The sequence below is a fragment of the Mesorhizobium sp. 01N446 genome (assembly GCF_056399285.1).
This window is the reverse complement of record NZ_JBFTRA010000001.1, coordinates 455,214-569,352: the sequence shown is the minus strand read 5'-3', so window position 1 is coordinate 569,352 and position 114,139 is coordinate 455,214. Positions and strand designations below refer to the sequence as shown.

Here is a 114,139-nt window from a genome sequence, read left to right as displayed (position 1 = left end):
GGCCATGTCGGACAGGATCTTGCGATCGATCTCGATGCCGGCCTTGTTGAGGCCGTCGATGAAGCGGCCATAGGTCAGGCCATGCTCGTGGGTCGCCGCGTTGATGCGCTGGATCCACAGCGCGCGGAAGGAGCGCTTGCGATTCTTGCGGTCGCGGTAAGCGTACTGCAGCGACTTTTCCACCGCCTGCTTGGCGATGCGGATGGTGTTCTTGCGACGGCCGTAGAAGCCTTTCGCGGCTTTCAGGACCTTCTTGTGCTTGGCGTGCGAGGTGACGCCTCTCTTTACGCGTGCCATGTCATGATCTCCTTAAAAGCAATTCCAGGAAAAGTGTGTTGCGGTTTTCCGTTCGGAATTGCGTAAAAACAAATTCGTGTTCCTGAAACCGAATGCCTTAGAGGCCGTTCGGCAGAAAATTCTTGATGACCTTCTTGCCATCCGGTTCAGCCAGAACCATCGTGCCGCGGGCATTTCGAATGAACTTGTTGGAACGCTTGATCATGCCGTGACGCTTGCCGGCCGCAGCCGACAGGACTTTACCCGTACCTGTGATCTTGAACCGCTTCTTGGCGGCCGATTTGGTCTTCATCTTGGGCATTTTGCTACTCCGTATTGTTGGCGCACTATCGCGCTTCTTGTTCGCTTCGGGCCGACCAAAGCCCGAAAAGCAAATGAAACCGCCACGGCATGCCCTGCCGGGCGGTTTTCTTGAACGGCGGTCCTATACGTCAAAGCAGGCCTGTACGCAACACCCGAAGCCGTGCGACGCTCTGTCCCCGCTCAGGGCAGCGTGAACCACACCGGCAGCATGCCGGTCTGCTGCGCGCCGTCGATCAGTTCGAAGGCCGGCAGCGCGACCAGGAACACCAGGCCGTCGAGCAGCGTGGTCAACAGCAGGCGCGGCTTGAAGCTGCCTGTGTCGCCCTCCTGGTAGAGGGAAAGCTTCGGGAAGAAGCGCGGCACCTTGTCCAGGTAGGCCTGATAGGGCGCGCCAAGCGCTTCCTTGAGGAATTTCTCTTCGCGCAGGATGACGATGTGGAAGGCTCCCGCGCACAGCAATGCGAACAGGATGATGCCTGAGAACGAGCCGATCTGCGCGCCGACGCCGGCTGCGGCCACGGTAGAGAACACGTAGAGCGGATTGCGGGTGATCGAATAGGGCCCGCCCGTCACCACTTCGGAGGATTTGCGCCCGCCTATATAGAGCGTCGCCCAAAGCCGCCCGACGATGCCGAGGAAAATCAGGAGCACGCCGAACATCTCGATTGTTTCATGCACCGGCGTATCGGGCGGGAAGGTCGATTGTCCGAACAGAAGCGCCAGAAACAGCACCACCACGAGCACGGCAAGCACCAGCCGACGCATCTGCTGGTAATTGCCCAGCCCGTATTTGATTTCGTTGTCCAAGGGGGTGTCCGATCGTCGAAGAGCCAATTGCATGTCGCCCAAAAGTGGGTCCGGTTTTGGGAGGACGACAGGCATAAAAACAAAGCCGGCGATCGCGGCTTAGCCGAGAAACAGGCGTCCCGCCGATCGCGGGGACGCTCTGCAAGACAATTCAGGCGGATTTGGAGCGCTGGGCACGCCTGACTTTATCGTGATCTCAGGCGGTGTTGATATTCAGCACACCTTAGCGCGGCGCCAGCACCATCATCATCTGGCGGCCTTCGAGCTTCGGCTCCGCCTCGACCTTGGCAATGGTCGCCACTTCCTCGCGCACCTTGTTCAGAAGCTGCATGCCGAGTTCCATATGCGCCATCTCGCGGCCACGGAAGCGCAATGTCAGCTTGACCTTGTCGCCCTCCTCGAAGAAGCGGCGCACCGCCTTCATCTTGGTCTCGTAGTCATGGCTGTCGATGTTCGGGCGCATCTTGATCTCCTTGATCTCGATGACCTTCTGATTCTTGCGCGCCTCGGCCGCCTTCTTCTGGTTGGCGTATTTCAACTTGCCGAGATCGAGGATCTTTACGACGGGCGGTACCGCATTGGGCGATATCTCAACGAGATCGAGCCCGGCCTCTTCGGCGAGCAGCAATGCGTCGTTGATGGAAACATCGCCGCGGTTCTGGCCTTCGGCGTCGATAAGCTGGACCCGGGGAACCCGGATGTCACGGTTGGAGCGCGGCCCATCCTTGGTCGGCGCCGCTGCTTTGAAAGGTCTGCGAATGGTCGTGGTCTCCTTGGCCGTTTCGTTCAGGATTTGTCAGTGTTGATGCGTGGACGCGCCAATGTGGTGAGCGCGCGGGCGGAGTCAATAGCACAGCATTGATAGAAAATCACCCTGATCACCGCCTGCACCAAACAAAGAAACAGCGCGAGCACTTTTCGCCACGCCTGTGGCTGTGCCACAAGAACCCCGAGCCAGAACAGGGGCCTGAGGAAAAAGCCATGACCGTCACGCCCCCGACCTTTCTCGATGTCGATGGGTCGCGCATCGCGGTGCGCCATGGCGCGGGCTCGACACCAGGCGTCGTCTGGCTGGGTGGCTACAAGTCGGACATGCTTGGCACCAAGGCCGAGACCCTGTCGGACTGGGCGGCGAAAGAGGGCCGCGCCTTCCTGCGCCATGACTATTCCGGCCATGGCGAATCCGGCGGCGCCTTTGCCGACGGCACGATTTCGACGTGGCTGTCGCAAAGCCTTGCGGTGTTCCGGAAGTTTGCCAAGGGCAATCAGATCCTGGTCGGCTCGTCGATGGGCGCCTGGATCGCGCTGCGCATGGTGCAGGAATTGCGCAAGGCGGGCGACGCAAACGTCGTCGGCCTGGTGCTGCTGGCGCCGGCGCCGGATTTTACCTCTGAGCTGGTCGAACCGGTTCTGACCGAGGGGCAAAAGCGCGACCTCGCCGAAAAGGGTTTCTTCGCCGAACCCTCCGATTATTCAGCCGAGCCCTACATCTATACCCGCGCTCTGATCGAGGACGGGCGCGCCAACCGGGTGATGACCGGTCCGATCGACACGCATTGCCCGGTCCACATCCTGCAAGGCCTGGCCGATCCGGACGTGCCGTCGAGCCATGCGCTGAAATTGGTCGGCCTGCTGCCGGCCGACGATGTCACGCTGTCGCTTATTCCCGACGGCGACCACCGCCTGTCGCGACCACAGGATCTCGACATGCTGGTGCGCGCGGTCGGCGACATGGCCGGGCGGGCCAAGTGACGATGCGCCTTTCCATCCCGATCTCGGCTTTCGTCGCGGCCATCGTCGGCTTCGGCGGCACGCTGGCCATAGTCATTGCCGCCGCCCACGCGGTCGGCGCGACGCAAATTCAGACGGCGAGCTGGGTGACGACCATTTGCCTTGCCATGGCGATCGAGAGCCTGTGGCTGTCCTGGCGCACGAAGATGCCCGTCATCACCGCATGGTCGACGCCAGGCCTGGCGCTGATGGCGGCATCGAGCGGCTTTTCGATCGGCGAGGCGGTCGCCGCCTTCATCGTCACCGCCGTCCTGTTGGTCGCCACCGGTCTGTTCCGGCCTTTGACGCAGCTGATCTCCAGAATCCCGCCCTCGGTCGCCTCAGGCATGCTCGCCGGCATCGTCGTCACCTTCGCTCTCAATGCGGTCAAGACCATTCCTGTCGACCCCTGGCTGATCCTGCCGCTGATCGCGGCCTTCTTCTTGATCCGCCTGTTCCACCCGGCGCTGTCGGTGCTGGCGGTACTGGTCGGTGGCGGTCTCGCCGCGTTTCTCACCGGCCGTGTCGGCGGCTTGCCGACACCCGAACTGTCGACGCTGACGCTGATCGCGCCTGATTTCACCGCCAAGGCGATGATCGGCCTGGCGCTGCCGCTCTATCTCGTCACCATGGCTTCGCAGAACCTGTCGGGTCTCGCAGTGCTGCGCGCCGCCGGCTATCATCCGGAGCCCGGCCCGCTGATCGGCGTCACCGGCTTCTTCTCGCTGCTATCGGCGCCGTTCGGCGGCTCGACCACCAACCTGGCGGCGATCTCGGCGGCGATCTGCACCGGGCCGGACGTCCACCCCGACCCCGCAGAGCGTTGGAAGACCGGCCCCTTCTATGCGCTCGCCTATCTCGTCTTCGCGATTTTCGGCGCTTCGCTGGTAGCGATCTTCGCCGTCCTGCCGCAGAGCCTGATCGTGCTGGTGGCGGGCCTGGCGCTGATGGCCTCGCTCGCCAACGCGCTGGCGATCGCGCTGAAGGCGGAGGGCGACCGTATGGCCGCCACCGTCACCTTTGTCGTCACCGCTTCGGGGTTGACCTTGTTCGGCGTCGGCGCCGCATTCTGGGGGCTGATCGCCGGGCTGGTCGTGCTTTTCCTCGACAGGCTCAAAAAGCGATAATCATTTCAGGCCTTTGTCCGGTTTTGGCGGATGTTGTCTTGAATCGCCGTTTTTGCCTTCCCATTTCGATTCCACGCAGCCGGTTCTGGCTGTCTCCAACCGAAGGAATGGGAGAAAATGAACACATCTGCATTGATCCGCCCGGCCTGGACGCCGGCAACCATCGCGTTGATGGTGATCGGCTTCATGGTGTTCTGGCCGCTCGGCTTCGCCATGCTCGCCTACATCATCTGGGGCGACCGGCTCGACGGCTTCAAGCGTGACGTCAACCGCGCGACCGACGGCATCTTCGCCGGCTGCCGCCGTGGTTCCGACAAGGCCGCGCGCTGGGGCAATGGCTCCGCCCGCACCGGCAACGTCGCTTTCGACGACTGGCGCGAAAAGGAGCTTGAGCGCCTCGCCGAGGAACGCCGCAAGCTCGACGACATGCTGACCGAGTTCGACGACTATGCCCGCGAATTGCGTCGCGCCAAGGATCAGGACGAGTTCGATCGCTTCATGGCGAACCGCAACAAGTCAACCGCGCCGGCCAAGACCGATCCGAGCACCGGCACGACGCCCACCAAGCGCGGCAAGGGCTCGAACCTGCTTGACGACTGAGGCCAAGCGACAGGCCAAGGTATGAGAACGGCGTCGCGCGAGCGGCGCCGTTTCTTTTTTGTTCTAGTCGTTTTTCTCGAATCGCGTATCGTCCCGCCATGACCATCGGATTCTTCCGCAATCTGACGAAGCCCAAGGCCACGCCAGTCGTGGAACGCGAATATTGTGTCGCCGGTCGCACGCTGCCGCTCAAGATCGTCGAGAGCGCCCGGGCTCGGCGCTTGACGCTGCGCATCGATTCCGGCGGCCAGGGCCTGCGCATCACCGTGCCGCCCGGCCTGCGCCGCGGCGAGGTTGACAGGTTCCTCGACCGCCATCAGGACTGGCTGGAGCAGCGCCTGGCCAAGGTGCCGACGCGCCCGCAGGTGCGGCCGGGCATCAAGATCCCGATCCGGGGCGTGCCGCACCGCATCGTCCACGAACCGTCGAAGCGCGGCACCGTCACGGTATCGCGTGACGACCGCGGCCCGCTGCTGATCGTCCATGGCGACCGTGTGCACCTGCCGCGTCGCATCGCCGACTTCTTGAAGCGCGAGGCCAAAAAAGAGATCGAGAAGCTGGTGATCAAACACACCGAGGCGCTCGGCAAGCGCGCCAAGGCGATCCGCTACAAGGACACCTCCAGCCGCTGGGGCTCGTGCACCTCGGAAGGCAATCTCTCCTTCTCCTGGCGCATCATGATGGCGCCGCAGCCTGTGATAAACTACCTCGTGGCGCATGAGGTCGCGCATCTCAAGGAGATGAACCACGGCCCGAAATTCTGGAAACTGTGCGAAAAACTCTGCCCTGACACCGACCGCTGCAAGGACTGGCTGAAGCGCAATGGCGGCGCCCTGCAGGCGATCGTGTTCGAGTAGTCAATCGTCATTCGCGGCGTTGAGTTCCTCCGGCCGCAGCCCTTCATCGCCATGATGCGGCCAGGGCAGGAAATTCCGGTCAAATTCATCGCCACCGAAATAGTCCAGTGCCCGATGCGCCTCGGCGTTGTTGAAGGCCGCCTTGTCTATCAGATGGGCGATGACCTCGCGCGCTTGCGCGATCTTCTGCTTCAGTTCGGCAACCGTTCTGTCGGTCATGATCGTTCTCCCGCCCGGCATGCTATCAGTCCAGTCGACATGCTATCATCAATAGGTAGCGCCTTTGGCCTTGCCGGCAAACAGCATGCTTTTTCTCGACTCTGTCGCGATTTCATGCCAATTCCCGCGCCATGGCGCTCGACATCAAAATCTGCGGCTTGAAGACCGACCAGGCGATGGCCGCGGCGCTCGCCGGCGGTGCCAGCCACGTCGGCTTTATTTTCTTCGCCAAGAGCCCGCGCTATGTCGAGCCGGCGGAAGCCGGGCGCCTGCGCGAAGCCGCGCGCGACAAGGCCTTGGCGGTCGCCGTCACGGTCGACGCCAGTGACGCCTTTCTGGACGAGATCGTCACGGCCATGCAGCCCGACATGCTGCAGTTGCACGGTTCGGAAACACCCGAACGGGTGGCCGAACTCAAGGTCCGCCATAGGTTGCCGGTGATGAAGGCGTTGCCGCTCAGCGAGGCCGCCGACCTCGGCCGGGTCAAGCCTTTCATCGGCATTGCCGACCGGTTCCTGTTCGATGCCAAGCCACCGAAAGGCTCGCAGTTGCCGGGTGGCAATGGCGTCGCTTTCGACTGGCGCATCCTTGCCGGCCTTGACGCCGGCGTCGATTACATGCTTTCCGGTGGGCTGAACGCCGCCAATATCGGCGATGCCCTTCAGCTTGCGAACCCGCCCGGAATAGACATTTCCTCAGGCGTGGAAAGCGCGCCGGGCGTCAAGGATCCGGCGCTGATCGAACAGTTTTTCCGGGCCGTCCGGGCAGCACGCGACGACCGCGCCGCCTAAAAGCCTTAAATGAGAGCATGTCCCGGAAAAGTGGGAACCGGTTTTCCGACAAGGACACGCTTAACAAGTCAAGAAGCCAGGAGATCGGCGATGAACAAGCCGGCGACACCCAATTCCTTCCGCACCGGACCCGACGAGCAGGGCATGTTCGGCATTTTTGGCGGCCGTTTCGTCGCCGAAACGCTGATGCCGCTGATCCTCGACCTGGAGCGGCACTGGAACGAGGTCAAGAACGATCCGGATTTCAGGGCTGAACTCACCGATCTGTCGACCCATTATGCCGGGCGTCCGTCAAAGCTGTATTTCGCCGAAGGGCTGACGAGACATCTCGGTGGCGCGAAAGTCTATTTCAAGCGCGAGGACCTGAACCACACCGGCTCGCACAAGATCAACAACTGCCTCGGCCAGATTCTGCTGGCCAAGCGCATGGGCAAGAAGCGCATCATCGCCGAAACCGGCGCCGGCCAGCATGGCGTGGCGTCCGCCACTGTCGCCGCCCGCTTCGGCTATCCCTGCGTCGTCTATATGGGCGCCACCGACGTTGCACGGCAAAGCCCCAACGTGTTCCGCATGAAGCTGCTCGGCGCCGAAGTGCGGCCGGTCACCGCTGGCCACGGCACGCTGAAGGACGCCATGAACGAAGCCCTTCGTGACTGGGTCACCAATGTCGAGGACACCTACTACCTGATCGGCACCGCCGCCGGCCCGCATCCCTATCCGGAACTGGTGCGCGACTTCCAATCGGTGATCGGCACCGAGGCGCGCGCGCAGATCCTCGAACAGGAAGGCCGGCTGCCCGACACCATCATCGCCGCTGTCGGCGGCGGCTCGAATGCCATCGGCCTGTTCCACCCCTTCCTCGACGACAAGGATGTGCGCATCATCGGCATCGAGGCCGGCGGGCGCGGCCTCGACGGCATCGAGCATTGCGCCTCGATGAATGCCGGCTCGCCCGGCGTGCTGCACGGCAACCGCACCTATCTCCTGCAGAACGCCGACGGCCAGATCATGGACGGCCATTCGATCTCGGCCGGCCTCGATTATCCCGGCGTCGGTCCGGAACATTCCTGGCTGCGCGACTCCGGCCGCGTCGAATATGTGCCGATCCTCGACGACGAGGCGCTGGAAGCCTTCAAGCTGACGACACGCGTCGAGGGCATCATCCCGGCGCTGGAATCCGCGCACGCTATCGCCCATGCGGTCAAGATCGTGCCTGGCATGGACAAGGACCAGATCGTCATCGTCAACCTGTCCGGCCGCGGCGACAAGGATGTGCACACGGTGGCCTCGATGCTGGGCATGGAAATCTAGGCCCTTTGGACGGTTTCGACTTGGGAGTGATTATGAGCAAAATTTGTCCAAAGGGCCAGAAATGACCACCCGTATCGACCGCCGCATGGCGAAGCTCAAGACCGAAGGCCGCCCGGCGCTCGTCACCTATTTCATGGGCGGCGATCCCGACTACGACACCTCGCTGTCGATCATGAAGGCGCTCCCCGGCGCCGGCTCCGATATCATTGAACTCGGCATGCCGTTTTCCGATCCGATGGCCGATGGCCCGGCGATCCAGGCGGCTGGCCTGCGCGCGCTGAAAGGCGGCCAGACGCTGGTCAAGACACTGAAGATGGCGTCCGAATTCCGCGCCGGTGACAATGAAACGCCGATCGTGCTGATGGGCTATTACAACCCGATCTACATCTACGGCGTCGACCGCTTCCTGAAAGACGCGCTGGCCAGCGGCATCGACGGGCTGATCGTCGTCGATCTGCCGCCGGAAATGGACGAGGAGCTTTGCATTCCGGCGCTCAAAGCCGGCATCAACTTCATCCGCCTGGCGACGCCGACCACCGATGACAAGCGCCTGCCTAAGGTGCTGCAGAACACCTCCGGTTTCGTCTATTACGTGTCGATGACCGGCATCACCGGCTCGGCCCTGGCCGACACCGGCAAGGTGGCCGCCGCCGTGAACCGCATCAAGGGCCACACCGACCTGCCGGTCTGCGTCGGCTTCGGCGTCAAGACTGCCGAGCAGGCGCGTGTCATCGGAGCCAATGCCGATGGCGTCGTCGTTGGTACGGCGATCGTCAATGCGGTCGCCAATGTGCTGGGGCCGAAGGGCGAAAAGACCGCCGACCCGGCCGAGGCCGTCGCCACGCTGGTCAGCGGCCTGGCGCAAGGCGTGCGCTCGGCCCGCCTTGCTGCTGCCGAATAGTTTTCCTACGTCTTTTGCCAACTCTTCGTCAGGACAGGAGCCGAAGCGATGAACTGGATCACCAATTACGTTCGCCCGAAGATCAATTCGATGCTCGGCCGGCGCACCGACATGCCCGAGAATCTCTGGATCAAGGATCCCGAGACCGGCGAAATGGTGTTCCACAAGGATCTGGAATCCAACCAGTTCGTCATCCCGTCTTCCGGCCATCACATGAAGATCTCGGCCAAGGAGCGGCTGAAATTCTTCTTCGATGACGGCAAGTACGAGCAGCTCGAAAACCCCAAGGTCGTCCAGGATCCGCTGAAGTTCCGCGACGAGAAGCGCTATGTCGACCGGTTGAAGGACGCCAAGGCCAAGACCGGCCTGGAAGACGCCATCATCAACGCGCTGGGCACCGTCGAGGGCCTGCCGGTGGTGGTCACGGTGCAGGATTTCGCCTTCATGGGTGGCTCGCTCGGCATGGCCGCCGGCGACGCCATCGTGCATGGTTTCGAGGTTGCGCTGCAGCGCAAGCGCCCGCTGATCCTGTTCGCCGCATCCGGCGGCGCTCGCATGCAGGAAGGTATTTTGTCCCTTATGCAGCTGCCGCGCACCACGGTCGGCGTCGACCGGCTGAAGGAAGCCGGCCTTCCCTACATCGTCGTGCTGACCAACCCGACCACCGGTGGCGTCACCGCTTCCTACGCCATGCTGGGCGACGTGCATATTGCCGAGCCTGGCGCGCTGATCGGCTTTGCCGGCCCGCGCGTCATCGAACAGACCATCCGCGAAAAACTGCCGGACGGCTTCCAGCGCTCCGAATATCTGATGGAGCACGGCATGGTCGACATGGTGGTGTCGCGGCTGGAGATGCGCGAAACGATCGCGCGGCTGTTGAAGATGCTGCTCAAACTGCCGGGCGAGCAGAAGCCGCTGGAGCCGGAAATCCTGCCGCCCGCGGTCGTTGCCACCGAAGCCCGGCCGCAGGCCTGAGGACGCGACACCAGCCGCCGCGAACAGCGATTGCGCCATGTCCATGGCGCGCTGTAGCCTTTTGATTGCCTTGGCCATTCCAGGATTGATTCTGGTCCTCGGGCCATGCGCCGGGATTCTGCCATGACAACGCTTGCCGCCGACCGCGAAATCGAAGCCCTGATGGCGCTTCACCCGAAAGGCTTCGACCTTTCGCTCGACCGCATCACGCGGCTCCTGGAGCGGCTGGGCAATCCGCAGGATTTGCTGCCGCCGGTCATCCACATCGCCGGCACCAACGGCAAGGGCTCCTGCGCCGCCTTTTCGCGTGCCCTGCTCGAGGCCGCCGGCCACCTTGTCCATGTCCACACCTCACCACATCTGGTGAACTGGGCCGAGCGCTACAGGCTCGCCGCCGACGGTGGCGGCAAACTCGTCGACGATGAGACCTTCGCCGAGGCCATTGCCCGCGTCGCCAAGGCCAATGACGGCCAGAAGATCACCGTCTTCGAGATCCTCACCGCCGTCACCTTCATCCTGTTTTCCGAACATCCGGCCGAAGCCGCCATCATCGAGGTCGGCCTTGGCGGCCGCTTCGACGCCACCAATGTTGTCGCCGGGCCCGCCGTGTCGGTGATCATGCCGGTGTCGATGGATCATGAGGCCTATCTTGGCGACCGGGTCGAACTGATCGCGGCCGAAAAGGCCGGCATCATGAAGCGCGGCTGCCCGGTGGTCATCGGCGCGCAGGAAAGCGAGACGGCGCTGCAGGTGCTGATCGAGACCGCCGAGCGGCTGGAGTGCCCGACCTTCGTCTACGGCCAGGATTTCCTCGCCTTCGAGGAAAACGGCCGCATGGTCTACCAGGATGAGGATGGCTTGATGGACCTGCCGCCGCCGCGCCTGCCCGGGCGCCACCAGTTCGCCAATGCGGCGGCCGCGATTGCCGCGGTCAAGGCGGCCGGCTTCGAGATCAGCCATCGCGCAGCCGAGAAGGCGATGACCCATGTCGCCTGGCCGGGCCGCATGCAGAAGCTGGCGCAGGGCCGGCTGGCGGAGCTGGCGCCGAAGGGCGCCGACATCTGGCTCGACGGCGGCCACAATCCGGGCGCCGGCGTGGTCGTCGCCGAAGCGCTGGCCGAGCAGGAGGAAAAGAACCCGCGCCCGCTCTTCCTCATTTCGGGCATGATCAACACCAAGGACCAGAGCGGCTATTTCCGTGCCTTCAAGGGCCTCGTCCGGCACGTCTACACCGTGCCGGTGAGCCTGAGCGATGCCGGCGTGCCCAATGACGAACTGGCGATCCGGGCCGCGGAAGCCGGGCTGTCCGCCGAGCCGGTGAGTTCCGTCGCCAACGCGCTGATGCTGCTGCGCGACACCTGGGACGGGCCGGCGCCCCGCATACTCATCGGCGGGTCGCTTTATCTTGCCGGCGCGGTGCTGGCCGAGAATGGCACGCCACCGACCTGAGCAATTCCAGGAAAAGTGTGAGCGGTTTTCCGTCCGGAATTGCGTTAAAACAAAGAGCTAGAGTGGTTCGCCGTTTCCATGAAACGGTGAACGCTCTGAGCGCTTGACGACCAGTGTAGGGAGCCCGTGATGATCAAGGTGAAGCAGCTCGCCCATGTCTGCATTTTCGCCCATGACCTGGAAGCGACGCGCAGTTTCTACCGCGATGTGCTCGGTCTGGACACGCGGTTCAATTTCCTGCGCGACGGCGGGATTTTCGGCTTCTACCTCGATTGCGGCGGCCGCAGCCATGTCGAGGTGTTCCAGAAGGATGCCTCCACCTACAGCGAGCTCAACCAGATCAACCATTTCTGCCTGGAAGTCGAAAACATCGACGCCGCGATCGCTCATATCAAGGCGAAGGGCATCGACGTGACCGCGAAGAAGCACGCCTGCGACGACACCTTTCAGGCCTGCATCCGCGATCCCAACGGCGTGAAGATCGAGCTGTTCGAATACACCGACAAAAGCGCGCAGTTCACCGGCGGGGACCGGATCGCCGACTGGTGACCAGACAGGTCGCACCAGTCCGGGCACAGCTTTGGCGGCTCACTTCAGCTCGATCTCGATAAAAGCATATTCGCCGTCATTGGCGCTGATGACGTCGTGTTCAACGCCTTCCCTACGGAAATAGGGCGCGCCTTTCTTCATCTCGGCGAAGCTTTCGCCGTCCTTGGTCACCAGCTTCACCTTGCCGTCCATCAGCGGCACCACGACATAGTCGTGGCCGTGACGATGCCAGCCGGTGTTGTCGCCGGGCTGGAAGCGGTACTCGGTGACGATGACGCGCTCATTGTCGATGAAGACGGTGGCCTTGGCGGATCCGGTCATGTCGCTCTCCCTGTTTCTGCTGCCAACAGAAGACATGGCGTGCCCTGATGTGAGGGCCAGAGCGGGTTGGCCGATGGCGCCAACAAAAAGCCCGGCACGACGGCCGGGCTTTTGCAATTAGAAATTTCGATTGGATCAGAGGCTGCCGTTGATCCAGTGCGACAGCGCGGTCTTGGGCGCGGCGCCAACCTTCATGTCGGCGACTTCGCCGCCCTTGAAGATCATCAGCGTCGGGATCGAGCGCACGCCGAACTGCGCGGCAAGCTCGGGGTTCTCGTCGATGTTGAGCTTGGCGATCTTGACCTTGCTGCCGAGTTCGAGAGCGATGTCTTCGAGCGCCGGCGCGATCATCTTGCACGGGCCGCACCATTCAGCCCAGAAATCCACCACGACCGGCTCCTTGGCGTTGAGCACGTCGGCCTGGAAATTGTTCTTGTCGACCTTGACGGTGGCACCCATGCGGAAAATTCCTTTCGAGAGTTCTTTGTCGCACCAAATGTGGTGGTTATCTAGCCCTTCTTCAAGCAGGTCTTGTGTCACGCTCCTGTGAGTCGGGCAAGGGCGTCATCCATGGCCCCGGCCGGCAGTTCGATCAGCCGTGGCGCTTCGGTGAACAGCAGGGCTGCCTTGATCTCGCGCCCGGGATATAGCGGCTTGAGCAAGGCGCGATAGAGCGCGAGCTGCAGCAGATAGGCCGGGGGAACCTCGGCCAGCGAGGCGGGCGCCGGCCGGTTGGTCTTGTAGTCGACGATCGAAACCGTATCCGCGCTCACCGCCAGCCGGTCGATCTTGCCGGAAATCGAGCGCGTTTTGCCCCGCACTTCCAGGCTACCCATGATCGCCACCTCGGCGCGCGAGGACGGCGCGAACAGTTGGCCGAGGCGCGGGTCGGCAAGAATGGCGATCACCGACGCCAGGGCCTTTTCCCGCTCCGAGGCGGGCCACCCGGCACCCGTCCGCGCGAGATAACGCTCGGCTGCGCCTTCGCGTTCGCCCTCGGCAAGGCCGGGCAACATCTGCAGCAGCTTGTGCAAGGCGAGCCCGCGCAGCACGGCAAAGCCCGGTTCGGCATCTGCATCCAGCACCGGTGAAGCCTTGTCGACCACCGCTTCCTTGCCTTCGTCGATCAGCGCCGAGGCGCCGGACGGCGACAGCGGCCGGGGCAGGTCCTCGAAGGGCGGCAAGGGCCGGAACAGGGTTCCCGGCAACGGCCCGAAAGCATCGGCCTGCCGCGCCTGTTCATTGGCGCTCGCCGCGACCGGCGGCAGCTTGGTGACGTGGAAACGGTGCACCGGCTCGCCGCCGGCGGGGTGGGCACGCGGTTCGCTCTCGGGCGCACCGATCAGCGCGCGGCTGACGATCGAATGCCAGGTGCCTGTGTTCGGCGCCCGCTTGCCATGATAGCCGCAAACGATCAGCCGGTCCTCGGCGCGGGTCATGCCGACATAGAGCAGCCGGCGGTATTCGTCGTCTGCAAGCTCCCGTGCCCGTGCCGCCGCCGCCTTCGAAAAACCGTTGGCGACATCGCTGGCCGAACGCCAGAGATAGCCCTTGCCGCTCCAAAAGGTGCCAGAGCCGTCGAACGGCATCAGCCGCGGCAGATGCTGGTCGCTGAACGGGGCGGAGCCGCCATCGACCAGGAACACCACCGGCGCTTCCAGGCCCTTGGCGGCATGCACGGTCATGACGCGGACCTCGTCACGCGTCTGGTCCATCTCGCGCTTGATCTCGGGCCCGGCGTTTTCCAGCGTCGACAGGAAGGCTTCCAGTCCGGGCAGGCCGGTCCGCTCCTCGGCCAGGCAGAAGCTCAGGAATTCATCGAGAATATCGCCGGCTTCCGGCCCGAGCCGCGCGATCATCTTTCTGCGCACGCCATCGCGCGCCAGGAGGCTGGCATAGAATTCGAACACCGGCTTGAAAGCGGCCTCGTCAGCCCAGACATCGAGTTGCGCGACAATCTTCGCCAGGCGCTCGTTTTCTTCGGCATGCTGGCGCAGCGACGCGGCCAGCGACAGGCCGGGTGGCCGCTGCGCGGCGAGCGTGAACAACGCCTCCTCCGGCAGGTCGAAGATCGGGCTGCGCAGCACGGCGGCCAGCGACAGATCATCCTGCGGCTGGATCAGCAGATGGCCGAGCGCGATCAGGTCCTTGACGGCGATATGGCCTGGCAGGCTCAGCCGGTCGGCGCCGGCGACCGGAATGTCGCGGCGTTTCAAGGCGCGCGTCAGCGCATGGACAAAACTGTCGCGCTTGCGCACCAGCACCAGCACGTCGCCAGGCCGCAGCCGCTTGCCGCGGCCCTCGATGATTTCGCCTTTGCCGATCCAGCCGGCAATGGTCGCCGCCACATTCTCGGCAACACGCACTGCCGGCGCATGGGCGTGGTCGATGGCTTGCGTCCAGTCGTCGGGTTCGTCGACGACATCGGCGCCGATCGATGGCCATACCTCGACATAGCCCGGCGCATCGGTGCGGATCGCCTTGTGGCTCAGCGGATCGGGATCATGGCTGATGCCGCGCCGCACGATCGGATCGGCAAAGACGCGGTCGACGGCGGCCAGAACGTCGTCGGTCGAGCGGAACGACCAGGTCAGCTTGAGGTCGGCAAAGGACGCTTCGGCGTCGCGCACCCGGCCGGAAAACAGCAGCCGGCTGTCGGCGAAAGAGTCCGGCGCTGCACCCTGGAAGGAATAGATCGACTGCTTTTCGTCGCCGACGGCAAACACCGTGCGGTGGACCCGGTCGCGCGCGCCGAAGCCGGCGAAAAATTCCTCCGCCAACCGCTTCACCACCTCCCATTGATCCGGGCTGGTGTCCTGCGCCTCGTCGAGCAGGATGTGGTCGATGCCCTGGTCGAGCTTGTATTGCACCCAGGGTCCAGCATCGGGCCGCGCCAGAAGGTTGACCGTGCGGGTGATCAGATCGTTGAAGTCGAGAAAGCCGCGGCCGCGCTTCAGCACTTCGTAGCGGGCGATCAGCCAGTCGGCGATGGTCAGCGCCGCACGTGTGCCTTCCAGCATGCGGAACAGCGCCAGCCGGTCGACGGTTTCGATGATGGTGCCTGCCGCCGAGAGGTAGCGCTCGGCTAGATCGGGCAATCGGTCGGCCAGCGCTTTCTTGAAGGCCTTCGCCAGGTCGTAGGGATCGCCGTCGGTCTTGAGGAAGGCTCTGGCGAGCAGTTGCAGCCGGCGAACGGGATCGCTCTCGGCGAAAGCCTGACGCGCATAAGGCAGGATGTTGTTCAGCACCGACCTGGCGTCGGTGGATTCGGCGGCCTGGGCAAAGCCGGCAAAATAGTCGGGCAGGAAGCCGGGCAGTGGCCAGACCGAGGCCGCCAAGCCTTCGGCGGTCTGGCCGGGACGGAAATGGAATTCATCGAACAATGGCTGGAAGCCGTCACGCCCGACCGCATCGAGGAAATTGCGCAAGCCGTCGCGCTTGCGCACGATTTCGCCGAGCAAGGCATCGAGACCGGCCTCGCCGCCGCGTTCCAGCACGGTGGCGAAGGCGTCGGCCAGATCCGGGTTGCCGGCGGCCGTGCCGGAGATCATCTCGCGGCGCGCGGCGGCGAACAGCGATGCTTCCATCTGGCCGTCGAGCATCTCGAAATGGGCCGGGATGTTGGCTTCTAGCGGGAACTGGTGGAGCACCGATTCGCAGAAAGCGTGGATGGTCTGGATCTTCAGCCCACCCGGCGTTTCCAGCGCTTCGGCGAACAGGCGTCGCGCCCGGCGCATGGTGTCGCCGTCGGGCCGCCGTCCTTCCAGCGCTTCGATCTTTCCGGCCAGATCGGCGTCGCCGAGCACCGTCCAGTCCGACAGTGTGGAAAAGACCCGGTTCGACATGTTGGCGGCGGCGGCGCGCGTATAGGTCAGGCACAGGATCTTCGACGGATCGGTGCCGTTGAGCAGAAGCCGGATGACGCGCTGCGCCAGCACATGGGTCTTGCCGGAGCCGGCATTCGCCGACACCCAGGCCGAGTTCTGGGGATCGGCGGCGCGGGCCTGGCTGTTGGCGGTGTCGCTCGGGATGGGATAGGCCTTCTTCATGCCTCCCCTCCCTCGTCACCGGCATCGCCGCCGGCCGACCATTCGAGCACGCGGGCGAGATGATCGTAGTCGCCATCGGTCTCGCCTTCGCGAAACGGCAGCGCGCGCGACAGATAGCCGGTCTCCAGGTCGGCATAGTGGACCAGCAGCTTTTCCAGCCGCGCCCAGGCCTCTTCGGCAAGATCGGCGGCGGTCCTGGGCTGGCGGTTGTGCTCGAGGATGGACTCCTCGAACACCTCGCCATTCGGCTTCAACCTGATGAAGGCCAATTGAGAGGGTTCGCGCGCGCCCAGATCCTTGAAGGCGCCGCGCCTGAGCAGCGCGCCTTCCAGCGCCAGCTGCGGTGCCAGCAGCGTGTGCGCCTGCGCCTTCGAGGGCGAGGAGCCGGTCTTATAGTCCAGTATGTCGGCCATGCCGCCGGCCAGCAGGTCGACGCGGTCGGCGTAGCCGGACAGCGTCACGCCGGACTGGCCGACCACGGTCTTCCCCGCGCGCTCCTCGGCATGGCGCCGGATCACGGCATCGGCACGCGTGCGCTCCCATTCGACGATGTTGGCGGCGAGCTTTTCGAAGCGTGGCCACCACACCGCCTCGACATCGGTCGGAAGGGCGGCGTCTGCAAAGCAGGCGCGGCCGGCGGCGATGAGGCCGCCCAGCGCGTCGGGCGCGCGCGGATCGGCGACCTCAGACGAGAACAGGTGCAGGATGGCGTGGAACAGCGTGCCGCGCTCGGCCGCACCGGGGTCACGGATGAGCGGATCGAGCGGCATCAGGCCGAGGATGCGTCTGGCATAGACGGCGTAGGGGTCGCGCCGCAACGTCTCGATCTCGGTGACCGAGAAATGCGTTGGGCGCACCGACAGAGGCGGTTTCGGCTGCGGCCGCGGCGCGAAATCCTGCTTTGGTCCGGTATCGAGCGCGCGAGCCCAGGCAAGCAGCTCGTCGCCGCGCCGGCGAAGGCTTACCGCCTGTTCCGTGCCGATGAAGGTGAGCAGCCGCTGCAGCCAGCGCGACGGCACGGCGGGTGCGTCGCCGGAACGCGCCGAGCGGGCCAAAACGACGTGTCTCGCGCCCATCGCCATCTGGAAATCATGCGCGGCGAGGCCGATGCGCCGTTCCGGCGGTTCGAGATCGATGCCGGTCTTCATCAGCCGCGACATGAAGCGGTCGCTCTCCGGCTTGCGCGGCCACACACCTTCGTTGAGGCCGCCAATGATCAGCGTGTCGACGTCCTGCAACCGCGCTTCCAGCGCACCCCAGATGGCGATGTTCCTGTCGGTGCCTTGCGCCGGCTTGACCGTCTCGGGCGCGATCAGCGCATCCATCACATCGGGCCATTCGCTCGCCGCGAATGACAACGAGGCCGAAGCGGCGACCAGCCCGCGCAGCAATTCGGCGAGCTTTTCACCGGCATCGCCGGCATAGAGCTCGCCCAGGCCGCCATCGGCGGTGCGGCCAAGGCTTTCCAGCGCCACGACGCTGGCTTTGACCAGTGTGGCAAGATCGGCGTCCGCCTGGCCGCGAAAGGCTGAAAGCGGCGCCAATGCTTCTGTCAGGCGTGCCAGCAAACTCCGCGCATCTTCGATGGAGCGCACGGTGAGACGGGAAAACCAGAAGGGCGGCCGGCTGTCGCCGCCCAGTTCCGTCAGTCGGGCCTCGAACAAGTCCGGCAGCGAAACGATGTCGGGACGGCCGGTGCCTCCGCGCAGCGCCACCAGTTCGACTAGTTCCGCCGCGTGGCGCACAGCGGCGCGTTCGAGGCCGAGGCCGAGCAGCGGATGCTTGAGCAGCGACAAGAGCCCGACCGGATCGCCCGGCCGGAACACCGCTTCGAGCGCCAGCCGGAGCAGGCTGGCCGCCGGGCTGTTGGCGAGCGGCGTGCCACCGGAATCGTCGGCAACGACGCCAAAGCGCTTGAGTTCGACCGAGACGCGCCGTGCCAGCGCGCGGTCGCCAGTGACGAGAGCCGCCCTTCGGCCGGGATCTTCCACGGCCTGTTTGAGCGCGACGGCGATGGCGACGGCTTCATCGCGTTCGCTTGCTGCTTCCAATAGCGTCACATCGGCAAAAGCGCCGGCGATATCGGCCACCGAAAACCCGCTGCGTGTTTCGGCCCATAGCTCAGTGGTCTCGGCCGGCCGCAGCGCCTCGCCGACAAGGGCCGCGCGAAGCGCAAGGTGCGGCTCGGCAGCGCCGATCTCCTCGACATCCGAGCGCAGCACGCCGATCTTGCCGATCAGCCTGGCCAGGCCATATTGCGGGTGGCCAAGCACGGCGGGCCGCGCGCCCGGAGCGACAAGCGCCTGGAACGACGCTTCGTCCAGCGTCCGGTCGAGCCCGGGCAGCACGATGGCGCCGCCGGGCAGGCGGGCGATCGCGGCAAGCAGCTCCGCCGTGGCCGGGATGGAACCGGTCGATCCCGCGGCGAGGACCGGTCCGGCGGGCGGATTGCGCCGCAGCCGCGCCGCCTCGGAGCGGATCAGTGCGCTGCGATGCGCGGCCGGATTGGAGCGGTCGCTCTCGCTCAGGAATTTCGGCCAGGCATCGGTGACGATGCCGAGGAATTCGAGCGTCACCTGCCACCAGCCGGCGAGGTTGCCGGTCACCAGATCGGCGAGCTTGGTCCAGTCGGTGCCTTCCGTCTCGATCTCATCCATCAACCCTGCAAGATCGCGTGCCAGCCAGATTGCGTCGGCCGTGGAAGCGGGGATGACGATTTCCTCCGCGAAAAGCTTCGCCACATGCTCCGGCAGCCGGCGTTTCCACGCACGCACCAGCGGCGTCAGCAGCAACAGGCGTTCGGTCGCCGAGATCGGCGGCGCGAGATCGATCGCGGCAGCCGGCTCGGCGTCGAACAAGGCTTCGTCCTCATCGAACTCGCCGAGCGGGCGGATGACCGGCAGGATCGCCGAACCGCCGCCGCCGCGTGCCTTCAAACTGTCGACGAAGACACCACGCAGGGCGCGCGCGGCGCGGCGCGTCGGCACATAGATAGTGACATCGGCCAGAGCGAGCGGATCGCCGTCGAAACGAAATCCCGGAACCAGCCGGCCGGCAAGCAGCGCCTCGGCCAGYGTCGGCAGGAACGGCGCTCCGGGGGGGATAGAGAAAACGCGGCTTGAGCCGCTCATTGCGACTCGGTTAGCGCGCCGGCGACCGCTGCTTCCGCTTGCGGGATGGCATCGGGCGTGCCGACGGTGATCCAGTGGCCGTGCATCGGCATGCCGAACAGCCGGCCTGCGGCTATTGCCGTGTCGAAATAGGCATTGAGCGAATGCGGTTCGGCCGGGGCATCCTTGAACAGGCGCGGATGGATGATCGCCGCGCCGGCATAGATCAACCCCGCTGGATCGCCTTTTGAACGCCGCAAGGCGCCGTCCGGCGCCACCAGGAAATCGGTGCTGCCACAGTGTCCTGTCGCTTGGTGGAGATCCGCCAGCATCAGCAGAATATCCATTTTCGCGGCGTCCCACGCAAGGGCAAGCCGCCCGAGATTGAGCGGGCCGTGATCAATCCAGAACGTGTCGGCGTTGAGGATGTAGAAGGGCTGTTGACCCAGTTCCGGCAGCGCCTTGACGATGCCGCCGGCCGAATCGAGCAGCCGGTCGCTCTCATCGGAAATGACGATCTTCGGTGCCCGGCGCGCCGCGACATGGGCGATGATCTGTTCGGGAAGATAGTGGACGTTGACCACGGCCTTGGCGACGCCGGCGGCGGCGAGGCTGTCCAGCCCCCAGTCGAGCAACGTCTTGCCGGCGATCCTGACCAGCGGCTTGGGGATCGTGTCGGTGATCGGCCGCATGCGCTTGCCTAGCCCGGCGGCAAGGACGATGGCAGTGTCCGGTCTTGTCACAGCGTTCGTTCCTCGAGCAAGCCATGCGTATTGTAGAAATCCCGCAGGCTGGCAAGCGCCGGGTGGGACAGCGCCCGGCGCAGATAGTCGCGGATGCGCGGCAGGTGCTTCAGATAATAAGGTTTGCCGTCGCGCTTTTCGAGGCGCACGAAAATGCCGAGGATCTTGGAATTGCGCTGCGCGGCCATGATTGCATAGGCTTCCCGGAAACTTGGCTCGTCAAAAGCCCCCGCTGCATGGCGCGCCGCGACATAGGCATCGAGCGTCCGCTTCTCGATCTCCGGCGATAGGGTGACGCGGGCATCCATGGCGAGCGAAGCGACGTCATAGGCTGAGGGCCCGATCAGAGCATCCTGGAAATCGACGATGCCCAGACGGTCATGGCCGGCGCGGTCGCCACGCCAGATGATGTTGGGCGAATGGAAGTCGCGCAGCATCAGCGTGTATTCGCTGCCTTTCAGCCGATCGAAAAGCGCATTCCATTCCCTGGCGTAGCCGGTACGCAGATCGTCGCTGGCCGCAGCGCCCGATATTGCCGGCACATACCAGTCGACCAGCAAATCGGCTTCGATCATCATCGCGTCGCGGTCGAAGGGCGGCACCTCGTGGAAACTGCCCGGTCCCGCCTGCAGGCGCCGCGGCCAGGTCCTGCCATGCATCATGGCCAGCAGTTCGGCCGCCGCCGCGTAGCGTTCCGCTATGGGTTCGCCGTCCGTGCCGAGAAATCCCTGCGAGCCGAGATGTTCGATGAGCAAGAAACCCTGGTCCTGGTCCTCGGCATGGATTTCGGGAACGCTGACGCCGCCAGCCTTCAACGCCCGGTCTATGGCAACGAAGGCGGAGACCGACTGGGCGGTGTGGGCGATGACCGCATAGGGTTTGCCATCGCGCACCGGTGGGCCGAGCACCAGCCGCGGCGAGTTCATCAGCACGCAGGGCTCCTGGCCGGCGAGCGTCACGATCTCATAGGAACGGGCCGAGGCGTCGCCGATGAAATGGCGCCGCCGCGCTTCGCCCCAGCCGGCATGTTCCAGAAAACCGCGCATGGCCAGCGACCGCGCCGCGCGGTCGAAGGCTGCCCCTTGCCCGGACAGCCGTGCCAGGCGGCCCTCGCCATGCTGGACGAGTTCGATCGAGAGCGTGGTCTTCGGCAGATAGCCCTCCGCCCGTTCGGGCCATTCGACCAGCGCGGCCCCTTGCGTCAGCGCTTCGTCGAAGCCGAGTTCGTCGAGCTCGGCTGCCGATGACAGGCGGTAGAGGTCGAAATGGTGCACCGGAATGCGCGTGTCGTAGCTCTGCACCAGGGTGAAGGTCGGGCTCGGCACATCGAGGCCGGCATCATCGGCCAGCGCCCGGATCAGCGCCCGCGCCAGCGTCGATTTGCCGGCGCCGAGATCGCCCTTGAGAGCCAGCACATCGCCGGCGCGCAGGGACAGCGCCAGGTCCTCGCCCAGCCGCGCGGTCTGTGTCTCATCCGTGAGCAAACGCTCCAGCACCAGGCCCGTCATCGAGCGCGCTACTCGGCCGCGGCGCGGATGCCCGGCATGTCGGGGAAGGTGCAGATGACGGTCGTGCCCTTGTCCTTGCCGGTTTCGATGCGAACATTGCCGCCATGCAGTTCGACGAAGCTCTTGACGATCGACAGGCCGAGTCCGGCGCCGCGCCGGCGGCCGCCATTGGTGCGCGGTTCGAAGCGGCGGAACACCGAATCCAGCACGTCCGGCGGCATGCCGGGTCCATCGTCATGAACGGAAAACTCTACCCCGTCCGCCAGATGCCGGCAGGCGAGCCGGATGGTGCTGGCTTCCGGCGCGTAGTTGGCGGCGTTGCTGAGCAGATTGTAGAGGATCTGGCGGATGCGGGTCTCGTCGCCGTGGAAGGTCTTCGGCGCGGCGGCGGCATCGACCGCGAGCCGGATCGAATGCTCCTGCAGCCGGTCGGCAACGAGTTCCGCGGCCGCCGCGATGGTGCGGTCGACATGCACCTCGGAAATGTCGAGCTGCATGATGCCGGCATCGACGGTCGCAAGGTCGAGTATGTCGTTGACGATGGTCAGCAGCACCGAAGAGGACGAACTGACATGCTCGACATACTCCCGCTGCTTTTGGTTCAGCGGTCCGGTGGTGGGCAGTGAAAGCAGTTCGGTGAAGCCGATGATGTTGGTCAACGGCGAACGCAGTTCGTAGGACACGTGCTGGACGAAGTCGTTCTTGAGCTGGTCGGATTTCTCCAGCGCCTCGTTCTTGTCCTTCAGCGCACGTTCGACATGGACGCTGTCGGTGACGTCGACGAAGGTCATCATCACTTGCCCGTTGGGCAGCGGGATCACGGCGTAGCGCAGCACGGTGCCGTTGTTGAGTTCGCTCTGGCCGTGGCGGTCGCGGCGTTCGTCGTCGAAACCGGTGATGGCGGCGACGAAACCCGGCCAGGGGCTGTCGACCGCCTGGCGGTCGCAAAGGTCGCGTATGGTGGAGACGTGCACATTGGGCTTGGCGGCTTCGCCGCTCAATCTCCAGAGTGTCGCAAAGGCTGGGTTCGACAGGCGCAGCCGCCCATCGGGCCCGAACACCGCCACGCCCTCGGCGAGATTGTCGAGCGTCTCGCCCTGGACGCGCACCGCGGTGCGGTAGCGGCTTTCCAGGTCCATCTTCTCGGTCAGGTTCTCGAACACCCAGGTGACGCCGCCCTTGGGCTGCGGGTTGGCGACGACGCGGATGGTCTTGCCGTCGGGCAGATGCCACCAATGTTCCTGCGATTCCACCGCGCGGTAGGCGCCGAGCAGGCCTTCCTTCCAGCGGCGCCATTCGGGCTGCTCGGCAATCTTGCCCTCGCTGCGCAGCCGGTCGAGCAAAAGCGCATTGTCGGGCGCGCTGTGCAGGAAGCCGATGTCGAGGCCCCACAGTTTCTGGAAGGCCTGGTTGAAGAAGCGCAGCTTCTCGTCGGTGTCGAAGATGGCGACCGCGGTGTTGAGCTGGTCGAGCGTGTCGGCGTGGCTGCGCACCGTGCGCTCATATTCGCCGCGAATGGTCTCGATGGCGCTGGTGTCGGCGGCAAGGCCGGCCGAACCGTCGGCGCCGGCGAAGTCGGTCACCGCGAAGACGCGGCGGTCGCCCTCGATCACCGTGGACAGCGACTGCTCGAAGACCGGATGCGTCTTGTGCTGGGCGGCGATTGCCTCGCGTGCCTGGCCGCCGAGGAATTCCTTGGCGTCGCGGACGGCGGCTTCCGGGCTTTCGGCTTCGACCGCGTCGGCATAGGCCCGGTTGACCCATTTCAGGCGTCCGTGCTCGTCGCGCAGCCATGCCGGCATCTTCAGCGCTTCGAGCAGGCCGATCATCGTGTCATGGTCGGCGGCCAGCCGCTGGTTGTCGATCTTCAGCCGGGCCTGGCTGCGCTGTGTCTCGGAAAGCGAGACAAACCGCACCAGTATGTGCGCGGCGCTCTTGCGGCCATGCACTTCGAGCGGTGCGCCGGCCTGCGATTCGATGACGAGGTCGAAGGGCCTGGCCTTTTCGCGCAAGCCCGCGATAGCGTGCTCGAGCGCCGCCGCCGAGCGGGGCATCAGCCAGCGGCCGAAGGCCAGAAATGCCGCCCGCTCCTCCGGCGCGCCGCTTTCGACCGGCAATGTGCCGATGAGTTCGGGTTTCTTGTTTTCCGAGGCCCAGACCACCACGCGCTGGTCGCGCAGATTGAGCAGCGCTTCCGAACGGCGCAGGGCCGCGTTGATGTCGGCGACGCGGCTTCTCAGTTCGACATTCTCCGCCGAGGTGCGGGCCCGCTCGCGGATGAGAACGATGGCCGACAGGAATGCCGCGCCCGTCACGCCGACGAACACGGCAAGCTGCATGACTTCGACCGTGTTGATCGACAGGCCGGCGGTGGCCACGGCGGCGTTCTCGGCATGCGCCACGGCGCTGGCCAGTGGGCCGGCCAGCGCGGAACTGGCCAGGAACAGCCCGACGCGGGCGCGCCATGAAAGGCGCCCGCCCTGAATGGTCGAGCCTATGGTCCCCGAATCGTCATGGCCGCCGGAAACGGCCGATCCCGCTCCGTGCGGGTTTTGCCCCGGCATGTCTTGGTCCTCTCCGCCGCCTGAATGCAAGACCGCCCTGAAACGCGCCTCTCTGATCCCCTCTCGGGCCGGAAGCGTCGCGAATCACCTGACAATAAACCCTCGCCGAATCGCCGTGAAGGCTGATCGCGCGCAAAAATAAAGCCGGGCGAAAAGTCAATCGCCCGGCCTCAATATCTGGTAGTAAATTTAGCTTTGGTTAATAGCGGTAGTGTTCCGGCTTGAACGGACCCTGCGGCGTGACGCCGATATAGGCGGCCTGCTCACCCGACAGTTCGGTCAGGCGTGCGCCGAGCTTGTCGAGGTGCAGGCGGGCGACCTTCTCGTCGAGATGCTTGGGCAGGACATAGACCTGGTTCTGGTACTGCTCGCCCTTGGTGAACAGCTCGATCTGGGCCAGCACCTGGTTGGTGAAGGACGCCGACATGACGAAGCTCGGATGGCCGGTGGCGTTGCCGAGATTGAGCAGGCGGCCTTCGGACAGGAGGATCATCCGCTTGCCGTCCGGGAAGGTAATCATGTCGACCTGCGGCTTGACGTTGGTCCATTTCAGATTGCGCAGCGAAGCGACCTGGATCTCGTTATCGAAGTGGCCGATATTGCCGACGATCACCATGTCCTTCATCGACCGCATATGGTCGAGGGTGACGACATCCTTGTTGCCGGTGGTGGTGATGACGATGTCGGCGGTCGGGGCCGCGTCTTCCAGGGTTACCACTTCAAAGCCGTCCATCGCCGCCTGCAGCGCGCAGATCGGGTCGACCTCGGTGACCTTGACGCGGGCGCCGGCGCCCTTGAGCGAGGCCGACGAGCCCTTGCCGACGTCGCCATAGCCGCAGACGACCGCGACCTTGCCGGCCATCATCGTGTCGGTGCCGCGACGGATGCCGTCGACCAGCGATTCCTTGCAGCCATACTTGTTGTCGAACTTCGACTTGGTGACGGAATCGTTGACGTTGATGGCGGGGAAGGGCAGCAGGCCCTTCTTCTGCAACTGGTAGAGCCGGTTGACGCCCGTGGTCGTCTCTTCGGTGACGCCGCGAATCGCCGCCTTCTGCTTGGTGAAGAAGCCGGGCGAAGCCTTCAGGCGCTTCTTCACCTGGGCGTAGAAATATTCCTCTTCCTCGCTTTGCGGGTTGGACAGCACGTCCTCGCCGGCCTCGGCGCGGGCGCCGATCAGGATATACATGGTGGCGTCGCCGCCATCGTCGAGGATCATGTTGGAGAGGCCGCCGTCGGCCCACTGGAAGATCCGGTCGGTATAATCCCAGTACTGTTCAAGGCTCTCGCCCTTGACGGCGAAGACCGGAATGCCGGCCTCGGCGATGGCCGCGGCGGCGTGGTCCTGGGTCGAGAAGATGTTGCAGGACGCCCAGCGGATGTCGGCGCCGAGCGCCTTCAGCGTCTCGATCAGCACCGCGGTCTGGATGGTCATGTGTAGCGAGCCGGTGATGCGCGCGCCCTTCAGCGGCTTCTTGGCGCCAAATTCCTCGCGGCAGGCCATCAGGCCCGGCATTTCGGTTTCGGCGATATCCAGTTCCTTGCGGCCCCAGCCGGCGAGCGAGATGTCGGCGACCACATAGTCCTTGCTACCCGTCATGGCAGTGCTCCGTGCGATTTGATGTGCTTGCGAATTGGTTGCGGATACGCCCGCGCCGGTCGGCGCGTCGAAGGCGCGAATTGCCGGCCTGACTAGCAGATCATGCTCAAGACGACAATGGGATATAAAGAAATCTTTATCCCTGCATGTCCCGCAGGCATGCTTGGGCGGTGCGTGGGATCAGCATTCCTCGCCGAAGCGCGACGCCACAAGCTGCTCCAGCGCGTCCATGACCTCAAGCGCCTCCGGCCCGCTGGCGGTGACGCGGATCGAGTAGCCCGGGCTGGCGGCGAGCATCATCAGGCCCATGATCGACGTGCCGCCGACCTTGACGCCATCCTTCTCGACATGGACGGCGGCGTCGAAGCCGCTGGCGAGCTGGACGAATTTCGCCGAGGCGCGTGCATGCAGGCCGCGCTGGTTGACGATCGGAAACTCCCGGACGATGTGGTCTTTTTCCGGGGATAGCGCGTTCATTTGCTGCTCAGAAGCTGGCTGGCGACATTGATGTATTTGCGTCCGGCCGCCTGCGCCTCGTCGAGCGCGGCCGCCATGTTGTCGCCCTTGCGGATCGAGGACAGCTTGATCAGCATCGGCAGGTTCATGCCGGCGATGACTTCGGTGCGGCCGGATTCCATCACCGAAATGGCGAGGTTCGACGGCGTGCCGCCGAACATGTCGGTCAGCACGATGACGCCCGCTCCGGTATCGACACGGGCGACGGCGTCGACGATGTCGCGGCGACGCTGTTCCATATCGTCGTCGGCACCGATCGCCACGGTTTCGAAATTGTCTTGTGGCCCGACGACATGTTCGACGGCATGTCGGAATTCGGTGGCCAGTTGACCGTGCGTTACAAGCACGAGTCCGATCATTCTTTGGTGGCTCCCGTCATCGCCGCTTCACAGGCGCATTTTATGCTCGCCAGCCATTCCAGGCGGCGGGAGCGCTATCTTGTCGACGCGCGGCCCGTTGACAAGCCCAAAATTGCGCCGGCCCATGCCATTTTGACGCATTGCAACAAAAAACCCCGGGCGGATCATAGAAAAGGCACGATGGACAGCCGGGCCATCACGGCGGGCAGGGCAGCCGTGACATTGCGTTCGGCCAGATCGATCCGCGGCACGGCGCAGCCGGCGACCTCCTCGCTGGCGTCCTCCTGGAAGCGGGCGATTTCGCCAGCCGGCAGCAGGCGCACATGCAGGTCGACGACGCAGGCAGGTTCGAACGGCAGCTTCCGTGGGCCAAGTCCCGGCACTTCGGCGAGGCCGGCGATAGTGGCGGGCGCTCGGCACACCAGCCGCCCCGCATGCGCCTCGGCGAAGAGCTGATCGTCGCCGACCAGCCTCGAGAACAATCCGAGCTGGCGGCAATGGTCGATCAGCGTCAGCGCCAGCGTTGTCTTGCCCGAACCGGATGCGCCGCTGACCAGGATGCCGCGCTCGCCGATCAGGATCGCCGTCGCATGGATGTTTTCAGGCGGCACGGTCGGCAATCATGCTTCGGCCGGCAGCRTCACGACGAAGCGCGCGCCCTTGATCTCGCCGGGCTTGGTGCCGGGGATGTTCTCGGCGGTCAGCGTGCCGCCATGGGCCTCGACGATCTGCCTGGAGATCGACAGGCCAAGGCCCGAATTCTGGCCGAACGCCTCGCCGGCCGGCCGGTCGGTGTAGAAGCGTTCGAAGATGCGGTCGATGTTGTCGGCGCGGATGCCCGGACCATTGTCGTCCACGGTCAGGATGTTGAACTTGCCGGCGCGCGCCAGCGACAGGCTGATGTGGCCATGGTCCTCGGGAACGAAGGAGCGCGCATTCTCGATCAAATTGGTGACGACCTGGCCGATGCGCAGATCATGACCGGCGACGAAATAGCCTTTGACGCCCTGCGGCAGCTTGGCGACCTTGAGTTCGATCTCGACGGCCTTCTTGTTGCGCGTGGTCTCGCGCGACACGGCGACGAGGTCGGTGATGAATTTCTTCAGGTCCACCGTCCCCGCATCTTCGCGCGCGAGTTCGGCGTCGAGACGGGAGGCATCGGAAATGTCGGTAATGAGGCGGTCCAGACGCCGGACGTCATGCTGGATGATGTCCATCAGCCGGCTGCGCGAATTGTCGTTCTTGGCCAGCGGCAGCGTTTCCACCGCGCTGCGCAGCGACGTCAGCGGGTTCTTCAACTCATGCGACACGTCGGCGGCGAAGCTTTCGATCGCCTCGATGCGCGCGTAGAGCGCGTTGGTCATGTCGCGCACGGCGACTGACAAATTGCCGATCTCGTCCTGCCGGTCGGAAAAGTCGGGGATCTCCTCGCGGCTCTTGACGCCGCGCCGGACCCGCACCGCCGCCGCCGACAGCCGGCGCAGCGGATTGGCGATGGTCGAGGCCAGAAGCATGGACAGGATGGCGGTGACCAGTGCCGCGATGCCGAAGACGCGCAAGATCGCCTTGCGTTCGGCGGCGACGATCTTGTCGATGTCGCCGCCTTCGGTCGACAGCATCAGGACGCCGAGAACGGCGCGGAAGCGCTGGATCGGCACCGCCACCGAAACGATCTGCTCGCCCTGTTCGGAGACGCGCACGATGGTCGACGGACTGCCGGTCAGCGCCTTCACCACTTCCGGGAAGGCAGCGCCGTTGCCGCCCGGTTGCTCATGATAGACCGGCAGGTCGGTGTTGCGGAAGAAGTCGAAGATGAACTTCTGCACGCGCTCGACAAGGTCGGGCTCTTCCTCTTCGACCGGCGGCAGGTCATAGCGCAGGATCTGGCCGCGCGAATAGAGATGGCGCGAATCGAGCAGCAGATTGGCGTCGCGGTCATAGATGCGGGCTCGCGTACGGGTCGGCGAGATCAGCCGCCGCAGCACCGGCGCGACACGTTCGGGATTGATCGGAAAGTCCAGATTGTCGAGCTGATCGGAGCCCGGTCCCAGGCTTTCGCCGGCCTGCAGCTCGAGCAGCTTTTCCGGGTCGATGCTGATCGAATCGGTCTCGACCGTCGCCGACGCAGCGATCGCGCCGGCGATGATCTCGCCCTGCGTCATCAGGCTTTCGACGCGGGCATCGATCAGCCCGTCGCGGAAGGTGTTGAGGTAGAGGATGCCGGTGACGAGCACTGCCAGGCCGGCAAGGTTGAGGAACAGGATGCGCCGCGTCAGGCTGGAAAAGATGTGATGGCCGAGGAAGCGGCGCATTGGCACCGTGATCTTCGAGACGAATGACGGCATGATGCGCGACGGCCGCCTGGCGCCCGTCGGTCTTGTTCGCTGTGCTTCCACTGCCATCGAATAGCAGGCCCTGTTTAGTGAGTAGGCGTTAGGCAGTAGGGAATAGAGAAATGGCTGAGATTCTCTACTGCCTAATCCCTACTGCCTATTCCCTATTCACGCTTCTCGGAACCGATATCCCACGCCATAGAGGGTTTCGATCATCTCGAAGTCGTCGTCGACAGCCTTGAACTTCTTGCGCAGCCGCTTGATGTGGCTGTCGATCGTGCGGTCATCGACATAGACCTGCTCATCATAGGCCGAATCCATCAGCGCATCACGGCTTTTTACGACACCGGGACGCTGCGCCAGCGAATGCAGGATCAGGAATTCGGTGACGGTGAGCGTCACCGGTTCGCCCTTCCAGGTGCAGGTGTGGCGCTCCTGGTCCATGACGAGCTGGCCGCGCTCGAGTGAGCGGGCCTGCTGGCTGGGCGCCTTTGCCGCAGCCTCGCGGGCACTGGCACGGCGCAGCACGGCGCGCACCCGCTCGACCAGCAGGCGCTGCGAGAACGGTTTGCGGATGAAATCGTCGGCGCCCATCTTGAGGCCGAACAATTCATCGATCTCGTCGTCCTTGGAGGTCAGGAAGATCACCGGCAGGTCCGACTTCTGGCGCATCCGGCGCAAGAGCTCCATGCCGTCCATGCGCGGCATCTTGATGTCGAGAATGGCAAGATTTGGCGGACGTGCCGCCAGGCCTTCCAGCGCGGACGCACCATCCGTGTAGGTCTCGACGCGATACCCCTCGGATTCGAGGGCGATCGACACCGACGTCAGAATGTTGCGGTCGTCATCGACAAGCGCGATTGTTGCCATTTCAAGCGGCTCCCTCATGAGCTGTCCCTTCTTTCGTAGAGAAGGGGCTTTTGCAGGACAAATTAGGTACAAAATGTGGCATAGGCCTTGTCCGCTGTCACGCGCGGGGTGCCGCAGGCCACAATCCTACCTCGACATGGATTGGACGAACGAACAGCGCCAATCCTTTGGGCAACCGTGAAACTTTTCGCATATATAAACGATTTAAACAACTTTCAAAATATTTAAATCGATTAATGATTTGATATCATTTGGCTTTTCTGGTTTTGACCATCTCAGCCCACACTGCGGGCGTGCCGGAAATGCGCCGGCAAAGATGCGGCAAATCGTAGAAGGGACACCAATGTCGGAAGTCGGCAAACGCAATCCTGCTTGCCCGATCGATCGTATCGGCCTGAAAACCACCGGTATGGTGCGCTACAATTTCGGCGCGGCCGCCCTTTACGAGGAGGCGATCCGGCGCGGCGAGGCCCGGCTGACCGCGCATGGCGCGCTGGTCGCCGAGACCGGACAGCACACAGGCCGTTCGCCCAAGGACAAGTTCGTCGTCCGCGACGCCGCTACCGAGGCGCATGTCTGGTGGGACAACAACAAGGCGATCTCGCCGGCCCAGTTCGAGACGCTGCTCGCCGATTTCCTCGCCCACGCCGCGGACAAGGATCTCTATGTTCAGGACCTCGTCGGCGGGGCCGATGCCGAGCTGAAACTGCCGACGCGCGTCATCACCGAATTTGCCTGGCACTCGCTGTTCATCCGCAATCTTCTCATCCGCCCGGACAAGGCCGAACTCGAACAGTTCGTCCCTGACATGACGATCATCGACCTGCCGTCCTTCCGCGCCGACCCCGCCCGCCACGGCAGTCGCACCGAAACGGTGATCGCCGTCGACCTCAGCCGCAAGATCGTGCTGATCGGCGGCACCTCCTATGCTGGCGAGATGAAGAAGTCGGTGTTCACCATGCTCAATTATCTGTTGCCGCAGAAGGGCGTTATGCCGATGCACTGCTCGGCCAATGAGGGACCGGCCGGCGACGCCGCCGTCTTCTTCGGGCTTTCGGGAACCGGCAAGACGACGCTGTCGGCGGATCCGTCGCGCACGCTGATCGGCGACGACGAGCACGGCTGGGGCCCGCACGGCATCTTCAATTTCGAAGGCGGCTGCTACGGCAAGACGATCAAGCTGTCGGCCGAAGCCGAGCCGGAGATCTTCGCCACCACGCGGCGCTTCGGCACGGTGCTGGAAAATGTCGTGCTCGACGCCGATGGCGTGCCGGACTTCAACGATGGCCGGCTCACCGAAAACACACGCTGCGCCTACCCGCTCGACTTCATCCCCAATGCCTCGAAGACCGGGCGAGCCAGTCATCCCAAGAACATCATCATGCTGACCGCCGACGCCTTCGGCGTGATGCCGCCGATCGCGCGGCTGACCCCGGCGCAGGCAATGTATCATTTCCTCTCCGGCTACACGGCCAAGGTGGCCGGAACCGAAAGGGGCGTCACCGAACCCGAAGCGACGTTTTCGACCTGCTTCGGCGCCCCGTTCATGCCGCGCCACCCGTCGGAATACGGCAATCTGCTGCGCGAGCTCATCGCCAGCCATGGGGCCGATTGCTGGCTGGTCAACACCGGCTGGACCGGCGGCGCCTACGGCACCGGCAAGCGCATGCCGATCAAGGCGACACGCGCTTTGCTTGCCGCCGCCCTCGACGGGTCGCTGAAAACAGGCGAATTCCGCACCGATGCCAATTTCGGCTTCGAGGTGCCGGTGGCGGTGCCTGGCGTCGACAGCGCCATTCTCGATCCGCGCTCGACCTGGGCCGACAAGCCTGCGTATGACCGGCAAGCGGCAAGACTGGTCGGCATGTTCGCCGTCAATTTCGAGAAATTCGAGCCGCATGTCGATGCTACCGTCATGGGTGCGGCGCCCCGCATGCAGGAAGCGGCGGAGTAGCAGCCCAGATCGCTTGGCATCGTTGCCGCTCAGCACCATTGAAGGCCCGGTTTCGATCGGGCCTTTTCTTTTGTCCGCCGCCGCGCCATGACTGCGGCATGCCGATCGACGACAACATCATCATCGCGGACGAAGCCGTGATCCACCCGGGCGACCTGCACGAGGATTTCATCCGCTCGTCCGGTCCCGGCGGTCAGAACGTCAACAAGGTGGCGACCGCCGTGCAACTGCGCTTCGACGCGGCCAATGCGGCCGGCCTGTCCGAACGCGTGCGCGCCCGCACGATCAAGCTTGCCGGCCAGCGCGCCACCAAGGACGGCGTCATCGTCATCGAGGCCGGGCGCTTCCGCACCCAGGAGCAGAACCGGGCGGACGCCCGGGCGAGGCTGACGGCGTTGGTCGCCAAGGCCGCCGAGCCGCCGCCGCCGCCCCGCAAGAAGACGCGGCCGTCGAAAGGCGCGGTCGAGCGGCGGCTGAAGAGCAAGGCCGGACGCGGCACCATCAAGAAGCTGCGCGGCCGGGTGGAGAACGATTAAGCATTGCACCCGGCGCGTGCATAAAACGGCTTTCCATTTGACACCGCAGATGCAAGGTTTCGCCGTTGCCACAGCAAGGGAGACCAGACATGGGCATGTTCGATTTCGTCAAGAGCGTCGGCAAGAAGCTCGGCATCGGCGGCGACGAGGAAGCCGCACCCACGGCCGACACGCTCAAGAAGGAGCTCGATTCACACAAGCTCGGCACCGATGGCGTGCAAGTCGTCGTCCAGGGTGACACGGCGGTGCTGAAGGGCGTGGTCAAGGACCAGTCGATCTTCGAAAAGGCGGTCATCGCCGTTGGCAACACGCTCGGCGTCTCCAAGGTGCAGGCCGACGAATTGCAGGTCGCGCCGGACGCCGGCAAGGCGGCTGCCCCGGCCAAGGAACCGACCTTCTACACCGTGCAGAAGGGCGACAACCTCTGGAAGATCGCCGAGAAAAGCTACGGCAAGGGCCAGGGAGTCAAGAATACGGCCATCTTCGAGGCCAACAAGCCGATGCTGACTCACCCCGACAAGATCTATCCGGGCCAGGTGCTGCGCATCCCCTGATTCGGCTGTCAGGCCGTCTCGAAACGGCGAAATCAGGCGCCGCGCACCCGAAAGGACGCGCGGCGTTTTCATTTTACCAGCGGCGCTTCAGCGAAGCCGTGATGTTGCGACCCTGACCCAGATAGCAATAGCCGCTGTTGCACACGACGGCACGTTCATCGGCGATGTTGCGGACGGCGAAGGCGGCGGAAACGCCTTCATATTTCTTGTCGACGGCGCCGAAATCATAGGATGCCGAGGCGTCGAGATAGACCGCGGCATCATTCTTGGCGGTGTTTGACGTGTCGGTATAGGTGGCGCTCTGCAGCCGCACGCCGGCTCCGACCGAAAGGCCGGGGGCGGCACTGCCCTCGTCGAATCTGTAGTTGGCCCAGAGGCTCGCGACATGCGCCGGCGTCACGGCCGGAACCTTGCCGATCTCCACGGCTGCGCCGTCAGTGATCTCGGCATGGTTGTAATTGTAGGCCGTGATCACATCCAGCCCGTCCATGATGGCCGCACGCGCCTCAAGCTCAAAACCATCGCTGGTGACTTCGCCCAGAGCGCGGTAGGTGCCCGAGTTGGCGTTGACGACGACCGGCTTGTTCTTCTCGACGAGATGATAGGCAACCGCCGACAGCAGGATATCGGTCCCCGGCGGTTGGTATTTGGCCCCCAGCTCGAACTGCTCCCCCTTCGTCGGCTGAAGGATGCCGCCCGATGCGGATTGGTTCGTGACCGGCTCGAACGAGGTCGCATAGCTCGCGAAGGGCGCAACGCCATTGTCGAACAGATAGAGGGCGCCAGCCTGCATGCTGAAAGCGTTCTTGTTCAAGCCTTCGGAACTGCCGTTACCATATTGACGCGACTGCTCGACCCAGGTCTGCCGGCCGCCGAGCGTGAAGCGCCATCTGTCGAGCTCGATCTGATCCAGCGCGTAAATACCGGTCTGGCGCAGATCCGCGTCGGATGTCGTGAAATTGTAGTCCGGCGTCGGGCCGGAAACACCATAGGTCGGATTGGCGATGTCGAAATCATAGGCAGGATCGACGGGGCCTATCCCATAGCCGAAGGACGAAGTCAGGTTCGTATACTCGAGGCCGAGAAGCACCGTATGGGCGAGCGCCCCGATGTCGAACTTCGCCTCGATCTGGTTGTCGGCCTGGAATACGTTCATTTCGTCGCGGATCGAATTCGCATACCGATGTGCGACGGTCTCCGTCCAACTCGCGACTGCAAGATAGCGCGACCTCAGGTCGAGATGGGAATACCGGACGTTCTGGCGGAACGTGATGCCGTCGCCGAAATCGTGTTCGAATTTGTAGCCGACCTGCTGCTGCCGGATCTTCTGATAGTCGTAGTCCGGGTCGCTTGAGCGCAGGGCATGAACCTTTCCCGACGGATCGGTGATCGCGGCGACACTGGTATCGGTCTCGTCGGCCTGCACCAGCCCGTAGATGGTGAAGGAGGTCGCGGCATCCGGGTTCCAGGTCAGTGATGGCTGCAGGAAATAGCGGTCGTCGGCGATGTCGAAATTGGTGTCGCCGTTTCGCGCCAGGCCGACGATCCGGTAGAGGAATTCGTCACTGCCTTCCGTGACCGGCCCGCCGAAATCGAAGGCCGCCTGCGCCCTGTCCTTGGTGCCATAGAGCAACTGGACTTCGCGGATCCTGTCCTCGGTCGGCAGCTTGGGCACCTTGTTGACGATGCCGGCCGGCGTTCCCGCGCCGTAAAGCACCGACACCGGTCCCTTGATGACCTCGACGCGTTCGAGCGAATAGGGGTCGGTGCGGAAGGTGCCGTAATTGATGTAGGGCTGGCGCAGGCCGTCCTTGTAATCGCCGAGCGTGGTGGCGTCGTAACCTCTGATATAGATCTGGTCGAAGCGCGGATCGAAGCCATATGCGCCGGTGCTGACGCCCGCCGAATAGCGCACCGCCTCGATGATGTCCTGCGCGCCCCGCTCCTCGATTTCCTTGCGCGTCACCACCGAGACGGAGCGCGGCGTTTCGATCAGCGGCGTATCCGTCTTGGTCGCGCCGGAACTGCGCTTGGCGGCCACAGTCTTGTCGTCATCCCGGGAGTTGACCCGGCCACCCTTGCCGGTGACCGTGATCGGCTCGAGCGTGCCGTCTTGAGTCCGGGTGGGCGCTTGCTGCGCGAGCGCTTGATGAGCACCGAGCAGTGCCGCTAGACACGTCGTGGCGAGCAATCCCCGGCACCAGACCTTGCCGTCGCCGGCCGCGTTAGACCCCTCATGAAACGTCACGTCGATATGCCTCGCTCTTTGCCATTCGCCGCCAGCGACCTCGCCCTTGCGTCGGCATCAAAATTGTTGCCTCAAACACTCAAGTTAAAAACTTGACTATGAAATTCATGTTTATCCGTCAACCGCCTTTCGCGAAGCGGGGACGTGAATTCCACACGGCACCTGTGGTGACACTGGCGACGGCTTTCGGGTCGCCGTTTTCCGTCGATGGTGGCATCTTGCTGGCTCGAACCATCTCAAGGTGCGCTTCCATGCTCGTTCTGCCCAACGGCGTCCGCCACATGCCGGCCTATCTCTCCCGCGCCAACCAGGAGGCGCTGGTCGAGGCGGTGAGAGGAATCGTCCAGCAGGCGCCGCTGTTCGTGCCGGCCATGCCGCGCACCGGCAAGGAGATGAGCGTGCGCATGACCAATTGCGGCCCGCTCGGCTGGGTCACCGACAAGGAGCGCGGCTATCGCTACCAGCCGACGCATCCRCTGACCGGGGAGCCATGGCCGCCGATCCCGCAGGGCCTGCTCGATCTGTGGCGGCAGGTGTCGGGATATCCGAATCCGCCGGAGGCCTGTCTGATCAATTTCTACACGGCGGATGCAAAGATGGGCCTGCACCAGGATCGCGACGAGGCCGACTTTTCGGCGCCTGTCGTCTCCGTGTCGCTGGGCGATGATTGCCTGTTCAGGGTCGGCCAGACGACGCGCGACGGCGCCACCAAGTCGTTCAGGCTGAAGAGCGGCGACGTCGTCGTGCTTGGCGGCGAGGGCCGTCTCGCCTTCCACGGTGTCGACCGCATCTATCCCTCGACCTCGGCGCTGCTCAAGAATGGCGGCAGGATCAATCTGACGCTGCGGCGGGTGACCAAGCCGCACGAGAACGGTTTATGAGCCGACCTTGACCCACGTTCCTATCAAGCAGCCGCGGCTGCTCGGCAAGGCCGCCATGCAGGGTCCGCCCGACGCTGTTACGCCTCGATTTCGAGCGCCGACAGCGGCTTCGAGCAGCAGGCGAGGATGAAGCCGTCATCGATCTCGTGATCGAGGATGCCGCCATTGTGGCTCATTTCGACGGCGCCCGAGACTTTCTTCACCTTGCAGGTCCCGCACAGGCCGAATTCGCAGGCTGCGGGGATCCGCACGCCGGAGGCGCGCGCCGTCTGCAGCACGGTCTGGCCGGCGACGCACTCGGCATCGACATCCGAAAGCGCGAAGCGGATCGGTGTTGCTTCGACGGGAACGGCCACGCCGTCTTCGCCGGGTGACGCGAACGGCGCCGGGACCTCCTCCACCACGGGTGCGGCAAAGCTCTCCTGGTGGTATTTCGTCATGTCGAAGCCGGCGGCTTCCAGCATGCCGCGAACGGCGCGCATGAAAGGATCCGGACCGCAGCAGAAGATCTCGCGTTCGCGGAAATCGGGCGCCAGCAGCGGCAGCCGGATCGCGTCGATGCGGCCCATATGGCCGTACCAGCCCTCGCGGCTCGACCGCTCCTCGATCATGAAGCCGAGCGACAGGCCCGGCATATGGCCGCCCAGCAACTCGAGCTCCTTGCGGAAGATGATCTCCTCCGGGCGTCGCGCGCAGTTGACGAAGCCGACATCGGTCCACGGCGCGCAATCGTTCAGCCAGCGCAGCATCGACATCATCGGCGTCACGCCGGAACCGGCCGAGATGAACAGATATTTGGCCGCCGGGTGGCTGTGCAGCGAAAAGTCGCCGTTCGGCCCATAGGCCTTGACGTGCGAACCGGGCACCAGATGATCGAACATCCAGCGTGTGCCGATGCTGCCGGCCTGCGCCTTCACCGTCACCGCGATCGAGAACGGCCGCGACGGCGAGGACGACAGCGTATAGGTGCGCATCAGCGGCCCGTCCGGCGTCGGCAGTTCCAGCGTCACGAACTGGCCCGGCTTGTAGCGGAACCAGGTCTGGTTGTCGGAGCGGAAGGTGAAGGTCTTGACGTCAGGCGCCTCGTCGCTGACGCCGATCACTTCCAGCACCTGCAGCCTGTCGTTCCAGGGCGCCATCTGGTCGAGGTGGCGATAGAGACCGAGATCCGTCATCGCGTTCATTCCTCAACCTCTCAAGCGACACTGCGCAGCGCTGGCCGGCCGTCATCGGCAAGGCGCGGACCGATGAAGCGGGCGTACCAGTCGACGAACTGGATCACGCCGCCCTCGTGCAGCTCCGAATAGGGGCCGGGCTCGTAGGCCGGCGACAGGATGCCGAAAGCGTTTTCCTCGACGATGCGGCGGTCCTGGTCGTTGGTCTCGGTCCAGACATGGGTGAGTTCGGCAAGATCGTAGTCGACACCCTCGACCGCATCCTTGTGAACCAGCCACTTGGTCGTCACCGCCGTTTCCGTCGCGCTGATCGGCAGCACGCGGAAGGTGACGGCATGGTCGATGAGGATATGGTTCCRGGTCGTCGGGTAGTGATAGTGCATCAACGTGCCGATGCGATCGGCCGAGACCGTGTCGGACAGGTTCTTCTTCACCGCGCGCTTGCCGTTCATCGTGTAGCTGACCGCGTCGCGCAGCAGCGGCGCGCGGGTGGCGCGGTATTGCCCGGCCGGGTCGATGCGGAACTTGCTCGGCAGGCCGGCGGCCTCGCATTTGGCCCAGTGCGCCAGCATCTCCGGATCGCTGTCGGCGCCTTGCACCCCGGTCACCGTGGGGGCTTCCGGGAAGGTCTTGCACAGCTCCGGATGGTTGCCGGCGCAATGGTAGCACTCGCGGTTGTTTTCCCAGACGAGCTTCCAGTTGCCCTTCTCGACGATCGTGCTCTCGAAGGCGATCTTTGCTTCGCCGAGCCGGTGCGGCTTGAGATAGGGTTCGATCATCGCCCGCATCGGCGCGAAGTCGGCCGGCTCCTTGGCCAGGCAGATGAAGACATAGCCGGCCACGCTTTCGCAGGCGATCGGCTTGAGGCCGAACTGGCTTTTGTCGAAACCGCCGGCCATCTGGCGGGCAAACAGCAGCCTTCCGTCCAGCTCATAGGTCCACTGGTGATAGGGGCAGACCAGCTTGGCGGCCATGCCCTTGTCGGTGTTGCAGACACGGCTGCCACGATGGCGGCAGGAATTGTGGAAGGCATTGATCTTGCCCTGCTGATCGCGCACCAGCACGACCGGATAGTCGCCGATCTGCACGGTGATGAAGCTGCCGGGCTTGGGAAGTTCGCAATCATGGCCGATGAACAGCCAGTCGCAATACCAGATCAGCTCCATGTCGAGCTTGAAGAAATCGGGATCGGTGTAGAAGGGCTGCTCGAGCGAGAAGCCCTCTCTGCGGCCGTTCAAGAGCCTCAGCATATCGTTGCGCGCATCCATGTCCTGTCCTCATGCTTCAAGGACTGAACTGGTGGTGATTGAGGAAGGATTAGACGCAGAACGGCAAAAGCCGGGCATGCGCCGTCCGCCTCTTGACCGCCCACCGCGATCAGTCGAGTTCAAAAATCTCGGGCTGGTTTCCGGGCTCTGGAGTGTCCTTGCGGACGGTCGCGACACCTTCCCAGGCTTTCGCCCAGTGGTCTCCCGTTGCGACTTGAACTCCACCACCGTTGCGGGGGCAGCGCCGGACTTTGACCGGCTTCCCAATTCTCCGCCCCGTCGTCACGAAGCGGCACCTGAGATGACATGATCTAATCACGACAGCGTTTGCGACATCGGCATGAAAGCGACATCGCATCCATGTGGCGCGACACGCATGCGCAACGATAGGGCCGCGCATAGCAGCCACGAAATCGTCGAGGTGACGGCTGTACAGGCCATCAAAATCGACCCGGAACGGGAAGCAAAAAGGCTAACGGTTTCGAAAAGTGACTATTAGCAGAGTCTAAAATCGAACCGAACGGTTCGTTTCTGTTGACGGTGCGTGCAGGACGGTGTGAACACTGAGCCTCCGATACAGTTGGTGATCAAGGCGTTGGATTTGCTTAAAATATTGATATCAATAAGAAAAATGTTTTAAGTGGAACACTCTGGCACAATTTCAAGTGGTGGATTCTTGGTCCACACGGAACAACTTCGTGATTGGAAACGGCGAGAGGGCTTTCCCACATCGGGGCTGTCCGAACGACGCGATTTCAATCCCAAGACACGCCGCTAGACGGACGGAAAAAATACTGGAGTACTAAAAATGAAAAAGATTGTTCTCACTGCCGCCGCCCTTCTGGCAATTTCCGGCAGCGCCTTCGCTGGTAGCGACCACTATGGTTCGAATGCCGCCGCAGCCACGGCTGTCGACAGCTCGTACACCGCTTCGACCAAGAAGTCGGAACCGGCTGCTCAGACGCCTGCCCAGGGCGCCGATCACAACCTGTTCGGCAACAACTAACAACCGATGGCGGCTGGTGGCGGGCTTTTCGCCCGCTGCCACGGCTGACCTCAAGAAATTCAGGAGACTATCATGAACAAGATCATCCTTGCTGCCGCCGCCGTCCTGGCCATTTCCGGCAGCGCCTTCGCCGGCAGCGACAACTACGGTTCCAACGGTGCCAACCAGCCGGCCGCTGCGGTCGACAATTCCTACACGGCTTCGGTCGGCAAGTCGGCTCCGGCCACCCAGGCTCCTGCTCAGCAGGGCTCCGACCGCAACCTTTTCGGCAACAACTAACAACCGATCGCGGCTAGCGGCGGGCTTTCCGCTCGCTGCTCCGGCCGATCTTAAGAAATTCAGGAGACTAAAATGAACAAGATCATCCTTGCTGCCGCCGCCGTTCTGGCTATCTCCGGCAGTGCTTTCGCGGGCAGTGACAATTATGGCTCCGATGGCGCCAACCAGCCCGCCGTAACTTCGATCGACAACTCGCGTACGGCTTCGATCCGCGAGAACGGCTCGCCTGTCTACAAGCTGCTCAATTCGTCGGGCGACGTGCAGAAGTCCGCTCCTCAGGGCAGCGACCGGAACCTCTTCGGCCGTTAACAGCCGAAGCTGATTTCCAAGAAAGAGCGGCGAGCCTAGCCCGCCGCTCTTTTTTGTGTCGCTTTGACCCGGCAGTGCGTGCGGCCTCAGGCCGCTTTTGCTTCCGGCTTTTGCAGCGCGAAGGAATGTCCGTCCGCGTCGAAGATATGCAGGTCCTCGGCGTTGGCGCTCAGCCGCAATGTCGAACCGCGCTTGACCTCGACATTGCCCGGCAGTTTGGTCACCAGCGGCAGGTCGGCGCGGCCGATATCGACATAGACCAGCTGGACCTCGCCAAGCTGCTCGACATAGTCGACCGTTCCCTCGAACAGATACTCCGCACCGCTGGCGATGATCAGGTCTTCCGGCCGCACGCCGAAACTGACCGCCGCGCCCTTGGCCGAGGCGGGCGTCGTGATCGGCACTGTCGCCTTGCGGCCGCCGACATGGCTGACGACGGTCGGGTTGCCGGTCTTGTCGATGGTTGCCGGCAGGATGTTCATGGCCGGAGAGCCGATGAACTGGGCGACGAACAGGTTGCCGGGTTTCTTGTAAAGGTCCATCGGCGTGCCGACCTGTTCGACATGGCCGTCCTTCAGCACCACGATGCGGTCGGCCAGCGTCATCGCCTCGACCTGATCGTGGGTGACATAGATCATCGTCGTGTTGGGCATCGATTCCTTGAGCTTGGCGATCTCGATGCGCGTCGCGACGCGCAGCGCGGCGTCGAGGTTCGAGAGCGGCTCGTCGAACAGGAACACTTTCGGATTGCGCACGATGGCGCGGCCGATGGCGACACGCTGGCGCTGGCCGCCCGACATCGCCTTGGGCAGCCGGTCGAGATATTTGGTCAGCTGCAGGATTTCCGCGGCCTGGCGCACGCGGCGGTCGATCTCGGCCTTGTTTTCCTTTCCGATCTTCATCGAGAACGCCATGTTGTCGTAGACCGTCATATGCGGATAAAGCGCGTAGGACTGGAACACCATGGCGATGCCGCGCTTGGACGGCGGCACGTCGTTGACCACGTCGCCATCGATCTTGAGCTCGCCCGACGTGATTTCCTCGAGCCCGGCAATAGAGCGCAGCAAGGTCGACTTGCCGCAGCCGGACGGACCGACGAAGACGATGAACTCGCCCGATTTGATATCAAGGTCGATGCCGTGGAGAATGTTGAGATTGCCGTAGGACTTCTTCACTTGTCTCAGATTGACATCGGCCATTGGTTTCCTCCCAGTGATTTCCTCAAGGATTTCAGTCTATGCGCCCGAACCAGGCACCGTAGCCGCCAAGCTCGATCGAACCGGGGTTCGCCTGCCCGGAAAAACCGTGCCCCGGCAAAGGTTGCAGGGATCGGCTGCCAAGGTCAACCTTGGCCGGCCCGGCGCCGAGGTTGAAGACGCAGACGATCTCATCGTTGCCGGCGCGGCGCGTGAAAGCGACGGTGTCGCCCTCGCTCTCGATGAAGGTGATGTCGCCCTTGGCCAGCGCCGGATGGGCGCGGCGGAAGGTCAGGAAGCGCCGGTAGTGCTCGAGCAGCGAAGCCTGGTCGCCCTGCTGGACATTGACCGCCTGCGCCAGATGCTTGGCCTGCACCGGCAGCCAGGGCTTGGCCTGTGAGAAGCCGCCATTCTTGGCGCCGCCGTCCCACACCATGGGCGTGCGGCAGCCGTCGCGGCCCTTGAACTCCGGCCAGAAGCGGATGCCATAGGGATCCTGCAGGTCCTCGAAGCGCAACTCGGCCTCGCCGAGCCCGAGTTCTTCGCCCTGGTAGATGCAGACCGAGCCGCGCAGCGACATCAGCAAGGCCGAGATGACCTTGAGATAGGCGACAGGGTCGGCTTCGCCGGCGGCCCAGCGCGAGGCCGGGCGCATCACGTCATGGTTGGAGAACGCCCAGCACGACCAGCCGTCGCTGGCGACCCTGCCAAAGGCTTCCAGCACCGAGCGGACCTTGGCGGCGCTGATCTTTTCCGGCGCCAGGAAGTCGAAGGAATAGCACATATGCACGCGCTTGCCGCCGGCCGTGTAGGCGGCCACGACTTCCAGCCCGCGCTGCGAATCGCCGACCTCGCCGACAGCGGCGGTCGCCGGATATTCGTCGAGCAGGGCGCGAAAGCGCTCCAGGAAGCCGAGGTTTTCCGGGCGGCTCTTGTCGTAGAGATGATCCTGGTAGTTGTATGGATTGACCGCCGGCGCGGTCTGGTCGTTGCGCTCTTCCGGCGGCAGCGGCGGATTGTTTTCCAGGCCCTGGCTGTGGAAGTAGAAATTGATCGTGTCGAGCCGGAAGCCGTCGACGCCGCGTTCCAGCCAGAAGCGGGTGACGTCGAGCAGCGCGTCCTGCACCTCGCGATTGTGGAAGTTGAGATCGGGCTGCTCGGCCAGGAAATTGTGCAGGTAATATTGCTGGCGGCTGGTGTCCCACTGCCAGGCCGATCCGCCGAAGATCGACAGCCAGTTGTTGGGCGGCGTGCCGTCGGGCCTGGCGTCCGCCCAGACATACCAGTCAGCCTTGGCATTGCTACGGCTCGACCGGCTTTCCTTGAACCAGGGATGGATGTCGGCCGTGTGCGACAGCACTTCGTCGATCATCACCTTGAGACCCAGCCGGTGCGCCTCCGCCGTCAGCGCGTCGAAATCGGCGAGCGTGCCGAACATCGGGTCGACGTCGCAATAGTCCGAGACGTCGTAGCCGAAATCCTTCATCGGCGACTTGAAGAAGGGCGAAATCCAGATGGCGTCCGCGCCGAGTGCGGCGATGTAGGGCAGCCGTCCGATGATGCCCTTGAGGTCGCCGATGCCGTCGCCGTTCGAATCCTGATAGCTGCGCGGGTAGATCTGATAGATCACAGCACCGCGCCACCAGTCGCGATCGATGGCGAGGTCGGGGTTCGAACTGGCTTTCAAAGCGGATTGCATGGTCTCAGCCTCCTTTCACCGAGCCGGCGAGCAGCCCGCGGACGAAATAGCGCTGCAACGAGAAGAAGACGATCAGCGGCACGATGATGGTGATGAAGGCCGATGTCGTCAGGATCTCCCAGTTGCCGCCGCGAGAGCCGAGCAGCGCGTTGAGCTTAGCCGTCAACACGATCTGGTCGGGCGCCGTACCAAGGAAAACCATCGCCACCAACAGATCGTTCCATACCCACAGGAATTGGAAGATGGCGAAGGAGGCCAGCACCGGGAAGGACAGCGGCAGCACGATCTTGACGAAGATCTCGAAGTCGCTGGCGCCGTCGATGCGTGCCGATTCCATGATCTCGCGCGGCAGGCCGGCGATGTAGCTCCTCAGCAGATAGATGGCGAAAGGCAGGCCGAAGCCGGTATGCGCCAGCCAGATGCCGAGATAGGTCTTCGACGGCACGCCGAAGAAAGTGCCGACGCCATTGTAGAGTTTCAAAAGCGGGATCAGCGACATCTGCAGAGGCACCACCAGCAGGCCGATGATGACCGCGATCAGCAGCGCCCGGCCGGGAAACCGCATCCAGGCCAGCGCATAGGCGGCAAAGGCGGCGATCAGGATCGGGATGACGGTCGCCGGGATGGTGACGGTCAGCGAATTCATGAACGAGCGGCCGATGCCTTCCGAGAACAGCACGGTCTGGTAGTTGTCGGTGGTGAATTTCGGTGGCGCCGACGAGGCATAGTAGAGGCGCTGCCCGCGGTCGCCCTCGAACGCCTTGGGCGAGGTCATGACGAAGCTGCCGTCGGCATTGACCTGCAGGGTGACGCCGTCACCGAGGTCGGCCGATGTGCCGGCGGGATATTGCGTCGGTGCCGCCGCCTTGACGCCGAAGGCGCTGATGTTGCGGTGGGCACCGTCGCCGAAAATATTGCCCTCGAGGACGTACTTGCCGTCCTTCTGGGTCTGCGCCGTGGCGGGCGGCAGCCGCCCGGCCTCGGTCTGGCTGGAGCTGGCGAACGAATTCCACCAGCCCGAGGCGACGATCTGGTCCTTGTCGCGCAGCGACGAGACCAGGATGCCGAGTGTCGGAATGGTCCAGATGGCAACGAAGACCAGCACCGCTATGTGGACGCCGAAACGGCTGACGAAGGATTTTCCGGTCGCGACGGCCATCTCAGTGTCCTCCCGTCTCTTTGTTCGCCTGGCGGATGTTCCAGACCATGATCGGGATGACCGCGATCATGATGATGATGGCGATCGTCGCGCCACGGCCGAAATCGCCGCCACCGCGGAACATCCAGTCGAACATCAGATTGGCCAGAACCTGGCTGTTCCACTGGCCGTTGGTCATGGTCAGCACGATGTCGAACACCTTCAGCACCAGGATGGTGATCGTGGTCCAGACGACGGCGATGGTGCCCCAGATCTGCGGCACCATGATCTTCCAGAAGATCTGGAACGGGTTGGCGCCGTCGATGACGGCGGCTTCCAGCGTTTCTTCCGGAATGCCGCGCAGCGCGGAAGACAGGATGACCATGGCAAAGCCGGTCTGGATCCAGATCAGGATGATCATCAGGAAGAAATTGTTCCAGAACGGCAGCGAGATCCACACCTGCGGCTGGCCGCCGAAATGCTGGATGATGGCGTTGAGCAGGCCGATCTGCACCTGGCCCTCGCCGCGATACTCATAAATGAACTTCCAGATCACGCTGGCGCCGACAAAGGAGATGGCCAGCGGCAGGAAGATCAGGCTCTTGGCGATCGTGCCCCACCAGATCTTGTCGGTGAGCACGGCGATGATCAGGCCGAGGAACGTGCAGGCCGCCGGCACCACCGCCAGCCACAGCAGATTGTTCAGGATCGAGCGTCGGAGATCCGGGTCGCGCAAGGCCCACTCGTAATTGGCGAGCCCGACGAAACTGGTGCCGCCGCGGTCGAGGAAGGAGAGCCACAGGGTCGCGACCACCGGGTAGATCAGGTAGATGGTGAGAATGATCATCGCAGGGCCGACGAACAGCCATGGCCGCACCAGGCCCTGCCGGCGCAGATTGTTGACGGCAGCCGTGCCGGTGACCCCGCGCGAAGGGAAGGTCAGGTCCAACAGTTTGTTGGCGCCCCAGAAGTAGGCGACACAGCCGCCGACGCCGATGATGATGACGAAAATGGCCGAGAAAATCTGAGCCGCCATGGGTCCCTCTCCCTGCGCATGACCAGCCGGGCAAATCCCGGTGGTCGGATGCACCGACTTTGTGAGTCATTCGGAACAATCGAAACGCGAAGGCTTGCGGCGTATGCCGCCGGTCGGACCCGGGCCGTAGCCCGGATCCTGCAGGAGGATCAGTAAGGTTCTAGCTTGTCCGTTGCGACCTACTTGATGGCGTCCCAGCTCTTCTGGATGTCGGCGGCCACGTCCTGGGCGGACTTGCCGCCGACCAGATCGATCATGCCGGTCCAGAATGAGCCGGCGCCCACCTTGCCGGGCATCAGGTCGGAACCGTCGAAACGCACCGTCGTCGCTCCAACCAGGATCTCGCCCTGCTTCTTCAGCGCATCGCTGCCATAGGCATCCTTGTTGGCGCCCTTGAAGGGGGTGACGAAGCTCTTCTGCGCCATCCACAATTCATGCGCGAGCGGCATCTCGAGGAACTTGATGAACTCGCGCGATGCCTTGGAATCCTTGGTGATCATCACCAGCGTTCCGGCGACTTCCAGCGGCGTTCCGAGCTCCGGCTTGGAGGCGTAGGGCGGGTAGGGGAAGAAGTCCGCGTCCTGGCCGAGCTTTACGCCCTCCGGGAAGAATGACGGTATGAACGATGCCTGATGGTGCATGTAGCACTTCGGCGGCACGGTGAAGAGGCCTTTCGGGCTGTCGCGGAAATCGGTCGCCGCCACTGCCTTGGCGCCGCCATCCACCATCTTGTCGTCGGTGGCGATCTTGCCGAAGATGTCGATGGCGTTGACCACTGCCGGATCGGTGAACGGGATCTCGTTCTTGACCCACTTGTCGTAGACTTCAGGCGGCTGCGTCCGGAGCATGATGTCCTCGACCCAGTCGGTCGCCGGCCATCCGGTCGCGCCGCCGGAACCAAGCCCGATGCACCAGGGCTTGGCGCCATCGGCGATGATCTTCTTTTCGAGCTCGGCCAGTTCTTCCTGGGTCTTCGGGACCTTGTAGCCGGCTTCCTGGAAATTGTCGGGCGAGTACCAGACCAGTCCCTTCACGTCGATCTTGTAGGGAAAGGCATAGAAAGCCGACTTGCCGTCCTTGCCCGTATAGGTGCCGAGCTTGGCCCAGGAGTCGCCGGCGGCGTAGTTCTCCTTGATCCAGGCGGCGACGTCGTCGCCCAGCGGGGTCAGCACGCCCTTGGAAGCGAGGTCCTGGATCAGGCCCGGCTGCGGCAGGACGGCGATGTTTGGCGGGCTGCCGGCCTGGGTGTCGATGACGATCTGTTGCTCGTAGTTTTCGGACGAGGAGTATTTCACCTCCGCCCCGGTCGCCTCGGAGAAATAGTCGAGCACCGAACGGACAAGCGTCTCATCCTCGCCGCGCCACGGCCCGAAGATGGTCAGCGTCTCGCCCTTGAGGTCGACTTTCTTGAGGTCGTCAAAATTCGCCCAGTGAAAGCGCGAATCCTCACCCGGCTTGAACTTCAGTTCGGCATGCGCGGGCGTATTCAGGGCGAGCGCACCAAACGCAACACCCAGCATAAGCATTTTCTTCATCGGTATTCCTCCCAGTGGGTCACACACACCGGACGGAACCTCCATTCCGCCCGCCGACGCCGCAGGACTGTGACTCAGTCGCAAGGGAACCGCAACCTTTCGAAGAGTCTTCCAAAGCGCTTTGGCTTTTCGGATCACGCCATTGAATCATCCGAAAGTCAAGGGGGTCCGGTAGCTAATCGATTTAATTTTGCGAATTTTGGCGCCGAAAAGTGCAGCGCAGCATGCTTTTTTGGCAGCGCAACAGCAATTTCTTGTTTCAAACCGGCCTTAACCCCGACTATGGTCAATCGCGATGATGTCGTGCCCTTGTGGCGCTTGGGTCGATTCAATTTAAAAGCGCTTTGAGGGAATGGAGACCGTTGTGAACCTCAAGCAGCTCGCGCACATGCTGGCGCTTTCGCAGACCACGGTAAGCCGGGCATTGAACGGCTACCCGGAGGTCAACGAGGAGACGCGCAGGCGCGTCATGGACGCCGCCAAGCGCCACGGCTATCGCCCCAATCCGAGCGCGCGGCGGCTGGCGACCGGCAAGTCCGGCATGATCGGCTATGTCCTGCCGACAGGCGCGGCCGTCGACATCGATCCGCATTTTGTCGAGTTCCTGTCGGGTCTGGGCGACTATGCCCGCTCGCACGAGCTTGATCTCGTGCTGTCGCCGGCCGATGCCGACGACCAGGAGACGACCTACCGGCGCATCGTCGCCAACCGGCAGGTCGATGCCGTCTATATCTCCTCGCCGCGGCCGCAGGACAGCCGGGTGGCGCTGGTAAGCACGCTCGGCATTCCCTTCCTCGTCCATGGCCGCAGCGAAGGCTTCGACTTCGACTATCCCTATCTCGACATCGACAATGAGGGCGCCTTCCACGAAGCGGCGCGGCTGCTGGTCCAGCTCGGCCACCGGCGGCTGGCGCTGATCAATGGCGATGACCGCGAGACCTTCGCCATCCATCGCGAGCGTGGCGTGCGCCGGGCGCTCGCGGCGAGTGGGCTGACCTTGGGCGAACGCCATGTCTGTTCCGTGGTCATGACCGAAGAGAACGGCTACCGCGCCACCAGGCGTCTGCTCGAGGGGGGCGACGCGCCGACGGCGATCGCCTGCTCCAGCCTGATCATGGCGCTGGGCGTCGTGCGCGCGGTGCGCGACCTCGGCCTCACCATTCCCGGCGATGTCTCGCTGATCGCCCATGACGACGTCTTCCCCTGGCTGAAGCCGGAAAATTTTTCCGTGCCGCTGTCGACGACGCGCTCTTCCATCCGCCTTGCCGGCGCCCGCGTCGCCGAGCGGCTGGCGGCGCGGATATCGGGACTGGAAGAAGGCGCCCGCGGCGAGGTTTGGCCGGTCGATCTGGTGGTCAGGGGCTCGGTCGCCGGCGCGCCGGCGTAGGCCATGGTCCAATCAAGATGAACGACCGGGTTCGGCCCGAAGCGGACTCCCAATGCATGCCACTTCAAAGTGACCTCGGTTTTGAAGCGATGACGAAGGCCTACTAACGACGCTTTAGCCCGCCCGCCCCAACATGGGCCGATGAACATCGATCAGCCCAGCGCGGTTTTCGGACGGCGCGGGCGCGAGAGCCGCGCCCCGGCCACGCCGGTTCACCATGCCGCGAAACCGGCGCGCCCTGTTGGCCATATCGTGTTGCTGCTCGGCCTGACGGGCCTTTTGCTGACGGGTGCCGGTGCAATCTTCTGGACTCTGCCTGGGATAGGAATGGCAAAGGCGGAAGCCGCGCGGGCAGAACAGAAAGTGGTCGAAATCGTCAACCAGCCGGTTACCCATCTTCACCGCTCCGGGCCATTCACGGTGTTTTCGCCAGGCTGGTTTCATCCGGGCGCCACAGAGCCTGACTTCAACAATGTCGACATTCGCACCACGCAGGAACTGACCTATGAGGGCCATGTCACATCAGACCTGAACCCCACCGAGATGTTCAACGGAAGCGAACGCGAATTCAACGCGGTGACCAAATATTTCTACACCGACCGAACACTGCCCAAGAAGCGGCTGTCCGACGCGGAAATGGTCGAGATCAATGGTCTCTACCGCGTCATCGGCCATGATGAGCAGGCGGTGTTGATGCGATGGCTTGTTGTGATCGGGCTGGCTGTCGTCGGGCTCTGTCTTGCATCCGCGTTGGTTCTGCAAATCGGCCGAACCCGGCAACTGCCGGCGAGCTGATCGCTAGACCATGCCGAGATCGGGGGCGGCGCGCTGGCTTTTCGACAACAGCCGTAACAAACCCAATCCGTGTGGCTGTTTCCAGATTGTCACGAACGCTCGACCATATGCTCGACAAGGCGATGTGCCTCTTCGGCGACCGCCAATATTGTGCCTGACTTGCGTGTGGAGGCGAAATCCAACCCGGCGAAGTAGATGCCTGGCCGGGACGCCACGCCATCCTCGTGGAGGGGCTGTCCTGCCGGGTCGAGCACTCCGGGAAGACGCATCCAACTGAAGTCGCCGCGAAAACCGGTACACCACACCACGGTCGTGATGCCGGCCCCCGCAATGTCGAGTGAACCGATGGTTGGGTCAGGCAGAGAAGCCTGGACAGTCTCGGCCGGATCGGGTTCCGCAGCAGGGGCATCGATTCCGGAACGGCTGATATACTCATCGATATGGCGTTTGACGTTGGCGGAGGCTTCATCCGCAAAGCGAACATGTGCTTCGAGATCGTCGGCGAACGAGAGACGACCGCCATCTTCGACACCTGTGAGGCGCCCCAGTAGCACAATACCCTTGGCGCTGAGCGCTTGCAGGCTTATCGTTTGTTGTGCCCCGAGCACACCCCGAGGCGGAATGCGTTTCGCAAGTTGGATGATCTCCTCTCGACGCACATCGAGAAACCCGCTTTCGACGAGCCAGATCATGATGTCGCGACCGCGATAGCGTCGTACCAGCCGCCCGACCCGGCCGGTGGAAAGGAAGACGGTTCGTCCTGCCTCTGCCAAGTCCTCCGCGATCTGACAACCCGACTGGCCGCTTCCGACAACCAGCACCGCTCCATCGGCGAGACCGGCGGCGTTGCGGTAATCAGAAGCGTCGATCTGGCATAGGCGGGGAGTCAACGAAGCCGCCCAAACCGGGCGTACCGGACAATTCAAGTGACCGCTTGCGATCACCACGTTCCGTGCCAAAAATGTGCCGCGCGAGGTGGTGAGCCGATATTCGCCCTTCTCGTGCCCGCTGGCCAGTTCGGTCACCACCGTCTCTGGTTCGACCGGTAGCCCATTGCGCTTGGCGAAGTCCTCAAGGAGGGCAACGAACTGGTTGCGTGTCAAGGCGCCGGATGGATCTGAACCTTCATAACGGTCGCCCGGCATGACGGTCTGCACGTTCGGAGTGTTCATCCGGAAAGAATCCCACCGTTGTGTGAGCCAGGTCTCTCCGATGCGACCCCGTTCCAGCACACTATGGCGCAGGCCCCGTCGTGCCAACGAATAGCTCACGCCCAGACCGGCCCAGCCGGCCCCCACCACCACCGCATCAAGGACATTGGCGCCGCTCGTCATTTGCCACTGGCCTCGACGCCAGCGTCATTGTGGCGTTTCGAGGCGGGCGCCTTGCGCGCTGAACGTGGCCTCTTCGCGAGCGGCCCACCACAGAGACAGCGGTCAATGCCGCCTGAACGTAGCAACGCCATCCGCATAGGCCCCTCCCGCAGGAGAGAAGATAACATCTCCGTCGGCTCACGCCACGGTCAAATCCGGCAAAGGGCCTTGGACCTACTCCTTCGCCACCTCGGCGGCCTTGATGTCCAGCAGCCCGTAGCCGAAGTCGTTGTCCCGCCCCTTGGGGCCGAGATCCTTGGCCGTGGCCGCCAGCGCTTTCTCGATATCGTCGGCGCTACGCCCAGGCGACGCATGGATGAGATTGGCGATGGCGCCACTGACGATCGCCGCGGCAAACGAGGTGCCGGTGACGACATCGGAGCCGGCGCCGCTTGGCGCCACCATCTCGACCCCGGGCGCGGAGATGAAGACATAGGCGCCGCGATTGGCCTGCGGCATTAGGGCGTCCTTGGCGTCGGTCGCGGTCACCGCGATGACGCCGTCGAAAGCCGCGGGGTAGCCATAGGGCGCCTTCGGCCCGTTGTTGCCGGCGGCGGCGACCAGCACCATGCCGAGCGCGCGGGCATTGCGGCAGGCGGCGCCGAGCAGGTCGTTCTTCGGCCCGACGAAGCTCATATTGATGATGCTGACATTCTGTTCCGCCGCCCAGTCGAGCGCCGACAGGATGACGTCCATGGTCGACTTGCCGCCTTCGAAGGCGCGGGCGTGATAGATCCTGGCGCCCGGCGCCATGCCTTCCAACGCGCCGACGCCGGCGATCAGCCCGTCGATCGACGTGCCATGATCGCGCTTCTCGACCGGCACGTCGGGCATGGCGTCGAACTGCGCGGCGATGACGCCGGCCAGCGCCGGATTGGCGTCGTCTATGCCGGTATCGATGACCGCAACCCTGACATTCTCGCCGCTGGCCTGCTTGGCATCGAGCGCGATGCGGTCGAAGGCGTAGTTGACGATGCCGGCGGCCTGCTGCAGCGAATAGATGTGGTTGGGCTCGCGCCGCTGCGTGCGGCCGTCGGCGGCGAGCTGCGCCAGCACGACGCCGACCGGGCGGCCGTCGGGAATGCCGAAGCGCACCAAAGTCGTGCCAAGCAGGCGCGACTGGCGCTGCGAGCGCACTTCGAGGCCGAAGGAAGCAGCGATCTGCTGCACGGCGCCGGCATCGCCGTCGACCGTCACCAGCACCTCGTCGGGCACGAACTCGCCGGCCACGGCGCGCGGCGGTTGGACGGCGATGAGATCGGTCGGCGAGACGATCGGCCCGTTGGCCGGCGGGCCGGGCTGGTTGTTGGCGGGCGGTGTCGCCGGTTCTGGTCGCGGCGTGGGCACCGCTGCCGGAGGCTCGGCCGGATTGGGAAACAGGTCGACGATCAGGGCGGGGAGGAAGACGGCGCCGGCCTGGGCAGGACCCGCACCGCCGGCGTTGGCGCCGCTGCCGTCCTTGGCGCAGTCGGCTGCCGTAGCATTGGCCCCGTTGGTGCAGTCTATTTTCGTCCGGCCGGGGTCGGCGGCGGTGGTCTGTGCCGACGCGGGCATGGCGGCGATTGTCATCGCCGCCGCCAGGAGCGCCGCAAATCGAAGGGCCGCCTCAGCCGCCATCAACCGGTTTCCTTCCCTCGATCACAGTGTCGGCGAACGGCTGGGCGGCAATAAGGCTGAGCTGCTTGGCGTAGTCGGCGGTATTGGCGGCGGGAATGCCGAGCCGGAACACGCCGTCGGCCGTCGGTCCGCCAATGACCTTCATCCCGTTGTTGCCGAGGAATGCCGAAATGTCCGACATCTTCGCATCCGGCTTGAACTTGACCAGGGCGAACGGCATTTTCGCCAGATCGTCTTCAGCGCCGGCAATTTCGAAATCCTTGCCCTTGCCGCCGGGCTGCACCAGGGACTGCACCGCAATCAGCGCCAGCAGGACAGCGGCCGCCGCCCAGGCGACGCCGACAGGCACCGCCATGAAGCGGCCCCAGGCCTGCGCCAGCCAGGACGAGCCGGCAGGCTTGCGTGCGGGGCCGGCCTCGGCATCGAGCGCCCTGGCGAAGCGGCTGAGCGCATCGGCGGGCGGGCGGATGGCTTCATTGGCGGCCGATGTGCCGGAGAATTCGGCCTCGGCCTCGCCAAGGGCGGCGAGCGCCGCCGGATCTGTCGCCAGCCATTCCTCGACCGCTTCGAGGTCGGAGCCTTCCAGCGAGCCGTTCAGGTAGAACGGCAGCAGCGTTTCCATTTCGTCACGGCGCGACATCTTTTCAGCGGCGCTCATGGCCACCCCCTGTCGTAACCGGCGGCCTTGAGGGCCTCGCCGAGTTTCTTGCGGGCGTAGAACATCCGGGTCTTGACGGTCGCGACCGGAATGCCAAGCACCTCGCCGATCTCTGTCACCGACTGTCCGTGATAATAGGCAAGGTCGATCACCGTGCGGTGTTCTTCCGGCAAGGCGTCGATGAAGCGGCGCAAGGCGGCGGCCTTGTCCTCTTTCATGGTGACGACCTCTGGCGTGTCGGCGCCATCGGGTACCGCGGCCGCCGCCTCGTCGTCGATCCAGTCTTCCTTCTTCTTGCGCAGCAGCGACAGTGCCTTGAACCGGGCGATGCCGAGCAGCCATGTCGAGACTTCGGAGCGCCCCTCGAAGCCCGGCGCCTGGCGCCACAGTTCGAGGAACACCTCGTTCGCGATATCGTCAGCCATCATTTCCGATCCCGTCTGGCGCGCCACGAAGCGGTAGACCCGCGCGTGGTGACGCATGAACAGGAGCCGCACGGCGGCACGGTCGCCCTTCGCGACCCGGTCGACAAGCGCGCGATCGGTCTCCGTCGCTGCCGTCATGGCCGGTCGAGCCGCCTGGCTCCTGTCCGTTCTGTCGCTGATCGGTCCAAAAAGGTTCATCCTCCGCCAAGGAATTTGCGGAGGCTAACCGAAGAAAGGAAGCGTTGCCAGAGTATCTCCCTTCTCCCCGTCACTATACGGGGAGTTGAGGAGTGGTCCGCGCGGCGGACGAAAGGCCAACTGCTTGGCTTTTCGTCCGACGAACGCCGGCAGGCGGATGAGGGGCGGCGCCGGCGTCGCGTTCACCCGGCCCTTCGCAGGCTCCCAGCCCTTCGGGCGTTCAGCCCCTTAAAAAGGTCCACTGGACCTTTTGATCCGCCCGAAGGCGGACCGGGTCTTCACCGTTCGAAGCTCGAAAAGCCAAGCAATTGGCTTTTCGTTCGCTGCGCGAACCGCTTCTCACCCCAAGAAAGACTTCGCCTTCATCGTCGCCGGCACCGGCACGCCCAGCCGGCTCAGCACCGTCGGCGCCAGCTGCAGTTGGTCGAGCAGCGTGTCGGCTTCGGGCCCTTTCGCGGGGCCGAAATAATACAGCGCGAAATCCTGCATCTCGTCGTCGTGGCCGCCATGGTGGCCGCGATCGGTCTGGCCGTGGTCGGCGGTGACCATGACCTCGTAGCCGGCTTCGATCCAGCCCGGCAGGAAGGCTGCCAGCATGCCGTCCATCGCGTAGACGGCATGGTCCATCTCGTGGCAGTCGTGGCCGAAGCGGTGGCCCATCGAATCCAGCGTGCAGGTGTGCAGAATGCCGTAGTCGATGCGGTGGCGCTTCGTCAGCATGGTCAGCGTCGCGAACAAATCGACGTCGCTCGGCGTCATCTGGTTGCGCGCGTTGTAGCCGGTCATGGTGTGAAAGCGGCCATGCGTGATCGGCCCGCCGGGCTCGTCATACTCCATGTCCTCGACCAGATCGAACGGGTAGGAGCGGAAGAATTCCGACCAGTAGGAGTGGGTCACGGCGCCGGTCTTGCCGCCGGCCTTGCTGATTTCGGAGAAGATGTCGGGCTGCGCGACGCGAAAGCGGTTCTCGTTGGACAGGATGCCATGCACCTGCGGCGACACGCCGGTGTGGATCGAGGCATAGCAGCAGGCCGAGGTCGACGGCAGCACCGAGCGCATCTTCCAGACCCGCGCCTCGCCCGACTGCACCCAGCCTTCGAGATTGCCCATCAGCCGGCGCCAGTTGCGATAGGGCACGCCGTCGAGGATGATCAGCAGAAGCTTGGATTTGAGCGCCATGGGCTGCTCCATAGGGTTTGGCAGTTGAAGCGGGAACGCCGCGTGCCGTTTCGGGCACACGGCGTTCTTACATGTAAATCAGACGGGGCACGCGTATCAGGCAGGCAGGATCCGGCTAAGCGTTGAGCCAGCACTCGGCCAGCGCGTAGCCATCCATCATCTCGCCGATCGGGCTCTTGGCAAAGCCGCTGATCTTGTTGGTGGCGGCGGCATCGATGAACTGGTTGAAGAACGGCACGATCAGGCCGCCTTCGTCGCGCATCAGCACCGCCATGTCGTGGTAGATCGCCTTGCGCTTGGCCTGGTCGAGCTCGCCGCGGGCGGCAAGCAGCATCTTGTCGAATTCCGGCCGCTTGAAGCGCGTGTCGTTCCAGTCGGCGGTCGAGACGTAGCCGGTGGAATACATCTGGTCCTGCGTGGCGCGACCGCCCCAGTAGGAGAGCGAGAAGGGCTGCTTGTTCCAGACTTCCGACCAGTAGCCGTCGCCGGGCTCGCGCTTGATCTCGATCTTGATGCCGGCCTTCGCGCAGGACTGCTGATAGAGCTGGGCGGCGTCGACGGCGCCGGGGAAGGCGACGTCGGAAGTGCGCAGCAGGATCGGACCGCTGTGGCCCGACTTCTTGTAGAGAGCCGCCGCCTTCTCCGGGTCGAACTTGCGCTGTTCGATGTCGGCCGAAAACAGCGGGTAGGCTTCGTTGATCGGGAAGTCGTTGCCGACCGAACCATAGCCGCGCAGGATCTTCGTCAGCATCTCCTCGCGGTCCATCGCGAGTTTCAGCGCCGTGCGCAGGTCGTTGTTGTCGAAGGGCGCGGTGTCGCAGAACATGTTGAACGGGTAGTAGCCCTTGCCCGACACGTTCTCGATGCTGACGCCGGGGATGCGCTTGACCAGGTCGACGACCTTGGGCTCGACGCGGTTGATCATGTGCACTTGGCCGCCCTGCAGCGCGGCCAGCCGCGCGGTGGCGTCATTGATGACGACGATCTCGATCTGGTCGGCATGGCCCATCTTGTCGCCTTGCCAGTAATTGGCGAAGCGCTCGCCGCCATGGCGCACGCCCGGCTGGTTGACGGTGACCTTGTAGGGACCGGCGCTGATGCCGGCATTGGGGTTGTCCTTGCCGCCATTGGGCTGGATGACGAGGTGATAGTCGGCCATCAGATAGGGGAAGTCGGCGTCGGCATCGCCGAGCGTGACGATGACTTCCTTGCCGCTTGCCTTGACGCCCTTGATGTTCTTGAGGATGCCGAGCGCGCCGGATTTGGACTTTTCGTCGGCATGGCGCTCGATGGTGGCGGCGATGTCTTCGGCGGCAACGGTCTTGCCATTGTGGAATTCGATGCCGTCGCGCACCTTGATCGTCCAGGTCTTGGCATCCTTGGAGGCGCCGATCTCCTGCGCGATCATATTGGTCAGGCTGTTGTCGGGCATCAGCCGAACGAGATATTCGCCCCACTGCTTGCCGAAGCTGAAGGTGACCTGGCTGAGGTTCAGCGCGGGGTCGAGGCTGTTGGTCGACTCGCCGCCCTGCAGGCCGGCCTTGAGGATGCCGCCCTTGACCGGCGTCTGTGCGAAGGCTTTCCCGGCCAGCGTCGTTGCCAGCGCCGCCGACACACCCAGCGCCGCCGTGCGGCCAAGGAAGTCGCGGCGCGATATCCGGCCTTGGCCGGCGAGCTCAGCGAGATGGTCGAGTTCCGTCTTCATGTCCTACCCCTTGTTGAAAACAACGTCACGGGCAGCGCCCGTCCGCAAGGACGTGTGGCGCTTTCGTGTTGTATCTGGATGACGACAGCCCCGACCAGCGGATCGCTAGTTCCCCGCACTGGCCATGCGCCGCCCCTTGATCGCCTTTTCCAGCCAGCCGATTTCCATCTCCGGAACCGACGACAGGAGAAGGTCGGTATAGGCGTCGAAGGGCGGTGTCAGAACCTTGCTCTTCGAGCCGTAGCGGACCACTTCGCCGCGATACATCACCGCGATCGAATCGGCGATCGACTTCACCGTCGCCAGGTCGTGGGTGATGAAGAGATAGGCGACCTTTTCATGCTCCTGCAGATGCAGCAGCAGCTTGAGGATGCCGTTGGCCACCAGCGGGTCGAGCGCCGAGGTCACCTCATCGCAGATGATCAGCTTCGGCTTGGCGGCGAGCGAGCGGGCAATGCAGACGCGCTGCTTCTGGCCGCCTGAAAGCTCGGCCGGATAGCGGTCGACAAAGCCCTTGCCCATTTCGATCTCGTCGAGCAGTTCGGCGACGCGCTTGTCACGCTCCCTGCCGCGCATGCCGAAATAGAATTCCAGTGGCCGGCCGATGATGGTGCCGACGGTCTGGCGCGGGTTCATCGCCACGTCGGCCATCTGGTAGATCATCTGCAACTGGCGCAGATCCTCCTTTGGCCGGTCGGCAAGCCGGTTGGCAAGCGGGCGCCCATCGAAGGTGACGGTGCCTTGCTCGGGCGGCAAAAGGCCGGTGATGGCGCGCGCCAGCGTCGACTTGCCGGAGCCGGATTCGCCCACCACGGCCAGCGTCTGGCCGGGGTAGATGTCGACCGAGACGTTCTTCAGCACCTTGACCTGGCCGCCGCCATAGGCGGCGGTGACATTCTTCACCGACAGGAACGGCGTGACGCCGGGCTTCTGCTCGGAGTGCTCGATCTCATGCACCGATACCAGCGCGTTGGTGTATTCCTGGCGCGGCTCCTTGATGATCTGCCTCGTGCCGCCCCATTCGACCAGACGCCCGTGGCGGAGCACCATGATCTCGTCCGAGACCTGGGCGACGACGGCAAGGTCGTGGGTAATGTAGAGCGCCGCCACATGGGTGTCTCGGATGGCGTCCTTGATCGCCGCCAGAACGTCGATCTGCGTCGTCACGTCGAGCGCCGTCGTCGGCTCGTCGAAGACGATCAGGTCGGGTTCGGAGCACAGCGCCATCGCCGTCATCACGCGCTGCAACTGGCCGCCAGAAACCTGGTGGGGAAAGCGTTCGCCGATGGTTTCCGGGTTCGGCAGGCTGAGCTTCTTGAACAGCGCGACGGCGCGCTTTTCGGCTTCGGCGCGTGTCGCTTTGCCATGCAGCAGCGTGGCTTCCACCACCTGGTCCATCAGCCGGTGCGCCGGGTTGAAGGCAGCCGCCGCCGATTGCGCGACGTAGCAGACCTCGCGGCCGCGCAGCTTGCGGAAACCTTCCTTGCCGCCCTTCAGGATGTCGCGGCCGTTGAGGATCACCTCACCGCCGGTGATGCGCACGCCGCCGCGGCCATAGCCCATCGAGGACAGGCCGATGGTCGACTTGCCGGCACCGGATTCGCCGATCAGCCCAAGCACCTTGCCTTTTTCCAGCGTCAGCGAGACATCGTGCACCAACACGATGTTCTTCGGCGCCTCGCCGGGCGGGTAGACCGTGGCCTCGATGCGCAGATTTCGGATATCGAGCAGCACGCCGGGCTTCGCTTTGCTGTCGGCCATCACCCGCGTCCTCCCTTCAGGCTTGTCGTGCGGTTGAGAATCCAGTCGGCGACAAGGTTGACCGAGATGGCGAGCGCCGCGATCGCTGCCGCAGGAATGAGTGCCGCGGCGATGCCGAAGACGATGCCGTCCTTGTTCTCCTTGACCATGCCGCCCCAGTCGGCGTCCGGTGGCTGCACGCCAAGGCCGAGGAAGGACAGCGTCGACAGGAATAGCACCGCATAGATGAAGCGCAGGCCGAGTTCCGAAACCAGCGGCGACAGCGCATTGGGCAGGATCTCGCGGAAGATGATCCAGGCGCTGCCTTCGCCGCGCAGCTTGGCGGCCTCGACGTAGTCCATGACGTTGATGTCGACGGCTACCGCTCGTGACAGGCGATAGACGCGGGTCGAGTCGAGAATGCCCATGACCAGGATCAGCGTCACCAGGTTTGTCGGCAGCACGGAAAGCACGACCAGGCCCATGATCAGTGTCGGGATCGACATCAGGAGGTCGACGAGGCGTGACAGGATCGTGTCGAACCAGCCGCCGAACACCGCCGCCGAGAAACCGAGTATGGCGCCGAGCGAGAAGGACAGCGCCGTGGCCAGCACGGCGATGAACAAGGTGATGCGCGCGCCGTAGATCATGCGAGACAAGAGATCACGGCCGAGATTGTCGGTGCCCAGCCAATGCGCCGCCGACATCGGTTCCCAGACGTCGCCGACGATCTCGGCATTGTCGTGCGGCGAGATCCACGGGGCGAAGATCGCCGCCAGCACGAACAGCGCCGTCAGCACCAGTCCGATCAGCGCGGGGATGGGGATGCGTTTTATATCGAGCATGCCCGCCCCCTCACTTTGGATGTCTGAGACGCGGATTGGCGACGATCGCCGCAATGTCCGCGATGATGTTGAGGCTGATGTAGACGGCGGCGAAGATCAGGCCGACCGCCTGCACCACCGGCACGTCGCGCTTGGTGACGTGATCGACCAGATACTGTCCCATGCCGGGATAGACGAAGATCACCTCGACCACGACGACGCCGACGATGAGATAGGCGAGGTTAAGCATGACGACGTTGATGATCGGCGCGATGGCGTTCGGGAAGGCGTGCTTGCGGATGACCGCGAAGGCCGAAAGCCCTTTGAGCTCCGCCGTCTCGACATAGGCCGACTGCATGACGTTGAGGATCGCCGCGCGGGTCATGCGCATCATGTGGGCGAGCACCACCAGCGTCAGCGCCGTTGCCGGCAGCGCGATGGCCTGCATCCGCTCGCCGAAAGGCATGCCGTCATAGACGGTCGAGATGGCGGGGAAGATCTGCCATTTCACCGCGAAGAAATAGACCAGGAGGTAGCCGATGAAGAATTCCGGAAAGGAGGTCGAGGCAAGCGCCAGCCCGGAGATCAGCTTGTCGACCCAGCCGTTGCGATAGCGCACCGCAATCAGGCCGAGGATGATCGCCAGCGGCACGGCCACGACCGCCGCCCAGAAGGCGAGGAACAGCGTGTTCCACAGCCGGCCCTTGATCGAGGTGGCGATGTCCTGGCCGCTCGACATGGCCGTGCCGAGGTCGCCGGTCAGCACGCCGCCCAGCCAGTGGAAATATCTGACATAGGCCGGGTCGTTCAGCCCGAGTTGCTCGCGCAGATTGGCGAGCGACTCCGGCGTCGCCGATTGTCCCAGAATGGCTTGCGCGACGTCGCCGGGCAGGATTTGCGTGCCGGCGAAGATCAGGACCGAAATGGCCAGCAAAAGGAGGATGCCCAGCGCGATGCGCTGGGCAATTAGCTTCAGGATGGGTGAGGACATCTCCGCAAAGCCGGACTCAGGCCTGCAGCCAGCACTTCGCCAGGGCGTAACCGTTCATCAGTTCCTGGTGCGGATCGTCCACCCAGCCATCGACCTTGGCGCCGGTGGCGTCGATGAACTGGTTGAACATCGGCAGGATCAGGCCGCCTTCGTCGCGCACCAGCACCGCCATGTCGTGGTACATCTGCTTGCGCTTGGCATCGTCGAGCTCGGCGCGCGCCGCCAGCACCATCTTGTCGAAGTCCGGGCGCTTGAAGCGCGTGTCGTTCCAGTCCGCGGTCGACAGATAGGCCGTCGAGTACATCTGGTCCTGCGTCGAGCGTCCGCCCCAGTAGGAAGCGCAGAAGGGCTGCTTGTTCCAGACCTCGTTCCAGTAACCGTCGCCGGGCTCGCGCTTGAGCTCGATCTTGATGCCGGCCTTGGCGGCGCTCTGCTGGAAGAGCTGCGAGGCATCGACTGCGCCCGGGAAGGCGACGTCCGAGGTCCGCAGCAGCACGGTGCCGTCATGGCCTGACTTCTTGTAGTGGAACTTGGCCTTGTCGGGATCGTACTTGCGCTGCTCGATCTCGGTGAACAGCGGATAGGACGCGTTGATCGGGAAGTCGTTGCCGAGCGAGCCGTAGCCGCGCAGCACCTTGGTCAGCATCTCCTCGCGGTCGATCGCGAGCTTCAGCGCCATGCGCAGGTCGTTGTTGTCGAACGGCGCCGTATTGCAATGCATGATGAAAACATAGTGGCCCGGTCCCGCATGGTTGCGGATGGTCACACCCGGCACGCGCTTGATCAGGTCGACGATCTTCGGCTCGACGCGGTTGATCATGTTGACCTGGCCGCCCTGCAGGGCGGCGGTGCGTGCCGTCGCATCGTTGATGACGACGATCTCGATCTGGTCGGCATGGCCCATCTTGTCGCCTTGCCAGTAGTTGGCGAAGCGCTCGCCGCCATGACGCACGCCGGGCTCGTTGGTCTTGACCACATAAGGGCCGGCCGAAATGCCGGCATCGGCCTTGTCCTTGCCGCCATTGGGCTGAACGATCAGGTGATAGTCGCTGAGCAAATAGGGAAGGTCGGCATTGGCCTCCTTCAGCGTCAGCACCACTTCCTTACCGCTGGCCTTGATGGTCTCGATGCCCTTCATGTAGCCGAGAGCGCCTGATTTCGACTTCTCGTCGGAATGGCGTTCGAGCGTGGCGGCGACGTCCTCGGCGGTCACGGTCTTGCCGTTGTGGAACTCGACGCCGTCGCGGATCTTCAGCGTCCAGACCTTGGCGTCCTTGGATGAGCCGATGTCTTCGGCGATGCGGTTCTCGAGCTTGCCCTCGGGCGAAAGCTCGACGATCATTTCACCCCAGCACTTGCCGAAGGCGAACGGCACCTGCGTCATGAACAGGGCGGGATCTAGACTGTTGGTGGATTCGCCGCCGACCAGGCCGGCTTTCAGCGTGCCACCCTTGACCGGGCCTGCCGCACGCGCTGCGCTTGAAAGCAGGGAGTTGGCGAAGGGTGCCGCGATGCCGAGCGCTGCCGCCCGGCCGAGAAAATCGCGACGGCTCAGCTTGCCCGCTGCAACATGCCGGCTAAGGAATTCGAGTTCATTCGACATTTTCAGTTCCTCACTCTGGTGGTTCGACTCTGCGGTCGATTTTCTTTGTTAATTCTCCCTGAATAATGAGGGTAAGCCAATGCCGTAAGCAAGACCGAATGCGACATGCCGTGGCGTAAATCGTACGTCGCATTTGGACCAAAGGGGTCGGCGCTCAAACAAGCGCGCGTGGAATTTTCTCCTCGAAATTGCGCTCGAAGACGATTTTCTCACCCTCATAGGCCTCGATTCTGGCGCTGACGATGAAGTTTTGTGCGTCCGACCGCATCTCGGCCCATGTCTCGGTTCGCACAGACCATCCATTTCGCGACAGTGTCTGCGTCCAGTGCGTTTTCCCCGAGGCTGACGATGGATTGTCAGGATGGATCGTCCAGGTCTCGCGGGCGATGCTGCCATTGACGAGGCCATGGTCGAGATCGCGCACCGCGCCGAAATCGTCCGCTATGGAAAGCGTGACGATTCCGGTCTTTTCGTCGCGATCGACATGGCGCTCGGAATTGGCGGCACGGATTGTTTCGGTCGCCCAGGGCGCAGCGCCTTCCGGCTCGGCGAACGTCGCTTCGTTGCCTGTCGCAAGCGGCCGCAACGGCAGAGCCAGTCTCGCCGCCGACAAGGTCAGCTGCACCGGCTCCGGCGAGGGCCAAATGGCAGGCCAGTAGGCGTTCGACATGGCAATGCGTAGGCGGTGGCCGGCCGGCACGCGATAGGCGCATTGATCGAGCACGACGCGCGCCGAGACCGTCTCGCCCGGCACCAGGGCCTGAGGGAATTCATGCGAATCGCGGTGCGTCAAATTGAGCACCCCATAGGAGATCAGCTCCGAGGCGCCGTCGGGATGCACGTCGCAGAGCCTGACCGCGATGTTGGCCTGCGGGCGGTCGGAGGCGAGCGTGACCTCGACTTCCGGCGCGCCGACAATGTCGATGGCCTCGGTCAGTTCCGGCTGGTCGAAACACACCGACAGCGCATCGTCGGGGCGCTGATCACCAGGCAATTCCGGGCCGAAGGTGAACGGAAAATACTCGCCGCCGGCGAGGCCGCAGGTCTGTGGCGAGGCGACGATGGCCGGCTTGCTCCCCTTGGCCAGCAGTTCGATCGTCTGGGCCTGGATCGCGGGCGACGGCCATTCTTTCTCCGCCACCCAGCGGCCGGGCCGCTCTGGATGCCAACGCGCCGGGCGCACGCTGTCCATCACATAGGCGCGGTAGGCGGGATCGTCCTCGACGCCGGTCTCGGCGTCCTTCAGCCAGCGGTCCCACCAGCGCAGCGCCTCCTGCAGGAAGCCGATGGCCGGCTGAGGCCCGGCATAATGCGGGTATTTGTGGATCCAGGGCCCGACAATGCCTTTGACCGGCGCCTCGATGTTGCTGACGAGGTTGGAGATCGTGTTGCGGTAGCCGTCATGCCAGCCGCCGATCGACAGAACAGCCGCCTTGACGGCCGAAAAATCCTCGCAGATCGAACCGCGCTTCCAATAGGCGTCGCGGTGCTGGTGGCTGAGCCACAGCGGCAAAAGGAAAGGCTGGTTCTCCAGCCGCGTCAGCCACAGATCGCGCCATCTGTTGTCGCCGGCGATCAGCGGGTCCGGCGGCCGCGACGAATAGGAGAGCATCGTCGACGCCCAGCCGAAATTCTCGATCAGCAGGCAGCCGCCCTTGTAGTGGATGTCGTCGGCATAGCGGTCGACGGTCGAACACAGGCTGATCACTGCCTTCAGCGCCGGCGGCTGCTTGGCCGCCACCTGCAGACAGTTGAAGCCGCCCCAGGAAATGCCCATCATGCCGACATTGCCGTTGCACCAGGGCTGAGCCGCCGCCCAGGCAATGACATCGCAGGCATCCTGCAATTCCTGCTCGGAATATTCGTCGTCCATCAGCCCTTCGGAATCGCCATTGCCGCGCATGTCGACGCGGATCGATGCGTAGCCGTGGCCGGCGAAATAGGGATGCGTCAGCTGGTCGCGAAAAATGGTGCCGTCGCGCTTGCGGTAGGGCAGGTGCTCGAGGATGACTGGCACCGGATCATCGCCGGCATCCGCCGGCATCCACACCCGCGCCGACAGCCGGCAGCCATCCGGCATGACGATGCCCATATCGGGGAATTCGACGACCTTGCGGGGAAATTCGGTGATGGTTTTCATGGGTGCGCATAACGCCCCGCGGCGAGCCAACTTTCAACCGCCATTCGCGACTGGAGCAGCGAATTATGCGACCTGTGCCGCTACCTGTTCACACGCTCAATTCAGCGGAATGTCGTTTTCGCTCTTGCTCGCCTGATAGGTGCTGGATAGCTCGTCGTAACACGCCGAGATCTTGCCGATGCGCGCCTCAAGCCGCTGGCGCTCCGCCTCGGGCAGTGTCCGCACCAGCCTGCGGATGGAAAAACTCTTCCAATAGGCGTTCTCGGCATTGTAGCCGCCGGGGTCGAGGGTGAAGACCTCTTTCAGGATCTTCAGGTCGTGCGGGATGGCAAAACTGTCGCGCGAATCCTCGTGGCTGAAGAGGTAGTAGAAATTGTCGAAGCCGGTCCAGGTGATCGCCGACAGGCAGAGCGAGCAGGGCTCATGCGTGGCGACGAACAGGGCATCCTTGGTGTCGACGCGCTCGGCTTTCGGCATCTCGTAGAACCGCTTCAGGCAATGCACCTCGCCATGCCAGAGCGGGTTTTCGATCTCGTTGTTGGTCTCGGCCAGCACCAGCGAGCGGTCGTCCTTGCGCAGGATCGCGGCGCCGAACAGCTTGTTGCCATGGGTAACGCCCTCGGCCGTCTTCGGCACGATGTCGTGCTCGATGACGTCGAGCAGGCGGTCGATCAGGGAAACGTCGGTCATGGGAATCAAAGCTTTCAGGGGAGATGGATCTCGTAGGCGTGCGAGAAATGGAACTCTTCGAGGTTGGAGCCGTCGCCGCCACGGTCGACGATCAGGAAGTCCTGGGGCTCGCCAAGCGGCGTCAGCACGCCATGCCAGAGATTGCGCGAATAATTGATGCCTTGTCCGGGCGCGGTGATGAAGGCGTGCGGCTCGCCCGGCCCCTCCTTACCGTCATGGCAGACGACGACCAGGAACGGACGCGGCGACAGCGGGATGAAGGCCTGGCTGCCGAACGGATGCCGCTCGACCATGGTCAGTTTCAGCGGCAGTTCGTAAGGCGTGCCGCGCACCATCGAGATCAGCACGCGCGCGTTCGGTCCCGCCGCCTCGGCGGTAGCAAGGTCATGGTAGCGCTCGGCCTTGCCGCCATTGATCGGGTAGTGGTTGTCGCCGCCCATGTCGATGACATCGCCGAAGGGGGCGAAAGCCTCGCGGGTCAGCGGCTGTGCTGTGATCCGGGTCACCGCGCGCGACCGCCGATATCAGCCCCGCCGAGCTTGGCGTGCCGGTTGACGTCCTTGTAGAGCAGATAGCGGAATTTGCCCGGGCCGCCGGCATAGCAGGCCTGCGGGCAGAAGGCGCGCAGCCACATATAGTCACCGGCCTCGACCTCGACCCAGTCCTGGTTCAGCCGATAGACCGCCTTGCCTTCCAGCACATAGAGCCCGTGCTCCATGACATGCGTCTCGGCGAACGGAATGACGGCGCCCGGCTCGAGCGTGACGATGGTCATGTGCATGTCGTGGCGCAAATCGGCCGGATCGACGAAGCGTGTCGTCGCCCAGCGGCCCTCGGTGCCCGGCATCGGCGTCGGCGCGATATCCTGTTCGTTGGTGAAGAAGGCTTCCGGCACGTCGAGGCCGTCGACCACTTCGTAAGCCTTGCGAATCCAGTGGAAACGAACAGCAGCCTTGGCCTCGTTGCGAACGGTCCAGCCGCTCGCCGGCGGCAGGAAGGCAAAGCCGCCGGGCCTTAAGCTATGCTTCTTGCCGCCGAGCAGAACGGTCAGTTCGCCCTCGACCACGAACAGGGCGCCTTCGGCGCCGGCATCGGGTTCCGGCCGGTCGCTGCCGCCGCCGGGCTCGACCTCGACAATGTATTGCGAAAACGTCTCGGCAAAACCGGACAGCGGCCGCGACAGGATCCAGACGCGGGTCTTGTCCCAGAACGGCAAGGCGCTGGTGACGATGTCGCGCATCACGCCTTTGGGGATGACGGCGTAGGCCTCGGTAAAGACGGCGCGGCCGGTCAGAAGCTCGCTCTGGCCGGGATGGCCGCCATGCGGTGCGTAGTAGGTGCGCTCTGGCATCCTGATCGTATCCATGGGTTCAAACCTATTGCGGTAGCATGTCTCTGAGGCGGAGCAGCGCGATACGCTCGACCTGTTTGCAGGCGGTCTCGAATTCGACGCCGCGGCTGTTGCCGATGCGCGCCTCGAATTCCGCCAGGATTTGCTCCTTGGTCTTGCCCTTCACAGCGATGATGAAGGGGAAGCCGAAGGTGGTGACGTAGGCGGCATTGAGCTTGGAGAACAGCTCGCGCTCCTTGTCGGTCAGCGCGTCGAGGCCGGCGGAGGCCTGTTCCCGGGTCGATTCCGCCGTCAGCCGCCTGGCCTTGGCCAGCTTCCCGGCAAGATCGGGATGGGCGTTGAGCACGCCCAGCCGCTCGGTTTCGCTGGCGGAACGGAAGATGCGGCAGAGCGCATTGTGCAGGCCGCCAGCCGTATCGTGAGCCGGGCCGAGCTCCAGCTCGTAGGCACGCTCGGCGATCCAGGGCGAATGCTCGAACACGCCGCCGAATGTGTGAACGAAGGTTTCGAATTCCATCTTCGAGGGGCGCAGCGCCGCCGGCTTGTAGGGATGGTTCTCCTGCCAGTGCCTCGCGATGTCGATGCGCCGCGCCAGCCAGACCTTGTCGTGCGATCTGACATAGTCGACGAAGCGCTTCAGCGCCGCCACCCGGCCTGGCCGGCCGACGAGGCGGCAATGAAGGCCGATATTCATCATGCGCGGCCGCCCGGCCTGGCCCTCGGCGTAGAGCGTGTCGAAACTGTCCTTGAGATAGGCGAAGAACTGGTCGCCCGAGTTGAAGCCCTGCGGCGTGGCGAAGCGCATGTCGTTGGCATCGAGCGTATAGGGGATGATGAGTTGGGTGCCGCCGGCATGCTCGTACCAGTACGGCAATTCATCGTCATAAGTGTCGGAAACGTAGTCGAAGCCGCCTTCTTCGGCCACCAGCCGCACCGTGTTGACCGATGTGCGGCCCGTATACCAGCCGGTCGGGCGCTGGCCGGTCACCTCGTAATGCAGCTTGATCGCCGCTTCGAGGTCGCTGCGCTCATCCTCGGCGCTATGGTCGCGGTAGTCGATCCACCGCAGCCCGTGCGAGGCGATCTCCCAGCCGGCGTCCTGCATGGCCGTGACCTGGTCGGGCGAGCGGGCGAGTGCCGTGGCGACGCCGTAGCAGGTCACCGGGACCTGCGATTCGCTGAACAGGCGCAGCAGCCGCCAGAAGCCGGCCCGCGCGCCATATTCGTAGATCGATTCCATGTTCCAATGGCGCTGTCCCACCCACGGTGCGGCGCCGACGATTTCCGACAGGAAGGCTTCCGAGGCCTTGTCGCCGTGCAGCACGCAGTTCTCGCCGCCCTCTTCGTAATTGACGACGAACTGCACGGCGACATGCGCCCCGCCGGGCCATTTCGGATCCGGTGGATTGGCTCCGTAGCCGCGCATGTCTCTGATGTAACGCATTGCCCCTCCTGCCGGACGCTGCCGGAAGTTGTGATCAGGATAGTCGAAAGGGTTGCCGCCGCATTCCCTTGAAATTTTTGAAAGTGTTTTTGTGCCGCTCCGCTCGACCGGGACTTATGCATCGCCTTTAATTGGCGCACAATTCATTGCTTTGATCTGATGTATCGGGCCAGTTCGTTCATATTGGAAATGGGAGGCGCCAGTGGCAGAAACGTCGAAAGCCGATGGCGGACGTCTGACGACGCATGTCCTCGACACAGCGACCGGCAAGCCGGCGGCTGGGCTGTCGATCGCGCTCTACCGTCTCGACGGTTCGGCCAGGACGCTTCTGAAGACGGTTGCAACCAATGCCGATGGCCGCTGCGACGCGCCGTTGCTGGCCGGCGGGGAATTTCGCGCCGGCGAATACGAATTGGTGTTCGCGGCCGGCGACTATCTGCGTGGCCGGGGCACAAAACTGCCCGAGCCGGCGTTCCTTGACAGCGTGCCGATCCGCTTCGGCATGGCGGAAGCGGTGCACTATCATGTGCCATTGCTGATCTCGCCATATGGCTATTCGACCTACAGGGGGAGCTGAGGCATGGCCAAGGTCACTATCCGCAACGAAATCCGCTTCATCCTCAATGGCAGGGATGTCGTGCTCTCCTCCGTGGCGCCGGACGCGACCCTGCTCGACTGGCTGCGGCTCGACCGTTCGTTGCGCGGCACCAAGGAAGGCTGCGCCGAGGGCGATTGCGGCGCCTGCACCGTGCTGGTCGGCAGACTGTCTGCCGGCGGCCTTGTCTATGAAAGCGTCAATGCCTGCATCCGTTTTCTCGGCTCGCTCGACGGCACCCATGTTGTGACGGTGGAGCATCTGCGCGGTGCGCCCGGCCAATTGCATCCGGTGCAGCAGGCGATGGTCGATTTCCACGGCTCGCAATGCGGCTTCTGCACGCCGGGCTTCGTCATGTCGCTCTATGGCTTGTGGATGAAGTCGCCCGACCCATCGAACGCGGCCATCGAAAAGGCCTTGCAAGGCAATCTCTGCCGCTGCACCGGCTACGAAGCGATCATGCGCGCGGCGCACGCCATCTCCAGCTACGGCAAGGCGGCAAAGGATCCGCTGGCGGTGGAGCGCAAGGCGATCACCGCGAGGCTCGAAGCATTGCATGATGGCGCGCGGGTCGAGATCGGTTCGGGCAAGGCGCGGCTCATCGTGCCGGCCAATGTCGATGATTTCGCCGCCGTGCTCGACAAGGAACCCGGCGCCACCATCGTCGCCGGCTCGACCGATGTCGGCCTGTGGGTGACCAAGCATATGCGCGACATCTCGCCGGTGGTCTTCATCGGCAATCTCGAGGGGCTGTGCACCATCGTCGAAGACAAGGGCGTCATTTCGATCGGCGCCGGCGTCACCTACACCGAAGCCTTTTCGACGCTGTCGAAACGCATCCCGGCGCTCGGGCCGCTGTTCGACCGCATCGGCGGCGAACAGGTGCGCAACATGGGCACGATCGGCGGCAACATCGCCAACGGTTCGCCGATCGGCGACACACCGCCGCCCCTGATCGCGCTCGGCGCGCGCCTGACCCTGCGCAAGGGCAAGAAGCGGCGCACGATCCCTCTGGAGACCTTTTTCATCGCCTATGGCAAGCAGGACCGGCAGCCGGGCGAATTCGTCGAGGCCGTGCACGTGCACGTCCCGGCGAAGGGAGAAAAATTTGCCGTCTACAAAATCACAAAACGCCGCGACGAGGACATCACCGCTGCCCTCGGCGCCTTCTTCCTGACGCTGGCCAGGGACGGCACGGTCGCCGATGTCCGTATCGCCTATGGCGGCATGGCGGCGACGCCAAAGCGAGCCTCTTTTGTCGAACAGGCATTGCTCGGCAGGCCCTGGACCGAAGAGACGGTCGAGACGGCGATGGTGGAATACACTCGGGATTTCACCCCGCTCACGGACATGCGGGCGTCGGCCGAATATCGGGCGTTGGCGGCCAGGAACCTGTTGCTGCGCTTCTTTGTCGAAACCACCGGCACCAGGGCGCCCTTCCAGGTGTCCCGCAACGAGGCGGCATGATGAACAAGCACGCCACATCAAATCTCAAGGCCGAGAAGATCGTCGGCGGCGTCGCCACCGACCAGCGGCATGATTCCGCCCACAAGCATGTCAGCGGCACCGCCGTCTACATCGACGACATGCCGGAACCGGCAGGCACGCTGCATGGCTGCCTCGGGCTCTCGGCCGCCGCGCATGCCACCATCACCCGCCTGGACCTTTCGGCGGTGCGCGCTGCCGCTGGAGTCGTCGATGTGCTCACGGCAAAGGATGTGCCGGGCGAGAATGACATTTCGCCGACCGGTCGGCACGATGAGCCGGTGCTCGCCGACGGCAAGGTCGAGTTCTTCGGCCAGCCGATCTTCTGCGTTATCGCCGAAAGCCGCGAGCAGGCGCGCCGCGCCACCAGGCTGGCCAAAGTCGAGTACAAGGAATTGCCCTTCGTCACCGACATTGGCGAACTCGATCCGAGGAAGGACAAGCTCGTTACGCCGCCGCTTACCTTGAAGCGCGGCGATGCCGCCGCTGCGATCAAGGCGGCGCCGCGCCGGCTGAAGGGCAAGATGCGCGTCGGCGGCCAGGAGCATTTCTATCTTGAAGGCCATATCGCCATGGCCGTTCCCGGCGAGGACGAGGACGTCACCATATACTCCTCGACCCAGCATCCGAGCGAAGTCCAGCACATGGTGAGCCATGCGCTCGGCGTACCCAGCAATGCCATCACGGTTGAGATCCGCCGCATGGGCGGTGGTTTCGGCGGCAAGGAAACGCAAGGCAACCAGTTTGCCGCGCTCGCGGCCATCGCTGCGAAGAAGCATCATCGCGCCGTCAAGATCCGGCCCGACCGCGATGACGACATGATCGCCACCGGCAAGCGTCACGATTTCCTCGTCGACTACGAAGTCGGCTTTGACGAGGAAGGCAATATTCTCGGTGTCGATTTCATGTTCGCCGCGCGTTGCGGCTTTTCGTCGGACCTGTCAGGCCCGGTCACCGATCGAGCGCTGTTTCATTGCGACAACACCTATTTCTGGCCGGCGGTGCACGCGCAGTCGGCGCCGTTCTACACCAACACCGTGTCGAACACCGCTTTCCGGGGCTTCGGCGGCCCGCAAGGCATGGTCGGCGCCGAACGGGTCATCGACGAGGTTGCGTTCGCGCTCGGCAGGGATCCGCTCGAGATCCGCAAGAAGAATTTCTACGGCACCAGCGACCGCAACATCACGCCCTACCATCAGACGGTCGAGGACAACATCATCCAGCGCATCGTCGCCGAGCTCGAGGAGAGCGCCGGCTATGCGCGGCGGCGGCGTGAAATATCGGCCTTCAACGCCAACAGCCGTTTCATCAAGCGCGGCCTGGCGCTGACGCCGGTCAAGTTCGGCATTTCCTTCACCGCCACGCACTACAACCAGGCCGGCGCGCTGGTGCATGTCTACACCGATGGTTCGGTGCATCTGAACCATGGCGGCACCGAGATGGGGCAGGGGCTATACCTCAAGGTCGCGCAGGTGGTGGCGGAAGAATTCCAGATCGACCTCGACCAGGTGAAGATCACCGCGACCACCACCGGCAAGGTGCCCAACACCTCGGCCACCGCGGCGTCGTCCGGTTCCGACCTCAATGGCATGGCGGCACAGAATGGCGCTCGCCAGATCAAGGACCGGCTGACCGATTTTGCCGCAGAAAAATACCAGGTGCCGCGCGATCAGGTGCTGTTCCTGCCCAACCGGGTGCGCATCGGCAACCAGGAGATCGCCTTCGCCGATCTCGTCAAGCAGGCCTATATGGCGCGCATCCAGCTCTCGGCCGCGGGCTTCTACAAGACGCCGAAAATCCACTGGAACCGCGACAAGGGACAGGGCCGCCCCTTCTACTATTTCGCCTACGGCGCCTCCTGCTCGGAAGTCTCTGTCGACACGCTGACCGGCGAATATGTGGTCGAGCGCACCGATATCCTGCACGAGACCGGCCGTTCGCTGAACCGCGCCATCGACCTCGGCCAGATCGAGGGCGGCTTCATCCAGGGCATGGGCTGGCTGACGACCGAGGAATTGTGGTGGGACGACAAGGGCCGGCTGCGCACCCACGCGCCGTCGACCTACAAGATCCCGCTCGCCTCCGACCGGCCGAAGATCTTCAACGTCACTTTGGCCGACTGGCCGGAAGCCGGTGAGCCGACGATCCACCGCTCCAAGGCGGTCGGCGAGCCGCCCTTCCCGCTCGGCATGTCCGTGCTGCACGCGCTGTCGGATGCGGTGGCCAGCGTCGCCGATCACAGGATCTGTCCGCGCCTTGACGCGCCGGCGACGCCGGAGCGTGTGCTGATGACGATCGAACGGCTGAAAGGCGAGGCGAAGGCCTGAATCCGGCAAAACGTGCAATTCAGGCCGAAAAACCCTATGTTTCCCGCACGGGAATGCAAATGATGACTTCGAAAGTGCAAAGCCTGAAAGACTTCCTGGCTGGCCCGGGCCGCCTCGCTTTGGTCGAAGTGGCCGGCACCAAGGGTTCGACCCCGCGCGAGAAGGGCGCCTTCATGCTGGTCTCGCGGGAGGCGATTGTTGGCACGATCGGCGGCGGCCAGCTCGAATATATGGCGATCGACAAGGCGCGGCAGATGCTTTTCTCCCCCCTTGAGGGGGAGATGGCCGCGAAGCGGTCAGAGGGGGTCCTCTCAGAAGGCACCGCAGGGGCGTCGAGCACTCCGTCGACGACCCCACCCGACGGCTTCGCCGCCACCCTCCCCTCAAGGGGGAGGGGAACCCGCATCGAGGTCGATGAAGTCTGCGCCACGCTCGACGTGCCGCTCGGGCCGGAGATCGGCCAATGCTGCGGCGGGCGCGTCGAGGTCCTGATCCGGCTTGTCGACGGCGCGCTCGCTGCTGAGCTGGTTTCGGCTGCCGAAGCCGAAGAAGCCCACCTGCCGCACGTCTATATCTTCGGCGGCGGCCATGTCGGTCAGGCACTGGCGTCGGCGATCGCGCTTCTGCCGGTGCGCGGTGTCGTCATCGAGACGCGGGCCGAGGCGCTGGAAGGCATGCCGGAGAGCGTCGAGACGCGGCTGACGCCGATGCCCGAGGCCGAAGTGCGCACCGCTCCGCCCGGCACGGCCTTCGCCATCCTCACCCACGACCACGCGCTGGATTTCCTGATTGTCGCCGAGGCTCTGAAACGCGACGACGCGGCCTATGTCGGCATGATCGGCTCGAAGACCAAGAAAGCGACGTTCAGGAACTGGTTCCTGAAATCGGCCGAAGGCATGGACGCGGAATTTGCCCGCCTCGTCTCGCCGATCGGCGGCGATGCCGTCAAGGACAAGCGCCCGCCTGTCATCGCAGCCCTTGCCGCCGCCGAGATCATGACGGCGCTGGTGGTTCGCAACGCGGCGTCCGACCATCAGGTCCAGCAGGGCAAGGTCATGGTCGGTTAGCCACCGTCGGCCGGTCTGTTTTTTGATCGCAGGAAAGATRCATTTGCGATATCCACCCGGCCTAGCGGCATGAGGTGAGGCTACATGGACGTTCTGAAAATCGCGGCTTTCTCGGACGGCAACACCGGTGGCAATCCCGCTGGCGTTCTGATCAGCGATGTCTTGCCCGACGCGGCCGAGATGCAGCGTCTGGCGGCGGAGGTGGGGTTCTCGGAGACGGCCTTTGCCGCGCCGGATGGAGAGAGCTGGCGGGTCCGCTATTTCTCGCCGGAAACCGAGGTTCCCTTCTGCGGTCACGCCACCATCGCCTTGGGAGCGGCCTTGGTCCGACAGTTCGGCGATGGGATTTTTCCGCTGAAACTCAACCAGGCGAGCATCACCGTCGAAGGGTTCCGTGATGGAGCCAACGTTGCCGCCGCGTTGCAGTCGCCGCCGACACGCAGCAAGCCGGCGCCGCCGGCGCTGATTTCCGAGGCGCTGGCGCTGTTCGGCTATGCCGCGGCCGATCTCGATCCTGCCATTCCGCCGGCGCTGATCCACGGTGGCGCGGACCATCTGGTCTTGGCCCTGAAGTCGCGCGAAGCCCTGGCGGCCATGCGTTACGATCTGAAAGCCGGGCAGGCCCTGATGCGGCGCGAAGGGCTGGTGACGATCCTGCTCGCTTATGCCGAAACGCCACGGCTGTTCCACACACGCAACCCCTTTGCCTCGGGCGGTGTCTATGAGGATCCGGCGACGGGCGCCTCGACGGCCGCCTTTGGCGGCTATCTCAGAGACATCGGATGGCCGCATGGCGGCGCGATCAATGTCGTGCAGGGCGAGGACATGGGCATGCGCTCGCGCCTGCGCGCCGATATTGCGCCCGAGATGGGCAGCTCGATCAGGGTTTCGGGCACGGCCCGGATGATGGACGAAGCATAGGAACCGCCGGCTCAAGCCGGCCGCTTCAGGCCCAGATGATCGCGCAGCGTGCGGCCCTCGTATTCCCGGCGAAACAGGCCGCGCCGCTGCAGTTCCGGCACCACCAGCGTGGCAAAGGCATCGAGTTCGCCCGGGAAATAGGACGGCATGACGTTGAAGCCGTCGGCTGCCCCGCCTTCGAACCGTGCCTGCAATTCGTCGGCCACCTGGGCCGCCGTGCCGACAATGCGCCAATGGCCGCGCGCGCCGGCGAAATGGCGGGCAAGCTGGCGGATGGAAAGGCCGTCGCGGCGCGATTGCTCGATGACCAGCGCCTGCCGGCTTTTCATGCCCTCGCTCTCCGGCAGTTCGGGCAGTGGCCCGTCGATCGGGTAGCGTCCGAGATCGGAGATGCTGAGATAGCTGGAGAGCAGCGCCACGCCGACATCGTCGGGGATCAGCGCCTGCAATTCCTCATGCTTCTCGCGGGCTTCAGCCTCGGTTTCCGCCACCACGGGCGAGATGCCGGGCATGATCTTGATGTCGTCAGGCTCCCGTCCATAGGCCGCCATGCGCCCCTTGAGGTCGTCGTAGAAGGCCTTGGCCTCTTCAAAGGTCTGCGCCGCCGTGAACACCACGTCGGCGGTGCGGGCAGCGAGGTCACGGCCGACATCCGAGGCGCCCGCCTGGACCATGACCGGCGCGCCCTGCGGCGAACGCGGCACATCGAGCGGGTCGCGCACCGAAAAGCTCTGGCCGTCATGGCCGGAAGCCTTGCCGAGCCAAAGGCCGGTGACCACTTCGGCGAATTCGCGCGCCCGCTCGTAACGGTCGGCATGAGGCTTGAGGCCCGTCGCGCCGAAATTGGCGGCTTCGATCGGGCTGGCCGAGGTCACCAGGTTCCAGCCGGCCCGGCCGCCGCTCAAATGGTCGAGCGACAGGAAAGTCCGCGCCAGCCCATAGGGCTCGTTGTAGCTCGTCGATGCGGTGGAAACGAGGCCGATGCGGCTGGTCTGCACGGCGAGGGCAGAAAGCAGGCTGATCGGCTCAAAGCCGATCGAGCGCGACGTCTGGCTGGCGATGCCGACATTGGCTTCGCGCAGGCCCGCGGCGTCCTCGCAGAAAATCATGTCGAACCTGGCCGCTTCCGCCGTACGCGCCAGCTGGATGTAGTGGTCGATGTCGATACCGGCCGTCACATGCGCCTTGGGGTGGCGCCAGGCGGCGATGTGATGACCGGTCGCCCATAGAAACAGGCCGAGCTTCATCTGGCGCGCGCTCATTTTGCGCCTCCCGTGCCAAGCCCAAGATGTGCGCGCAGCGTTGCGCCTTGTTGACCCTGGCCGGCGATGCCATGGCGCCGGAGCTCTGGCAAAACGCGGTCGGTAAAACTCTGAAGTCCTGGAATATCGGCTGGCAAAACAAAATTGAAGCCGTCACAGCCGCTCGATTCCAGCAAGGCTTGGAGGCTGCCGACGTCCGGTTCGGATGACAGGGCCATCGTTGCCAGTACCTTCACGGTCTCCGGTTGGCGGCCGATAGCGGCGGCTCGGCGCTTCAGGTCGCCAACGGCAACTTTCAAGGCCTCAGACGGCTGTCCTTCGATGAGGACGACGTCGGCGCCGCCGCTTGCGAGATCAATATCAGCCTCGGCCGGGTCGGACATGATTAGCACCGGCCTGTCCTGCGGCGACCGTGCGACGTTGAGCGGCCCGCGTACCGAGAAGAATTCGCCGATGTGGTTCAGCGGGTGCATCTTGTCCGGATCGTGGAAGCGGCCCCCTGCCTTGTCGAACAGCAGCGCATCGCGACCCCAGCCAATCCACAACGCCCGTACGATGTTGATGAACTCCTTGGCGCGGCGGCGGAAATCATCGTCGCAAAAACCCTCGGGCCGGCTGAAGTTTCCGGCTTCGCGCGGGTTCTGCCGCAGCGTCGCATTCCAGCCGATGCGGCCATGGCTGATGATATCAAGCGAAGCAAACCGGCGCGCCAGGTTGTAGGGCTGATGCGCGAGCGTGGAGGCGCTGGCGACCAATCCGATCCTGTCGGTCACGGTCGCGAGAGCGGCCAGCAGCGTGGTCGCTTCGAATGGGCTGCTTGATGGCTTATCGGCGGAGTCGGAAATGATGACCATGTCCACGCCCGCCGCTTCCGCCTTGCGCACGAAGCTGCTGACCTGGCCGAAATCCAGAACGGTCTGTTCGTTGGCGGCAGCGATGTTGAGCGAAATGGCGAGATGCATTGCGCCAACCTAGGTTCGCCGGCGCGCAAGGCAAGTCCGTTGAATGGACCAGCGAGCCCTCACTTGCCGGCCAGGATATCCTTGATCAGCCGTTGGCAGCGCTCGGCCATGAAATCGAGCAGCAGCCGCACCTTGGGGTCCTGCAGCTTCTTGTGCGGATAGACGGCGGCGAACTGCACCGGCGTCGGCGGCGTGTTGGCCAGGATTACCTGCAGGCGCCGGTCGCGGATGAACGGTTCGACCTCGAAGCGCGGCTTGTTGATGATGCCGCGCCCGGACAGCGCCCAGCCGGTCAGCACGTCGCCATCGTCGGTGTCGTAGGGTCCGTGCACTTCGAATTTCTGCGGCCCGGTCGGCGTTTGCAGCGTCCAGACATATTCGCGCGCGCCGGAATAGCGCAGCATCAGGCAGTCGTGTTTCTTGCCGATCAGTTCCTGCGGCTCGGCGGGCTCACCACGCGCTTCCAGATATTTCGGCGCCGCCACCAGCACACGCTCGCATTCCATGATGCCGCGCATCCTGAGGCTGGAATCCTCGATGATGCCGAGCCGGAAGGCGACGTCGATGCCTTCCTTCATGATGTCGACATTGTGGTCCGAGAGCCTGAGCCGCACCTCGATGTCAGGATATTTGTCGTGGAAGTCGGGAATGCCCGAGGCCACCAGCCGCCGGCCAAGGCCCAGCGGTGCGGTCACGCGAATGGTGCCGCGCGGCTGGCCGGACAGCGCCGAGACGGCGGCTTCCGCTTCGGTGATGGCCTCCAGCACCTGCTTGGCGCCTGCGTAAAACACCGTGCCATGCTCGGTCGGCATCAATTGCCGCGTCGTGCGGTTGAACAGCCGCACGCCCAGATGCTTCTCCAGTTCCTTGATGCGGTTGGAGGCGACGGCCGGCGAAATGCGCATGTCGCGGCCCGCCGCCGACAGATTGCCGAGTTCGACGACGCGGACGAAGACGGCGATGTTGTCGAGATAGGCCATGCAGAGCACCTTCGCCGGTTTGCAGCGATCAACCTAGTATTTTCCATTTTTTTTTGAAAGTCATCGTACACCTCGCCTCTTTCCGTTTGCGCGCCACACCGTAAAGTCAGCCAATCGGCAGGGACGACTTCAATGATGGATTTCGCGATTTTCTGGGACTGGGTGAGCTTTGCCGTTCGGTGGCTGCATGTCATCACCGGCATCGCCTGGATCGGCTCGTCCTTCTATTTCGTCGCGCTCGATCTCGGCCTGCGCCAGCGTCCGGGCATGCCCGTCGGCGCCTTCGGCGAGGAATGGCAGGTGCATGGCGGCGGCTTCTACCACATCCAGAAATATCTGGTGGCGCCGGCCGAGATGCCGGAACACCTGACCTGGTTCAAATGGGAATCCTACGCCACCTGGCTGTCCGGCTTCGCCATGCTGTGCGTGGTCTACTATGCCGGCGCCGACCTGTTCCTGATCGACCCCAACGTGCTGCCAATGTCGGTGCCGGTCGGCATACTTTTGTCCATGGCCACGATCGGCGTCGGCTGGGTGGTCTATGATCTGCTCTGCCGCTCGCCGCTCGGCAAAAGCGACACCGGCCTGATGCTGGTGCTCTACGGCGTGCTGGTGTTCATCGCCTGGGGGCTGACGCATTTGTTCACCGGCCGCGCCGCCTTCCTGCATCTGGGCGCCATCACCGCCACGATCATGTCGGCCAACGTCTTCATGGTCATCATCCCCAACCAGAAGATCGTCGTCGCCGACCTGATCGCCGGCCGCAAGCCCGACCCGAAATACGGCAAGATCGCGAAGCAGCGCTCGCTTCACAACAACTATCTGACGCTGCCCGTTCTGTTCCTGATGCTGTCGAACCACTATCCGCTGGCGTTCGGCACGCAGTTCAACTGGGTCATCGCCTCGCTGGTGTTCATCATCGGCGTCTTGATCCGGCATTATTTCAACACCGTGCACAAACGTGCCGGCAACCCGCACTGGACCTGGCTCGGCGCCCTTGTCCTGTTCATCATCATCATCTGGCTGTCGACCGCGCCGAAGGTGCTGACCGGCGAGCCCAAGGCCTCCGCCTCGGCCGAGGTCTACATTGCCTCGGCGCATTTCCCGGCGGTGCGCGACACCGTGCTTGGCCGCTGCTCGATGTGCCATGCGCAGGAACCGGTCTATGAAGGCATCTATCACGCGCCGAAGGGCGTGGTGCTCGACACCGACGCTGATATCGCCAACCATGCCCGCGAGATCTATCTGCAGGCCGGCCGCAGCCACGCCATGCCGCCCGCCAATGTCAGCCAGATCACCGACAAGGAACGGGCGCTGCTGGTGGCCTGGTTCGAAGGTGCGGGGAAATAAGCATGAGTTCGACACTTCTGCGCGGCCGCACGCTGTCCTTCGTGCGCTGGCCCGAAACCATCGACGACCATTCGGCCTGGCGCTACGAGGAGGATGGCGGCCTGCTGATCCGCGACGGCAGGATCGTCGCAGCCGGTGCCTACGCCGATGTCGAGAAACAAGCCGGCGAAGGGGTGAAAAAGATCGATCACCGGCCGCACCTTCTGCTGCCGGGCTTCATCGATACCCATGTGCATTTCCCGCAGATGCAGGTCATCGCCTCCTATGGCGCCGAACTGCTCGACTGGCTGAACACCTATACTTTCCCGGAAGAGACGAAGTTCGCCAACGCCCAGCATGGCCGCCGCATCGCGCGGCTGTTCCTCGACGAGATGGTGCGGCACGGCACCACGACGGTCACCGCCTATTGCTCGGTGCACAAGGCTTCGGCGGAAGCCTTTTTCGCCGAGTCGCATGACCGCAACATGCTCAACATCGCCGGGAAGGTGATGATGGACCGCAATGCCCCCGAGGGCGTGCTCGACACGCCGCAATCCGGCTATGACGACACCAAGGCGCTGATCGAGGAGTGGCACGGCAAGGGGCGCCAGCACTATGCCATCACGCCGCGCTTCGCCATCACCTCCTCGCCGGAGCAGATGGAGATGGCCGGCGCGCTCTGCCGCGAGCATCCCGATCTGCACATGCAGACGCATCTGTCGGAAAACCACGCCGAGATCGCCTTCACGCAACAGCTCTACCCCTGGTCGCGCGACTACACCGACGTCTACGAACATTACGGGTTGCTGGGCAAAAACAGCCTGTTCGGCCACTGCATCCATCTGTCGGAACGCGAGGCGGACGCGCTGTCGGACAGTGGCTCGGTGGCGGTGTTCTGCCCGACCTCGAATCTTTTCCTCGGCTCCGGCCTGTTCGACTACCAGCGCTTCCGGCGCCGGGAAAAGCCGCTGCGCATAGCTGCCGCCACCGATGTCGGCGGCGGCACCAACTATTCCATGCTGCGCACCATGGACGAAGGCTACAAGGTGATCGCGCTGAACGGCGAGAAGCTCAATCCCTTCCAGTCCTTCTGGCAGATCACGCGCGGAAATGCCGAGGCGCTGTCGGTGGTGCAGAAGATCGGTACGCTGGATGAAGGCACCGACGCCGACATCGTCGTGCTCGATGCCAGAGCGACGCCGGCGATGCGGCTCAGGATGGAAACGGCGCAGACGCTGGCGCAGGAATTGTTCCTGCTGCAGACGCTGGGCGATGACCGCGCGGTGCGCGAGGTCTATGTCGCGGGGCGGGCGGCCAAGAGCGACATGGCGAATTGAGCGCCAGATGCGTTCATTGCTTGACCCGGCGGCAGCCATCGGTCAAAGCGTGCGGCGAAGTTGACAGGGGAACGACATGGCCGCTGCGGACGACATCGCTCTGATCCGGAAACAGGAAGAGACGCTGGTCTTTCCCGCCTTCGATGAGGCCGTCGCCTTCAAGATCGGCTCTGCCATCCGCGATCGCGCGCTCGCCGAAAACCTGCCCATCATCGTCGACATCAGGCTGTGGGACCGCCCTCTGTTCTATGCGGCCATGCCGGGGTCGAATGCTTCCAATCCCGATTGGGCGCGGCGCAAGATCAATGTCGTCAGGCGATTTCTCAGAAGCACCTATCGCATGGTCCTGGAGCAGCAGCGCCCCGACCGCGCCTTCAAGATCGGCGAGGGCCTCGACATCTCGGACTATGTGCTCGCCGGCGGCGGTTTTCCGGTGACGGTCAAGGGCGCCGGCGTCATCGGCGTGATCGCGGTTTCCGGGCTGCCGGAGCGCGAGGATCATGGTGTTGTCGTCGATGCGCTGTGCGATCACCTGGGGGTAGACAAGCGTGGGCTGGCGCTGGCTGCGGAACCCGAATGACCGTGCTCGACCCCAAGGCTTTCCTCACCTCGATCTTCAACGCCGCCGTCGCTGCCGCCGATCCGGAACGGACGATCAGGGATCATCTGCCGGCCAGGCCAAAGGGCCGCACCATCGTCATCGGTGCCGGCAAAGGCTCGGCGCAGATGGCGGCTGCCTTCGAGAAGGTCTGGGACGGGCCGATCGAAGGGCTGGTCGTCACCCGCTACGGCTATGGCGCAAAATGCGAGCGCATCGAGATCATCGAAGCGGCGCATCCGGTGCCGGACGCCGCCGGCCTCGAGGCCTCGCGCCGTCTTCTCGCCAAGGTCCAGGGTCTCACTGAGGACGATCTGGTCGTGGCGCTGATTTCCGGTGGCGGTTCGGCACTGTTGCCGTCGCCTGCCGCCGGGCTGACCCTGGCCGACGAGATCGCCGTCAACGAGGCGCTGCTTGCCTCCGGCGCGCCGATCGCGGCGATGAACACCATCCGCAAGCATGTCTCCACCATCAAAGGCGGCCGCCTGGCCGCCGCCGCCTGGCCGGCCAGGGTGGTGTCGCTGGTGATCTCCGACATTCCCGGCGACAACCCGGCCCTCGTCGCCTCTGGGCCGACGGTCCCTGACACCGGCAGCCGGGAAGACGCGCTGGCGTCGATATCCGCCTATGGCATGAAGCTGCCGGCCTCGGTGATGGCGCATATCAAGTCGCCGGCGGCCGATGCGCCGGATCCCGGCGATCGGCGCTTTTCGCGCAACGAGGTGCATCTGATCGCCTCGGCAGGCGTGTCGCTGGAAGCAGCGGCTGCCGAAGCCAAACGGCAAGGCATAGAAGCCGTCATCCTCTCCGATGCCATCGAGGGCGAAGCGCGTGAGGTCGGCGGCGTCCACGCGGCCATCGCGCGCGAAGTCGCGACGCGCAACCGGCCTTTTGCGAAGCCGGTGCTCATTCTCTCGGGCGGCGAAACGACAGTGACCTTGCGCGCAAAAGGCAAGGGCGGCCGCAATTCGGAATTCCTGCTCGCCTTCGCCATCGGCATCCACGGCGTGCAAGGCATTCACGCGATGGCCGCCGACACCGACGGCATCGACGGCTCGGAAGACAATGCCGGGGCTTTCGCCGACGGCTCGACCGTGTCGCGCATGCGCGCGGCCGGCGTCGACGCCAAGGCGATGCTGGCCGGCAACAATGCCTGGACGGCGTTCAACGCGGTCGGCGATCTCTTCGTGCCGGGGCCGACCGGCACGAATGTCAATGATTTGAGGGCGATACTGGTCCGGTAGCGCGCGTCGCAGTTACTCTGCACAAACGTTGGCGCTGCCCCTCATCCGCCTGCCGGCACCTTCTCCCCGTATAGGGACGGGGAGAAGGGAGCTAGGTCCGCCTTCGCGCCCTTCATGAGAAACGTTGGAGATTGGCGAAAGCGCGAAGACAGCGTCTTTCTCCCCGTCACTATACGGGGAGAAATGCCCGGCAGGGCAATGAGGGGCGGCGCCGACCGACAACCAGATCACGCGGCCATCAACCGCCTCACCTCTCTCATATCGGTCAAAAACCGCTCGCGCTCCGCTTCCTTCTCCGCTGGCTCCTGAATGCGCAGGATAAAGGAGGGATGGATGGTGATGAAGACCCTCAGCCCATCCTCGCGCTCGATCACCTGGCCGCGCATTTTCGTCACCGGAATAGCTTTACCCAGCAATGACAAGGCAGCCGTTGCGCCGAGCGCCACGGCAAGCTCCGGCTTGATCAGCGCGAATTCCCTGTCGATCCACCAGCGGCAGGCCTGTACTTCGCCGGCATTCGGTTTGGAATGGATGCGGCGCTTGCCGCGCGGCGCGAATTTGAAGTGCTTGACCGCGTTGGTGACGTAGACCTTTTGCCGGTCCACGCCAGCGTCATCGAGGATGGCGTCGAACACCTTGCCGGCGGGGCCGACGAAAGGTTTGCCGGCGAGATCCTCCTGGTCGCCGGGCTGTTCGCCGACGAAGATGACCTTCGCATTGTCAGGCCCTTCGCCGAACACGGTCTGCGTCGCATCGCGCCAAGGCGGACAGCGGCGGCAGCCTTTCGCGGCCTCGCGCAACTCTGAAATGCTGCCGGCGTCGTCATCATTCGGCGATTGTGTCGGTTCACGCCTGGGCCAATGCTTTGCCTGCACCTTGGCGTGATGCGGTGCGGGCGTTGTCGGCATTCTGGCGATCATTTCCTTGGCGGCCTTGTCCGCTCCTGCGATCAGATCTGGAATGAGCGAGGCCTCGGGAAGGTTCCGCCAATATTTCTTCGGCATTTCCTTCTGCATGGCCTTCACCTTCAGCCGCGCCGGATTGAAGATGTTCTCGAAATAGGTGCGCCACAGCGCCTCGGTATCGTCCTGATCAGGCGCATCGCCCTTGGCCGCGCCCGGCCCGATCGCCAGCCTTTCGCCGTCCCAGTCGGCGGAGGCATAGGGCGTCAGGATCGTCCAGCGCATGCCGGTGAAGCGCCTGACGAAGAAATCCGCATTGCGCTCGACGATGAAATGATCGGGCTCGAACCAGGCGACATAACGCTCCTCGTCTCCTTCGCCGATCTTCCGGAAGCGGACGAAGGCATGCATCTTGTGGCTGTCGCGCCGCACCGCCTTTTCCATCGCCTCGAGCCGCCTGGTGTCGGGATCGGATGCGATCGCCAGCAGCTTGGGCTCACTACGCAGCCGCCACAGCAGCCGGTAGAGAAAGGCGAACCGGGAGGGGTCAGAATGGGAGAAGGCGGTCTCGGCACGCGCGATGAAATCGCGCGGTACCGCCAGTTGCGCCCCTGCAGGCACGGCTGGCAAATCGCCAGGCGGCTGGCCGGAGCCGGCCGCGACATGCCAGCTGATGTCTTCGGGCTTGATCTCGTTCAACGCCAGCCGCCGTGCCGCGTCGCGCCAGCCCGAAAAGTCGGTTTCGCTTTCAAGCCTGACACTGTATCGGACAAGATTGAGCTCGGCCGGCCGCATGGTCAAAACAGCGAAAGTTGTTCGCAGGAGCGCACGATCTTGTCGCGCAAGCCCGGCTTGTCGGTGAGCGTTCCCGGCGACCAGCCTTCGGCGATGATGAACGGCCTGAGCTTGGCGATCGACTGGCAAATCCGCCCGACATCTTCAAGCCGCAGCCTTCGGTGCCGGCGGGTCTCCAGGATTTTCGCCACCACCTTGGTGCCGAGGCCGGGCACGCGCAGCAGGGCCTCGCGGTCTGCCCGGTTCACGTCGACCGGGAACTGCCCGCGATTGCGTAGCGCCCAGGCGAGTTTGGGGTCGATGGCAAGGTCGAGCATGCCGTCGCTGCTCCCGGCCAGGATTTCCGGCTGCGAGAACCCATAGAACCGCATCAGCCAGTCGGCCTGATAAAGCCGGTGTTCGCGCATCAGCGGCGGTTTCTGCAGCGGCAGGGACGACGAGGAGTCCGGTATCGGACTGAAGGCCGAGTAGTAAACGCGGCGCAGATGATAGCTGCCATAGAGCCGCGCGCTGGTGTGCAATATGCCGTCATCGGATGTCTTGTCGGCGCCGACGATCATCTGCGTCGACTGGCCGCCCGGGGCGAAGCGCTCGCGCTTCTTGGTCCTCAGCGTCGGCTCGGCCTTTTCCTCCATTTTCTGGCGCAGCCTGGCCATCGAAAGGCGGATGGTTTCGGGCTTCTTTTCCGGAGCCAGTTTCTTGACGCCTTCATCGGTCGGCAGTTCGACATTGATCGACAGCCTGTCGGCATAAAGGCCGGCTTTCTCGACCAGTTCGGCAGAGCTTTCCGGAATGGTCTTCAGATGGATATAGCCGGAGAACTTTTCCTCCAGCCGCAGCCGCCGCGCCACCTCGACCATCTCGCCCATGGTTTCATCCGGCGAGCGGATGACGCCCGAGGACAGGAACAGGCCCTCGATATAGTTGCGCCGGTAGAAATCCATGGTCAGCTTCACCACCTCATCGATGCTGAAACGGGCGCGCTTCACATTCGAGGACGAGCGGTTGATGCAATAGCTGCAATCGTAGATGCAGAAATTGGTGAGCAGGATTTTCAGCAGCGAAATGCAGCGGCCGTCCGGCGCGTAGGAATGGCAGATGCCCATGCCTTCGGTGGAACCGATGCCGCCGGATTTAAGCGAATCCTTCTTCGCCGAGCCGGATGAGGCGCAGGAAGCATCATATTTGGCGGCATCGGACAGGATTGCCAACTTTTCACGGACGATGAGAGCGCTCATTCGTTCATGATATGTTCTGAAACCCTGCCGCGCTACCTCATTTGACATAGGCGGCGAAAAAAGTGATCGCCGCCCATCCTGTCGTCACACCTCGTGCAGGTAGAGATGATAATCCAGTTCGCTGACGGTGCGCGCCACGCGCAGATATTCGGATTGTTTGATCGCCACGAAAGTGCGGTGCAGATCCTCGCCGAGCGCGCCTTTCAGGAAGCTGGAGGCCTTGGCCGCTTCGATTGCTGCGCGCCAATCGGCGGGCATCGTCGTGCGCGTGACGGCCGCTTCATAACCATTGCCGGTCGTCTCAGGACCGGGATCGAGCCCTTCGTCGAGGCCTTTGATGATGCCGGCGAGCACCGTTGCGGCGATCAGATAGGGATTGGCGTCGACGCCGGACGGCCGGTGCTCAATGCGCCGGTTCCTGGCGTCGCCCGCCGGCACGCGCAGCGCCACCGAACGGTTGTTGACGCCCCAGGTCGGCGCCACCGGCGCATAGGATTGCGAAACGAAACGCCGCCAGGAATTGGCGTGCGGCGCAAACACCAGCATCGATTCCGCCATCGTCTGGATCAGGCCGCCAAGCCCTTGCAACAGGGGCAGCGACCAGCTCTCGCCGCCGGCTTCGGCAAAGACGTTGCGGCCGGCCTTGTCCTGCAGCGAAACATGGAAGTGCATGCCCGAACCGGCATATTTCTCGATCGGCTTGGCCATGAAACATGCGGTCACGCCATGGCGGCGCGCCTGCGCCCGCACCAGACGCTTCAGCATGACAAGGTCGTCGGCCGCCCGCATCACATCCTTGCGGTAGTTCAGCGTCAGCTCGTACTGGCCCGGCGCATATTCCGATATCACCGTCTCGGCCGGAATGCCTTGCGCCTTGGCGGCGGCATAGATGTCGGAGAACAGCGGCTCCATGCCATGCAGATGGTCGACCGAATAGACTTCCGTCTTGCCCGAGGCACGGCCATCGAGCACGGCGCGCGCCGGCTGCACCTTGCCCTCGGCATCGCGCTCGTTGGCCAGCAGGAAGAATTCCAGTTCGAAGGCGCCGGCCGGGTAAAGCCCCTTGGCCGCCAATATGTCGACCTGCCGGGCCAGAGCCAAGCGTGGGTCCGACGACATGGGCTGGCCATCGAGATGGTACATCGCCATCAGCACCTGGCCGCGCGGCGGGTTGGTGCCGTAGAGCGGCACCAACGTGCCGGGGATCGGCCATGCCCTGAGGTCGCCGTCGCCGGTGGTCCAGATCAGCCCGGTCTCGTGCACGTCCTCGCCGGTGATGTCGAGGCCGAGAATGGAGATCGGCATATGCCGGCCGCCCTCGAAAATGCTTTTCAGCTCATGCCGGCGCACGATCTTGCCGCGGCCGACACCATTGGCGTCGGTCAGCACGATATCGAAGGCTTCGATCTCGGGATGGGCGTCGAGAAAAGCTTGCGCCTCGGTGGGCGAAGACCCCGACGGTGAGGTCACGATGGCATTGTCCATGGCCGCTTGTCTCATGCCGCAAGCTTCGCCGCAACCGCGCCGAAGGCGGCGATCAGCCGGTTGACCTGGGCGCCTTTGGTCGCCGGCGAGATCAGCATCATGTTGTGGAAGGGCGCGATCAGCACGCCGCGATTGACCAGCGCGACATGGATGGCGGCCTCCAGTTCCGGCGCATGCGCGGTCTCGGCTTGCGCGCCATTGCGCAACGGGCCGGGTGCGCAGATGAACTCGACGCGCGCACCGACGCGGGCCACATGCCAGGGCAGATTGTAACGGTCGATCACCCCGGTCAGCCCGGCATCCAGACGCCGCGCCAGATGATCCATGCGGTCATAATTCTCCGCCGTCATCACCTCTTCCAGCGTGGCGCGCATCGCCGCGAACTGCAGCGGGTTGGCCGACAGTGTCGTGCCCATGCCGGAATAGCCGGGCTCCTTGGTCCTGTTGTAGTCGACGTAGCGCGAGGCGACCTCGTCGCTCATGCCCCACACACTTGCCGGCACACCGCCGGCGATCGGCTTGCCCAGCACGAAGAAGTCCGGGTCCAGACCGTATTTTCTGGTGTAGCCGCCTGGGCCGGTCGAGATCGTGTGTGTCTCGTCGATCAGGAGCAGCGTACCGGTCGCGCGCGTCAGCCTGCGCAGCGCGTCATGGAAGCCGGGATCGGCCAGCACCATGCACGAATTGGTCAGCACCGGCTCGGCGATGACGCAGGCGACATCCCTGTCCTTGAGCGCTGCTTCAAGCGCCGCAATGTCGTTGAACTCGATGACCTTGGCCGTGCGGGTCAGGTCGCGGAACTCGCCCGCCAGACCTGGCCGGTTGACCGGCTTGCCGTCGATCAGCCGCACCATCGTCTCGTCGACCGAGCCGTGATAGCAGCCGTTGAAGACCAGGATCTTTTCGCGCCCCGTGACGGCACGGGCAACGCGCAGCGCGAAGCGGTTGGCGTCGGTCGCCGTCGTCGCGATCTGCCAGAACGGCAGGCCGAAACGCTGCTGCAGCAAAGGCCCGATGGCAAGCGCGTCTTCCGAAGGCAGCATATAGGTCAGGCCGCGTCCGGCCTGGCGACGGATCGCGCGCGCCACCGGCGGCGGCGAATGGCCGAACATCGAGCCGGTGTCGCCAAGGCAGAAATCGTCGAGCCTGTTGCCGTCTATGTCGGTGATCGCAGCGCCTTTGGCGCTGTCGACCAGGATCGGAAATGGCGTCGGCCAGTCGTTCATCCAGTGCATCGGCACGCCGCCGAAGAAGCCCGGCAGGCCGTTGCCGACCTTGGCTTGCGATTTCGGCCGCGCCTTGCGGAAGGCTGCGCCTTCGGTCTCGCGCAAGTGCGCGATGCGCTCGCGGCTGATGCCACCGATGGACGTCTTTGAACTGTCGTTGCTGTGCATGAAAACCCCTCTCGTCCGTCCCTCTTAGCCAATCCATGTCCGCAACCGCAATTGGCCGCGCGCTTGCCCTGCATTGGCTCAGCCTTTCCTATGGCGCTTGACCGTGCTGCCGAAGTCAGCGCCAATGTGAGTGGGAATCGGTGTGGGGGAACACAAAAATGCGCACGATCATCTGCGCGGCAATGCTTCTGGTCTCGACCGGCGCGGCCTTCGCCTCGGGCGGCATCTGGTGCAACGTCGACGATACGGCGGTGACATTCGACGTCGGCGCCGGCGTCACCAGGGGCATGGGCGGCCCGACCTTCAACTTCCGCGGCGATCTCGAAATCAAGGCGAGACCGGCTGGCGATGGATTGCGCAAGACGGTGTTCGAGGATTCCAACCTGACTCAGTACTGGCTCGACGACAAGGAACTGCGGCTGAACATCTACCACGAGCACGAGGTGGCAAACGCCTTCAATTCGGTCGAACTGACGATCCTGACCAAGGCCAGCGACGAAGGCGTCTATGACGGCCAGTACACGCTTGCCGTCTACGACAATGCCGCCGACACGGAGAAGGACGGCAAGCCGGTGGAGTTAACAGGCAAGGTATCGTGCGGGGCCGAGTAGGCTCGCCGGTCGATCGTGTCAGCCTGCCTGCATCGAGGCGATGGCGCGTCGCATCAGGTCGAGAAACACCAGCCGCTCCTCCTCGCTGAAGCCGGTCAGTGCCACCTCGTTCTGTGAGCGCGCGGCCTGCGTCGCCGGTTCGCGCAGGCCCACGGCTTTCGCGGTGAGGTGGATCGACTGCGAGCGGCCGTCTTCGGGGTGCAGGCGTCGTTCGATCAACCCGTCACGTTCCATGCGGATCAGCGTGTTGGCCATCGTCGCCTGTTCCACGTTGAGGCGCTGCACGAGTTCGCGTTGCGTCAGGCCATCTTCATCCCACAGCGCCAGCAGCGTCATGAACTGGGCGGGCGCCAGGCCGAGCGGCCGGATGCGCTGCTGCAGCCCGTTGGCAAACAACCGCGCCATGTGGTTGGCCAGGAATCCGGCGGATCGTTCCTTCTGAAATGTCATGCCCGCCAGATAATAGTTGAATAGCATGCTATGCAATGATATATAGCTTGCTATGGAGATGAAAGTGAAAACCAGAATTCATGCGGCGGCGGGCGCCGTCGCGCTCATCACGGTTTCTGTGTTCTGGCTGTCGACGGCAACGGTTGAACTGCTCGGGGACACGGCCGCGATCGCAACGGTCAAAAACTCTGTGCTGGCCGGCATGGCGGTGCTCATCCCGGCGATGATCATCGCCGGCGCGTCGGGCTTCTCGCTCGGCAAGGGCTGGAAGAGCCCGGCCGTGGCACGCAAGAAGTGGCGCATGCGCATCATCGCCGCCAATGGATTGCTGGTGCTCGTGCCCTCGGCCTACCTGCTCAGCAGCTTTGCCACGGCCGGCCGCTTCGACAATCTTTTCACGATCGTCCAGGCGATCGAACTGCTAGCCGGCGCCACGAATATCGCACTGCTGTCGCTCAACATGCGCGATGGGCTGTCGCTGCGGCGGAAACCTGTTCGGCTGGCTACGCAGGCGCGGTGAGATCAGGCCGTGATGTCGATGACGCCGCAATCACCGGCCGCACTGCCGAAGGCGATGCGACGTTCTTCCTTGTCCCACATCATCGAGGTGATGGCGCCCTTGCCTTGCCGGCGCAACAGCACTTCCTTGGAGTCGGCGAAGCGTGCGGCGATCACCATCCCGTCCTCGTAGCCGATGGCGACGACATCCTGGCTTGGATGGCAGGCAACCGAGGTCACCATCGTGTTGCCGCGCGTGCCGAGTTCCAGCGGCGCCTTGCCCATCGGCCCGTCCTTGCCCGAAAACGGCCAGACGATCGCCGCCGGTGCCCCGGAGCTCGCCAGCCATTTGCCTTTGACGCTCCATGACAGGCTTTTGACCTTGCCGGGATAGCCGGTCATGCGCATGTGCTTGCCGTCGGCGAGCTTCCAGCCATGCAGGGCATTTTCCTGCATGGTGGTGACGAGGAAGGCGCCGTCCGGCGAGAAGGTAATGCCGGTATGGGCGCCGGCCCATTCGAGCTCCACCGGCTTGCCCTCGGCGGCCGGGAAGTGCAGCGTCGCGCCATTATAGCGGGCGACACCGAAGCGCATGCCCTTGGGCGAAAACGCCAGCCCCTCGACCGAGCGCGGATGGGCAAATTCCCTGGTCTTGCCATCGGCGAAGCGCACGAAAGCGGTCTTGCCCGTGGCATAGGCGATGGCGCCCTGCGGCCCGGCGGCAACGCTGGTGATCCACTTTTTGCCGGCGCTCGCCACGTCCTGGGCATCGCCGCCTGCCTTGATGGCAAACACCTTGCCATCCTCGCCGCCGGTAATCAGCCGGTCGTTGGCCGCATCGTGGAAGGCGGCCAGCAGCCCATCATTGGCCTGTACCGTCTTGTGGCCGTTGTCGAGCCGATGGATGGCGCCGTCGGCCAGCGCGAAATGCGGCACGTCGCCAAGGAAGACGGCGGCAACGCAATGGCCTTCGAGGTCGAGGGGGGCAACTGTGGGCATCAGAACCATTCCAATGAAATTTGTCGCCAACCCCAAGAAGGCGCCAGCGCGGCCAGGTGTGGCGCCAACCTTCTCCCCTTGTGGGAGAAGGTGGATCGGCGCGTAGCGCCGAGCCGGATGAGGGGTGTGTGACCGAACGCCGTCAGTGCCAAGCTGGAACACCCCTCATCCGACCTCGCTTCGCGAGGCCACCTTCTCCCACAAGGGGAGAAGGAAGAAGGGGCAGCGCTAGCGCCATAAAGTCAGGAAATCAAGCCGCCTGGCAGGCGTCAAAACTCTTCTTCAGCCGCTCGGCGTCGAGTTCGCGGCCGATAAACACCAGCCGGCTCTCATGCTTCTCGCCGACCTTCCAGGCGCGCTGGTGGTCGCCCTCGATGATCATGTGCACGCCTTGGATGACGTAGCGCTCATCATCGCCCTTCAAGGCAATGATGCCCTTCAGCCGCAGGATGTTGGGGCCTTCCATCTGGGTGATCTTCTCGATCCATGGGAAGAACTTCTTCGGGTCCATCTCGCCACCGCGCAGCGACACCGACTGCACCGTCACGTCGTGGATGTCGGACGGATGCGCGTGGTCGTGGTGATGATGGTCATGCCCGTCATGATCATGATGGTCATGGTCGTGATGATCGTGGTCGTGGCCATGATGATGGTGGTCGTCATGCGCCTCGAGGAAATGCGGGTCGTTTTCCAGTGCGCGGGCAAGATCGAAGGCGCCGCGGTCGAGCACTTCCGACAGGGCGACGCCGGCGCGCGTCGTGCGATGGATCCTGGCCGCCGGATTGATGGCGCGGATGGTCGCCTCGACCTTGGCGAGCTCTTCGGGGGTGACGAGGTCGGTCTTGTTGAGCACGACGACATCGGCGAAGGCGATCTGGTCCTCGGCTTCCTTGGAATCCTTAAGCCTGAGCGGCAGATGCTTGGCATCGACCAGCGCCACCACCGCATCGAGCTTGGTCTTGGAGCGCACATCGTCGTCCATGAAGAAGGTCTGCGCAACCGGCACCGGATCGGCGAGACCGGTGGTCTCGACGACGATGGCGTCGAAGCGGCCGGGCCGGCGCATCAGGCCTTCGACGACGCGGATCAGGTCGCCGCGCACCGTGCAGCAGACGCAGCCATTGTTCATCTCGTAGATTTCCTCGTCGGATTCCACGATCAGGTCGTTGTCGATGCCGATTTCGCCGAATTCGTTGACGATGACCGCGTAACGCTTGCCATGGTTCTCCGACAGGATGCGGTTGAGCAGCGTCGTCTTGCCGGCGCCGAGATAGCCGGTGAGAACGGTTACGGGAATCTGCGTCTGTGCGTCGCTCATGGCTTGCCTCGAGATGACTGGGCCTTGAAATCCAGGCCACGAAAAAGGGGTTGTCGGTTCCATATAGGATGTGTGCGGGGCTTTTGCACGGGGCAAACCGATGGGCCAAAGCTGTCGGGCCGGCCACTGGGATATTGGCATGCCGGACGGCCATGGGAGCGCGCCTTGCTGGTGAGCAAAACGCGTCTCATGCCCCGCGCGCCCCGCCCTTGCGGCGATTCCTGTGCGGCGAAAAGTCGTTTGTCATCTAACTGAAATAAACATCTGGCATTAGCCACGGCGGGCACCGCAATGCTTGCCGGCAAAGCTGTTTCATGCGCCGGATTCTTTTTATCGTCGATTGCCAACCGGCCGGCTGCGTCTATGCTGTCGCCACCGGTATGGCCGAAGAGGGATGACCATGGCCAAGGCGGACAAGACTGCAACAATGAGCCGGCTGCATTCTGCGGCCAGGCTGGCAAGAACCGCGCTGGCGGCCCGGCTCCTGGCGCACGGCTTCTATGCCGGCCAGGATCAGATCATGCTGGCGCTCGACCGCGAGGACGGCCAGACGCCCGGCAATCTGGCTGGTCGCCTGGGCGTTCGCCCGCCCACCATCACCAAGACCATCAACCGGCTGCAGGCGCAGGGCTTTCTGGAAAAGCGCGCCTCCGAGGCCGATGCCCGCCAGGCCCATATCTTCCTCACCGACAGCGGCCGCGAAACCATCCGCGCCATCGAGAAGTCGGTCAAGAAGACCGAAAAGCAGGCGCTGAAGGGCCTCGACAAGAAGGACCAGAAGGCGCTGTTCAAGCTGCTGGCCCGCATCGAGGCCAACCTCTCCAACGAGGAGCTGGAGCTGATCGACGACGACGCCGAGTCGGACGACTGATCAGGCCGCCGCCGGGGCCGAGTCCCGGATCAGTGAGGACCAGCGTCCCGGCGTCATGCCGAACGCTTTCTTGAATTGCCTGTTGAAGTGGCTCTGGTCGGTGAAGCCGGCCTCCACCGCGATCTGCGCCAGGGGCTCGCCGGCGGCCATCATCCGCCGCGCGCGCTGAAGCCGGCGCATCACCAGGAAACGATGCGGGCTGGTCGAGAAGGCGGCGCGGAAATGCCTCGACAAGGCATAGCGGTCGAGCCCGGTGACGGCCTCCAGTTCGCCGGAGCGCACGGCCCGCGTTGCGTTCTCCGTCAGATAGTCCCGCGCCAGCGCCGCCGCCCGCCACGCCGTCCTCGCCATCGGCTTTGCCGGCTGGCCGGCATGGCGTGCCAGGCCGTGCATCAGTTGCGTGAGGAAATCGTCGACGAACAGCTCGTCGAGTTCCTGCTGCAGCGGCCCCAGCGCTGAAAGCAGCGTCGTGCAGAAGGCGTCGTCCCTCACCACCGCATCCCTGACAAAGGGCAGGGATGCGCCGCCAAGGCAGTCAAGCATCAGCGACGGTTCGAGATAGAGCATCCTGTAGCGCAATCCGTCCTCGGTGCCGGCGCCGCCATCATGCAGTTCGTCGGGATGCAGCACGATGATCTGCCCAGGCAGGCTTGACCGCGTCGCGCCGCGATAGCGAAAGGTCTGCACGCCCTGCAGCGTCACCCCGATCGCGTAAGTGTCATGACGATGCAGGTCGAAGGCGCTGCCGTGAAAGCGCGCCTCGATCCGCTCCATGCCGGCGGGGTCGGGTGCGGAGATGATGCAGTTCTCCGCCGCCTCGGCGCACAAACGTCCAAGACCCTCGAAGGCCTGCCGGTCTAGTTCGAACGACATCGTCTCTTTCAGCCCCGCAATCGGGGCACAACCTCGAATGGTCCATTTTCTCATGTTCGATACGAAATTTGCAATCGTGCTGCAGGAAGACTTGCCCGTCTGGCAGAAACTCAACGTCACCGCCTTTTTGACCAGCGGCGTCGTCGCGCAGTTTCCCGACATCATCGGCGAGCCCTATCGCGACCGCTCAGGCAATCTCTACAATCCCCTGTCGATCCAGCCGGTCATCGTGCTGTCGGCCGACCAGACGACGCTCGCAACGATCCATCGGCGCGCGCTGGAGCGCGGCGTGACGACGTCGCTCTATGTCGAGGAGATGTTTTCCACCGGCTTCGATGCCGCCAACCGCGCCGTCTTTGCGGAGTTCGCGCCTGAAGATGCCAAGGTGGTCGGCATCGCGCTGCGCGCCGAGAAGAAGGTGGTCGACAAGATCACCAAAGGCGCCCGCATGCAGGCATAGCGTGGGAAGCCTGGACTAAGCCTGGCGGCTTCTATTGTTGTGCCAGCGAGCTCAGGCGCGCGGCCGCGGCCGACAATTGGCTTGCCGGCACGCTACAATTCCCGCAAAGGTGGGCTCCAGCCCCGCTTTTCCCCGGCCTGCACGTGAATGCTTCCCAAAGATATGTCGAGAGCGCGACGCCGCCGGTGGCGATCCTGTGCATGCTCACCACCTATATCTTCTTCACCTTCCTCGACACCTCGAGCAAATATCTCGTCCTGGCCGGCGTCTCCGCGCTGATCGTCGCCTGGGTGCGCTTTGCCGTGCATGTCGTTCTGGTCGGCACCCTCCTGCGCGGCTGGCGCGATCCGATGCGGTTTCGCCCGGTCAACCTGCCGGCGCATGTGCTGCGCGGCGTGTTCCTGTTCGGCTCGACCATGTGCAACATCCTGGCCCTGCGCTCCCTGCAGCTGGCCGAGACGACGTCGATCTATTTCTTCGGGCCGATGGTGATCACCGCGCTTGCCGGCCCGCTGCTCGGCGAATGGGCCGGCTGGCGGCGCTGGCTGGCCATCCTGGCCGCCTTCGCCGGGGTCCTGATCATCACAAGGCCAGGTGTCGGCGTCTTCGGCATCGGGCATCTCTTCGCACTCGGCTCGATGCTGTGGAACTGCTTCTACGTGATCATGACGCGGCGCATGTCGTCGACCGAGACGTCGGAAAGCTTGATCCTGTTTTCCGCACTGGCGCCGACGGTGCTGCTTCTGCCCATGCTGCCGTTTTCCTTCTCCCTGCCGCATGATGGCTGGCACTGGTTCGTCCTGCTCATGCTTGGCGTGTTCGGCGGTGTCGGGCACTGGCTGCTGGTGCAGGCCTACCGGCTGGCAACCACCACGGCGCTCGCCCCCTATCCCTATTCGCAGATGGTCTGGATGATCATTTCCGGCTGGATCGTCTTCAAGCAGTTCCCGGACCGCTGGACGCTGGTCGGCGCCGCGATCATCGTCGCCAGCGGCCTCTACATCGTCCACCGCGAGCACCGGCTGCGGCTGCGGAGCCGCGCGGCCTCCGATGTCGAGGCCGAGGCGCTGGCAAAAAAACTTTGATTTGCCCCCGATCGGTGGCATAACGCCGCCTTTAAACTGTTTAGGTCCCAATACAGTTCGTTCGGGGGGCGCAAGGCGCTGGCACAAAAAATCAAGCTTTCGACGATCGCCGATGCACTCGGCGTGTCCACGGCCACCGTGTCGCTGGCGCTGCGCGACAGTCCGCTGGTTGCCGGCTCGACGCGCGACCGCATCAAGGAACATGCGCGCGCCATCGGCTATATCTACAATCGCCGCGCCGCCAGCCTGCGCACCTCGCGCTCGGGCATTGTCGGCGTCGTCGTGCACGACATCATGAACCCGTTCTTCGCCGAAATCCTGCGCTCGATCGAAAGCGAACTCGACCGCAGCCGGCAGACTTTCATCCTGTCTAATCACTACGACCAGCTCGAAAAGCAGCGCACCTTCATCGACACGCTGCTGCAGCTCGGCGCCGACGGCGTCATCATGTCGCCGGCCATCGGCACCCCGGCCGCGGACATCCTGATGGCCGAGGAGAACGGCCTGCCGGCGGTGCTGATCGCGCGCACCGTCGAGGGCGCCGACGTGCCGGTGTTTCGCGGCGACGATTCCTACGGCACCGGGCTTGCCACCAACCATCTGATCTCGCTCGGCCACAAGCGCATCGCCATGATCGGCGGCACCGACCAGACTTCCACCGGCCGCGACCGCTACCAGGGCTATGTCAACGCCATGGAGGCTGCCGGGCTTGAAGTCAGGCCGTCCTGGCGCATCGCCGGCCCGCGCACCAAACAGGCCGGCTTCGAGGCCGCCGGGCAGTTCCTGGCGCTGAAGGACAGGCCGACCGCCGCATGCTGCTGGAACGACCTTGTCGCCATTGGCCTGATGAACGGCATTGCGCGCGCTGGCCTGGTGCCGGGCGTCGACATTTCCGTCACCGGCTATGACGATCTCGAGGAGGCGGCGATCGCCACGCCGGCGCTGACCACCGTTTGGAACGGCCAGCGCGAGGTCGGCCGCCGCGCCGCCAGCGCGCTGCTCGACAAGCTCAACGGGCAGACGGTGCGGCCCTCGCAGGAATTGATCAAGCCGGAACTGCATGTGCGCCAGTCGACCGGCAAGCCGGTGGAGCGGGCATGACCAAGGCCGAAGAACTGCAAGCCGTCGCCATTCTGGTGCCGGCGGACTTCAGCGACCATGCCGTCCGGCGCATCGACCGTACCTTCAAACAGGTCAGGATCGAGCGCGCCGATCCGGCGCTGGTAACCGACGAGATGCGCCGCACGGTGCGCGGCATTGCCTCCTTTGCCGGCATCAGCGCGGCAATGATGGATGCGCTGCCCCATCTCGAACTCATCGCCTCCTTCGGCGTCGGCTATGATTCGGTCGATGTCGGCCATGCCGCGGCGAAGAACATCATGGTCACCAACACGCCCGACGTGCTGACCGAGGAGGTCGCCGACACCGCGATCGGCCTGTTGATCAACACGATCCGGGACCTGCCACGCGCGGAAAACTGGCTGCGTGACGGCAGCTGGGTTCGCAAGGGCAACTATCCGCTGAGCCGGCTGACCTTGCGCGCGCGTCGCGTCGGGATTTTCGGCATGGGCCGCATCGGACAGGCCATTGCCCGGCGACTTGAAGCGTTCGGCCTGCCCGTCGCCTATCACAACCGGCGTCGGGTCGAGGGTCTTGCCTACGAGTATCATCCGACGCTGAAGGGTCTGGCGGAAGCGGTCGATACGCTGATTTCGGTGGCGCCTGGCGGGGCTTCGACGCAGAAGGCGGTCAATGCCGAGATCCTGTCGGCGCTTGGCGCCAACGGCGTCTTCGTCAATATCGGCCGCGGCAGCACGGTCGACGAGGCAGCACTCGCGGCAGCCCTTGCCGACGGCACCATCGCCGCCGCCGGGCTCGATGTCTTCGCCGACGAACCCAACGTGCCCAAGGCCTTGCTCGACGCCTCCAACGCCTCCCTGTTGCCGCATGTCGGCTCGGCCTCGGAGCACACGCGCCGCGCCATGGCCGATCTGTGCGTCGACAATCTGGTATCCTGGTTCACCGAGCGCCGGCCGCAGACGCCGGTGCCCGAGACGGCGCATGTGAAGGCACGTGGCTGACCGGCGATTTGCCACATTTATTAACGCCGGCTTAACCCTTTGAAATCATTCTTCATCCTGCGCGTTCGCGTGGATGAAGAATGATGAAAACGCTTTCCGCATTGATTGCCGCCGTCGCCTTGTTTGGCGGCGTTCAACTGTTTCATGACGGCAATGGGCAGAGCGTCGCCAAAGAGGTCACGCCGTCCAACACCTACAGGCTGGTCGCCAATGGCAATGAGGGGACCTGCGCGGTGAGCCGCGGGGCCGAGATTTCGGATCGCCTGTCCCTGCTCACTGTTGCTCCGACATGCCGTCGTCTGATGCCTGGCATAGAACGGGCAAAGTTCTGGCGCGAACAGAATGACGGCACGGTCGCCTTCAGCGCCAACGGCATCGATCCGATCGTCACCTTCGCCGTGGCCGATGGCGACGGTTACGAATCCTATGCCCCGGCCGCGCCCTTGCTGTCGCTGGCGGGCGAGCGCAGGACCGGAGACTGATTACTCCGCCGCTGCCCGCGAGCCAGCTTTGGCGGCGGCGTGCAAACGCACCGCGTCGCCGAAGGCGCGGAAGATCTTGGCCGAGTTGCTGTCCGAGTTGACCCAGTACTCCGGATGCCACTGGACACCGACGGCGAAGGCGCGGGCGCCCTTGACCGAAACCGCTTCGACCGTGCCGTCGGTGGCGACAGCCTCGATCTCGAGCTTCGACCCGAGCCGGTCGATCGCCTGGCGGTGCAAGGAATTGACCTTGATCTCACCGGCGCCGAACACGCCGGCCAGGCAGCTGCCCGGCTTGATCGAAATGGTCTGGTGGATGGCGAAGCGCTCATCCTGCTTGTCGCTCACCGGCGCGCGGTGGTCGAGCGAACCCTCGCGTTCCTGGATCTCGGTGCCCAGCGTGCCGCCGAGCGCGACATTGAGTTCCTGGATGCCGCGGCAAATGGCAAGCAGCGGCACACCGCGCTCGATCGCCCTGCGGATCAGCGGCAGCGTGGTGGCGTCACGCGCCGGATCATAGGGACCGTTGGCTTCGCTGGCATCGCCGCCGTAGAGCGAGGGGTGCACGTTGGATTTCGAGCCGGTGACCATGACGCCGTCGACCGAGGACAAGAGTTCGTCGAAGTCGAGCCTGTCGCCGAAGGACGGCACCAGCAGCGGGAACACGCCGGCTCCGGCAACCGCCGCTTCCAGATATTGCTGCGGGGCGGCATGCCAGGTGTAGTTGTCGAACTGACGGACGTCGGTCGATATGGCGACGAGCGGCTGGTGCATTTTGGGTCTGTTTTCCATCTGGCAGGGGATGTTCTGCCTCCAAAATAGGCGATCCCCGGGCATTTTTCCATGCCAAGTTTCAGCGTGTCGCATGGGCCACGAAATCCCCTGTTAGACTATAGTTGCAGGGCCGCATGGCTTGGTTACCAAATCAGACCGCCGTGCTGGACTAGACTTCTCGGCTGTGTATTGTTTCGGCCAACCGATGCGGGAGCTCGAGGATTTCCCGGATGTCGGTCTGTTGATCCAAAAGGGAGGAACTGCATGGATCGTCGTTCATTCATCCGCAAGGCCGGCGTGACCGGCGTCGGCGCCGCGGCGGCGGCGGCAACGCTTGCGGCCCCGGCAATAGCCCAGTCAAATCCCAAGGTGACATGGCGGCTGGCGTCGTCCTTCCCGAAGTCGCTCGACACCATCTATGGCGGCGCCGAGGTGTTCTCCAAGATGCTGTCGGAAGCCACTGACGGCAATTTCCAGATCCAGGTCTTTGCCGCCGGTGAACTCGTGCCCGGCCTGCAGGCCGCCGACGCCACCACGGCCGGCACAGTCGAGGCCTGCCACACGGTGGCATATTATTACTGGGGCAAGGACCCGACATGGGCGCTGGGTGCCGCGGTACCCTTTTCGCTCAACGCGCGCGGCATGAATGCCTGGCACTACCATGGCGGCGGCATCGACCTGTTCAATGAGTTCCTCGCCACGCAAGGTCTCTTCGGCCTGCCAGGCGGCAACACCGGCGTCCAGATGGGCGGCTGGTTCCGCAAGGAAATCAACACGGTCGCCGACCTCTCGGGCCTCAAGATGCGCATCGGCGGCTTCGCCGGCAAGGTGGTGCAGAAGCTCGGCGTCGTGCCGCAGCAGATCGCCGGCGGCGACATCTATCCGGCGCTGGAAAAAGGCACCATCGACGCCGCCGAATGGGTCGGCCCCTATGACGACGAGAAGCTCGGCTTCTACAAGGTCGCGCCCTATTACTACTATCCCGGCTGGTGGGAAGGCGGGCCGACCGTGCATTTGATGTTCAACAAGGCGAAGTACGAAGAACTGTCGCCGGCCTACAAATCGCTGCTGCGCACCGCCGCACAGGCCACCGACGCCGACATGCTGCAGAAATACGACTATGTGAACCCTCCAGCGGTGAAACGGCTGGTGGCCGGCGGCGCCAAGCTGCGTCCGTTCAGCCAGGACATCATGGCCGCCTGCTTCGAAAAGGCCAACGAGGTCTATGCCGAAATGGAGGCCTCGAACGCGCCGTTCAAGAAGATCTGGGAATCGATCAAGGGCTTCCGCAAGGAGCACTATCTCTGGGCGCAGGTCGCCGAATACAATTACGACACCTTCATGATGGTCCAGCAGCGCAACGGCAAGCTGTAGAACAGTCCCATCGCATCAAGAGACCCCGGGCGAAACGCCCGGGGTCTCTCTTTTCAGGTGCGCGAGGAACCGACCTCGACCGGTATTCCGCCCGGCGCCATGCAGTAGAAGGTCGTCGAGTTGAAGCCGCCGCGCGTCAGGTCCTCGACCTCGCCCGGCGCGAAGCCTGCTTCGGTCAATTCGGCCTGCTTGGCGTGTACAAGGTCCGGGCTGGCGACGAAAAAGCCGACATGAAAATTGTCGGGATAGGTAGCAGGACCTCCCTTGCCCGGCGTCATTACGTTGAGAGCAAAGCCATCGGCTCCGCGCAGGATGGCGAAGGCATCCTTGCCGCGCATGGCGACGAGTTCGAAGCCGAAATGGCTGGTGAAGAAGCCGGCGAGAGCCGCGACTTCCGATGTGATGAGGTTGAGGTGGTTCAGTTTCATGGTCTTTGTCCTGTCACGGTTTGAAACGCGGACAGGCTTGGCTGCAGACCGAGAACCGGCGGGACCGTGGCATCAGGAAATCCGGACATGACCCAACCGGCCCACGGGCTTTCGCCTCGCTTGCCGGCCGCGGGTCCCCCCGCATTATTCATGCGCGGAACAGGCCTCCGTTCAAAAACGGAAGAGACCGGACTACCGAACCGGTCATGTCTTTTTCGGCACGCGCTGAATAGCGTACGGGCCTGCCCTCGGCAAGTGCAACTGCCACGTTCAGCGGCGGCCTGGCACCACCAGCACCTTGACCTCGCCCGGCGCCGGCGGATTGGCGATCACGTCGGCCGCCTCTTCGAGCGGCACTTGCCTCGAGATCAGCCGGTCGATCTCGATCGCACCCGAGGCGATGAGCTCGGCGGCGCGGCGGTGCGTGTAGGGATTGAGGAACGAGCCGACCACCTTCAATTCGCGAAACAGCAGGTCGAAGGGCTCGAATTCCGCCTTCATGCCTTGCGGTGTCACGCCGACGATGACGACCGTGCCGCCGGCTCTTGCCAGCCGCATCGACTGCTCGACGGTGTCGCGCACGCCAGCGCATTCGAACACCACGTCGACGCCGCCGGGCATCAGCCCCGCTGGCCCGGCAATGGCGTCGATGACATCGCCGGCCGAGGGATCGACTGTCGCCGTCGCACCGAGTTCCTCGGCAAGCGCCCGCCGCGAAGCCTGCCTGGTCGACAGGATGATGGTCGTGGCGCCGGCCAGTTTTGCCAATTGCACGGTCAGCAGGCCGATCACGCCACCGCCCAGCACGATCACCGAGCTGCCCGGCCTGATTTCTGCAAGGTCGACGCCATGCATGCAGCAGCCGAGCGGCTCGCAGAAGGCGCCATGCGTCGGCGCCAATTCGGCGGGCAGGATGAAAGCCTGTTTCTGCGGCAGCACCACATACTCGGCAAAGCCGCCGTCGCGGTGGATCCCGATGGCGTTGAGATTGCGGCAGAGATTGACCCGGCCGGCATGGCAATGCAGGCATCGCCCGCAGGCGATGTTGGGATCGCCGGTGACACGGTCGCCGACGGCAAAGCCGGATACGGCGCTGCCGGTCGCCTCGATGATGCCGGAGAATTCATGTCCCGGCGTCACCGGCGGCCGGCAGGGAAACTCGCCATGGAAAAGATGCCGGTCGGTGCCGCAGACACCGCAGGCCTCGATCCGCACCAGAAGCTCGTCCGGGCCGGGCGCGGGCTTGGCGACCTCGCGCAATGCGATGCTGCCAACCGCCTCCAGCCGCACCGCTTTCATGGCCTCGTCTCCATCAGTTGAAGCTCGGCGGCTGCGAAAGGTCCGGCGCCGGCGTTGCCGGCTTGGCCGGCGGCGCATCGCCGAAACTCGGCGGTTGCGACAGGTCCGGCGTGCCGGGCGCGGCCGGTGCGCTGCCGCCATTGGCTGGGGCCGTGCCACCAGCCGGCGGTGTACCGAGTGGCGACAGGCCGGGCACTTCCGGCACCTTGTAGTCGATCGTGCCCGGATCGATCACCGTGCCCTTGTAGCGCATCACCATTTGCGGGAAGGCGATGGTCAGCCCGATCATCACCACCTGGATCAGCACGAAGGGCACCGCGCCCCAATAGATCTGGCCTGTCGTCACCGGCGCGATCTGCTTGCCGGTGATGCGGTCGAGATAGGGCACACGCGCCGCGACCGAGCGCAGGTAGAACAGTGCGAAGCCGAAGGGCGGATGCATGAAGCTGGTTTGCATGTTGACGCCGAGCAGCACGCCGAACCAGATCAGGTCGATGCCGAGCTTGTCGGCCGCCGGCGCCAGCAACGGCACGATGATGAAGGCCAGTTCGAAGAAGTCGAGGAAGAAGGCCAGGAAGAAGACGAGGATGTTGACGCCGATCAGGAAGCCGACTTCGCCGCCCGGCAGCGAGGTCAAAAGGTGCTCGACCCAGATCTGGCCGTTGACGCCGTAGAAGGTCAGCGAGAACACCCGCGCGCCGATCAGGATGAACAGCACGAAGGACGACAGCCGCGTCGTCGAGGCCAGCGCCTGCTTGATCACGTCAAGCGACAGCCGGCCCTTTGCCGCGGCCATGGCCAGTGCGCCGACCGCGCCCATGGCGCCGCCTTCTGTCGGCGTGGCAATGCCGAGGAAGATGGTGCCCAGCACCAGGAAGATCAGCGCCAGCGGCGGGATCAGCACGATGACGACCTGCTGCGCCAGCCGCGACATCATGTTGATGTTCAGCCTCCTGTCGGCGATCGCCACGACATAGATCAGGATCACACCGACGCAGGCGCCAAGAATATCGGCATTGTCGCCATGGGCCGGCGCCAGATAGCTGTACGCCGCATAGGAAACGGCCACCGCCACCGCCAGCGCCACCAGCAACGACATCACGCCATGGCCAAGCGTGCGTGCTTCGAGCGGCAGCGCCGGCACCATTTTCGGCCGGAAGATCGACACGATGAGGATGTAAAGCGCGTAGAGGCCGGTGAGCACCAGGCCCGGGATCAGCGCGCCGGCATACATGTCGCCGACCGAGCGGCCGAGCTGGTCGGCCAGCACGATCAGCACCAGCGAGGGCGGGATGATCTGGGCGAGCGTTCCGGAGGCGGCGATGACGCCGGACGCCAGCCGGCGGTCATAGCCATAGCGCAGCATGATCGGCAGTGAGATCAGCCCCATGGCGATGACGGATGCCGCCACCACGCCGGTGGTCGCCGCCAGCAACGCGCCGACGAAGATCACCGCATAGGCGAGACCGCCGCGGATCGGCCCGAACAGCTGGCCGATCGTGTCGAGCAGGTCCTCGGCCATCCCAGATCGTTCGAGCACGATACCCATGAAGGTGAAGAACGGAATGGCCAGCAGCGTGTCGTTCGACATCACCCGGCTGCCGTAGAAATTGTCCGGCAGCGCATAGAGCAGCGGCCAGGCGAGGTTGATCGCGCCGCCCGAATAGGGCGTCAAAAGCACGCCTATGAAGAAGAACATCAAGCCATTCGCAGCCAGCGAAAAGGCGACGGGATAGCCGATCAGCATGAACAGGATCAGCGAGGCGAACATGATCGGCGCCATGTTCTGGGCGATGAATTCCATCACGAGCGCACCTCGTCGGCGAGCGCCTTGGCTTCGAGCTCAGCCTGTTCGTGCGCGGAAATGAAGGGGTTGGGATCATCCAGGACGCCGCGCATGATGGCGATCTTCTTGATGATTTCGGAGATGCCTTGCAGCGCCAGAAGGAAAAAGCCGACCAGCAGGATGGCCTTGGCCGGCCAGACGATCAGCCCGCCGGAATTATTGGACATCTCGCCGCTGCGGATCGACAGCGACACATAGGGAACGAAATAGATGACCATCAGCGTCACGAACGGCATCAGGAACAGGATATGGCCGAGGAGGTCGATCCAGTGCTGCACGCGGCGTGAAAACAGGCCGTAGACGATGTCGATGCGGATATGCTCGTTCTGCTTCAGCGTATAGGCGGCGGCCAGCATGAAGGCGGCGCCGAACAGGTACCATTGCAGCTCGAGCCACGCATTCGACGAAGTGTCGAAGACCTTGCGGATGACGGCGTTGGCCGCGCTCACCAGGATCGCCAGCAGGATCAGCCAGGATACCGATTTGCCGATGAATTCGTTGGCGCGATCGATCGCCCTGGATAGAGCGAGAAGCCCTGCCATGCATTCCTCCCTTTTGTCGGAGGCGTGTCGGCTCCCCCTTCTTCCGTCACGCCGCTTGGTCCAACGGTATGCCGCGCGTGGACTGACGGGTCAACAAGGATGGGAGCAACAAAACAGCATCAAATGAAAGCGAGGGGCGGAGACCGGCGGTGTGCCCCGGCGTCATGCAACCAAAGTCTGATGGTTCAGACGATTTTGCTGGTGTCGCGGCCGGCGCCGATCAGGATCAGCATGGCCACCAGGAACAGATACATCCACGCATCGCGCCATTCGATCGGGAAATATCCGGCCCACAGTGATTCGGCCATGCCGAAGGCGGCCGCGCCAAGCGCTGCCCGCGACGGCGAGAGATAGCCGCCGACCGCCGTCACGAACAGGATCTTCAGGCCATAGACGAGGCCGGACCCGAAGCTGACATTGCCGTAGTAGAGGCTGGCCATGACGCCGGCCAGCGCGGCGCAGAAGCCGCCGAGCAGCACGGCATGGCGGAACACGCCGCGCACATCGACGCCGCACAAGGCAGCGGCGCGCGGGTCGTCGGAGACGGCGCGCCAGCGTCGGCCGAAGCTGGAGCGCGCAAACGCTGAGGTGGCGAGTATGACCGCGGCCAGCACCACCGCGCAGTCGAGCACCTGGATCAGCGTCAGCGTCGCCTTGAAGCCGGCGCCTTCGGCGAAAACGATGGGCTGCGCCAGCATCGGCGGCAGCCACAGATCATGCGTGTCGGCCGCGATGCGGCTTCCCTCCGACAGCACGATCAGGATGCCGAGCGTCGTCACCACGATGGCGTTGGGCGAGCGGTCGGCCAACGGCTCGAAGACGCTGCGCGACAGGACGTGGCTGATCAGCGCGGCATACAGGAATGCCGCGACCACACCGAACAGCACCGACGCCAGCAGCGTCAGCCACAGCATTTGGTAGGCGAAGGCGACGCTCAGGATCATGGCTTGGCCGCTAAAGGCGAACAGCGCCCCATAGGCGAGGTTGGTCCGGTGCAGGATGCCGTTGATCAGCACGTAACCGAAGGCGAGCAGCGCGTAGAGCGCGCCGGAATGCAGCCCGTTCAGCACCTGCTGGAAGAAATAGAGCATGCTTAACAACACCAGAAGCATCTCGCCGACAGCGGTTTGGAACGGCGGAATGCTCGAGACAAAGGCAACGGTACCGTGTGCAGCGGAGGTTTGCATCGCCGAATCTAACTTGTCAAATGCGATTTATCGGTTAGATTTTGCGGCATGACAGTTGCCTGGACCCCGCATCGCTTCACCGGCGGCCTGCTTGCGCTCGATACGGCTAACACCGTCGTCCTGCGCGGCGATCCGGAGCGCACGTTCGACCGTTTCGACGATCCAGCCGAAATCGCCCGCTTCGCCGACGCGGCTAGCGGCTTTCGCGCCGCCGAACTTGGCGACAGGCGGCTGACGGTGTCTTCGCCGACGGCAATCGCGCCCGTCGTGCTGTCGATCCGCGAGACGACCGACCGGCTGTTTCGCGGCGCGGTTTCGAAGGGCGCGGTCGCCACGGCCGACCTGCCCGATTTCCTGCGCGCCTGCGCCGAGGGCCTGGCCGGCAGCCGGACCGAGGTCGGCGTGCCGGGAAGGCCGTTCGGCGATCCGGCGGTGCCGATCGCTTTCGAGGCGGCGCTCGCGGTCTCGGCCCTTTCGCTGCTGCGCGACGACACCGTCGCAAGGCTCAGGATCTGCCCCAACTGCACCTGGCTGTTCGTCGACAGAAGCCGCAATTCCAGCCGCCTTTGGTGCGACATGGCGGTGTGCGGCAACCGGCAGAAGGCAAGTCGTCATTATCGCCGCCGCCGCATGGCGGCCCATGAGGTCAAGAATGCCTAGAGGATTTTCACGCGCGCTCGTTGCCGGCGCCATTCTGATTGCCGCAGCGACGCTCGGCGCCTGCCGCGATACCGGCGGCGACGGCAAGCTGTTCGAGGTCTCCGGCAAGATATTCATCTTCAACTACCGTCTCGCCAGGGCGACCTATGTCGTGACATTGCGCCCCTTGCAGCCCATGGGCGAGGGCCAGGTGGCGGTTGCCAGCTTCCAGAACCCCGCCGGTGGCGAGCCGTTGGTGGTTGAGCAGAAGGTCTGGCCGAAGCTCGACAAAGTCAGCCTGGAGAGCCCGGCGCTGACCTGCATCGTCAAGAACAAGCCCTATGCCATCGCCATCAGCATCAAGGGTCCCGACGGCGCGGTGCTGCAGAAGATCGACACGACGCTGATGTCGACGGAAGACCAGTCGATCCTGCCCGACCGGCCGCTGGTCATGGACCAGCTCTATACGGCCAATCCCGACCTCGCTGGCCATCCCGACGGCAAGCTGCCGGGCGAGCCGAAGCCGGATTGCTCGAAAGCCGGCTGACGCCTTCCGGCGGCATCGATTCCGGCCGGAGTTTTCGTTCGCCGTCATGCTGTCGGTGTGTGGTTTCATGCGTGGCCCGGCACCCGCTGGACCGTTTGTTGCGCTTTGCCTGGTCCCTGCGATTTTGTTTGACCTCACTTGCAAGGGGAGAAAGGATGCGTCATCCGACCCCGACGTTGGCTGCTTGCCCCCGCGCGGCCTTCGCAGAGGAAATGCCTGATGACGCTGCACGATGTCGCGCTCGACGACAAGTTCGACCTCGGGAAGGAGCGCATCTTCCTGTCCGGCGCGCAGGCGGTCATCCGCATGCTCCTGATGCAGCGCGAGCGCGACCGCCGCGCCGGCCTCACCACGGCCGGCTTCGTCTCCGGCTATCGCGGCTCGCCACTCGGCGGCCTCGACATGCAGCTGTGGAAGGCGAAGAAGCAGCTAGCCGGCGCTGACATCGTCTTCCAGCCCGGGCTCAACGAAGAGCTTGCCGCCACCGCCTGCTGGGGATCGCAGCAGACGGAACTGCTGGGCGAGGGCACCCATGACGGTGTCTTTTCCGTCTGGTACGGCAAGGGCCCGGGCGTCGATCGTTCGGGAGATGTGTTCCGCCATGCCAATCTCGCCGGCTCGTCCAAGCATGGCGGCGTGCTTGCGCTCATGGGCGACGACCACATGGCCGAATCCTCGACCAACGCGCACGCCACCGAATTCCTCTTCGTCGACACCATGGTGCCGATCCTCAATCCGGCCGGCGTCCAGGAAATCATCGATTACGGCCTGTACGGCTTTGCCATGTCACGTTTCGCCGGCACCTGGGCGGCGATCAAATGCGTCAAGGACAACATCGAATCGACGGCCTCGGTCGATGCCTCGCTCGAACGCTTGAACATTGTCGTGCCGGAGTTCGACATGCCGCCGGGCGGCCTCAACATTCGCCACGAGATCGACATGCTGGGCCAGGAGGAGCGGCTGCACGAATACAAGCGTGCCGCGGCCTCCGCCTTCATCCATGCCAACGGGCTGAACCGCATCGTCTATTCCGGCGGCCGCAACCCCAAGCTCGGCATTATCACGCTGGGCAAGAGCTATCTCGATGTCCGCCAGGCGCTGGAGGATATCGGCATCGACGAGGCCGCCGCCAACCGCATCGGCGTGCGGCTGTTCAAGGTCGGCTGCCCGTGGCCGCTCGACCTGCATCACATCGCCGACTTTGCCCGCGGCCTCGACACCATCGTCGTCGTCGAGGAGAAGCGTTCGCTGATCGAGGTGCAGCTGCGCGAACGCCTCTACGGCACCGCCTCGCAGCCGGTCATCGTCGGCAAGAAGGACGAGCGTGGCGACTGGCTGTTTCCGGCCAAGGGCGCGCTGGATCCCAACGAGATCGCCATTGCCCTTGGCGAGAGGATCGTCAAGACCATCGGCCCGTCGGAGGAGATCTCGGCGCGGGTGGGCAAGCTGCGCCAGTTCCAGGCCATGCTGGCGGACGCCACCGACATCGGTTCGCGCACGCCTTTCTTCTGTTCGGGCTGTCCCCATAATTCCTCGACCAAGGTGCCCGACGGTTCGATCGCCGCCGCCGGCATAGGCTGCCATTTCATGGCGCTGTGGATGGACCGCAACACGCTGGGCTTCACGGCCATGGGCGGCGAGGGCGCGCAATGGGTCGGCCAGGCGCCGTTCTCGAAGCGCGGCCACATCTTCCAGAATCTCGGCGACGGCACCTACAATCATTCCGGCACGCTGGCGATCCGCTTCGCTTTGTCGAGCGAAGCCAACATCACCTACAAGATCCTCTACAATGACGCGGTGGCCATGACCGGCGGCCAGCCGCATGAGGGCGGGCTGACGGTAGACATGATCGCCAGGCAGGTGCGGGCCGAGGGCGTCGACCGCATCGCCATCGTCACCGACGAACCGGACAAATACGCCGGCAAGGCCGAATTTCCGGCCGGCGCCACCATCCATCACCGCGACGACCTCGATCTGGTCCAGCGCGAGCTGCGCGACGTCAAGGGCGTGTCGATCCTACTCTATGACCAGACCTGCGCTGCGGAAAAACGCCGGCGCCGCAAACGCGGCACCTTTCCCGATCCCGACAAGCGCGTCTTCATCAACGAGTTGGTCTGCGAAGGCTGCGGTGACTGCGGCGTACAGTCGAACTGCGTCTCGATCCAGCCGGTGGAGACCGAATTCGGCCGCAAGCGCAAGATCGACCAGTCGAGCTGCAACAAGGATTTCTCCTGCGTCAACGGCTTCTGCCCGTCCTTCGTCACCGTGCACGGCGCCAAGATCCGCAAGGCGGAAGGCCTTGCCGGCAAGACCGATCCGCTTGACGGCGTGCCCACACCGGCCGAGTTCCCGCTTGGCGAGCAAGGCTGGGCGGCGATCATCGACGGCGTCGGCGGCACCGGCGTCGTCACTGTCGGCGCCGTGCTCGGCATGGCGGCTCATCTGGAGGACAAAGGCTGCGGCATGATCGACATGGCCGGCCTCGCCCAGAAGGGCGGCTCGGTGTTCACCCATGTCCGCATCGCCCGCACGCCGGACGACATCCATGCCATCCGCGTTTCGGCGGGCAAGGCCGACCTCGTGCTTGGCTGCGATCTCGTCGTGTCGGGCGCCAAGAAGGTGCTCACCGCTGTGCGCGAGGGCCATACGATCTTCCTCGCCAACACCGCCGAGATCATGCCCGGCGAGTTTGCCCGTTCGGCCGATTTCTCCTTGCCGATCGAACGCCTGAAGAAGGCGATCCGCGCCGCCGCCGGCGACGACAAGGCGCATTTCTTCGATGCCACCCGCACCGCCACGGCGCTGTTCGGCAATTCGCTCGGCGCCAACATGTTCATGCTCGGCTTTGCCTTCCAGCATGGCGGCCTGCCGCTGTCGGCCGAGGCTGTCGAGCGGGCCATCGAGCTCAACGGCGAAGCGGTGGCCATGAACATCGCCGCCTTCCGCTGGGGCCGCCGCGCGGCGCACCAGCCGGATTTCGTGCGCGGTCTCGTCGCCCAGCCGGGCAAGGCGGGACAGACCGCCCCGATCGCGCAGACGCTGGACGAGATCATCGCCCGCCGTGTCGCCTTCCTGAGCGCCTATCAGAACGCCGGCTACGGCAAGCGCTATGCCGACAGGCTTTCGCTGCTGCGCGCCGCGGAGGCCAAGGCCGTGCCCGGTTCGACCGTAGTGACCGAAGCGGCCGCCAGGAACCTGTTCAAGCTGATGGCGATCAAGGACGAGTACGAGGTGGCGCGGCTCTACACCGACGGCTCTTTCGCCGCCGAGCTTGGCAAACAGTTCCAGAGCTATGAAAAACTCGAATTCCATCTTGCCCCGCCGATCATGGGCCGTCGCGGCAATGACGGAAGCCCTCGGAAGTCGAGCTTCGGCCCGTGGATGATGAAGGGTTTCCGCCTGCTGGCGGCGCTGAAGGGCCTGCGCGGCACTGCTTTCGACCTGTTCGGCTACACCGCCGAACGGCGCATGGAACGGCAGCTTTTGGCGCAATATGAGGGTGATCTCGAACTCGTCATCAGGTCGCTGGCGCCTGGCAAGGCCGAGGCGGCGGTTGCCCTGGTCTCGGTCCCCTCGCTCATTCGTGGTTATGGCCATGTCCGGCAGGCGAGCGTCCAAAAAGCCGCGGGCGAGCGTCAAAGGCTGCTCGAGCGCCTGTCGAGCGCCCCGACGCAGGCGGAACTTCAAGCCGCCGAGTGATGGATACGCCTTGTTTACCTGAAGCTTGATTTTCCTGGCCTGTCCTGCATTTGCGGCCCCCTGGCACCTCAGTCGAAGTCCCTGTTCTAAGCCTTTCTTAAGGCGGGTGTGACATGACAAGGCTTAGCGTTGGGCCGACAATATGGGCAGGACAAAAACCGAGAACATCCCCGCGGATGTTTATATCCAGTTTGTGCGGTCGTTGTTCGACAACGCCCACATGCTGGTAATCGGCGGCGTATGCTACTGGATCCTCGGATTCATGATCTATTTGCGTACGCAAAACCCTTTGTTCCTGGGTTTTTCGTTTGGTCTGCTGTCCATCAGCCTTTTCCGTTACTCCGGCATTCGCGGCTTTCGGAAGGCGGGCGGCGTAATAGCCAATGTCGAAGAGGCGCGGCGGTGGGAGCGCACCTATATCCTGAAGGGCAGCCTGCAAGGCCTCGGCCTGGGCGCGCTGTGTTTCATATCGATCTATGTCTATCCCGATCCGTTTGCCGAACTGGCCGCGACGTCGCTGGCCATCGCAACCCTGGTGACGGTTGTTGGCCGCAACTACGGCTCTCCGCTCATGGTGCGGATTTTTTCCGTGACGTTCATTGGTCCGGCGGCACTTGCGCTGCTGCTGCGCATGGATGTTCCCTCGGTCGTTCTCGGGTTGATGATCATCCCGCTGACGTTCATCACGATCAACAGCGCCGACCACGTCCGCAACGTGCTTTTCTCGGCTGTCATCGGCCATAAGGAAGCGAGGAAGCTGGCGCACAGGTTCGACCGCGCCCTCAACACCATGTCGCACGGCCTCGTCATGCTCGGACCCAATGGCCGGGTGGCGGTGGCCAATGCCGAAGCCGCCCATCTGATGTCGCTCAAGTCCGCGAATGCGCTGCTTGGGCGGTCGATCCATGGCCTTTTGATGCGCGGCGTCGCCGGCGGCATGCTGGCGCCGAAGGACTGCCGCTACATCGAGGCGCAGCTGACGCGGGCCTTGCGCGAAGGCCGCGACCGCAAGGTCCTGGTGTCGCTGGCCAATGGCCAGCATTATGAATTCTCGGCCCGCGAAGGCAGCCAGGAACTCGGCGTCATCACCTTCGAGGACGTGACGGCGCGCGTCGAGGCGGAAGACAAGATCCGCTTCATGGCGCGTTACGACAATCTCACCGGCCTGCCCAACCGTGCCTATTTCCACGAACTGGTCGGCGAGGCGATGGCGTCGGGCGATCGCGACCGTTTCTGCGGCCTGGCCGTGCTCGACCTCGACGATTTCAAGAGCGTCAACGACACGCTCGGCCATCCGATCGGCGACGGGCTGATCTACGCGGTTGCCGAGCGTCTTGCCGCCGTTGCCGGGCAAGGCATCACCGTCAGCCGTTTCGGCGGCGACGAATTCATGATCTTCTTCGACCGCATCGAGGATGAGAGCCATCTGACCACGCAGATCGACGAGATCTTCGCGGCGTTGCAGGGCGAGGTGGACGTCGCCGGCCACGGGTTGCGCATCCAGACCAGCGGCGGCGCGGTGTTGGCACGGGTCAGGGACAGCGATGTCGACGCCATGATCGTCAAGGCGGATCTGGCGCTTTACAAGGCCAAGGAGCTTGGCAAGAACGGCTGGCGGCTGTTCGAGGCGGCGATGGACGCCGCGTTCCGCAACCGACAGCTGATGAAGGCGGATCTGCGCAGCGCGGTGGAAAGCAAGAGCCTGCGGGTCGTCTATCAGCCGATCGTGGCGATGAACACCATGCGCATCGCCAGCTGCGAGGCGCTGTGCCGCTGGGATCATCCCGACCTCGGACCGATTTCGCCGGGCATCTTCATTCCGCTGGCCGAGGAAATGGGCATCATTTCCGAAATCAGCACTTTCGTGCTGCAGGCGGCCTGCACCGAATGCGCCAAATGGCCTGATCAGACCAGCGTCTCGGTCAACCTGTCGGCCAAGGATTTCCGCAGCCGCGACGTCATCCAGAAGGTTCGCGATGCGCTGGCGAGCTCCGGCCTCGCCGCCGGCCGGCTGGAGATCGAAGTCACCGAAACGGCACTGCTCGACGACAAGTCGCTGACGCGTCAGTATATCGAGGAGCTGAAACAGATCGGTGTTCGCATTGCGCTCGACGATTTCGGCACCGGCTATTCGAGCCTGAGCTACCTCCACAAGCTGCCGCTCGACAAGATCAAGATCGACCGTTCGTTCCTGATGGACGTCACCCAGAACGCGCGTTCGCTGGAATTGCTCAAGGGTATCGTCAATCTGTCACGGCCACTGGGCCTTTCCGTGACAGTCGAAGGCGTCGAGACCTTCGAACAGCTCAAGATCCTGGCCTTGCAGGTCAAACCGGATCTCGTGCAAGGCTTCCTCTTCGGTGCCGCGCTCAGTGCATCGGGTATCGAGACGATGTCGAATGTCACCTGGCCGTTCGCGGCCGACCTGCGTCGCGCCGGCAAACGGACAGCCGTTTAGCTCCGTCATTTCGCCGCGCGTATAATTCTTTCGATTCAAGCAACGCCCTTGATATCGACCTCAGGCAAATTTGCTTGGCTCGTCGTCTCGCCGCGATCTTGCTTTTGCGCGATGTTGCCCGAAAAGGCCCTTCCCGGAACCTGGCTCACGCGCCTGTTTGTCGAGGCGCGATGTCTTGGAGGTGATGAACGCGTCGGTTCCAGGCGCGCTGCTCGCCAGGATTCTCAACGGGCGCGGCCGTTAAGGTTAACATAAGGTAAATCAACAGTGTCCAAGTTTCCGCTTGTGTCTCATTTTGACTCGACTAGCGTATTTACAGGCGGAAATTTCGAGGACAGATGATGGATGCTGCTGCGGCTGCAAGGAATACGTCTGGCGTGGTCAGGGCAGCCGGCGATTCGGTGCTGAATCGATCGATGATGCAACTGCTGGAGCATGTCGATTATCGCCTCATTACCGGAGGCGAGGATCTGGAGGCGATTTACCGGCTTCGCTATAAATCCTATCTGCGTTCAGGCATGTGCGGCCCGATCGCCAGCGGGATGTTCGAGGATCGCTGGGACAATCTGCCCAATTCCTACCGGTTCGGTGTCTATTGCTATGGCGAACTGGTCAGCACGATCCGCTTCCATTACATTTCTCGCGAGCACCCGAATTCGCCTTCCGTCGATGCCTATCCGGAAATACTGCTCGAGCGGCTTGCCCGCGGAGAAACCTTTATCGACGGAACCCGGTTTGCAACCGATCCCGACGCTGCGCCAGCCCCCGGAGTGCTGCCGTTCCTGACGCTCAGGCTTGCCATGGTGGCCTCGCTCTATTTCGGCCAGGACTCGGTGCTGACGCCGGTCAAGGTCGAGCATTCCAATTTCTATTCCCGTTATTTCAATGCCGTGCAGAGGACCGAGGCCAAGGAATTTCCGGGCGTGCTCACCCGGATCGCCCTGTTCGAAATCCCTGCCGGCGAAAATATGCGCCTGACGCTCGAGCGGTTCCCCTTCTTCAGGTCGACGCCCATGGAGCAACGGCTGATGTTCGCCAATCCGGCCATCAACCGGCTGACACCCTTGTCCGTCGTGCCGACCGCGAAATACTATCGCGCCGCCGCCTGAGGTCCTCGTTTTTGCGAGGCGTCTGGAGCCTTCCGGCCAGATTCGCGTTGTGATGACGGCGGAGCGCCGTCGCTCCGTCCTTGTCATCCAGGCGGACATGCCAGAAGGACCCCTACATGCATATTTCCCAGCTCGCGCTCACACCGCTTATCTCGCTGATCGCCGGCGTGCTGATCCTGATCATGCCGCGGCTGCTGAACTACATCGTCGCGCTCTATCTGATCGTCGTTGGACTGCTCGGGCTTTTCCCGCACCTCGCCGGCTGAGGGCTGCCGAGCGAGCCTGCCGCAAACGCCGCCCTTCGCCGAACCGGCCGGCGGTTTCAAATTTCCCTTGAGGCAGTTGTCGGCTCCAATGCGGCAATAGCGCCATTGCTCTCGGGCCGGCTTTTCGCTATGTGCCAGAAAGATGTCTTCGAAGGGGTATTCCTATGGCTGATCACTCGCCGACCGGTCCTGTCGAACTGGGCGCGGAGATGGACTATGCCGAGCATGACCGCACCTATGCGGGCTTCCTCGCTCTGGCCAAATACGGATCGCTGTTCTGCGGCGCGTTGCTCATCGCGATGGCTTTCGGCTTCTTCGCGGCCGGTTTCTTCTCGGCAACCATACTGTTCATCCTGATCATGGCCGTCGGCGCCTTCATTCTGCGATAGACCTTCCAAAACCCCGTTGCCATTGACGTCGCCGGATAATCCGGCCGACACTTTGCGCAAACAGGTTCCAGCCGAAAGGATCATGCGGTGGGACAGACGGTTTTCATCCCTCGTGAGCTCGACGCGAACGAGCCGCGTGTCGCGGCCTCGCCCGATACGGTGAAGCGGCTGGCGGGGCTTGGCTTCGACGTGATTGTCGAAACCGGCGCCGGCACGCGGTCGCGCATCCCCGACGAAGAGTTTGCCAAGGCAGGTGCCGCCATCGGCAAGGCTTCCGATGTCGCCAAGGCCGACGTGGTGCTGAAGGTGCGCCGGCCGACGGATGCCGAGCTGAAGAGCTACAAATCCGGCGCGGCTGTGATCGCCATCATGGACCCCTACGGCAACGATGCCGCCGTGGCAGCCCTTGCCAAGGCCGGCGTCACCGCCTTCTCGATGGAGTTCATGCCGCGCATCACCCGCGCGCAGTCGATGGACGTCTTGTCCAGCCAGGCCAATCTTGCCGGCTATCAGGCGGTGATCGACGGCGCTTCGGAATATGATCGCGCCTTGCCGATGATGATGACCGCGGCGGGCACGGTGCCGGCAGCGAAGGTCTTCATCATGGGCGTCGGCGTCGCCGGCCTGCAGGCGATCGCCACGGCGCGCCGCCTTGGTGCGGTCGTCACCGCCACCGACGTTCGCCCCGCCGCCAAGGAACAGGTCGCCTCGCTCGGCGCCAAATTCCTCGCCGTCGAGGACGAGGAGTTCAAGGCGGCCGAGACCGCCGGCGGCTACGCCAAGGAAATGTCCAAGGAATATCAGGCCAAGCAGGCGGCGCTCACATCAGAGCACATTGCCAAGCAGGACATCGTCATCACCACGGCGCTGATCCCCGGCCGGCCGGCGCCGAAGCTGGTGTCGGCGGCGATGGTCGCCTCGATGAAGCCGGGCTCGGTGCTCGTCGATCTGGCGGTCGAACGTGGCGGCAATGTCGAAGGGGCTGAGCCAGGCAAGGTCGTCACCACGGCCAACAATGTGAAGATCGTCGGCCATATCAACGTGCCCGGCCGCGTCGCCGCGTCCGCTTC

Annotated in this window: 103 protein-coding genes and 1 riboswitch (2 of these 104 only partly in view); of the genes, 45 read left to right on the top strand and 58 right to left on the bottom strand. The window is 63.9% G+C overall.

What is annotated here, in order from left to right:
* The 4 genes from rplT to infC form a co-directional block, all read right to left on the bottom strand.
* Positions 1-297, bottom strand: partial view of a 50S ribosomal protein L20 gene (gene rplT, locus AC1DPX_RS02555; RefSeq protein WP_006201247.1) — the 5' portion only. It extends 105 nt beyond the left edge of the window; 297 of the gene's 402 nt are visible here — the first part of the coding sequence; its start codon is at positions 295-297; its stop codon lies beyond the left edge, outside the window.
* Positions 298-394: 97 nt separating this feature from the next.
* Positions 395-598 (bottom strand): 50S ribosomal protein L35, encoded by a 204-nt coding sequence (gene rpmI / locus AC1DPX_RS02550; RefSeq protein ID WP_006201248.1) that lies wholly within the window; start codon positions 596-598, stop codon positions 395-397.
* 182 nt (positions 599-780) lie between these two features.
* Positions 781-1,407 carry a methyltransferase family protein gene (locus tag AC1DPX_RS02545; RefSeq protein WP_477234360.1) on the bottom strand — a complete coding sequence of 209 codons (627 nt, stop codon included), beginning with the start codon at positions 1,405-1,407 and terminating at the stop codon, positions 781-783.
* 223 nt (positions 1,408-1,630) lie between these two features.
* Positions 1,631-2,167 (bottom strand): translation initiation factor IF-3, encoded by a 537-nt coding sequence (gene infC / locus AC1DPX_RS02540; RefSeq protein ID WP_010912915.1) that lies wholly within the window; start codon positions 2,165-2,167, stop codon positions 1,631-1,633.
* A gap of 221 nt (positions 2,168-2,388) precedes the next feature.
* Here infC and AC1DPX_RS02535 point away from each other — a divergent pair, with 221 nt between their 5' ends.
* From AC1DPX_RS02535 to AC1DPX_RS02520, 4 genes are all read left to right on the top strand, one after another.
* Positions 2,389-3,159, top strand: a complete 771-nt coding sequence (locus AC1DPX_RS02535) for an alpha/beta hydrolase (protein WP_477234358.1) — start codon at positions 2,389-2,391, stop codon at positions 3,157-3,159.
* Between the two features lie 2 nt (positions 3,160-3,161).
* A complete protein-coding gene (locus AC1DPX_RS02530; RefSeq protein WP_477235727.1) occupies positions 3,162-4,304 on the top strand; it encodes a benzoate/H(+) symporter BenE family transporter in 1,143 nt (380 codons plus the stop codon).
* Positions 4,305-4,421: 117 nt separating this feature from the next.
* Positions 4,422-4,904 carry a DUF2852 domain-containing protein gene (locus AC1DPX_RS02525; RefSeq protein WP_096452769.1) on the top strand — a complete coding sequence of 161 codons (483 nt, stop codon included), beginning with the start codon at positions 4,422-4,424 and terminating at the stop codon, positions 4,902-4,904.
* A gap of 98 nt (positions 4,905-5,002) precedes the next feature.
* Complete coding sequence (locus AC1DPX_RS02520) at positions 5,003-5,761, top strand: M48 family metallopeptidase (protein WP_477234356.1); 759 nt, start codon at positions 5,003-5,005, stop codon at positions 5,759-5,761.
* On the opposite strand, the gene AC1DPX_RS02515 is transcribed toward AC1DPX_RS02520, so the two are convergent.
* A complete protein-coding gene (locus tag AC1DPX_RS02515; protein ID WP_477234355.1) occupies positions 5,762-5,980 on the bottom strand; it encodes a hypothetical protein in 219 nt (72 codons plus the stop codon).
* Between the two features lie 131 nt (positions 5,981-6,111).
* Here AC1DPX_RS02515 and AC1DPX_RS02510 point away from each other — a divergent pair, with 131 nt between their 5' ends.
* The 6 genes from AC1DPX_RS02510 to AC1DPX_RS02485 all read left to right on the top strand — a co-directional run bounded on the left by AC1DPX_RS02510 (position 6,112) and on the right by AC1DPX_RS02485 (position 11,956).
* Positions 6,112-6,771, top strand: coding sequence for a phosphoribosylanthranilate isomerase (locus tag AC1DPX_RS02510; protein WP_477234353.1), 660 nt, complete (start codon positions 6,112-6,114; stop codon positions 6,769-6,771).
* Positions 6,772-6,861: 90 nt separating this feature from the next.
* Positions 6,862-8,082 carry a tryptophan synthase subunit beta gene (trpB, locus tag AC1DPX_RS02505; RefSeq protein ID WP_477234351.1) on the top strand — a complete coding sequence of 407 codons (1,221 nt, stop codon included), beginning with the start codon at positions 6,862-6,864 and terminating at the stop codon, positions 8,080-8,082.
* Between the two features lie 61 nt (positions 8,083-8,143).
* Positions 8,144-8,983: a tryptophan synthase subunit alpha gene (trpA, locus tag AC1DPX_RS02500; protein ID WP_010912924.1), complete on the top strand. Its 840-nt coding sequence runs from the start codon at positions 8,144-8,146 to the stop codon at positions 8,981-8,983.
* A gap of 48 nt (positions 8,984-9,031) precedes the next feature.
* Complete coding sequence (accD, locus tag AC1DPX_RS02495) at positions 9,032-9,958, top strand: acetyl-CoA carboxylase, carboxyltransferase subunit beta (RefSeq protein ID WP_202356673.1); 927 nt, start codon at positions 9,032-9,034, stop codon at positions 9,956-9,958.
* Between the two features lie 123 nt (positions 9,959-10,081).
* Positions 10,082-11,407: a bifunctional folylpolyglutamate synthase/dihydrofolate synthase gene (locus tag AC1DPX_RS02490; RefSeq protein WP_477234349.1), complete on the top strand. Its 1,326-nt coding sequence runs from the start codon at positions 10,082-10,084 to the stop codon at positions 11,405-11,407.
* Between the two features lie 129 nt (positions 11,408-11,536).
* Positions 11,537-11,956 (top strand): VOC family protein, encoded by a 420-nt coding sequence (locus AC1DPX_RS02485; RefSeq protein WP_477234347.1) that lies wholly within the window; start codon positions 11,537-11,539, stop codon positions 11,954-11,956.
* Positions 11,957-11,995: 39 nt separating this feature from the next.
* Here AC1DPX_RS02485 and AC1DPX_RS02480 read toward each other — a convergent pair whose 3' ends face one another.
* From AC1DPX_RS02480 to AC1DPX_RS02420, 13 genes are all read right to left on the bottom strand, one after another.
* Complete coding sequence (locus AC1DPX_RS02480; RefSeq protein WP_202356670.1) at positions 11,996-12,277, bottom strand: cupin domain-containing protein; 282 nt, start codon at positions 12,275-12,277, stop codon at positions 11,996-11,998.
* Between the two features lie 135 nt (positions 12,278-12,412).
* The gene (trxA, locus tag AC1DPX_RS02475) at positions 12,413-12,736 is read right to left on the bottom strand and encodes a thioredoxin (RefSeq protein ID WP_140888484.1); all 324 of its coding nucleotides are present in this window, start codon (positions 12,734-12,736) and stop codon (positions 12,413-12,415) included.
* 77 nt (positions 12,737-12,813) lie between these two features.
* Entirely contained in the window at positions 12,814-16,326 is a 3,513-nt protein-coding gene (gene addA, locus AC1DPX_RS02470) for a double-strand break repair helicase AddA (protein WP_477234345.1), read from the bottom strand.
* Positions 16,323-19,457: a double-strand break repair protein AddB gene (gene addB / locus AC1DPX_RS02465; RefSeq protein ID WP_477234343.1), complete on the bottom strand. Its 3,135-nt coding sequence runs from the start codon at positions 19,455-19,457 to the stop codon at positions 16,323-16,325. Before addB ends, addA begins: the two co-directional genes overlap by 4 nt.
* On the bottom strand, positions 19,454-20,179 hold the full coding sequence (locus tag AC1DPX_RS02460; RefSeq protein ID WP_477234341.1) for a nucleotidyltransferase family protein: 726 nt from the start codon (positions 20,177-20,179) through the stop codon (positions 19,454-19,456). Before AC1DPX_RS02460 ends, addB begins: the two co-directional genes overlap by 4 nt.
* Entirely contained in the window at positions 20,176-21,687 is a 1,512-nt protein-coding gene (gene tsaE, locus AC1DPX_RS02455) for a tRNA (adenosine(37)-N6)-threonylcarbamoyltransferase complex ATPase subunit type 1 TsaE (RefSeq protein WP_477234339.1), read from the bottom strand. Before tsaE ends, AC1DPX_RS02460 begins: the two co-directional genes overlap by 4 nt.
* 8 nt (positions 21,688-21,695) lie before the next feature.
* Positions 21,696-24,251, bottom strand: coding sequence for a sensor histidine kinase (locus AC1DPX_RS02450; RefSeq protein ID WP_477234337.1), 2,556 nt, complete (start codon positions 24,249-24,251; stop codon positions 21,696-21,698).
* Between the two features lie 199 nt (positions 24,252-24,450).
* Positions 24,451-25,851, bottom strand: coding sequence for an adenosylhomocysteinase (gene ahcY / locus AC1DPX_RS02445; RefSeq protein ID WP_010912937.1), 1,401 nt, complete (start codon positions 25,849-25,851; stop codon positions 24,451-24,453).
* A 180-nt stretch (positions 25,852-26,031) separates the two neighbouring features.
* Complete coding sequence (locus AC1DPX_RS02440) at positions 26,032-26,328, bottom strand: HPr family phosphocarrier protein (protein ID WP_010912938.1); 297 nt, start codon at positions 26,326-26,328, stop codon at positions 26,032-26,034.
* Positions 26,325-26,726, bottom strand: a complete 402-nt coding sequence (locus tag AC1DPX_RS02435; protein ID WP_010912939.1) for a PTS sugar transporter subunit IIA — start codon at positions 26,724-26,726, stop codon at positions 26,325-26,327. Before AC1DPX_RS02435 ends, AC1DPX_RS02440 begins: the two co-directional genes overlap by 4 nt.
* 164 nt (positions 26,727-26,890) lie before the next feature.
* Positions 26,891-27,337 carry an HPr kinase/phosphorylase gene (locus AC1DPX_RS02430; RefSeq protein WP_477234335.1) on the bottom strand — a complete coding sequence of 149 codons (447 nt, stop codon included), beginning with the start codon at positions 27,335-27,337 and terminating at the stop codon, positions 26,891-26,893.
* A 9-nt stretch (positions 27,338-27,346) separates the two neighbouring features.
* Complete coding sequence (locus AC1DPX_RS02425) at positions 27,347-29,128, bottom strand: stimulus-sensing domain-containing protein (RefSeq protein ID WP_477234333.1); 1,782 nt, start codon at positions 29,126-29,128, stop codon at positions 27,347-27,349.
* Between the two features lie 99 nt (positions 29,129-29,227).
* Positions 29,228-29,929, bottom strand: a complete 702-nt coding sequence (locus AC1DPX_RS02420) for a response regulator transcription factor (protein WP_010912942.1) — start codon at positions 29,927-29,929, stop codon at positions 29,228-29,230.
* 343 nt (positions 29,930-30,272) lie between these two features.
* Between AC1DPX_RS02420 and AC1DPX_RS02415 the strand changes: the two genes are divergently transcribed.
* From AC1DPX_RS02415 to lysM, 3 genes are all read left to right on the top strand, one after another.
* Entirely contained in the window at positions 30,273-31,883 is a 1,611-nt protein-coding gene (locus tag AC1DPX_RS02415; RefSeq protein WP_477234331.1) for a phosphoenolpyruvate carboxykinase, read from the top strand.
* Positions 31,884-31,981: 98 nt separating this feature from the next.
* Complete coding sequence (gene arfB / locus AC1DPX_RS02410) at positions 31,982-32,419, top strand: alternative ribosome rescue aminoacyl-tRNA hydrolase ArfB (RefSeq protein ID WP_202356662.1); 438 nt, start codon at positions 31,982-31,984, stop codon at positions 32,417-32,419.
* Between the two features lie 89 nt (positions 32,420-32,508).
* Positions 32,509-32,973 carry a peptidoglycan-binding protein LysM gene (gene lysM / locus AC1DPX_RS02405; protein WP_172347361.1) on the top strand — a complete coding sequence of 155 codons (465 nt, stop codon included), beginning with the start codon at positions 32,509-32,511 and terminating at the stop codon, positions 32,971-32,973.
* A 73-nt stretch (positions 32,974-33,046) separates the two neighbouring features.
* Here lysM and AC1DPX_RS02400 read toward each other — a convergent pair whose 3' ends face one another.
* Entirely contained in the window at positions 33,047-35,221 is a 2,175-nt protein-coding gene (locus AC1DPX_RS02400) for a TonB-dependent siderophore receptor (RefSeq protein WP_477234329.1), read from the bottom strand.
* Between the two features lie 251 nt (positions 35,222-35,472).
* Here AC1DPX_RS02400 and AC1DPX_RS02395 point away from each other — a divergent pair, with 251 nt between their 5' ends.
* Complete coding sequence (locus AC1DPX_RS02395) at positions 35,473-36,102, top strand: alpha-ketoglutarate-dependent dioxygenase AlkB family protein (RefSeq protein WP_477234327.1); 630 nt, start codon at positions 35,473-35,475, stop codon at positions 36,100-36,102.
* Between the two features lie 77 nt (positions 36,103-36,179).
* Here the strand turns inward: AC1DPX_RS02395 and AC1DPX_RS02390 are convergent, their stop codons facing one another.
* Both AC1DPX_RS02390 and AC1DPX_RS02385 read right to left on the bottom strand, forming a co-directional pair.
* Positions 36,180-37,277, bottom strand: a complete 1,098-nt coding sequence (locus tag AC1DPX_RS02390) for an FAD-binding oxidoreductase (RefSeq protein WP_477235725.1) — start codon at positions 37,275-37,277, stop codon at positions 36,180-36,182.
* Positions 37,278-37,297: 20 nt separating this feature from the next.
* Positions 37,298-38,545, bottom strand: a complete 1,248-nt coding sequence (locus AC1DPX_RS02385) for an aromatic ring-hydroxylating oxygenase subunit alpha (protein WP_477234325.1) — start codon at positions 38,543-38,545, stop codon at positions 37,298-37,300.
* A gap of 114 nt (positions 38,546-38,659) precedes the next feature.
* Positions 38,660-38,860: riboswitch (cobalamin riboswitch) on the bottom strand.
* A gap of 493 nt (positions 38,861-39,353) precedes the next feature.
* On the opposite strand from AC1DPX_RS02385, the gene AC1DPX_RS02380 reads away from it, so the two are divergent.
* The 3 genes from AC1DPX_RS02380 (at position 39,354) to AC1DPX_RS02370 (ending at position 40,139) form a co-directional block, all read left to right on the top strand.
* Positions 39,354-39,551 (top strand): DUF680 domain-containing protein, encoded by a 198-nt coding sequence (locus AC1DPX_RS02380; RefSeq protein WP_202356656.1) that lies wholly within the window; start codon positions 39,354-39,356, stop codon positions 39,549-39,551.
* Positions 39,552-39,623: 72 nt separating this feature from the next.
* Complete coding sequence (locus AC1DPX_RS02375; protein WP_202356655.1) at positions 39,624-39,830, top strand: DUF680 domain-containing protein; 207 nt, start codon at positions 39,624-39,626, stop codon at positions 39,828-39,830.
* Between the two features lie 72 nt (positions 39,831-39,902).
* Entirely contained in the window at positions 39,903-40,139 is a 237-nt protein-coding gene (locus AC1DPX_RS02370; RefSeq protein ID WP_477234323.1) for a DUF680 domain-containing protein, read from the top strand.
* Between the two features lie 86 nt (positions 40,140-40,225).
* Here the strand turns inward: AC1DPX_RS02370 and AC1DPX_RS02365 are convergent, their stop codons facing one another.
* The 5 genes from AC1DPX_RS02365 to AC1DPX_RS02345 all read right to left on the bottom strand — a co-directional run bounded on the left by AC1DPX_RS02365 (position 40,226) and on the right by AC1DPX_RS02345 (position 46,743).
* Positions 40,226-41,338, bottom strand: coding sequence for an ABC transporter ATP-binding protein (locus tag AC1DPX_RS02365; RefSeq protein ID WP_477234321.1), 1,113 nt, complete (start codon positions 41,336-41,338; stop codon positions 40,226-40,228).
* Between the two features lie 31 nt (positions 41,339-41,369).
* Positions 41,370-43,034: a beta-galactosidase BglA gene (gene bglA, locus AC1DPX_RS02360; RefSeq protein WP_477234319.1), complete on the bottom strand. Its 1,665-nt coding sequence runs from the start codon at positions 43,032-43,034 to the stop codon at positions 41,370-41,372.
* Positions 43,035-43,038: 4 nt separating this feature from the next.
* The gene (locus AC1DPX_RS02355; protein ID WP_202356651.1) at positions 43,039-44,193 is read right to left on the bottom strand and encodes a carbohydrate ABC transporter permease; all 1,155 of its coding nucleotides are present in this window, start codon (positions 44,191-44,193) and stop codon (positions 43,039-43,041) included.
* Between the two features lies 1 nt (position 44,194).
* On the bottom strand, positions 44,195-45,208 hold the full coding sequence (locus tag AC1DPX_RS02350) for a carbohydrate ABC transporter permease (RefSeq protein WP_202356650.1): 1,014 nt from the start codon (positions 45,206-45,208) through the stop codon (positions 44,195-44,197).
* Positions 45,209-45,387: 179 nt separating this feature from the next.
* On the bottom strand, positions 45,388-46,743 hold the full coding sequence (locus AC1DPX_RS02345) for an ABC transporter substrate-binding protein (protein WP_202356649.1): 1,356 nt from the start codon (positions 46,741-46,743) through the stop codon (positions 45,388-45,390).
* A gap of 364 nt (positions 46,744-47,107) precedes the next feature.
* Here AC1DPX_RS02345 and AC1DPX_RS02340 point away from each other — a divergent pair, with 364 nt between their 5' ends.
* Together AC1DPX_RS02340 and AC1DPX_RS02335 are read left to right on the top strand one after the other, a co-directional pair.
* Complete coding sequence (locus tag AC1DPX_RS02340) at positions 47,108-48,130, top strand: substrate-binding domain-containing protein (protein ID WP_477234317.1); 1,023 nt, start codon at positions 47,108-47,110, stop codon at positions 48,128-48,130.
* A 141-nt stretch (positions 48,131-48,271) separates the two neighbouring features.
* Entirely contained in the window at positions 48,272-48,925 is a 654-nt protein-coding gene (locus AC1DPX_RS02335; protein WP_477234315.1) for a hypothetical protein, read from the top strand.
* Between the two features lie 89 nt (positions 48,926-49,014).
* Here AC1DPX_RS02335 and AC1DPX_RS02330 read toward each other — a convergent pair whose 3' ends face one another.
* The 15 genes from AC1DPX_RS02330 to puuE form a co-directional block, all read right to left on the bottom strand.
* On the bottom strand, positions 49,015-50,259 hold the full coding sequence (locus tag AC1DPX_RS02330) for a flavin-containing monooxygenase (RefSeq protein ID WP_202356646.1): 1,245 nt from the start codon (positions 50,257-50,259) through the stop codon (positions 49,015-49,017).
* A 213-nt stretch (positions 50,260-50,472) separates the two neighbouring features.
* Complete coding sequence (locus AC1DPX_RS02325) at positions 50,473-51,915, bottom strand: S8 family serine peptidase (protein WP_477234313.1); 1,443 nt, start codon at positions 51,913-51,915, stop codon at positions 50,473-50,475.
* Complete coding sequence (locus tag AC1DPX_RS02320) at positions 51,905-52,573, bottom strand: anti-sigma factor (RefSeq protein WP_202356644.1); 669 nt, start codon at positions 52,571-52,573, stop codon at positions 51,905-51,907. The genes AC1DPX_RS02325 and AC1DPX_RS02320 overlap by 11 nt, the downstream gene beginning before the upstream one ends.
* A complete protein-coding gene (locus AC1DPX_RS02315; protein WP_027040618.1) occupies positions 52,570-53,136 on the bottom strand; it encodes a sigma-70 family RNA polymerase sigma factor in 567 nt (188 codons plus the stop codon). Before AC1DPX_RS02315 ends, AC1DPX_RS02320 begins: the two co-directional genes overlap by 4 nt.
* Positions 53,137-53,535: 399 nt before the next feature.
* Positions 53,536-54,375 (bottom strand): alkaline phosphatase family protein, encoded by an 840-nt coding sequence (locus tag AC1DPX_RS02310; RefSeq protein WP_477234311.1) that lies wholly within the window; start codon positions 54,373-54,375, stop codon positions 53,536-53,538.
* A gap of 115 nt (positions 54,376-54,490) precedes the next feature.
* Complete coding sequence (locus AC1DPX_RS02305; RefSeq protein WP_477234309.1) at positions 54,491-56,080, bottom strand: ABC transporter substrate-binding protein; 1,590 nt, start codon at positions 56,078-56,080, stop codon at positions 54,491-54,493.
* A gap of 105 nt (positions 56,081-56,185) precedes the next feature.
* Positions 56,186-57,841: an ABC transporter ATP-binding protein gene (locus AC1DPX_RS02300; protein WP_477234308.1), complete on the bottom strand. Its 1,656-nt coding sequence runs from the start codon at positions 57,839-57,841 to the stop codon at positions 56,186-56,188.
* A complete protein-coding gene (locus tag AC1DPX_RS02295) occupies positions 57,841-58,665 on the bottom strand; it encodes an ABC transporter permease (protein WP_140766288.1) in 825 nt (274 codons plus the stop codon). Before AC1DPX_RS02295 ends, AC1DPX_RS02300 begins: the two co-directional genes overlap by 1 nt.
* Positions 58,666-58,675: 10 nt before the next feature.
* A complete protein-coding gene (locus AC1DPX_RS02290) occupies positions 58,676-59,635 on the bottom strand; it encodes an ABC transporter permease (RefSeq protein ID WP_115141269.1) in 960 nt (319 codons plus the stop codon).
* Between the two features lie 16 nt (positions 59,636-59,651).
* On the bottom strand, positions 59,652-61,238 hold the full coding sequence (locus AC1DPX_RS02285) for an ABC transporter substrate-binding protein (RefSeq protein ID WP_202356639.1): 1,587 nt from the start codon (positions 61,236-61,238) through the stop codon (positions 59,652-59,654).
* A gap of 154 nt (positions 61,239-61,392) precedes the next feature.
* Entirely contained in the window at positions 61,393-63,378 is a 1,986-nt protein-coding gene (locus AC1DPX_RS02280; protein WP_477234306.1) for a CocE/NonD family hydrolase, read from the bottom strand.
* Between the two features lie 96 nt (positions 63,379-63,474).
* Complete coding sequence (locus AC1DPX_RS02275; protein WP_202356637.1) at positions 63,475-64,068, bottom strand: nucleoside deaminase; 594 nt, start codon at positions 64,066-64,068, stop codon at positions 63,475-63,477.
* Positions 64,069-64,082: 14 nt separating this feature from the next.
* Entirely contained in the window at positions 64,083-64,574 is a 492-nt protein-coding gene (locus AC1DPX_RS02270) for an ureidoglycolate lyase (protein ID WP_477234304.1), read from the bottom strand.
* On the bottom strand, positions 64,571-65,434 hold the full coding sequence (locus AC1DPX_RS02265; RefSeq protein WP_477234302.1) for a bifunctional allantoicase/(S)-ureidoglycine aminohydrolase: 864 nt from the start codon (positions 65,432-65,434) through the stop codon (positions 64,571-64,573). Before AC1DPX_RS02265 ends, AC1DPX_RS02270 begins: the two co-directional genes overlap by 4 nt.
* A 10-nt stretch (positions 65,435-65,444) precedes the next feature.
* Positions 65,445-66,863, bottom strand: coding sequence for an allantoinase PuuE (gene puuE / locus AC1DPX_RS02260; protein WP_477234300.1), 1,419 nt, complete (start codon positions 66,861-66,863; stop codon positions 65,445-65,447).
* Between the two features lie 202 nt (positions 66,864-67,065).
* On the opposite strand from puuE, the gene uraH reads away from it, so the two are divergent.
* From uraH to AC1DPX_RS02235, 5 genes are all read left to right on the top strand, one after another.
* Complete coding sequence (gene uraH / locus AC1DPX_RS02255; RefSeq protein ID WP_477234299.1) at positions 67,066-67,440, top strand: hydroxyisourate hydrolase; 375 nt, start codon at positions 67,066-67,068, stop codon at positions 67,438-67,440.
* A 3-nt stretch (positions 67,441-67,443) separates the two neighbouring features.
* On the top strand, positions 67,444-68,925 hold the full coding sequence (gene xdhA / locus AC1DPX_RS02250) for a xanthine dehydrogenase small subunit (RefSeq protein ID WP_477234297.1): 1,482 nt from the start codon (positions 67,444-67,446) through the stop codon (positions 68,923-68,925).
* On the top strand, positions 68,925-71,270 hold the full coding sequence (xdhB, locus tag AC1DPX_RS02245; protein ID WP_477234295.1) for a xanthine dehydrogenase molybdopterin binding subunit: 2,346 nt from the start codon (positions 68,925-68,927) through the stop codon (positions 71,268-71,270). Before xdhA ends, xdhB begins: the two co-directional genes overlap by 1 nt.
* 62 nt (positions 71,271-71,332) lie before the next feature.
* A complete protein-coding gene (xdhC, locus tag AC1DPX_RS02240; protein WP_477235723.1) occupies positions 71,333-72,337 on the top strand; it encodes a xanthine dehydrogenase accessory protein XdhC in 1,005 nt (334 codons plus the stop codon).
* Positions 72,338-72,421: 84 nt separating this feature from the next.
* On the top strand, positions 72,422-73,258 hold the full coding sequence (locus AC1DPX_RS02235; protein WP_202356630.1) for a PhzF family phenazine biosynthesis protein: 837 nt from the start codon (positions 72,422-72,424) through the stop codon (positions 73,256-73,258).
* 11 nt (positions 73,259-73,269) lie between these two features.
* On the opposite strand, the gene AC1DPX_RS02230 is transcribed toward AC1DPX_RS02235, so the two are convergent.
* From AC1DPX_RS02230 to AC1DPX_RS02220, 3 genes are read right to left on the bottom strand one after another with little or no spacing between them, the layout of a single operon-like run.
* Complete coding sequence (locus AC1DPX_RS02230; RefSeq protein ID WP_477234293.1) at positions 73,270-74,520, bottom strand: LLM class flavin-dependent oxidoreductase; 1,251 nt, start codon at positions 74,518-74,520, stop codon at positions 73,270-73,272.
* Positions 74,517-75,482, bottom strand: coding sequence for an LLM class flavin-dependent oxidoreductase (locus AC1DPX_RS02225; protein ID WP_477234291.1), 966 nt, complete (start codon positions 75,480-75,482; stop codon positions 74,517-74,519). Before AC1DPX_RS02225 ends, AC1DPX_RS02230 begins: the two co-directional genes overlap by 4 nt.
* Before the next feature lie 59 nt (positions 75,483-75,541).
* Complete coding sequence (locus AC1DPX_RS02220) at positions 75,542-76,462, bottom strand: LysR family transcriptional regulator (protein ID WP_183464908.1); 921 nt, start codon at positions 76,460-76,462, stop codon at positions 75,542-75,544.
* 132 nt (positions 76,463-76,594) lie between these two features.
* On the opposite strand from AC1DPX_RS02220, the gene AC1DPX_RS02215 reads away from it, so the two are divergent.
* From AC1DPX_RS02215 to AC1DPX_RS02200, 4 genes are all read left to right on the top strand, one after another.
* The gene (locus AC1DPX_RS02215) at positions 76,595-77,812 is read left to right on the top strand and encodes a urate hydroxylase PuuD (RefSeq protein ID WP_477234289.1); all 1,218 of its coding nucleotides are present in this window, start codon (positions 76,595-76,597) and stop codon (positions 77,810-77,812) included.
* A 2-nt stretch (positions 77,813-77,814) separates the two neighbouring features.
* Positions 77,815-79,128 carry a guanine deaminase gene (gene guaD, locus AC1DPX_RS02210; RefSeq protein ID WP_477234288.1) on the top strand — a complete coding sequence of 438 codons (1,314 nt, stop codon included), beginning with the start codon at positions 77,815-77,817 and terminating at the stop codon, positions 79,126-79,128.
* Positions 79,129-79,204: 76 nt separating this feature from the next.
* Positions 79,205-79,708, top strand: coding sequence for a heme-degrading domain-containing protein (locus tag AC1DPX_RS02205; protein ID WP_477234286.1), 504 nt, complete (start codon positions 79,205-79,207; stop codon positions 79,706-79,708).
* Positions 79,705-80,970 carry a glycerate kinase type-2 family protein gene (locus AC1DPX_RS02200; protein ID WP_477234284.1) on the top strand — a complete coding sequence of 422 codons (1,266 nt, stop codon included), beginning with the start codon at positions 79,705-79,707 and terminating at the stop codon, positions 80,968-80,970. Before AC1DPX_RS02205 ends, AC1DPX_RS02200 begins: the two co-directional genes overlap by 4 nt.
* 227 nt (positions 80,971-81,197) lie before the next feature.
* Here AC1DPX_RS02200 and AC1DPX_RS02195 read toward each other — a convergent pair whose 3' ends face one another.
* The 4 genes from AC1DPX_RS02195 to AC1DPX_RS02180 all read right to left on the bottom strand — a co-directional run bounded on the left by AC1DPX_RS02195 (position 81,198) and on the right by AC1DPX_RS02180 (position 86,784).
* Positions 81,198-82,667, bottom strand: coding sequence for a UdgX family uracil-DNA binding protein (locus tag AC1DPX_RS02195; protein WP_477234282.1), 1,470 nt, complete (start codon positions 82,665-82,667; stop codon positions 81,198-81,200).
* Between the two features lie 2 nt (positions 82,668-82,669).
* Positions 82,670-83,905, bottom strand: a complete 1,236-nt coding sequence (locus tag AC1DPX_RS02190) for a putative DNA modification/repair radical SAM protein (protein WP_202356622.1) — start codon at positions 83,903-83,905, stop codon at positions 82,670-82,672.
* An 84-nt stretch (positions 83,906-83,989) separates the two neighbouring features.
* The gene (locus AC1DPX_RS02185; RefSeq protein ID WP_477235721.1) at positions 83,990-85,390 is read right to left on the bottom strand and encodes a glutamine synthetase family protein; all 1,401 of its coding nucleotides are present in this window, start codon (positions 85,388-85,390) and stop codon (positions 83,990-83,992) included.
* A gap of 11 nt (positions 85,391-85,401) precedes the next feature.
* Positions 85,402-86,784: an aspartate aminotransferase family protein gene (locus AC1DPX_RS02180; RefSeq protein WP_477234280.1), complete on the bottom strand. Its 1,383-nt coding sequence runs from the start codon at positions 86,782-86,784 to the stop codon at positions 85,402-85,404.
* Between the two features lie 158 nt (positions 86,785-86,942).
* On the opposite strand from AC1DPX_RS02180, the gene AC1DPX_RS02175 reads away from it, so the two are divergent.
* The gene (locus tag AC1DPX_RS02175) at positions 86,943-87,395 is read left to right on the top strand and encodes a hypothetical protein (protein WP_477234278.1); all 453 of its coding nucleotides are present in this window, start codon (positions 86,943-86,945) and stop codon (positions 87,393-87,395) included.
* Between the two features lie 18 nt (positions 87,396-87,413).
* Here AC1DPX_RS02175 and AC1DPX_RS02170 read toward each other — a convergent pair whose 3' ends face one another.
* Positions 87,414-87,845: a MarR family winged helix-turn-helix transcriptional regulator gene (locus AC1DPX_RS02170; RefSeq protein WP_477234276.1), complete on the bottom strand. Its 432-nt coding sequence runs from the start codon at positions 87,843-87,845 to the stop codon at positions 87,414-87,416.
* A 58-nt stretch (positions 87,846-87,903) separates the two neighbouring features.
* Here AC1DPX_RS02170 and AC1DPX_RS02165 point away from each other — a divergent pair, with 58 nt between their 5' ends.
* Positions 87,904-88,365 carry a hypothetical protein gene (locus AC1DPX_RS02165; protein ID WP_477234274.1) on the top strand — a complete coding sequence of 154 codons (462 nt, stop codon included), beginning with the start codon at positions 87,904-87,906 and terminating at the stop codon, positions 88,363-88,365.
* 2 nt (positions 88,366-88,367) lie between these two features.
* On the opposite strand, the gene AC1DPX_RS02160 is transcribed toward AC1DPX_RS02165, so the two are convergent.
* Positions 88,368-89,342, bottom strand: a complete 975-nt coding sequence (locus AC1DPX_RS02160; protein WP_477234272.1) for a WD40 repeat domain-containing protein — start codon at positions 89,340-89,342, stop codon at positions 88,368-88,370.
* A 250-nt stretch (positions 89,343-89,592) separates the two neighbouring features.
* Positions 89,593-90,660 carry a CobW family GTP-binding protein gene (locus tag AC1DPX_RS02155; RefSeq protein ID WP_477234270.1) on the bottom strand — a complete coding sequence of 356 codons (1,068 nt, stop codon included), beginning with the start codon at positions 90,658-90,660 and terminating at the stop codon, positions 89,593-89,595.
* 400 nt (positions 90,661-91,060) lie between these two features.
* Between AC1DPX_RS02155 and AC1DPX_RS02150 the strand changes: the two genes are divergently transcribed.
* A complete protein-coding gene (locus AC1DPX_RS02150) occupies positions 91,061-91,531 on the top strand; it encodes a MarR family winged helix-turn-helix transcriptional regulator (RefSeq protein WP_096452889.1) in 471 nt (156 codons plus the stop codon).
* Here AC1DPX_RS02150 and AC1DPX_RS02145 read toward each other — a convergent pair whose 3' ends face one another.
* Entirely contained in the window at positions 91,532-92,404 is an 873-nt protein-coding gene (locus AC1DPX_RS02145) for an AraC family transcriptional regulator (RefSeq protein WP_477234269.1), read from the bottom strand. It lies immediately after the preceding gene.
* A 52-nt stretch (positions 92,405-92,456) separates the two neighbouring features.
* On the opposite strand from AC1DPX_RS02145, the gene AC1DPX_RS02140 reads away from it, so the two are divergent.
* The 5 genes from AC1DPX_RS02140 to AC1DPX_RS02120 all read left to right on the top strand — a co-directional run bounded on the left by AC1DPX_RS02140 (position 92,457) and on the right by AC1DPX_RS02120 (position 96,512).
* On the top strand, positions 92,457-92,864 hold the full coding sequence (locus AC1DPX_RS02140; RefSeq protein WP_477235719.1) for a DUF2000 family protein: 408 nt from the start codon (positions 92,457-92,459) through the stop codon (positions 92,862-92,864).
* A gap of 143 nt (positions 92,865-93,007) precedes the next feature.
* Positions 93,008-93,949 (top strand): DMT family transporter, encoded by a 942-nt coding sequence (locus tag AC1DPX_RS02135; RefSeq protein ID WP_477234267.1) that lies wholly within the window; start codon positions 93,008-93,010, stop codon positions 93,947-93,949.
* 78 nt (positions 93,950-94,027) lie between these two features.
* The gene (locus AC1DPX_RS02130) at positions 94,028-95,050 is read left to right on the top strand and encodes a LacI family DNA-binding transcriptional regulator (RefSeq protein WP_202359227.1); all 1,023 of its coding nucleotides are present in this window, start codon (positions 94,028-94,030) and stop codon (positions 95,048-95,050) included.
* Positions 95,047-96,030: a 2-hydroxyacid dehydrogenase gene (locus AC1DPX_RS02125; RefSeq protein WP_477234265.1), complete on the top strand. Its 984-nt coding sequence runs from the start codon at positions 95,047-95,049 to the stop codon at positions 96,028-96,030. Before AC1DPX_RS02130 ends, AC1DPX_RS02125 begins: the two co-directional genes overlap by 4 nt.
* 83 nt (positions 96,031-96,113) lie before the next feature.
* A complete protein-coding gene (locus AC1DPX_RS02120) occupies positions 96,114-96,512 on the top strand; it encodes a hypothetical protein (RefSeq protein WP_202356612.1) in 399 nt (132 codons plus the stop codon).
* Here AC1DPX_RS02120 and AC1DPX_RS02115 read toward each other — a convergent pair whose 3' ends face one another.
* A complete protein-coding gene (locus tag AC1DPX_RS02115) occupies positions 96,513-97,286 on the bottom strand; it encodes a gamma-glutamyl-gamma-aminobutyrate hydrolase family protein (protein WP_032933969.1) in 774 nt (257 codons plus the stop codon). It lies immediately after the preceding gene.
* A gap of 264 nt (positions 97,287-97,550) precedes the next feature.
* Between AC1DPX_RS02115 and AC1DPX_RS02110 the strand changes: the two genes are divergently transcribed.
* The gene (locus AC1DPX_RS02110) at positions 97,551-98,660 is read left to right on the top strand and encodes a TRAP transporter substrate-binding protein (protein WP_202356611.1); all 1,110 of its coding nucleotides are present in this window, start codon (positions 97,551-97,553) and stop codon (positions 98,658-98,660) included.
* Between the two features lie 53 nt (positions 98,661-98,713).
* Here the strand turns inward: AC1DPX_RS02110 and AC1DPX_RS02105 are convergent, their stop codons facing one another.
* The 5 genes from AC1DPX_RS02105 to AC1DPX_RS02085 all read right to left on the bottom strand — a co-directional run bounded on the left by AC1DPX_RS02105 (position 98,714) and on the right by AC1DPX_RS02085 (position 103,866).
* Positions 98,714-99,088: a VOC family protein gene (locus AC1DPX_RS02105; protein ID WP_477234264.1), complete on the bottom strand. Its 375-nt coding sequence runs from the start codon at positions 99,086-99,088 to the stop codon at positions 98,714-98,716.
* A gap of 270 nt (positions 99,089-99,358) precedes the next feature.
* Positions 99,359-100,387: a zinc-dependent alcohol dehydrogenase family protein gene (locus AC1DPX_RS02100; RefSeq protein WP_477234262.1), complete on the bottom strand. Its 1,029-nt coding sequence runs from the start codon at positions 100,385-100,387 to the stop codon at positions 99,359-99,361.
* Positions 100,388-100,400: 13 nt separating this feature from the next.
* Complete coding sequence (locus AC1DPX_RS02095) at positions 100,401-102,191, bottom strand: TRAP transporter large permease (protein ID WP_202356608.1); 1,791 nt, start codon at positions 102,189-102,191, stop codon at positions 100,401-100,403.
* Entirely contained in the window at positions 102,191-102,775 is a 585-nt protein-coding gene (locus AC1DPX_RS02090) for a TRAP transporter small permease subunit (protein ID WP_477234260.1), read from the bottom strand. Before AC1DPX_RS02090 ends, AC1DPX_RS02095 begins: the two co-directional genes overlap by 1 nt.
* 185 nt (positions 102,776-102,960) lie before the next feature.
* A complete protein-coding gene (locus AC1DPX_RS02085; RefSeq protein ID WP_477235717.1) occupies positions 102,961-103,866 on the bottom strand; it encodes a branched-chain amino acid ABC transporter permease in 906 nt (301 codons plus the stop codon).
* A 144-nt stretch (positions 103,867-104,010) separates the two neighbouring features.
* Here AC1DPX_RS02085 and AC1DPX_RS02080 point away from each other — a divergent pair, with 144 nt between their 5' ends.
* The 8 genes from AC1DPX_RS02080 to AC1DPX_RS02045 form a co-directional block, all read left to right on the top strand.
* Entirely contained in the window at positions 104,011-104,622 is a 612-nt protein-coding gene (locus tag AC1DPX_RS02080; protein ID WP_477234258.1) for a CGNR zinc finger domain-containing protein, read from the top strand.
* A complete protein-coding gene (locus tag AC1DPX_RS02075; RefSeq protein WP_202356605.1) occupies positions 104,615-105,148 on the top strand; it encodes a hypothetical protein in 534 nt (177 codons plus the stop codon). Before AC1DPX_RS02080 ends, AC1DPX_RS02075 begins: the two co-directional genes overlap by 8 nt.
* 219 nt (positions 105,149-105,367) lie before the next feature.
* On the top strand, positions 105,368-108,847 hold the full coding sequence (locus AC1DPX_RS02070; protein ID WP_477234256.1) for an indolepyruvate ferredoxin oxidoreductase family protein: 3,480 nt from the start codon (positions 105,368-105,370) through the stop codon (positions 108,845-108,847).
* 142 nt (positions 108,848-108,989) lie between these two features.
* Positions 108,990-111,305, top strand: a complete 2,316-nt coding sequence (locus AC1DPX_RS02065; RefSeq protein WP_202356603.1) for a putative bifunctional diguanylate cyclase/phosphodiesterase — start codon at positions 108,990-108,992, stop codon at positions 111,303-111,305.
* 416 nt (positions 111,306-111,721) lie between these two features.
* Entirely contained in the window at positions 111,722-112,414 is a 693-nt protein-coding gene (locus tag AC1DPX_RS02060) for an N-acyl amino acid synthase FeeM domain-containing protein (RefSeq protein WP_244730637.1), read from the top strand.
* A 116-nt stretch (positions 112,415-112,530) separates the two neighbouring features.
* Positions 112,531-112,680, top strand: a complete 150-nt coding sequence (locus AC1DPX_RS02055; protein ID WP_019862764.1) for a DUF3096 domain-containing protein — start codon at positions 112,531-112,533, stop codon at positions 112,678-112,680.
* Between the two features lie 164 nt (positions 112,681-112,844).
* Complete coding sequence (locus tag AC1DPX_RS02050; RefSeq protein WP_477234254.1) at positions 112,845-113,069, top strand: aa3-type cytochrome c oxidase subunit IV; 225 nt, start codon at positions 112,845-112,847, stop codon at positions 113,067-113,069.
* Between the two features lie 87 nt (positions 113,070-113,156).
* Positions 113,157-114,139, top strand: partial view of a Re/Si-specific NAD(P)(+) transhydrogenase subunit alpha gene (locus tag AC1DPX_RS02045; protein WP_477234252.1) — the 5' portion only. 292 nt of this gene lie beyond the right edge of the window; only the first 983 of its 1,275 coding nucleotides appear in the window; its start codon is at positions 113,157-113,159; its stop codon lies off the right edge, out of view.

Coding starts and splice junctions, on each gene's coding strand:
- rpmI (WP_006201248.1), bottom strand. CDS start 598: ATGCCCAAGATGAAGACCAAATCGGCCGCCAAGAAGCGGTTCAAGATC.
- AC1DPX_RS02535 (WP_477234358.1), top strand. CDS start 2,389: ATGACCGTCACGCCCCCGACCTTTCTCGATGTCGATGGGTCGCGCATC.
- AC1DPX_RS02530 (WP_477235727.1), top strand. CDS start 3,162: ATGCGCCTTTCCATCCCGATCTCGGCTTTCGTCGCGGCCATCGTCGGC.
- AC1DPX_RS02525 (WP_096452769.1), top strand. CDS start 4,422: ATGAACACATCTGCATTGATCCGCCCGGCCTGGACGCCGGCAACCATC.
- AC1DPX_RS02520 (WP_477234356.1), top strand. CDS start 5,003: ATGACCATCGGATTCTTCCGCAATCTGACGAAGCCCAAGGCCACGCCA.
- AC1DPX_RS02515 (WP_477234355.1), bottom strand. CDS start 5,980: ATGACCGACAGAACGGTTGCCGAACTGAAGCAGAAGATCGCGCAAGCG.
- AC1DPX_RS02510 (WP_477234353.1), top strand. CDS start 6,112: ATGGCGCTCGACATCAAAATCTGCGGCTTGAAGACCGACCAGGCGATG.
- trpB (WP_477234351.1), top strand. CDS start 6,862: ATGAACAAGCCGGCGACACCCAATTCCTTCCGCACCGGACCCGACGAG.
- trpA (WP_010912924.1), top strand. CDS start 8,144: ATGACCACCCGTATCGACCGCCGCATGGCGAAGCTCAAGACCGAAGGC.
- accD (WP_202356673.1), top strand. CDS start 9,032: ATGAACTGGATCACCAATTACGTTCGCCCGAAGATCAATTCGATGCTC.
- AC1DPX_RS02490 (WP_477234349.1), top strand. CDS start 10,082: ATGACAACGCTTGCCGCCGACCGCGAAATCGAAGCCCTGATGGCGCTT.
- AC1DPX_RS02485 (WP_477234347.1), top strand. CDS start 11,537: ATGATCAAGGTGAAGCAGCTCGCCCATGTCTGCATTTTCGCCCATGAC.
- AC1DPX_RS02480 (WP_202356670.1), bottom strand. CDS start 12,277: ATGACCGGATCCGCCAAGGCCACCGTCTTCATCGACAATGAGCGCGTC.
- trxA (WP_140888484.1), bottom strand. CDS start 12,736: ATGGGTGCCACCGTCAAGGTCGACAAGAACAATTTCCAGGCCGACGTG.
- addA (WP_477234345.1), bottom strand. CDS start 16,326: ATGAAGAAGGCCTATCCCATCCCGAGCGACACCGCCAACAGCCAGGCC.
- tsaE (WP_477234339.1), bottom strand. CDS start 21,687: ATGACGGGCCTGGTGCTGGAGCGTTTGCTCACGGATGAGACACAGACC.
- AC1DPX_RS02450 (WP_477234337.1), bottom strand. CDS start 24,251: ATGCCGGGGCAAAACCCGCACGGAGCGGGATCGGCCGTTTCCGGCGGC.
- ahcY (WP_010912937.1), bottom strand. CDS start 25,851: ATGACGGGTAGCAAGGACTATGTGGTCGCCGACATCTCGCTCGCCGGC.
- AC1DPX_RS02440 (WP_010912938.1), bottom strand. CDS start 26,328: ATGAACGCGCTATCCCCGGAAAAAGACCACATCGTCCGGGAGTTTCCG.
- AC1DPX_RS02435 (WP_010912939.1), bottom strand. CDS start 26,726: ATGATCGGACTCGTGCTTGTAACGCACGGTCAACTGGCCACCGAATTC.
- AC1DPX_RS02420 (WP_010912942.1), bottom strand. CDS start 29,929: ATGGCAACAATCGCGCTTGTCGATGACGACCGCAACATTCTGACGTCG.
- AC1DPX_RS02415 (WP_477234331.1), top strand. CDS start 30,273: ATGTCGGAAGTCGGCAAACGCAATCCTGCTTGCCCGATCGATCGTATC.
- arfB (WP_202356662.1), top strand. CDS start 31,982: ATGCCGATCGACGACAACATCATCATCGCGGACGAAGCCGTGATCCAC.
- lysM (WP_172347361.1), top strand. CDS start 32,509: ATGGGCATGTTCGATTTCGTCAAGAGCGTCGGCAAGAAGCTCGGCATC.
- AC1DPX_RS02390 (WP_477235725.1), bottom strand. CDS start 37,277: ATGACGGATCTCGGTCTCTATCGCCACCTCGACCAGATGGCGCCCTGG.
- AC1DPX_RS02380 (WP_202356656.1), top strand. CDS start 39,354: ATGAAAAAGATTGTTCTCACTGCCGCCGCCCTTCTGGCAATTTCCGGC.
- AC1DPX_RS02375 (WP_202356655.1), top strand. CDS start 39,624: ATGAACAAGATCATCCTTGCTGCCGCCGCCGTCCTGGCCATTTCCGGC.
- AC1DPX_RS02370 (WP_477234323.1), top strand. CDS start 39,903: ATGAACAAGATCATCCTTGCTGCCGCCGCCGTTCTGGCTATCTCCGGC.
- AC1DPX_RS02365 (WP_477234321.1), bottom strand. CDS start 41,338: ATGGCCGATGTCAATCTGAGACAAGTGAAGAAGTCCTACGGCAATCTC.
- bglA (WP_477234319.1), bottom strand. CDS start 43,034: ATGCAATCCGCTTTGAAAGCCAGTTCGAACCCCGACCTCGCCATCGAT.
- AC1DPX_RS02355 (WP_202356651.1), bottom strand. CDS start 44,193: ATGGCCGTCGCGACCGGAAAATCCTTCGTCAGCCGTTTCGGCGTCCAC.
- AC1DPX_RS02350 (WP_202356650.1), bottom strand. CDS start 45,208: ATGGCGGCTCAGATTTTCTCGGCCATTTTCGTCATCATCATCGGCGTC.
- AC1DPX_RS02345 (WP_202356649.1), bottom strand. CDS start 46,743: ATGAAGAAAATGCTTATGCTGGGTGTTGCGTTTGGTGCGCTCGCCCTG.
- AC1DPX_RS02335 (WP_477234315.1), top strand. CDS start 48,272: ATGAACATCGATCAGCCCAGCGCGGTTTTCGGACGGCGCGGGCGCGAG.
- AC1DPX_RS02330 (WP_202356646.1), bottom strand. CDS start 50,259: ATGACGAGCGGCGCCAATGTCCTTGATGCGGTGGTGGTGGGGGCCGGC.
- AC1DPX_RS02325 (WP_477234313.1), bottom strand. CDS start 51,915: ATGGCGGCTGAGGCGGCCCTTCGATTTGCGGCGCTCCTGGCGGCGGCG.
- AC1DPX_RS02320 (WP_202356644.1), bottom strand. CDS start 52,573: ATGAGCGCCGCTGAAAAGATGTCGCGCCGTGACGAAATGGAAACGCTG.
- AC1DPX_RS02315 (WP_027040618.1), bottom strand. CDS start 53,136: ATGACGGCAGCGACGGAGACCGATCGCGCGCTTGTCGACCGGGTCGCG.
- AC1DPX_RS02310 (WP_477234311.1), bottom strand. CDS start 54,375: ATGGCGCTCAAATCCAAGCTTCTGCTGATCATCCTCGACGGCGTGCCC.
- AC1DPX_RS02305 (WP_477234309.1), bottom strand. CDS start 56,080: ATGAAGACGGAACTCGACCATCTCGCTGAGCTCGCCGGCCAAGGCCGG.
- AC1DPX_RS02300 (WP_477234308.1), bottom strand. CDS start 57,841: ATGGCCGACAGCAAAGCGAAGCCCGGCGTGCTGCTCGATATCCGAAAT.
- AC1DPX_RS02295 (WP_140766288.1), bottom strand. CDS start 58,665: ATGCTCGATATAAAACGCATCCCCATCCCCGCGCTGATCGGACTGGTG.
- AC1DPX_RS02290 (WP_115141269.1), bottom strand. CDS start 59,635: ATGTCCTCACCCATCCTGAAGCTAATTGCCCAGCGCATCGCGCTGGGC.
- AC1DPX_RS02285 (WP_202356639.1), bottom strand. CDS start 61,238: ATGTCGAATGAACTCGAATTCCTTAGCCGGCATGTTGCAGCGGGCAAG.
- AC1DPX_RS02280 (WP_477234306.1), bottom strand. CDS start 63,378: ATGAAAACCATCACCGAATTTCCCCGCAAGGTCGTCGAATTCCCCGAT.
- AC1DPX_RS02275 (WP_202356637.1), bottom strand. CDS start 64,068: ATGACCGACGTTTCCCTGATCGACCGCCTGCTCGACGTCATCGAGCAC.
- AC1DPX_RS02265 (WP_477234302.1), bottom strand. CDS start 65,434: ATGGATACGATCAGGATGCCAGAGCGCACCTACTACGCACCGCATGGC.
- puuE (WP_477234300.1), bottom strand. CDS start 66,863: ATGCGTTACATCAGAGACATGCGCGGCTACGGAGCCAATCCACCGGAT.
- xdhA (WP_477234297.1), top strand. CDS start 67,444: ATGGCCAAGGTCACTATCCGCAACGAAATCCGCTTCATCCTCAATGGC.
- xdhB (WP_477234295.1), top strand. CDS start 68,925: ATGAACAAGCACGCCACATCAAATCTCAAGGCCGAGAAGATCGTCGGC.
- xdhC (WP_477235723.1), top strand. CDS start 71,333: ATGACTTCGAAAGTGCAAAGCCTGAAAGACTTCCTGGCTGGCCCGGGC.
- AC1DPX_RS02235 (WP_202356630.1), top strand. CDS start 72,422: ATGGACGTTCTGAAAATCGCGGCTTTCTCGGACGGCAACACCGGTGGC.
- AC1DPX_RS02230 (WP_477234293.1), bottom strand. CDS start 74,520: ATGAGCGCGCGCCAGATGAAGCTCGGCCTGTTTCTATGGGCGACCGGT.
- AC1DPX_RS02225 (WP_477234291.1), bottom strand. CDS start 75,482: ATGCATCTCGCCATTTCGCTCAACATCGCTGCCGCCAACGAACAGACC.
- AC1DPX_RS02220 (WP_183464908.1), bottom strand. CDS start 76,462: ATGGCCTATCTCGACAACATCGCCGTCTTCGTCCGCGTCGTCGAACTC.
- AC1DPX_RS02215 (WP_477234289.1), top strand. CDS start 76,595: ATGATGGATTTCGCGATTTTCTGGGACTGGGTGAGCTTTGCCGTTCGG.
- guaD (WP_477234288.1), top strand. CDS start 77,815: ATGAGTTCGACACTTCTGCGCGGCCGCACGCTGTCCTTCGTGCGCTGG.
- AC1DPX_RS02205 (WP_477234286.1), top strand. CDS start 79,205: ATGGCCGCTGCGGACGACATCGCTCTGATCCGGAAACAGGAAGAGACG.
- AC1DPX_RS02200 (WP_477234284.1), top strand. CDS start 79,705: ATGACCGTGCTCGACCCCAAGGCTTTCCTCACCTCGATCTTCAACGCC.
- AC1DPX_RS02195 (WP_477234282.1), bottom strand. CDS start 82,667: ATGCGGCCGGCCGAGCTCAATCTTGTCCGATACAGTGTCAGGCTTGAA.
- AC1DPX_RS02190 (WP_202356622.1), bottom strand. CDS start 83,905: ATGAGCGCTCTCATCGTCCGTGAAAAGTTGGCAATCCTGTCCGATGCC.
- AC1DPX_RS02185 (WP_477235721.1), bottom strand. CDS start 85,390: ATGGACAATGCCATCGTGACCTCACCGTCGGGGTCTTCGCCCACCGAG.
- AC1DPX_RS02180 (WP_477234280.1), bottom strand. CDS start 86,784: ATGCACAGCAACGACAGTTCAAAGACGTCCATCGGTGGCATCAGCCGC.
- AC1DPX_RS02175 (WP_477234278.1), top strand. CDS start 86,943: ATGCGCACGATCATCTGCGCGGCAATGCTTCTGGTCTCGACCGGCGCG.
- AC1DPX_RS02170 (WP_477234276.1), bottom strand. CDS start 87,845: ATGACATTTCAGAAGGAACGATCCGCCGGATTCCTGGCCAACCACATG.
- AC1DPX_RS02165 (WP_477234274.1), top strand. CDS start 87,904: ATGAAAGTGAAAACCAGAATTCATGCGGCGGCGGGCGCCGTCGCGCTC.
- AC1DPX_RS02160 (WP_477234272.1), bottom strand. CDS start 89,342: ATGCCCACAGTTGCCCCCCTCGACCTCGAAGGCCATTGCGTTGCCGCC.
- AC1DPX_RS02155 (WP_477234270.1), bottom strand. CDS start 90,660: ATGAGCGACGCACAGACGCAGATTCCCGTAACCGTTCTCACCGGCTAT.
- AC1DPX_RS02150 (WP_096452889.1), top strand. CDS start 91,061: ATGGCCAAGGCGGACAAGACTGCAACAATGAGCCGGCTGCATTCTGCG.
- AC1DPX_RS02145 (WP_477234269.1), bottom strand. CDS start 92,404: ATGTCGTTCGAACTAGACCGGCAGGCCTTCGAGGGTCTTGGACGTTTG.
- AC1DPX_RS02140 (WP_477235719.1), top strand. CDS start 92,457: ATGTTCGATACGAAATTTGCAATCGTGCTGCAGGAAGACTTGCCCGTC.
- AC1DPX_RS02125 (WP_477234265.1), top strand. CDS start 95,047: ATGACCAAGGCCGAAGAACTGCAAGCCGTCGCCATTCTGGTGCCGGCG.
- AC1DPX_RS02120 (WP_202356612.1), top strand. CDS start 96,114: ATGAAAACGCTTTCCGCATTGATTGCCGCCGTCGCCTTGTTTGGCGGC.
- AC1DPX_RS02115 (WP_032933969.1), bottom strand. CDS start 97,286: ATGCACCAGCCGCTCGTCGCCATATCGACCGACGTCCGTCAGTTCGAC.
- AC1DPX_RS02110 (WP_202356611.1), top strand. CDS start 97,551: ATGGATCGTCGTTCATTCATCCGCAAGGCCGGCGTGACCGGCGTCGGC.
- AC1DPX_RS02105 (WP_477234264.1), bottom strand. CDS start 99,088: ATGAAACTGAACCACCTCAACCTCATCACATCGGAAGTCGCGGCTCTC.
- AC1DPX_RS02100 (WP_477234262.1), bottom strand. CDS start 100,387: ATGAAAGCGGTGCGGCTGGAGGCGGTTGGCAGCATCGCATTGCGCGAG.
- AC1DPX_RS02095 (WP_202356608.1), bottom strand. CDS start 102,191: ATGGAATTCATCGCCCAGAACATGGCGCCGATCATGTTCGCCTCGCTG.
- AC1DPX_RS02090 (WP_477234260.1), bottom strand. CDS start 102,775: ATGGCAGGGCTTCTCGCTCTATCCAGGGCGATCGATCGCGCCAACGAA.
- AC1DPX_RS02085 (WP_477235717.1), bottom strand. CDS start 103,866: ATGCTCTATTTCTTCCAGCAGGTGCTGAACGGGCTGCATTCCGGCGCG.
- AC1DPX_RS02080 (WP_477234258.1), top strand. CDS start 104,011: ATGACAGTTGCCTGGACCCCGCATCGCTTCACCGGCGGCCTGCTTGCG.
- AC1DPX_RS02075 (WP_202356605.1), top strand. CDS start 104,615: ATGCCTAGAGGATTTTCACGCGCGCTCGTTGCCGGCGCCATTCTGATT.
- AC1DPX_RS02070 (WP_477234256.1), top strand. CDS start 105,368: ATGACGCTGCACGATGTCGCGCTCGACGACAAGTTCGACCTCGGGAAG.
- AC1DPX_RS02065 (WP_202356603.1), top strand. CDS start 108,990: ATGGGCAGGACAAAAACCGAGAACATCCCCGCGGATGTTTATATCCAG.
- AC1DPX_RS02060 (WP_244730637.1), top strand. CDS start 111,722: ATGATGCAACTGCTGGAGCATGTCGATTATCGCCTCATTACCGGAGGC.
- AC1DPX_RS02055 (WP_019862764.1), top strand. CDS start 112,531: ATGCATATTTCCCAGCTCGCGCTCACACCGCTTATCTCGCTGATCGCC.
- AC1DPX_RS02050 (WP_477234254.1), top strand. CDS start 112,845: ATGGCTGATCACTCGCCGACCGGTCCTGTCGAACTGGGCGCGGAGATG.